General features: G+C 66.1%; 96 protein-coding genes and 3 pseudogenes (2 of these 99 running past the window's edge). 45 read left to right on the top strand and 54 right to left on the bottom strand.

The annotated features are described in order from the left end of the window. A protein-coding gene (locus tag JYG37_RS21630) for a hybrid sensor histidine kinase/response regulator (protein WP_050012865.1) crosses the window boundary here: on the bottom strand, positions 1-1,475 show its beginning. The gene continues 1,945 nt to the left of window position 1, outside the view; the window shows 1,475 of its 3,420 coding nt (coding positions 1-1,475); its start codon is at positions 1,473-1,475; the stop codon falls past the left edge of the window. A gap of 224 nt (positions 1,476-1,699) precedes the next feature. Between JYG37_RS21630 and urtA the strand changes: the two genes are divergently transcribed. The 8 genes from urtA to JYG37_RS21590 all read left to right on the top strand — a co-directional run bounded on the left by urtA (position 1,700) and on the right by JYG37_RS21590 (position 9,425). Beyond that, the gene (gene urtA, locus JYG37_RS21625) at positions 1,700-2,974 is read left to right on the top strand and encodes an urea ABC transporter substrate-binding protein (RefSeq protein ID WP_213346367.1); all 1,275 of its coding nucleotides are present in this window, start codon (positions 1,700-1,702) and stop codon (positions 2,972-2,974) included. 55 nt (positions 2,975-3,029) lie between these two features. Further along, positions 3,030-3,947 (top strand): urea ABC transporter permease subunit UrtB, encoded by a 918-nt coding sequence (gene urtB, locus JYG37_RS21620; RefSeq protein WP_011875582.1) that lies wholly within the window; start codon positions 3,030-3,032, stop codon positions 3,945-3,947. Between the two features lie 55 nt (positions 3,948-4,002). Beyond that, complete coding sequence (gene urtC / locus JYG37_RS21615; protein WP_050012863.1) at positions 4,003-5,172, top strand: urea ABC transporter permease subunit UrtC; 1,170 nt, start codon at positions 4,003-4,005, stop codon at positions 5,170-5,172. A gap of 3 nt (positions 5,173-5,175) precedes the next feature. Next, the gene (gene urtD, locus JYG37_RS21610; protein WP_050012862.1) at positions 5,176-5,919 is read left to right on the top strand and encodes an urea ABC transporter ATP-binding protein UrtD; all 744 of its coding nucleotides are present in this window, start codon (positions 5,176-5,178) and stop codon (positions 5,917-5,919) included. Positions 5,920-5,953: 34 nt separating this feature from the next. Then, on the top strand, positions 5,954-6,643 hold the full coding sequence (gene urtE / locus JYG37_RS21605) for an urea ABC transporter ATP-binding subunit UrtE (protein ID WP_089489469.1): 690 nt from the start codon (positions 5,954-5,956) through the stop codon (positions 6,641-6,643). A 61-nt stretch (positions 6,644-6,704) separates the two neighbouring features. After that, positions 6,705-7,943, top strand: a complete 1,239-nt coding sequence (fmdA, locus tag JYG37_RS21600) for a formamidase (RefSeq protein ID WP_050012860.1) — start codon at positions 6,705-6,707, stop codon at positions 7,941-7,943. 37 nt (positions 7,944-7,980) lie between these two features. Continuing rightward, positions 7,981-8,316: an FmdB family zinc ribbon protein gene (locus tag JYG37_RS21595; protein WP_050012859.1), complete on the top strand. Its 336-nt coding sequence runs from the start codon at positions 7,981-7,983 to the stop codon at positions 8,314-8,316. Between the two features lie 83 nt (positions 8,317-8,399). Beyond that, complete coding sequence (locus tag JYG37_RS21590) at positions 8,400-9,425, top strand: aliphatic amidase (protein ID WP_050012858.1); 1,026 nt, start codon at positions 8,400-8,402, stop codon at positions 9,423-9,425. Between the two features lie 26 nt (positions 9,426-9,451). Here JYG37_RS21590 and JYG37_RS21585 read toward each other — a convergent pair whose 3' ends face one another. Beyond that, the gene (locus tag JYG37_RS21585) at positions 9,452-10,261 is read right to left on the bottom strand and encodes an alpha/beta fold hydrolase (RefSeq protein WP_124631052.1); all 810 of its coding nucleotides are present in this window, start codon (positions 10,259-10,261) and stop codon (positions 9,452-9,454) included. A gap of 117 nt (positions 10,262-10,378) precedes the next feature. Here JYG37_RS21585 and JYG37_RS21580 point away from each other — a divergent pair, with 117 nt between their 5' ends. Then, a complete protein-coding gene (locus JYG37_RS21580) occupies positions 10,379-11,296 on the top strand; it encodes a LysR family transcriptional regulator (RefSeq protein ID WP_124631053.1) in 918 nt (305 codons plus the stop codon). A 39-nt stretch (positions 11,297-11,335) separates the two neighbouring features. On the opposite strand, the gene JYG37_RS21575 is transcribed toward JYG37_RS21580, so the two are convergent. Next, entirely contained in the window at positions 11,336-12,229 is an 894-nt protein-coding gene (locus JYG37_RS21575) for a LysR family transcriptional regulator (RefSeq protein ID WP_124554990.1), read from the bottom strand. Positions 12,230-12,364: 135 nt separating this feature from the next. Between JYG37_RS21575 and JYG37_RS21570 the strand changes: the two genes are divergently transcribed. Next, positions 12,365-13,366: a zinc-binding dehydrogenase gene (locus tag JYG37_RS21570; protein ID WP_124554989.1), complete on the top strand. Its 1,002-nt coding sequence runs from the start codon at positions 12,365-12,367 to the stop codon at positions 13,364-13,366. Between the two features lie 98 nt (positions 13,367-13,464). Here JYG37_RS21570 and JYG37_RS21565 read toward each other — a convergent pair whose 3' ends face one another. Next, complete coding sequence (locus tag JYG37_RS21565; RefSeq protein ID WP_089489465.1) at positions 13,465-13,770, bottom strand: DUF4148 domain-containing protein; 306 nt, start codon at positions 13,768-13,770, stop codon at positions 13,465-13,467. Positions 13,771-14,063: 293 nt separating this feature from the next. Between JYG37_RS21565 and JYG37_RS21560 the strand changes: the two genes are divergently transcribed. Beyond that, positions 14,064-14,258 carry a hypothetical protein gene (locus JYG37_RS21560; RefSeq protein WP_249746066.1) on the top strand — a complete coding sequence of 65 codons (195 nt, stop codon included), beginning with the start codon at positions 14,064-14,066 and terminating at the stop codon, positions 14,256-14,258. 63 nt (positions 14,259-14,321) lie between these two features. Continuing rightward, a complete protein-coding gene (locus tag JYG37_RS21555; protein ID WP_176015783.1) occupies positions 14,322-14,597 on the top strand; it encodes a hypothetical protein in 276 nt (91 codons plus the stop codon). Between the two features lie 35 nt (positions 14,598-14,632). On the opposite strand, the gene JYG37_RS21550 is transcribed toward JYG37_RS21555, so the two are convergent. The 5 genes from JYG37_RS21550 to JYG37_RS35020 all read right to left on the bottom strand — a co-directional run bounded on the left by JYG37_RS21550 (position 14,633) and on the right by JYG37_RS35020 (position 21,447). Next, positions 14,633-14,905 (bottom strand): DUF4148 domain-containing protein, encoded by a 273-nt coding sequence (locus tag JYG37_RS21550; protein ID WP_050012851.1) that lies wholly within the window; start codon positions 14,903-14,905, stop codon positions 14,633-14,635. Positions 14,906-15,175: 270 nt separating this feature from the next. After that, entirely contained in the window at positions 15,176-16,642 is a 1,467-nt protein-coding gene (locus JYG37_RS21545) for an efflux transporter outer membrane subunit (protein ID WP_213346366.1), read from the bottom strand. Then, positions 16,635-17,840 (bottom strand): efflux RND transporter periplasmic adaptor subunit, encoded by a 1,206-nt coding sequence (locus tag JYG37_RS21540; protein ID WP_213346360.1) that lies wholly within the window; start codon positions 17,838-17,840, stop codon positions 16,635-16,637. The genes JYG37_RS21545 and JYG37_RS21540 overlap by 8 nt, the downstream gene beginning before the upstream one ends. After that, entirely contained in the window at positions 17,830-21,084 is a 3,255-nt protein-coding gene (locus JYG37_RS21535) for an efflux RND transporter permease subunit (protein WP_213346358.1), read from the bottom strand. Before JYG37_RS21535 ends, JYG37_RS21540 begins: the two co-directional genes overlap by 11 nt. A 234-nt stretch (positions 21,085-21,318) precedes the next feature. Then, positions 21,319-21,447 (bottom strand): hypothetical protein, encoded by a 129-nt coding sequence (locus JYG37_RS35020; protein ID WP_283813250.1) that lies wholly within the window; start codon positions 21,445-21,447, stop codon positions 21,319-21,321. A 60-nt stretch (positions 21,448-21,507) separates the two neighbouring features. On the opposite strand from JYG37_RS35020, the gene JYG37_RS21530 reads away from it, so the two are divergent. Next, complete coding sequence (locus tag JYG37_RS21530; protein ID WP_089489462.1) at positions 21,508-21,882, top strand: hypothetical protein; 375 nt, start codon at positions 21,508-21,510, stop codon at positions 21,880-21,882. Between the two features lie 102 nt (positions 21,883-21,984). Here JYG37_RS21530 and JYG37_RS21525 read toward each other — a convergent pair whose 3' ends face one another. The 3 genes from JYG37_RS21525 to JYG37_RS21515 form a co-directional block, all read right to left on the bottom strand. Further along, the gene (locus JYG37_RS21525; protein WP_213346357.1) at positions 21,985-22,743 is read right to left on the bottom strand and encodes an SDR family oxidoreductase; all 759 of its coding nucleotides are present in this window, start codon (positions 22,741-22,743) and stop codon (positions 21,985-21,987) included. 184 nt (positions 22,744-22,927) lie between these two features. Then, the gene (locus JYG37_RS21520) at positions 22,928-23,875 is read right to left on the bottom strand and encodes an alpha/beta hydrolase (RefSeq protein WP_050012845.1); all 948 of its coding nucleotides are present in this window, start codon (positions 23,873-23,875) and stop codon (positions 22,928-22,930) included. A gap of 61 nt (positions 23,876-23,936) precedes the next feature. Next, on the bottom strand, positions 23,937-25,034 hold the full coding sequence (locus tag JYG37_RS21515; RefSeq protein WP_050012876.1) for an OpgC domain-containing protein: 1,098 nt from the start codon (positions 25,032-25,034) through the stop codon (positions 23,937-23,939). A gap of 381 nt (positions 25,035-25,415) precedes the next feature. On the opposite strand from JYG37_RS21515, the gene JYG37_RS21510 reads away from it, so the two are divergent. After that, positions 25,416-26,570: a porin gene (locus JYG37_RS21510; protein ID WP_050012844.1), complete on the top strand. Its 1,155-nt coding sequence runs from the start codon at positions 25,416-25,418 to the stop codon at positions 26,568-26,570. A gap of 41 nt (positions 26,571-26,611) precedes the next feature. Here JYG37_RS21510 and JYG37_RS21505 read toward each other — a convergent pair whose 3' ends face one another. Beyond that, positions 26,612-27,523 (bottom strand): LysR family transcriptional regulator, encoded by a 912-nt coding sequence (locus tag JYG37_RS21505; protein ID WP_050012843.1) that lies wholly within the window; start codon positions 27,521-27,523, stop codon positions 26,612-26,614. A gap of 143 nt (positions 27,524-27,666) precedes the next feature. Between JYG37_RS21505 and JYG37_RS21500 the strand changes: the two genes are divergently transcribed. Both JYG37_RS21500 and JYG37_RS21495 read left to right on the top strand, forming a co-directional pair. Beyond that, positions 27,667-28,668, top strand: coding sequence for an aldo/keto reductase (locus JYG37_RS21500; protein ID WP_213346355.1), 1,002 nt, complete (start codon positions 27,667-27,669; stop codon positions 28,666-28,668). Positions 28,669-28,799: 131 nt separating this feature from the next. After that, positions 28,800-29,540 carry a sulfite exporter TauE/SafE family protein gene (locus tag JYG37_RS21495; RefSeq protein ID WP_213346354.1) on the top strand — a complete coding sequence of 247 codons (741 nt, stop codon included), beginning with the start codon at positions 28,800-28,802 and terminating at the stop codon, positions 29,538-29,540. A gap of 83 nt (positions 29,541-29,623) precedes the next feature. Here JYG37_RS21495 and JYG37_RS21490 read toward each other — a convergent pair whose 3' ends face one another. The 3 genes from JYG37_RS21490 to JYG37_RS21480 form a co-directional block, all read right to left on the bottom strand. Next, a complete protein-coding gene (locus tag JYG37_RS21490; protein ID WP_213346353.1) occupies positions 29,624-31,786 on the bottom strand; it encodes a hypothetical protein in 2,163 nt (720 codons plus the stop codon). Between the two features lie 504 nt (positions 31,787-32,290). Continuing rightward, entirely contained in the window at positions 32,291-32,677 is a 387-nt protein-coding gene (locus JYG37_RS21485) for an ester cyclase (protein WP_050012839.1), read from the bottom strand. A 46-nt stretch (positions 32,678-32,723) separates the two neighbouring features. Further along, positions 32,724-33,620 carry a LysR substrate-binding domain-containing protein gene (locus JYG37_RS21480; protein ID WP_050012838.1) on the bottom strand — a complete coding sequence of 299 codons (897 nt, stop codon included), beginning with the start codon at positions 33,618-33,620 and terminating at the stop codon, positions 32,724-32,726. A gap of 498 nt (positions 33,621-34,118) precedes the next feature. Between JYG37_RS21480 and JYG37_RS21475 the strand changes: the two genes are divergently transcribed. The 3 genes from JYG37_RS21475 to JYG37_RS21465 all read left to right on the top strand — a co-directional run bounded on the left by JYG37_RS21475 (position 34,119) and on the right by JYG37_RS21465 (position 37,073). Beyond that, positions 34,119-34,979 (top strand): peptidoglycan DD-metalloendopeptidase family protein, encoded by an 861-nt coding sequence (locus tag JYG37_RS21475; RefSeq protein WP_213346352.1) that lies wholly within the window; start codon positions 34,119-34,121, stop codon positions 34,977-34,979. Positions 34,980-35,188: 209 nt separating this feature from the next. Next, a complete protein-coding gene (bla, locus tag JYG37_RS21470) occupies positions 35,189-36,088 on the top strand; it encodes a class A beta-lactamase (RefSeq protein WP_124631060.1) in 900 nt (299 codons plus the stop codon). Between the two features lie 112 nt (positions 36,089-36,200). Beyond that, positions 36,201-37,073 (top strand): LysR substrate-binding domain-containing protein, encoded by an 873-nt coding sequence (locus JYG37_RS21465; RefSeq protein ID WP_050012835.1) that lies wholly within the window; start codon positions 36,201-36,203, stop codon positions 37,071-37,073. A 25-nt stretch (positions 37,074-37,098) separates the two neighbouring features. Here the strand turns inward: JYG37_RS21465 and JYG37_RS21460 are convergent, their stop codons facing one another. The 13 genes from JYG37_RS21460 to sapR form a co-directional block, all read right to left on the bottom strand. Continuing rightward, on the bottom strand, positions 37,099-37,434 hold the full coding sequence (locus tag JYG37_RS21460; RefSeq protein ID WP_050012834.1) for a hypothetical protein: 336 nt from the start codon (positions 37,432-37,434) through the stop codon (positions 37,099-37,101). 364 nt (positions 37,435-37,798) lie between these two features. Beyond that, a complete protein-coding gene (locus tag JYG37_RS21455; protein WP_050012833.1) occupies positions 37,799-38,053 on the bottom strand; it encodes a GlsB/YeaQ/YmgE family stress response membrane protein in 255 nt (84 codons plus the stop codon). A 167-nt stretch (positions 38,054-38,220) separates the two neighbouring features. Continuing rightward, positions 38,221-39,165: a fimbrial protein gene (locus JYG37_RS21450; protein ID WP_249746065.1), complete on the bottom strand. Its 945-nt coding sequence runs from the start codon at positions 39,163-39,165 to the stop codon at positions 38,221-38,223. Between the two features lie 63 nt (positions 39,166-39,228). Next, on the bottom strand, positions 39,229-41,826 hold the full coding sequence (locus tag JYG37_RS21445; RefSeq protein WP_213346348.1) for a fimbria/pilus outer membrane usher protein: 2,598 nt from the start codon (positions 41,824-41,826) through the stop codon (positions 39,229-39,231). Positions 41,827-42,036: 210 nt separating this feature from the next. After that, on the bottom strand, positions 42,037-42,777 hold the full coding sequence (locus JYG37_RS21440) for a fimbrial biogenesis chaperone (protein ID WP_050012830.1): 741 nt from the start codon (positions 42,775-42,777) through the stop codon (positions 42,037-42,039). Between the two features lie 111 nt (positions 42,778-42,888). Continuing rightward, positions 42,889-43,440 (bottom strand): fimbrial protein, encoded by a 552-nt coding sequence (locus tag JYG37_RS21435; protein ID WP_089489451.1) that lies wholly within the window; start codon positions 43,438-43,440, stop codon positions 42,889-42,891. Positions 43,441-43,834: 394 nt separating this feature from the next. Then, positions 43,835-44,611, bottom strand: coding sequence for an ABC transporter ATP-binding protein (locus JYG37_RS21430; RefSeq protein ID WP_124631063.1), 777 nt, complete (start codon positions 44,609-44,611; stop codon positions 43,835-43,837). Next, positions 44,608-45,525 carry an ABC transporter ATP-binding protein gene (locus tag JYG37_RS21425; protein ID WP_089489449.1) on the bottom strand — a complete coding sequence of 306 codons (918 nt, stop codon included), beginning with the start codon at positions 45,523-45,525 and terminating at the stop codon, positions 44,608-44,610. Before JYG37_RS21425 ends, JYG37_RS21430 begins: the two co-directional genes overlap by 4 nt. 1 nt (position 45,526) lies before the next feature. Continuing rightward, complete coding sequence (gene nikC / locus JYG37_RS21420; protein ID WP_050012826.1) at positions 45,527-46,441, bottom strand: nickel transporter permease; 915 nt, start codon at positions 46,439-46,441, stop codon at positions 45,527-45,529. Between the two features lie 67 nt (positions 46,442-46,508). After that, a complete protein-coding gene (locus tag JYG37_RS21415) occupies positions 46,509-47,579 on the bottom strand; it encodes an ABC transporter permease (RefSeq protein ID WP_050012825.1) in 1,071 nt (356 codons plus the stop codon). Positions 47,580-47,589: 10 nt separating this feature from the next. After that, positions 47,590-49,191: an ABC transporter substrate-binding protein gene (locus tag JYG37_RS21410; protein ID WP_124631064.1), complete on the bottom strand. Its 1,602-nt coding sequence runs from the start codon at positions 49,189-49,191 to the stop codon at positions 47,590-47,592. A 70-nt stretch (positions 49,192-49,261) separates the two neighbouring features. Further along, positions 49,262-49,825, bottom strand: coding sequence for a D-alanyl-D-alanine dipeptidase (ddpX, locus tag JYG37_RS21405; protein WP_050012823.1), 564 nt, complete (start codon positions 49,823-49,825; stop codon positions 49,262-49,264). Positions 49,826-49,841: 16 nt separating this feature from the next. Continuing rightward, positions 49,842-50,729, bottom strand: coding sequence for a sap1 transcriptional regulator SapR (sapR, locus tag JYG37_RS21400; protein ID WP_050012822.1), 888 nt, complete (start codon positions 50,727-50,729; stop codon positions 49,842-49,844). A 256-nt stretch (positions 50,730-50,985) separates the two neighbouring features. Here sapR and JYG37_RS21395 point away from each other — a divergent pair, with 256 nt between their 5' ends. The 4 genes from JYG37_RS21395 to JYG37_RS21380 all read left to right on the top strand — a co-directional run bounded on the left by JYG37_RS21395 (position 50,986) and on the right by JYG37_RS21380 (position 55,548). Further along, complete coding sequence (locus JYG37_RS21395) at positions 50,986-51,234, top strand: helix-turn-helix domain-containing protein (protein ID WP_050012821.1); 249 nt, start codon at positions 50,986-50,988, stop codon at positions 51,232-51,234. Positions 51,235-51,237: 3 nt separating this feature from the next. Continuing rightward, positions 51,238-52,572 carry a type II toxin-antitoxin system HipA family toxin gene (locus tag JYG37_RS21390; RefSeq protein ID WP_213346346.1) on the top strand — a complete coding sequence of 445 codons (1,335 nt, stop codon included), beginning with the start codon at positions 51,238-51,240 and terminating at the stop codon, positions 52,570-52,572. Between the two features lie 317 nt (positions 52,573-52,889). After that, on the top strand, positions 52,890-54,146 hold the full coding sequence (locus JYG37_RS21385) for an oxalate decarboxylase family bicupin (RefSeq protein ID WP_050012819.1): 1,257 nt from the start codon (positions 52,890-52,892) through the stop codon (positions 54,144-54,146). Positions 54,147-54,240: 94 nt separating this feature from the next. Continuing rightward, positions 54,241-55,548 carry an Nramp family divalent metal transporter gene (locus JYG37_RS21380; protein ID WP_050012818.1) on the top strand — a complete coding sequence of 436 codons (1,308 nt, stop codon included), beginning with the start codon at positions 54,241-54,243 and terminating at the stop codon, positions 55,546-55,548. Between the two features lie 151 nt (positions 55,549-55,699). Here the strand turns inward: JYG37_RS21380 and JYG37_RS21375 are convergent, their stop codons facing one another. The 4 genes from JYG37_RS21375 to JYG37_RS21360 form a co-directional block, all read right to left on the bottom strand. After that, positions 55,700-57,289, bottom strand: coding sequence for an ABC transporter substrate-binding protein (locus JYG37_RS21375; RefSeq protein ID WP_124631066.1), 1,590 nt, complete (start codon positions 57,287-57,289; stop codon positions 55,700-55,702). 140 nt (positions 57,290-57,429) lie between these two features. After that, positions 57,430-57,762, bottom strand: coding sequence for a sugar ABC transporter ATPase (locus JYG37_RS21370; RefSeq protein ID WP_050012816.1), 333 nt, complete (start codon positions 57,760-57,762; stop codon positions 57,430-57,432). Positions 57,763-58,047: 285 nt separating this feature from the next. Continuing rightward, complete coding sequence (locus JYG37_RS21365) at positions 58,048-59,607, bottom strand: DHA2 family efflux MFS transporter permease subunit (RefSeq protein ID WP_124592862.1); 1,560 nt, start codon at positions 59,605-59,607, stop codon at positions 58,048-58,050. A 394-nt stretch (positions 59,608-60,001) separates the two neighbouring features. Beyond that, positions 60,002-60,904 (bottom strand): LysR family transcriptional regulator, encoded by a 903-nt coding sequence (locus tag JYG37_RS21360; RefSeq protein WP_124631110.1) that lies wholly within the window; start codon positions 60,902-60,904, stop codon positions 60,002-60,004. A 146-nt stretch (positions 60,905-61,050) separates the two neighbouring features. Between JYG37_RS21360 and JYG37_RS21355 the strand changes: the two genes are divergently transcribed. Further along, positions 61,051-63,081: an FUSC family protein gene (locus JYG37_RS21355; protein ID WP_213346345.1), complete on the top strand. Its 2,031-nt coding sequence runs from the start codon at positions 61,051-61,053 to the stop codon at positions 63,079-63,081. 24 nt (positions 63,082-63,105) lie between these two features. Here the strand turns inward: JYG37_RS21355 and JYG37_RS21350 are convergent. Further along, positions 63,106-63,444: pseudogene (locus JYG37_RS21350) on the bottom strand (hypothetical protein); the annotation flags it as partial. Between the two features lie 39 nt (positions 63,445-63,483). Next, complete coding sequence (locus JYG37_RS21345) at positions 63,484-65,808, bottom strand: FdhF/YdeP family oxidoreductase (protein WP_213346343.1); 2,325 nt, start codon at positions 65,806-65,808, stop codon at positions 63,484-63,486. A 153-nt stretch (positions 65,809-65,961) separates the two neighbouring features. Between JYG37_RS21345 and JYG37_RS21340 the strand changes: the two genes are divergently transcribed. Then, positions 65,962-67,383, top strand: coding sequence for an aminotransferase-like domain-containing protein (locus JYG37_RS21340; RefSeq protein WP_089489443.1), 1,422 nt, complete (start codon positions 65,962-65,964; stop codon positions 67,381-67,383). Here the strand turns inward: JYG37_RS21340 and JYG37_RS35135 are convergent. Continuing rightward, positions 67,308-67,529, bottom strand: a pseudogene (locus JYG37_RS35135) (mechanosensitive ion channel family protein); the annotation flags it as partial. The gene JYG37_RS21340 and the pseudogene JYG37_RS35135 sit on opposite strands and share 76 nt — an antisense overlap. Positions 67,530-67,872: 343 nt before the next feature. On the opposite strand from JYG37_RS35135, the gene JYG37_RS21335 reads away from it, so the two are divergent. After that, complete coding sequence (locus JYG37_RS21335) at positions 67,873-69,591, top strand: SulP family inorganic anion transporter (RefSeq protein WP_089489442.1); 1,719 nt, start codon at positions 67,873-67,875, stop codon at positions 69,589-69,591. A gap of 97 nt (positions 69,592-69,688) precedes the next feature. On the opposite strand, the gene JYG37_RS21330 is transcribed toward JYG37_RS21335, so the two are convergent. After that, the gene (locus JYG37_RS21330) at positions 69,689-70,564 is read right to left on the bottom strand and encodes a LysR substrate-binding domain-containing protein (RefSeq protein WP_050012809.1); all 876 of its coding nucleotides are present in this window, start codon (positions 70,562-70,564) and stop codon (positions 69,689-69,691) included. 96 nt (positions 70,565-70,660) lie between these two features. On the opposite strand from JYG37_RS21330, the gene JYG37_RS21325 reads away from it, so the two are divergent. Beyond that, positions 70,661-71,260 (top strand): LysE family translocator, encoded by a 600-nt coding sequence (locus JYG37_RS21325; protein WP_050012808.1) that lies wholly within the window; start codon positions 70,661-70,663, stop codon positions 71,258-71,260. A 36-nt stretch (positions 71,261-71,296) separates the two neighbouring features. Here JYG37_RS21325 and JYG37_RS21320 read toward each other — a convergent pair whose 3' ends face one another. From JYG37_RS21320 to JYG37_RS21295, 6 genes are all read right to left on the bottom strand, one after another. Further along, complete coding sequence (locus JYG37_RS21320) at positions 71,297-72,754, bottom strand: DHA2 family efflux MFS transporter permease subunit (protein ID WP_050012807.1); 1,458 nt, start codon at positions 72,752-72,754, stop codon at positions 71,297-71,299. Then, the gene (locus JYG37_RS21315; protein WP_124592858.1) at positions 72,751-73,314 is read right to left on the bottom strand and encodes an isochorismatase family protein; all 564 of its coding nucleotides are present in this window, start codon (positions 73,312-73,314) and stop codon (positions 72,751-72,753) included. The genes JYG37_RS21320 and JYG37_RS21315 overlap by 4 nt, the downstream gene beginning before the upstream one ends. A gap of 64 nt (positions 73,315-73,378) precedes the next feature. Beyond that, positions 73,379-73,834 (bottom strand): MarR family winged helix-turn-helix transcriptional regulator, encoded by a 456-nt coding sequence (locus JYG37_RS21310; protein WP_089489440.1) that lies wholly within the window; start codon positions 73,832-73,834, stop codon positions 73,379-73,381. A gap of 73 nt (positions 73,835-73,907) precedes the next feature. After that, positions 73,908-74,141, bottom strand: a complete 234-nt coding sequence (locus tag JYG37_RS21305) for a DUF7661 family protein (RefSeq protein WP_089489439.1) — start codon at positions 74,139-74,141, stop codon at positions 73,908-73,910. Positions 74,142-74,185: 44 nt separating this feature from the next. Further along, positions 74,186-75,268 (bottom strand): serine hydrolase family protein, encoded by a 1,083-nt coding sequence (locus JYG37_RS21300; RefSeq protein ID WP_050012803.1) that lies wholly within the window; start codon positions 75,266-75,268, stop codon positions 74,186-74,188. 188 nt (positions 75,269-75,456) lie between these two features. Then, entirely contained in the window at positions 75,457-75,735 is a 279-nt protein-coding gene (locus JYG37_RS21295; protein WP_050012802.1) for a hypothetical protein, read from the bottom strand. 51 nt (positions 75,736-75,786) lie between these two features. On the opposite strand from JYG37_RS21295, the gene JYG37_RS21290 reads away from it, so the two are divergent. Beyond that, positions 75,787-76,662, top strand: coding sequence for a LysR family transcriptional regulator (locus tag JYG37_RS21290; protein WP_124631069.1), 876 nt, complete (start codon positions 75,787-75,789; stop codon positions 76,660-76,662). A 71-nt stretch (positions 76,663-76,733) separates the two neighbouring features. After that, positions 76,734-77,018 (top strand): transcriptional regulator, encoded by a 285-nt coding sequence (locus tag JYG37_RS21285; RefSeq protein WP_124631070.1) that lies wholly within the window; start codon positions 76,734-76,736, stop codon positions 77,016-77,018. A 114-nt stretch (positions 77,019-77,132) separates the two neighbouring features. On the opposite strand, the gene mgtA is transcribed toward JYG37_RS21285, so the two are convergent. The 3 genes from mgtA to JYG37_RS21270 form a co-directional block, all read right to left on the bottom strand. After that, positions 77,133-79,898 carry a magnesium-translocating P-type ATPase gene (gene mgtA / locus JYG37_RS21280; protein WP_124631071.1) on the bottom strand — a complete coding sequence of 922 codons (2,766 nt, stop codon included), beginning with the start codon at positions 79,896-79,898 and terminating at the stop codon, positions 77,133-77,135. Between the two features lie 716 nt (positions 79,899-80,614). Further along, positions 80,615-82,276 carry a S8 family peptidase gene (locus JYG37_RS21275; RefSeq protein WP_124653196.1) on the bottom strand — a complete coding sequence of 554 codons (1,662 nt, stop codon included), beginning with the start codon at positions 82,274-82,276 and terminating at the stop codon, positions 80,615-80,617. Further along, positions 82,273-82,479, bottom strand: a complete 207-nt coding sequence (locus JYG37_RS21270; RefSeq protein ID WP_124631073.1) for a hypothetical protein — start codon at positions 82,477-82,479, stop codon at positions 82,273-82,275. Before JYG37_RS21270 ends, JYG37_RS21275 begins: the two co-directional genes overlap by 4 nt. 213 nt (positions 82,480-82,692) lie before the next feature. Here JYG37_RS21270 and JYG37_RS21265 point away from each other — a divergent pair, with 213 nt between their 5' ends. Then, on the top strand, positions 82,693-83,589 hold the full coding sequence (locus JYG37_RS21265) for a glutamate/aspartate ABC transporter substrate-binding protein (protein WP_089489435.1): 897 nt from the start codon (positions 82,693-82,695) through the stop codon (positions 83,587-83,589). Positions 83,590-83,664: 75 nt separating this feature from the next. Here JYG37_RS21265 and JYG37_RS21260 read toward each other — a convergent pair whose 3' ends face one another. Continuing rightward, complete coding sequence (locus tag JYG37_RS21260) at positions 83,665-84,189, bottom strand: hypothetical protein (protein WP_176015774.1); 525 nt, start codon at positions 84,187-84,189, stop codon at positions 83,665-83,667. A gap of 291 nt (positions 84,190-84,480) precedes the next feature. Here JYG37_RS21260 and JYG37_RS21255 point away from each other — a divergent pair, with 291 nt between their 5' ends. Together JYG37_RS21255 and JYG37_RS21250 are read left to right on the top strand one after the other, a co-directional pair. Beyond that, positions 84,481-85,728 (top strand): multidrug effflux MFS transporter, encoded by a 1,248-nt coding sequence (locus JYG37_RS21255; RefSeq protein ID WP_124631075.1) that lies wholly within the window; start codon positions 84,481-84,483, stop codon positions 85,726-85,728. 20 nt (positions 85,729-85,748) lie between these two features. Next, positions 85,749-86,270 (top strand): GNAT family N-acetyltransferase, encoded by a 522-nt coding sequence (locus tag JYG37_RS21250; RefSeq protein WP_089489434.1) that lies wholly within the window; start codon positions 85,749-85,751, stop codon positions 86,268-86,270. Between the two features lie 28 nt (positions 86,271-86,298). Here the strand turns inward: JYG37_RS21250 and JYG37_RS21245 are convergent, their stop codons facing one another. From JYG37_RS21245 to JYG37_RS21235, 3 genes are all read right to left on the bottom strand, one after another. Then, positions 86,299-86,988, bottom strand: coding sequence for a hypothetical protein (locus JYG37_RS21245; protein WP_124554950.1), 690 nt, complete (start codon positions 86,986-86,988; stop codon positions 86,299-86,301). Between the two features lie 123 nt (positions 86,989-87,111). After that, positions 87,112-89,364, bottom strand: coding sequence for a penicillin-binding protein 1C (gene pbpC / locus JYG37_RS21240; protein ID WP_050012794.1), 2,253 nt, complete (start codon positions 89,362-89,364; stop codon positions 87,112-87,114). Positions 89,365-89,375: 11 nt separating this feature from the next. Further along, positions 89,376-95,426: an alpha-2-macroglobulin family protein gene (locus tag JYG37_RS21235; RefSeq protein ID WP_213346342.1), complete on the bottom strand. Its 6,051-nt coding sequence runs from the start codon at positions 95,424-95,426 to the stop codon at positions 89,376-89,378. 310 nt (positions 95,427-95,736) lie between these two features. On the opposite strand from JYG37_RS21235, the gene JYG37_RS21230 reads away from it, so the two are divergent. From JYG37_RS21230 to JYG37_RS21190, 9 genes are all read left to right on the top strand, one after another. After that, a complete protein-coding gene (locus JYG37_RS21230) occupies positions 95,737-96,243 on the top strand; it encodes a sugar dehydrogenase complex small subunit (RefSeq protein ID WP_050012792.1) in 507 nt (168 codons plus the stop codon). After that, positions 96,243-97,862, top strand: a complete 1,620-nt coding sequence (locus JYG37_RS21225; RefSeq protein WP_089489433.1) for a GMC family oxidoreductase — start codon at positions 96,243-96,245, stop codon at positions 97,860-97,862. The genes JYG37_RS21230 and JYG37_RS21225 overlap by 1 nt, the downstream gene beginning before the upstream one ends. 2 nt (positions 97,863-97,864) lie before the next feature. Continuing rightward, the gene (locus tag JYG37_RS21220; RefSeq protein WP_213346340.1) at positions 97,865-99,142 is read left to right on the top strand and encodes a cytochrome c; all 1,278 of its coding nucleotides are present in this window, start codon (positions 97,865-97,867) and stop codon (positions 99,140-99,142) included. 175 nt (positions 99,143-99,317) lie between these two features. Continuing rightward, positions 99,318-99,737 carry a DoxX family protein gene (locus tag JYG37_RS21215; protein WP_050012789.1) on the top strand — a complete coding sequence of 140 codons (420 nt, stop codon included), beginning with the start codon at positions 99,318-99,320 and terminating at the stop codon, positions 99,735-99,737. A gap of 62 nt (positions 99,738-99,799) precedes the next feature. Continuing rightward, positions 99,800-100,906: a porin gene (locus JYG37_RS21210; protein WP_089489432.1), complete on the top strand. Its 1,107-nt coding sequence runs from the start codon at positions 99,800-99,802 to the stop codon at positions 100,904-100,906. A gap of 488 nt (positions 100,907-101,394) precedes the next feature. Then, positions 101,395-103,899: a type VI secretion system Vgr family protein gene (locus tag JYG37_RS21205; RefSeq protein ID WP_213346338.1), complete on the top strand. Its 2,505-nt coding sequence runs from the start codon at positions 101,395-101,397 to the stop codon at positions 103,897-103,899. Positions 103,900-103,961: 62 nt separating this feature from the next. Next, positions 103,962-106,901 (top strand): glycoside hydrolase family 19 protein, encoded by a 2,940-nt coding sequence (locus JYG37_RS21200; RefSeq protein ID WP_213346337.1) that lies wholly within the window; start codon positions 103,962-103,964, stop codon positions 106,899-106,901. Continuing rightward, a complete protein-coding gene (locus JYG37_RS21195; protein ID WP_213346336.1) occupies positions 106,898-107,683 on the top strand; it encodes a hypothetical protein in 786 nt (261 codons plus the stop codon). Before JYG37_RS21200 ends, JYG37_RS21195 begins: the two co-directional genes overlap by 4 nt. A 46-nt stretch (positions 107,684-107,729) precedes the next feature. Then, positions 107,730-107,981, top strand: coding sequence for a PAAR domain-containing protein (locus JYG37_RS21190; protein WP_213346335.1), 252 nt, complete (start codon positions 107,730-107,732; stop codon positions 107,979-107,981). Between the two features lie 2 nt (positions 107,982-107,983). Here the strand turns inward: JYG37_RS21190 and tssF are convergent, their stop codons facing one another. Then, positions 107,984-109,780, bottom strand: coding sequence for a type VI secretion system baseplate subunit TssF (gene tssF, locus JYG37_RS21185; RefSeq protein ID WP_213346333.1), 1,797 nt, complete (start codon positions 109,778-109,780; stop codon positions 107,984-107,986). Positions 109,781-110,183: 403 nt separating this feature from the next. On the opposite strand from tssF, the pseudogene JYG37_RS21180 reads away from it, so the two are divergent. From JYG37_RS21180 to JYG37_RS21170, 3 genes and pseudogenes are all read left to right on the top strand, one after another. After that, positions 110,184-110,432: pseudogene (locus tag JYG37_RS21180) on the top strand (porin); the annotation flags it as partial. Positions 110,433-110,728: 296 nt separating this feature from the next. Beyond that, entirely contained in the window at positions 110,729-111,226 is a 498-nt protein-coding gene (locus JYG37_RS21175; protein ID WP_176015768.1) for an NUDIX hydrolase, read from the top strand. Positions 111,227-111,229: 3 nt separating this feature from the next. Continuing rightward, positions 111,230-111,730 carry an AAA family ATPase gene (locus JYG37_RS21170; RefSeq protein ID WP_124639548.1) on the top strand — a complete coding sequence of 167 codons (501 nt, stop codon included), beginning with the start codon at positions 111,230-111,232 and terminating at the stop codon, positions 111,728-111,730. Between the two features lie 50 nt (positions 111,731-111,780). On the opposite strand, the gene JYG37_RS21165 is transcribed toward JYG37_RS21170, so the two are convergent. The 3 genes from JYG37_RS21165 to JYG37_RS21155 all read right to left on the bottom strand — a co-directional run bounded on the left by JYG37_RS21165 (position 111,781) and on the right by JYG37_RS21155 (position 115,119). Next, positions 111,781-112,323 carry a cysteine hydrolase family protein gene (locus tag JYG37_RS21165; RefSeq protein ID WP_124639550.1) on the bottom strand — a complete coding sequence of 181 codons (543 nt, stop codon included), beginning with the start codon at positions 112,321-112,323 and terminating at the stop codon, positions 111,781-111,783. A 242-nt stretch (positions 112,324-112,565) separates the two neighbouring features. Next, positions 112,566-113,891 carry an MFS transporter gene (locus JYG37_RS21160; RefSeq protein ID WP_050012780.1) on the bottom strand — a complete coding sequence of 442 codons (1,326 nt, stop codon included), beginning with the start codon at positions 113,889-113,891 and terminating at the stop codon, positions 112,566-112,568. Between the two features lie 43 nt (positions 113,892-113,934). After that, positions 113,935-115,119, bottom strand: coding sequence for a M20 aminoacylase family protein (locus tag JYG37_RS21155; protein ID WP_124554936.1), 1,185 nt, complete (start codon positions 115,117-115,119; stop codon positions 113,935-113,937). A gap of 181 nt (positions 115,120-115,300) precedes the next feature. Between JYG37_RS21155 and JYG37_RS21150 the strand changes: the two genes are divergently transcribed. Beyond that, positions 115,301-115,343, top strand: partial view of a LysR substrate-binding domain-containing protein gene (locus JYG37_RS21150; RefSeq protein ID WP_050012778.1) — the start only. The gene runs 860 nt beyond the window's last position; the window shows 43 of its 903 coding nt (coding positions 1-43); its start codon is at positions 115,301-115,303; its stop codon lies off the right edge, out of view.

Genomic DNA, 115,343 nt, shown 5'->3' with positions numbered 1-115,343 from the left:
TAGCGACCGCGTGTCAGTACCGCGAGCACGGGCGCGCACGCGAACGCCGCGCCGAACGCGATGAACGACGACATCGCCTGGGCGAGCGCGCCGAACAGGCCGCTATGCGCCAGCATCGCGACGGCGGCCGCGATCAGCATCGCGCCGACGCCCACGGGGTTCACATCGTAGAGGTGCGCGCGCTTGAACTCGATATGTCGCGGGCTGTAGCCGAGCGGCTTGTTGATGACGAGATCGGCGAACAACGCGCCGATCCACGCGATCGCGATGTTCGCGTAGAGCGACAGCACCTTGGCGATCGCATCGAACACGCCCATTTCCACGAGCAGCAACGCGATCATGACGTTGAACACGAGCCACACCACGCGGCCCGGATGGCTGTGCGTGAGCCGCGCGAAAAAATTGGACCACGCGAGCGAGCCCGCATAGGCGTTGGTCACGTTGATCTTCAACTGCGAGACGATCACGAACAGCGTCATCGCGGGCAGCGCCCAGCTCGCGAGCCCCAGCGGATCGAGCAGCAGATGATAGGCGACGAGGTACATCTGCGTCGGCTCGGTGGCGTGGCTGGCATCGACTTCATACTGGAGCGCGATGAAGGCGAGCAGGGCGCCGCCCAGCATCTTGAGCGCGCCGGGCACGATCCAGCCAGGCCCCGTCGAGAGCAGCGCGAACCACCAGCGCGTGCGGTTCTTCGCGGTGAGCGGCGGCAGGAACCGCAGATAGTCGACCTGTTCACCCACTTGCACGATCAGCGCGAACACGACCGTCGACGCCTGACCGAAGGCGATCAGGCTGAACGCGCGGCCTTGCGGCGCGAAGCCCGCGAAGGTGGTCCATTGCGCGATCAGGTCGGGATGGCGCCACAGCACGGCGGCGTAGGGCAGTACGAACAACACGAGCCACAGCGGCTGCGTCCAGCTTTGCAGGCGGTTGATCAGCGTGATGCCGAACATGACGATCGGAATCACCACGAGCGAACTTACGACGTAGGCGATCGCCAGCGAAATATGGAAATACAGCTGGAGCGCCAGCGACATGATGGCCGCTTCGAGCGCGAAAAAAATGAACGTGAACACCGCGTACAGCAGCGACGTGACCGTCGAGCCGATATAGCCGAAGCCCGCGCCGCGCGTGAGCAGGTCCATGTCGACGCCGTAGCGCGCCGCGTAATAGCTGATGGGCAAACTGGTCAGCCAGATCAGCACGGAGACGGCCGCGATGGCCCAGAACGCGTTCGTGAAGCCGTAGTTCACGACGAGACTGCCGCCGATCGCCTCCAGCACCAGAAACGACACCGCGCCGATCGCCGTATTGGCCACGCGCAGCTCCGACCAGCGCCGGAATGAGCGCGGCGTGAAGCGCAGCGCGTAGTCCTCGAGGGTTTCGTCGCCGACCCACGCGTTGTAGTCGCGGCGCACCTTGACGATGCGTTGGGTACCGGGCGCGCCCATTGACGGGTGACTCTGGGACATGACGATGATCCGAATTGGTGCGAAAGCGGCACGAGCGGGGCGTGAACGGCACAACGGCGGACCACGGCGCCCAGGATCGCCCTGCAATGCAAATTACATTCCAGTACGTGCGCCGGAAATACGTCGATTGACGTATTTCGATCGTCAAATTGGCTTTCTACATTGCGTCCAACCTCGACCCAGCCCGCAGCGATCCGCGCCGGGCGCCCGATAAGGAGAACGTGATGTCCGCAGACGATCGACTCGATGACGAAGCCCGGATGCCTTCGCCGCTGCGCCGGAAAATGCTCGGCGGTCTCGCCGCCGCGCCGCTGATGGCGTTGGGCCTGCCGCGCGGCGCGTTGGCGCAAACGCCGCCCACGGCGAAGGTCAACACCACGGGCCTCGCGGTCACGGATACGACCGTGACGGTCGGCCAGCTCCACTCGGCCACGGGCACGATGGCGATTTCCGAAACCGGCTCGATCCAGGCCGAGCGCCTCGCGATCGAGCAGATCAACGCGATGGGCGGCGTGCTCGGCCGCAAGGTGCGGATCATTCAGGAAGACGGCGCGTCCGACTGGCCGACCTTCGCCGAAAAGTCGAAGAAGCTGCTGGAGAACGACCACGTCGCGGCCGTGTTCGGCTGCTGGACTTCGGCCTCGCGCAAGGCTGTGCTGCCGGTGTTCGAGAAGGACAACGGCCTGCTGTATTACCCGACCTTCTACGAAGGCCTCGAACAGTCGAAGAACGTGTTCTACACGGGCCAGGAAGCGACCCAGCAGATTGTCTGGGCGCTCGACTGGGCGTCGAACACGAAGAAGGCCAAGACCTTCTTCCTGATCGGTTCCGACTACATCTGGCCGCGCACGTCGAACAAGATCGCGCGGCGCCATATCGAACAGCATCTGCATGCGAAGGTGGTGGGGGAGGAGTACTACCCGCTCGGCACGACCGAGTTCGCGTCGCTGATGAACAAGATCAAGCTCGCGCGCCCGGACTGCATCTTCGCGACCGTGGTGGGCGGCTCGAACGTGGCGTTCTACAAGCAGCTCAAGGCCGCGGGCATCACGCCGCAGAAGCAGTTTCTGCTGACGCTGTCGGTGACCGAGGACGAAGTGCTCGGCATCGGCGGCGACAACTTCGCGGGCTTCTATTCGTCGATGAAGTACTTCCAGTCGCTCGATACCGACAACAACAAGAGGTTCGTCGCGGCATTCAAGGCGCGCTACGGCCAGAAGTCGGTGATCGGCGACGTGACGCAGGCCGCCTATCTCGGCCCGTGGATCTGGAAGGCCGCGTGCGAGCGCGCGGGCAGTTTCGACGTGTACAAGGTGGTCGCGCATTCGGCCGGCATCGAAGTGGCGAACGCGCCGCAAGGCTATGCGAAGGTCGATGCGAACCATCACCTGTGGAGCCGCTCGCTGATCGGGCAGGGCCAGGCGGACGGCCAGTTCAAGGTCGTCGCGCAGTCCGAGCAGCCGATCCAGCCGAATCCGTTCCCGAAGGGCTACATGTAATCCGTCAACCGCAGCGGCGCGGCGGCCGATGACGCCGCCGCGCGAGGAGCGTTCGATGTCCGCTACCGATATTTTCAACATCACGCTGATGCAGGGCTTCGCCGGTCTGAGCCTCTTCAGCGTCCTGCTCCTGATGGGGCTCGGGCTCGCCGTGATCTTCGGCCAGATGGGCGTGATCAACATGGCGCACGGCGAATTCATGACGATCGGCGCGTATACGGTCTACCTGTTTTCGTGGTTTTCGCAGAACGTCTGGCACGCGCTCACGCCCGTGTATTTCTTCTTCGCGATTCTCGCGGCGTTCGCGCTGGCCTTCGCGGCCGGCTGGCTCGCCGAATGGGCGCTGATCCGCCATCTGTACAAGCGGCCGCTCGACACGCTGCTCGCCACCTGGGGCCTGAGCCTCGGCATGCAGCAGGTGTTCCGCTCGACCTTCGGGCCGAAGGAGGTGAGTCCGGCGCTGCCCGACTGGCTGATGGGTTCGTGGGAGCCCACGCCCGGCCTCGACATTCCGGTGAGCGGCATGTTCGTGATGGGCCTCGCGCTGCTGATGACGGGCGGCCTGCTGCTCGCGCTCTATCGGTCGCGCTGGGGCTTGCGCGTGCGCGCCACGGTCGCGAACCGGCCGATGGCGAACGCGGCGGGCATCAACACGCGGCGCACCGACCGCATGACGTTCGCGATCGGCTGCGGGATCGCGGGCGTGGCCGGCGCGGCCTTCACGGCGATCGGCTCGACGGGACCGACGAGCGGCTCGCTGTATATCGTCGATTCGTTTCTCGTCGTGACGTTCGGCGGCGCGGCGAGCCTGCTCGGTACCGTGGCGTCGGCGTTCGGCATCGCGCAGATGCAGTCGATCAGCGAGTTCTTTCTGTCGGGCTCGATTGCGCGCGTGCTCACGCTGCTGACCGTCGTCGTGATTCTGATGCTGCGTCCGCAAGGCCTGTTTGCGTCGAAGGTGCGGCGAGTTTGAGCGTGCGTTCATGCACAAGCGTCATTGACAGCTTCATTCGACTGGAGAGAGGGACATGGAACCCATCCAATCCGCGGCGAGCGGCGTATCCCCGCGATCCGGCCCGGGCGCGCCGCCGGCCGGCTGGCGCGTGCGCGTGGCGCGACTCGATGCGTCGGGCTACGCGGGCATCGTGCTGCTCGCGCTGCTGATCGTGGTCGTGTTTCCGCTCGCGCTCGACACGTTCCGCCTGAACCTGATGGGCAAGTACCTGACCTACGCGTTCGTGGCGATCGGCCTCGTGATCGCGTGGGGCTACGGCGGCGTGCTCAGTCTCGGCCAGGGCGTGTTCTTCGGCCTCGGCGGCTACGCGATGGCGATGTTTCTCAAGCTCGAGGCATCCGATCCGGCCGCCACGCACACGCAGACGACGCCCGGCATTCCCGACTTCATGGACTGGAACCAGCTCACCGCACTGCCCACGTGGTGGAAGCCGTTTCACTCGTTGCCGTTCTCGATCCTCGCGGTGCTCGTCGTGCCGACGGCGCTCGCGTTCGTGATCGGCTATGCGATGTTCAAGCGGCGCGTGGGCGGCGTGTACTTCGCGATCATCACGCAGGCGGTCGCGCTGATTCTGTCGGTGCTGATCATCGGCCAGCAGGGCTATACGGGCGGCGTGAACGGCATCACCGACCTGCGCACGCTGCTCGGCTGGGACATCCGCACGGATCACGCGAAGCTTGTGCTGTATTTCGTGAACGCCGCGTTGCTGATCGGCGCGCTGCTCGCGTGCCGCTGGGTTCAGCGCAGCAAGCTCGGCACGTTGCTGCTCGCGATGCGCGACAAGGAAGACCGCGTGCGCTTCTCGGGCTACGACGTCGCCATGTTCAAGGTGTTCGCGTTCTGTTTCGCGGCGATGCTCGCGGCCATCGGCGGTGCGATGTTCACGCTGCAGGTGGGCTTCATGTCGCCGTCGTTCGTCGGCATCGTGCCGTCGATCGAAATGGTGATCTATGCGGCCGTCGGCGGGCGCATGTCGCTGGTCGGCGCGGTATACGGCGCGATTCTCGTCAATCTCGGCAAGAGCTGGTTTTCGGAGAGTTTTCCGAACCTCTGGCTCTATCTGATGGCGGCGATGTTCATCGGCGTGGTGATGGTGTTTCCGAACGGGCTGGCGGGTCTGTACGACGAGCATGTGCGCCCGCGCGTGCGGCGGCTGCTCGGCGCGGCGAACGAGGAGGCATGAAGCATGAGCAATACCGACTTTCTGCTCGCGATCGAAGACCTGACCGTGTCGTTCGACGGCTTCAAGGCGATCGATTCGCTCAATCTCTATCTCGAACGCGGCGAGCTGCGCGTCGTGATCGGCCCGAACGGCGCAGGCAAGACCACGCTGCTCGATCTCATCTGCGGCAAGACGAAGGAAACGGCGGGCAGCATCAAGTTCCGCAACGAGGAAATCACGCATCTCGCGGAATTCCGCCGCGTGCGTAAAGGGATCGGCCGCAAGTTCCAGACGCCGTCGATTTACGAAAACCTGAGCGTGGCGCAGAACCTCGAAGTGTCGTTTCCGCGCGGACGCAGCGTGTTCGGCGCGCTCGCGTATCGCGAGGACGCCGACGTGGCCGATCGCGTGCGCGACGTGGCCGATGAAATCGGCCTCGCCGGCACGCTCGATCTGGAAGCGGGGCTGCTGTCGCACGGCCAGAAACAGTGGCTCGAAATCGGCATGCTGCTGATGCAGGACCCCGAACTGCTGATGCTCGACGAGCCGATTGCGGGCATGAGCGTGCGCGAGCGCGAACTGACCGCCGATCTGCTCGACCGCATCTGCCGCAACCGCTCGATGATCGTGATCGAGCACGACATGGCCTTCGTGGAGCGCATCGCGCACAAGGTCACGGTCATGCATCAGGGGAAGATTCTCGCGGAAGGACCAATGGCGCAGGTGCAGGCCGATCCGCGCGTGATCGACGTGTACCTGGGCCACTGAGCCGGCAACCGAACGACAACACGGAGAACACATCATGCTGGAAGTCGACGATCTCGTCGTCAGCTACGGTCAGAGCGAGGTGCTGCACGGCGTCGGCTTTGCCGTTGCGCAAGGCGAAAGCGTGGCCGTGATGGGCCGCAACGGCATGGGCAAGACGACGCTGTTCAAGGCGCTGATCGGCATGCTGCCCGCCAATCGCGGCACCGTGCGCGTGGCCGGCGCCGACGTCTCGAAGGACGAGAGCTACCGCCGCGTGTCGAAAGGCATCGGCTACGTGCCGCAAGGGCGGCAGATCTTCGCGTCGCTGACCGTCGAGGAAAACATCCAGACGGGCCTCGAAAACGCGCAGAGCCAGCGCGTGCCCGACGAACTTTACGCGTTGTTTCCCGTGCTGTTCGACATGAGAAAGCGCAAGGGCGGCAATCTGTCGGGCGGCCAGCAACAGCAACTCGCGATTGCGCGCGCGCTCGCGACCGACCCGAAAGTGCTGTTGCTGGACGAGCCGACCGAAGGCATCCAGCCGTCCGTCATCAAGGACATCGCCAAGGCGCTCAACCAGATTCGCACGAGCCGCCATATCGCCATCGTCGTGTCGGAGCAGGTGTTGAGCTTCGCGCTCGACGTGGCCGACCGCCTGTTCGTCATCGAGGGCGGGCGCTTCGTGCACCAAAGCACGCGCGATGCGGGCGACACCGACCGCATCCGCGAATATCTGTCCGTCTGAGCGCGGCGCGGCGTTCGCGCGCCGCGCCGTATGTCAATCCGCGAACCCAGGAGCGAACGCCATGCCCGAGACTCTCATCAAGGTCGATCTGAACCAGTCGGCTTACGAAAACGAACAGGTGCACAACCGCTGGCACCCCGATATTCCGATGGCCTGCTGGGTCAAGCCCGGCGACGATTTCATCCTCGAAACCTACGACTGGACCGGCGGCTTCATCAAGAACGACGACAGCGCCGACGACGTGCGCGACATCGACCTGTCGATCGTGCACTTTCTGTCCGGCCCGGTCGGCGTGCATGGCGCGGAACCCGGCGACCTGCTGGTGGTCGACCTGCTCGACATCGGCGCGAAGGCCGATAGTCAGTGGGGCTTCAATGGCTTCTTTTCGAAGACCAACGGCGGCGGCTTTCTCACCGATCATTTCCCCAGCGCGCAGAAATCGATCTGGGATTTTCACGGGGTGTACACGAGTTCGCGCCATATTCCGGGCGTGAATTTCGCGGGCCTGATTCACCCGGGCCTGATCGGCTGCCTGCCCGACCCGGCGCTGCTCGAGACCTGGAACGCGCGCGAAACCGGCCTGATCGCCACCGCGCCCGATCGTGTGCCGCCGCTCGCGAATCCGCCATTCGCGGCCACCGCGCACATGGGCAAGCTCGCGGGCGACGCGCGCGACCGGGCCGCCGCGCAGGGCGCGCGCACCGTGCCGCCGCGCGAGCACGGCGGCAATTGCGACATCAAGGATCTGTCGCGCGGCTCGAAGGTGTTTTTCCCCGTGTACGTGGATGGCGCGGGCCTGTCGGTCGGCGACCTGCACTTCAGCCAGGGCGACGGCGAGATCACGTTCTGCGGCGCGATCGAAATGGCCGGCTGGGTGCATATGCGCGTGAATCTCATCAAGGGCGGCATGGCGAAATACGGGATTCGCAACCCCGTCTTTCAGCCCAGCCCGATCACGCCGACCTATAACGATTACCTCATTTTCGAGGGCATTTCGGTCGACGAACAGGGTGGCCAGCATTATCTCGATGTCACCACCGCGTATCGCCAGGCGTGCCTGAACGCGATCGAGTACCTGAAGAAATTCGGCTATTCGGGCGCGCAAGCCTATTCGTTGCTCGGCTGTGCGCCGGTGCAGGGGCACATCAGCGGCGTGGTGGATATTCCGAACGCGTGTGCGACCTTGTGGCTGCCCACGCAGATCTTCGACTTCGACATTCGCCCGAATGCCGACGGCCCGATCCGGCACATCCAGGGCGGCGTCGATCTGCCGTGTTCGCCGGATCTCGCGAACGCGTGACCGACACACTGAAATGACGCAGGAATAGGAGGCCGTCATGCCAATCTACGACTTCGAATGCGCGAGCTGCGGGCCGTTCTCCGTCATGCGTCGCATCGCGGATCGCGAGAAACCGTGCCGCTGTCCCGATTGCGGCGCCGAAGGCGGGCGCGTCATCAGCGCGCCATCACTGGCGTTGATGGGAGGTACGCGCCGCGCCGCACACACGACCAACGAACGTGCCGCGCACGCGCCGCGTCAGTCCGGCGACGGGCCGCCACTACGCCATCGCGCCGGTTGCAGTTGCTGCTCGGGCGGCGCGTCGAAACTCGCAGGCACGGCGTCGGACGGCCTCAAGCGGCCGGCGGGACGGCCGTGGATGATCAGCCACTAAGGTGTGCCGCGCGCGAGCCGATGCGCGGAAGCAGCGGCCATCGCGCGCGGCGTCAACGTGTACGTGTTAGAGGAGGAAGCGTCATGCGACAGGGTGATATTTCGAGTAGCCGCGACTGTGTGGGCGTCGCAGTGGTCAACTACAAGATGCCGCGTCTGCACACGAAGGCGGAGGTGCTCGACAACGCGCGGCGTATCGCCGACATGGTGGTCGGCATGAAGCAGGGTTTGCCGGGCATGGATCTCGTGGTGTTTCCCGAGTATTCCACGCACGGCATCATGTACGACCGCCAGGAGATGTTCGATACGGCGTCCGCGATTCCCGGCGAAGAGACGGATATTTTCGCGGCGGCGTGCCGCAAGGCCAACGTGTGGGGCGTGTTCTCGATCACGGGCGAGCGCCACGAGGAACATCCGCGCAAGGTGCCGTACAACACGCTCGTGCTGATCGACAATCGCGGCGAGATCGTGCAGAAGTATCGGAAGATCATGCCGTGGACGCCGATCGAAGGCTGGTATCCGGGCGACCGCACCTATGTGACGGATGGGCCGAAGGGCCTCAAGATCAGCCTGATCATCTGCGATGACGGCAATTATCCGGAGATCTGGCGCGACTGCGCGATGAATGGCGCGGAGCTGATCGTGCGCTGCCAGGGCTATATGTATCCGGCGAAAGAGCAGCAGGTGATGGTCGCGAAGGCGATGGCGTGGATGAACAACACCTACGTGGCCGTGGCCAACGCCACGGGGTGGGACGGCGTGTATTCGTACTTCGGCCATTCGGCGATCGTCGGGTTTGACGGGCGCACGCTCGGCGAATGCGGCGAGGAGGAAATGGGCGTGCAGTATGCGGAGCTGTCGCTGGGCATGATTCGCGACGCGCGGCGCAACATGCAGTCGCAGAACCATCTGTACAAGCTGCTGCATCGCGGTTATACCGGCACGATCCATTCCGGCGATGGCGCGAATGGCGTCGCCGAATGTCCGTTCGGCTTCTATCGCGACTGGATTGCGGATCCCGACGCCACGCGTCGCCGTGTCGAAGCGCTCACGCGCGCAACACCCGGCACGCCGGAATGTCCGATCGACGGAATTCCGCACGAAGAGTGAGTATGCGCGCCGTGGGCGTCGGGTGCTCATTGTGCGGTGGGTGCGGCACGCCATTCAGGTTTTGCCGCAGCAACGAAGTCTTCGATGAGTCGCGCAACTTCGGTCGGCGCCTCTAGCGGCGCCAAGTGGCCGACGCCAGGAAGAATATGCATGGTCGCTTGCGGAATACGCGGCAGCAGTTCCGTTCGCAATGTGACCACGCGATCCACCTGGTCCAGTTCCCCGGAGAGGACGATCGTCGGTACGTCGATCGAAGTTACGGCCGCACTGATATCTTCGCGCATCGCCACCTCCGGCCAGGCAGCTTTAGCCTGCGGCCCAGCCTTCAGGCTATCCTCGATGACCATTTCGCGGCAGGCGGTGTCGAGCGGTTTGGCGGTAAGTACGTGGTCGATAACGAATTCGACCGACTCGCGCGATTGATAGGCGCCCGTCAGCGTCGCACGTTCTTCCGCGGAAAGCAGCATCGGCGATGGTGGCGATGGCGCGACCAGCACAAGGCCTTGAAGCCCGTTCGGCCGTCGCGACGCGATGAACTGCGCGACCTTGCCACCCATCGAATGACCGACGAGTACGTAGCGTTGCAAACCCAGTGTCTCGATGACGCCCTCGGCGTCGGCAGCGAGATCGGCGATACCGTAGCCATCCGCCGGCGCATCGGACTTGCCCCAGCCCCGATGGTCAGTGGCGACGGTGCGATATCGGCTCGATAACAGGTCCGTCACGCGTTGCCATGTCCGCGACGAGCCGCCGTAGTAATGCAGGAACACCAGGGCCGGGTCGCCCTGGCCGGCTTGGGTCACGTGGATTCGCGTGCCATTCGCTTCGATTTCCATTTGCGCTGCCTCTTCTCGGTTGGATGGATGAATCGTAGTGTCGCGCCTGCAATTTGATAATTGCACGCGGGATAGCGGCAGTCGATAATGGTGTTATCGAATCAGGCGGGGGCGAAAATGGACCGATTGACCAGCCTTGGCGTGTTCGTCGCTGCTGTCGAAGAGGGCAGTCTGGCCGCGGCCGCGCGGCGCTTTGGATTGTCGCCGGCGATGGCCGGAAAGCACGTGAGTGCGATCGAGGCTCAACTGAACGCGCGACTTCTGCAACGCACCACGCGGCGCTTGAGCCTGACCGATATCGGCCAGACGTACTACGCTCGCAGCAAGCAAATCCTGGAAGCGTTCGAAGACGCCAACCGGGAAGCACACGATTCGCAACGCACGGCGCGCGGCGTTCTACGCGTTGCGGCGCCTGTCACGTTCGGTGCGATGCACTTGGGCGAGGTCACGGCCCGCTATCTCGAGGACCACCCTGAGGTCAACGCGGAAGTGCTGCTCGGCGACCGCTATGTCGATCTCCTGGAGGACGGCATCGACGTCGCCATCCGAATTGGGAAGCTGCAGGACAGCGCGCTCGTTACAAGTCGCATCGCGCCATGTCGAATGGTCATATGCGCGTCACCCGCGTACATCGAGCGGCATGGAATGCCGCGTAAGCCGAGTGATCTGCTTCATGCACGGCGGCTCGTCTTCAGCGAGGCCGTCTCGGCCGGGGATTGGACATTATTCGATGCGAAGAACCGCGCGCATGTCATCGAAGGGCCCTGTCGAATCGCTGCCAACAATACCCAGATGCTGCTGTCTGCCGCGTTGGCGGGCGCCGGCGTCGCGTACGGCCCGACTTTCGTCTTCGGGGAGCATGTGCGACGTGGCGAGCTCGTCGCGCTACTGCCAGGCTACCGAGCAACCGAGTTGACGATACAGGCGGTCTACCCGAGTGCTCGGCGCATCCCGCTCAAGGTTCGACGGTTCGTCGACTACCTGACTGCAGCGTGCGGCAATGAGCCGCCTTGGGATCGAAGTTTGAAAAGGTAGGATGGCGACAAGCCGCTACGCGCGATCGGCCAGCCCGGTTCAGGTAGAAGCGGTTCCGAGTGCCGACATCAAGTAATCGATCACTACCCTGACTCGCGTCGGTACGCGTCGACCGGCGGGATAGACGAGATGGGTCGCCATGCGTTCCGGCTGAAACTCGGGCAGGAGGACTTCGATTTGCCCGGTATCGATTTCCGCTCCGAAGAGCCATCGTGGCGCCTGGGCAATGCCGAGCCCGTGCAGTACCGCGGCGCGCACCTGCTCTGCGTCACCCGTAAAGAAAGACCCCTGAGGAACGCGATGAACGGTTTCCCGCCCGACCTTGAAGCGCCAAGGGCGGCGCTCATGGTTTCGAGCGAAGACGACGCCTGTATGTCCGTCCAGATCGGCCAGCCGGGCAGGCCGGCCTTTAGCGGCGATATAGCCCGGACTGGCCACGAGCAGCGATTCCGTTTCCGATAGTTTTCTCGCTGTCAGCGAGGAATCCACCAGCGGCCCGTGGCGGATTGCCAGATCCACGCCTTCCCCGACCAGGTCGACCTGTCGTTCGGATACGGATAATTCGAGCGCAACGTGCGGATATTGCCGAAAGAACCCGGGAAGGAGCGGCGTCACGCACAGGCGGCCGTAGGCAGGCGCGGTCGTCAATCTCACCAAGCCTTGCGGAGATTGCTGTCGCGTCCCGACCGACGACTCCAGCGAATCGAAGCCCTCCATCAAGGGCTTGGCCGATTCATAGAACGCCTGGCCCGCCGCGGTGATCACCACCTGACGCGACGTTCGCAACACCAGTTGAGCACCGAGATACTGCTCCAGCGCGGCAATCTGCTTGCTTACGGTTGGTTGTCCAATGCCTTCCTCTCGCCCTACGGCGGAAAAACTGCCGCATTCGACTAGTCGGACAAACAGGCGAATTGCATCCAGACGATCCATGGGTATTCGTATCGATCCATTCTGTATTGGAATCGATGGTATGCCGGGAGGCTGCGTTTCGGCAACGGGCTTACTTGTTTAAGTTACGGCCTGTGCAGTTACCGCCATCGCTGTTTATCGCTGGAGAAACGCGTCATGAAAGCTATCTGCGTTACCGCTGAACGCTCGTTGGAAGTTCGTGATATCCGGCCGCCGAGCCGGCCGGAAGCAGGCCATGTGCTGATCGACATGGAGGCATCTGCAATCAACCATGGCGACAAGATATTTTTGCGTGCGCGTGCTGACGATGGCAAAGCGCTGCCGGCGAGCCAGCACGGTGTGTGGGGCGCATCCGGTGCCGGGACGGTAGTGGCGACGGGTGCCGGTGTACCAGAGCGTTATATGGGGAGACGTGTCGCTGTCTACCGCTCGCTGAACCGTAGCGCGTACAACCTCGGGTTTTGGTGCGAAAAAGCGCAGGTGCCTTACACGAGTTGCCTGATCTTGCCCGAACACGTCAGCGCACGGGACTATTGCGGGTCGCTGGTCAACGTGATCGCAGCCTATGCGTTTCTCGAAACGATTACCGAGGCCGGGCATCGCGGCGTGATTGCCACGGCGGGGAACTCGGCAACCGGGCTGGCGCTCGCGGCCCTCGCTCGTCAGAGAAATATGCCGGTCATCTCCATGGTGAGGAGCCAGGCTGCGCAAGAGGCTCTGCAACGCGATGGTGTCGAGCATATCGTGCGCGCCGATGAAGACTTTACCGACACACTTGGAAAGCTGTCATCGGAGCTTGGAACGACGGCCGTATTCGATGGCGTGGGCGGTGCGCTGACCGGCCAGCTGGCAACCTGTCTGCCGATGCGCTCGTCCGTATATTTCTACGGCACGATGGCTGGCCCCGTTCCGTTTCCCGTGTCGGCGCCGCTCTTCATGATGAAAGATCTGTCGATGCAGCGTTTCAGCAATTTCGAGAGCCGCACGGTGCGAGAGCATGAAAGGCTGGTGGCTGCGCTGCATGCGCTCGAGAGCGTGATCGGCGATCCCGTGTTCAGGACGCGCGTCGGTCAGGAATTCAGCTTCGATCTGATCGACGACGCCATGACGTACGAGTCCGTCGACGGACGAAAGGCGATACTGGCGAGCCGGTCGTGAAGCATCGATGGGGCGTATCGGTTATCAACTTCACAAGAAAACGCGCGCGGTCACAAGGCTCGCGCGCAAACTCGGAGAATGGTTCCCATGCGGACAATTCAGTTACCGCTCGACGCGACGGTATTGGCTACCCCGGCACAATCGCGCCGGTACTTCTGCATCAGGCGCGCCTGCGCCGAATCGATATCGTCGGGATAGCTGCTCTCGTCTCCGGACGACGGGTCGTAGCCGACGGATTCCAACTCGTTCAGTTCGTTGACGAGCTGTCGGTGGGAGATCGGGCCGTTCGCGTGCACGAACGGATAGTCGTGGCATTGCGCCGACGTGAGCTTCGTCTCGGCATGCGCGGAGACGCTCGATGCGAGCATGGCGGCGCAGACGAGGTAACGGATGGGATGATTCATCTTCGGCTCCTGGATAGCGTTGAATAGAGGCCGCACGGCAGGATGCCTGCGTCGGCCGCAAGACGAAGATTAGGGACAGCGGACTATCCAAACAGCAGCGCGAGGATGAAACATGTTTTAGGAAAATCCGCATCGGGTCATGCATTGGCTGCCGCATGCACTGAAAGTTAAAGAATCCTTCATGCCTGTGTTCCCGGATGGTCAGGCGCAGCGGCGTATCGTCGAGCGATGGATCATTCGATGCCGCGCACCGCGCGGTGCGCACTGGGGGTAATGCAATGAAATCGACCGTCATGACGGCTGGACTGATCGCGCTGGCGTGTTCGTCGCTGCCGGCGTTCGCGAAGGTGCAGGGAACCGGGCTCGCGATTGCCGATGTGACGCTCGCGCACGCAAATGCCGAACATGGAGATCGTGCGATCGATGCCGAGCGCAATCTCGCGTCGCATCGCGCGGACAGATCGAGCACGCAATCGCACCAGGGCTGAGATGCCCGACGTTCGAATCGATAGCGCAAGCCGCTACGGCTATCCGGTGACGCCGCCGGACGCATGAACGCGCGATTCCGGCCGAGCAACGAACATGACGGGCGCCTTGCCGATGGCAGCGCGCCCGTCATGTTCGTTTACGAGCCGAAGAACGGCACGCAGAAGTCGGGCGGGCCGACACAATCGTCCGGGCCGTCGGGCGGCGCGGAGGCGCACCCGGACAACATGACGCTGACAGCCATCGCGACGAGTGCGATACGGGCGCAACGAGCGAGCAACGGGCGAAGTTTCATGAAGTTTGAGCAATTCGGTGGACGGCTGGCGGCGCTGCCGGCGTGAGCCGGGCACCGCGCCCGGCGGCACGGTCGCGCGCATCAATGCGAATAGAGCGTGGAGTTCAGGTACTTGAGTTGTCCGTCCTGTTCGGCGTGCACGAGCTCGGCATGGACCTCGGCGCGCGTCTTTTCATGAATCGGCTGGCCGTAGGGCGGCACCCATTGGCCGGCAGCCTGAGTGCCTGGCACGCCGTCCTTGGTGGCGGCCGGGGAGATCTGCACCGGCCGGCTGCCGGTCAGTGCAAACGCGGGAACGGACAGCGTGCCGATTGCGGCGAGCAGGGCAGTGGCGACGATGTTGGCGGTTTTCATGTCGGGAGTCCTCATGATGATTGAACGGGATCATCCACCGGCGCGGCGTGTCGGTGTCGCGCACGGGTTGAGGACAAGCATAGGCGGCGGACATTAGCGGATCGGCATACGCAACGTGAAAAGAAATTCATGCATCGGCGCGCAGTCGCGGCGACATCAAACCGGCATGCCGTGAAGCGTTCCGCGCGGTCGGGCAGACGTAAAAAACGGCACCCGTCATCGCGACGGGTGCCTTGAAATACGACACGCCTCGTCCGTGTCGCAAGGGAATCAGTTCGCTGCACGGGCCGGCGTCGCAGCCGGTGCTTGCGTACCGGATGCGGCTTCATCGGTCGACCACCCGCCGCCCAGCGCGGCGATCAACCCCACCGCCGCCAGTTGCCGGCGCGTGTCCAGCGCCAGCATCGCAACCTTCGTATTGAGTTCGGTGGTCTGCGCGGTTACCACATCGAGATAGCTGACGACGCCGTCCCGATAGCGCGACATCGACAACTGCAACGTGCGTTCGGCCGCCTCGAGTGCTTCCTGCTCGCGATCGGCTTCGTCGCCGAGGTGATGCGTGAGTGCGAGGTTGTCTTCCACCTGCTGGCACGCGTCGAGCACCACCGCGCGGTATTTCGCGCCGTTCTCGGCCAACTGCGCGCGCGCCTGGTCGGTGAGCGCCTGGCGCCGGCCGCCGTCGAACAGCGTCAGCGCGAGGCTGGGCCCGATCGACCAGATCTCGTTCGGCGCGCGGAGCCAGTGGCCGAGGCCCGAGCTTTGGTAGCCGCCGACCAGCCCGAGCGTGACGTCGGGGAAGAACGCCGCGCGCACCACGCCGATCTTCGCGTTGGCGGCGGCCATGCGCCGCTCGGCGGCCGCGACGTCGGGTCGCCGCTGCAGCAGCGTCGCGGGAATGCCGGCCGGGATCGTCGGCAGGTACGCCGCGTTCAGGTTCGGCGTCAGCGAGAACGACGACGCCGGTACGCCCGTGAGCGTCGCGATCGCGTGCTCGTCGAGCGCGCGCCGCGCCCGTATGTCCTCGGCCGACGCGCGGGCCGAATCGAGCTGCGTCTGCGCGCGCGACACGTCGAGATCGGACGCGATGCCGCCCGCGTGCCGGCTCATCGTCAGGCGCAGCGCGCGCCGGTAGGTGTCGATCGTGTCGGTCAGCAACCGTTGCTGCTGATCGAGCCCGCGCAGGCTGAAGTACGCGCTGGCGAGGCTGGCCTGCAGGCTCAGTTGGACCGACGCGAGATCGTCGGCGCTGGCCCGTGCGTCGGCGCGCCCGGCCGCGACTTCGTTGCGGACTTTCCCCCACAAGTCGAGGTCGTAGTCGAAGCCGGCGTCGAGGGTGTTGTCGCCATAGACGTTCGGCTGGTTCGAGCCGCGCAGCGGCCGCGTGGCCGATTGGCGGTTGCTCGAGACCTGCGCGCCGAGGCCGATGGTCGGGAACAGCCCCGAGCGCGCCTGATCAAACAGCGCGGCCGCTTCGTCGTGGCGCGCCACGGCCGCGGCCACGTCGGGGTTGGCCGCGGCCACCCGTGCCTCGAGCCGGTCGAGCACGGGGTCGCGAAACGCCGTCCACCAGCCGTCGCGCGCGATGCGGTCGGCCGGCTTCGCGGCCTGCCAGCCGCCCGCTTCCTTGAAGCTGGCCGGCAGCGCCGTTTGCGGCGCGTGATAGGCGGGCGCGAACGAGCACGCGCAGAGGAACGCGACGCCGGCGAGCATCGCGCAGAGCCGAAGCCGGTTAGCCATGCGCACGCTCCGTGTTGCGCGTGGCAGACGCAACGGTGGGGGCCGGCGCCGCGAGCCTGACCGGGTCGCCGTCGGCCAGCGAATCGGGCGGATTGTCGATCACGCGATCGTCCGGCGCGAGGCCGGTCGCGATCTGCACGTGCGTGCCGAGATCGGTCGCGATCGTCACGGGCTTGAGTACCGCGCGATCGTCCTTGCCGACCACGGCGACCTGCAGGCCGGCCTGCCGGAAGATCAACGAGCTGGCCGGAATCGTCAGCACGTGGGTGCTGCCGGCCGATAGCGCGAAATGCACTTCGGTGTATTCGCCGGGGATCAGCTTGCCGTCGCGGTTGTCGACCATCAACTGGACGAGCAGCGTGCCGGTCGAATCGGCGATCGCGTCGTCGGTATCGGCGAGCGTCGCCCGGAAGGTCTCGCCGGGATGCTCGGGCACGGTCAGCGTGGCCGTCATGCCGGGCCGGATCGCGGCGGCCTCGTTCTGCGGCACGCTCACGTAGACGCGCATCCGGTGGACGTCGGACACCGCAAACAGCTCCGGGCCGGCACCGCCGCCGGCCGAGATCAACTGGCCGATGTCGGTCTTGCGCGCGGTGACGACGCCGTCGAACGGCGCGACGATGCGCTTGAACGCCTCCAGCGCGTCGAGGCGCCGCACGTTTGCTTCGTTGGCGGCGACGATCGCCTGCTTGGCCGCGAGGTCGCTGGTCTTCTCGTCGGTTTCCTGCTGCGACACCGAATCCTGCGCGAGCATTCTGGTCCAGCGCGCGGCCGTGGACGCGGCCAGCTTCTCGTTGGCGAGCGAGCTCTGCAGGTCGGCACGCGCCTGCTGCAATTGCTGGTCGAGTTCGGGCGTATCGATCAGCCCGAGCAATTGCCCCGACTTCACGTGCGCGCCGATATCGGTGTACCACGCATGCAGGTAGCCCGACACCTGCGCGTGGATCGGCGCGCTCTCGAATGCGGACAGATGGCCGGGCAGCACGAGCGTCGCGCCGTCGCCGCCGGCCGACGGCGTGTACGCGACCACGGTCGGCACCGCCTGTTCGGCGGACCAGGTCGTCATTTCCTGTTTCGCGTGCGCGCGGCCGACGATGCCGGTCGCCACGATGCCGACCGCGATCAGCGCGGTGAGCGTGGCGACGAGCTTGAGGTTGGGCAGCCGTTTCGGCGACTTGATATCGATCTCAGTGGACATGGGAGGCTCCGGACGCGGAAAGGGAGGAAGCGCGGGACGCGTCGTGCTTCGGCGCGTCGCGCCGATGCACGAGGCTGAACACGACGGGAACGAAGAACAGCGTCGCGATCGTCGCGCACGCAAGGCCGCCGATCACCGCGCGGCCGAGCGGTGCGTTCTGCTCGCCGCCGTCGCCGAGGCCGAGCGCCATCGGCGCCATGCCGATGATCATCGCGAGCGCGGTCATCAGCACCGGGCGGAACCGCGTGAAACCGGCTTCGAGCGCGGCGGCCAGCGCGTTGCCGGTGTCGGCCAGGCGTTCGCGCGCGAAACTGACGACGAGGATCGCGTTGGCGGTGGCCACGCCCATGCACAGGATCGCGCCGGTCAGCGCCGGCACCGACAGCGGCGTATGCGTGGTGAACAGCATCCAGACGATGCCGGCCAGCGCCGCCGGCAGCGCCGAGACGATCACGAAAGCGTCGGCCCACGAATGGAAGTTCACGACGATCAGCAGGTAGATCAGCACGATCGCGCCCACGAGGCCGAGCAGCAGGCCGGCGAACGCGCCGTTCATGGTCTGCACCTGGCCGCGCAGCGTGACGGTCGAGCCCTTCGGCAGATCCTTCGCGGTGGCTTTGACGATGTCGTCGATGTCGGCCGCGACCGCACCGAGGTCGCGCCCCTGGGTGGTCGCGTAGATGTCGAACAGCGGTTCGATGTTGTAGTGCGACACCACTGCGTTGCCGACGCCGCGCGTGATCGTGGCCAGGCCGCCCAGCAACTGGGACTGGCCGTTCGCGCCGGTGACCGGCAGGTTCCGCAGCGCCGACAGCGTGGTCATCCTGTACTGCGGCGTTTGCGCGACGATCGGATAGGACACGCCGTTGTGCGGGTTGAGCCAGTAGGTCGGGTCGACCTGGCTGGTGCCGGCCAGCGTTGCGACCACCGAGTTCGTCACGTCCTGCTCGGTGATGCCGAGCTGGTCGGCGCGCGTGCGATCGACCGTCACCGTGAACTGCGGATAGGTGCTGGCCTGCTGGATGCGCGGATCGGCGACGCCGGCGACCAGCCGCAGCTTGCGGTACAGCTCGCGCGCATAAGCGAGATTGGCCTGCTGGTTCGGGCCGGCCACCTGCAGGTCGACCGGCGCCGGCGCGCCGAAGTTGAGGATCTGGCTGACGATGTCGGCGGGCAGGAACGAGAACGTGGTGCCCGGATAGGCGCGCGGCAGGCGTTCGCGCAGCGTGTGCACGTAGTCGGCGGTCGGCGCGTGATCGTGCGACAGCGAGATCAGGATGTCGCCGTCCTGCGGCCCGAGCGTGCCGCTGTTGTTGTAGGTCAGGTTGATCCCGCTGTTCGGCAAGCCGATGTTGTCGATCACTGCGCGCAACTGCGCGGGCGGGATCACGCCGCGAATCGTGTTCTCGATGCGGTCGAGCTCGGCGGCGGTTTCCTCGACACGTGTGCCGACCGGCGCACGCACGTGTAGCGCGATCTCGCCGGAATCGATGGTCGGGAAGAAATTGCGGCCGAGCGACGGGGCGAGCAGGAAGGACGCGGCCACGATGCCGAGGAAGGCGACGACGAACGGCTTGCGGCGCGTGAGCGCGAGGCCGAGCAGGATTCGGTACGACGCGCGCATGGCTTCGAAGCGGCGCTCGAACGCACGCTGGAAGCGCACCAGCGGATTGCGCGACGGCGGGACGTCGTGCGCGCCGGCATGGCCCGCGTGCGGATCCATGACCGCGGCCAGTTCGCCCGACGCGTGACCGGCCGATGCGTGCGGCTTGAGCAGGTATTGCGCGAGCATCGGCACGAAGGTGCGCGACAGCACGAACGACGATCCCATCGAGAAGATCACCGCCTTGGCCATCGGCACGAACAGGAAGCGCGAGATGCCGTCGAGCATCAGCATCGGCACGAACACGATGCAGATGCACAGCAGCGAGACGAGCGCCGGCATCACGATCTGTTTCGCGCCGTCGACGATCGCGGTGCGCGTGTCCTTGCCCTGTTCGAGGTGCCAGTTCACGTTCTCGATCGTCACGGTCGCATCGTCGACCAGGATCCCGACCGCGAGCGCGAGGCCGCCGAGCGTCATCACGTTGAGCGTTTCGCCGGTGGCCGCGAGCAGCGCGATCGCCGACAGCACTGCCAGCGGGATCGACGCGGCGATGATCAGCGTCGAGCGCCACGAGCCGAGGAACAGCAGGATCATCAGCGAGGTCAGCGCGGCGGCGATGATGCCTTCGCGCGCGACGCCGCTGACGGCGCCGTTCACGAAGGTCGACTGGTCGCCCATCGTGACGAGCTTCAGGCCCGGCGGCAGCGTCTGTTCGACCAGCGGCAGCTTCGCCTTCACGCCGGCGATGATGTCGAGCGTCGAGGCCGAGCCGTTCTTCAGGATGCTCATCAGCACCGCGCGGTGGCCGTCCACGCGCACGATGTTGCCCTGCGGCGGGAAGCCGTCGCGCACGTGCGCGACGTCACGGACATAAATCGTCGTGCCGTCGACCGACTTGATCGGCAGGTCGTTCAGCGCGTCGAGCGAGAGCGGGCTGTTGTTGAGCTTGATGTTGTATTCGAAGCGGCCGATCTTCTGCGTACCGGCCGGGATGATCTGGTTCTGCTGCGCGAGCGCGTGCGCGACGTCCTGCGCCGACAGCCCTTTCGACTGCAGCGCCTGCGGGTCGAGATCGATCTGCACTTCACGTGTCTTGCCGCCGTACGGCGTCGGAATCGCAACGCCCGGCACCGACAGCAACTGCGGTCGAATGAAGTTGACCGCGTAATCGCCGAGCTTCTGTTCGTCGAGCGTGTTGCTGGTCAGCGCGATCTGCAGCACGGGCACGGTCGACGCGTTGTAGTTGAGGATCTGCGGCGGCGTGGTGCCGGGCGGCATCTGCTTGAGCACGGTCTGCGAGATCGACGTGACCTGCGCGGTCGCCGTGCGGATATCGACCGTCGGCTGGAAGAAGATCTTCACGATGCCGTAGCCGCGGAACGATTGCGACTCGATATGCTGGACATCGTTGACCGTCGTGCCGAGCGTGCGCTCGTAGTACGTGATCACGCGTCCGGACATGTCGTCCGGCTGCAGGCCCGCGTAGTTCCAGACGACGCTGATCACCGGGATGCGGATGTCCGGGAAGATGTCGATCGGCGTTCGGACCGCCGCGAGCGGGCCCGCGATCAGGATCAGCAGCGCCAGTACGACGAACGTATAGGGCCGGGCGAGCGCGAGCCGGACAATTTTCAGCATGAGGTGCTGCTCCGTTCAATATCGTCGTGAAGAAGAGCCGGATGTGCGCGTCGTCGGGAAAAACCCGAGGCGCAACCGATGAGCGCATTCTGCGGAGCGGCCACTAACAGCCGGTCGCAAAAAAGATGAAACAAGTTTTAAGGAGCGGGTGGGCTTAACCGGGCAGGTGGCCGCGAGCCGCGGATCGTCTTCGACGTCGGGATGTGTGCCACGGCGTGCGCGATGCCGGGGGAATCAGGCGGCGGCAAGCTGCGTGGCGGCGCGGTCGGGTGTGCGATAGTGGGCAACCACATAGCCGATGAAGCTGCGCACTTTTCCAGCGCTTTCTAAAAAAAGATTCATGCGCGGTTCACGAATCTTCATCCGGTTCACGTGTACCGAGGTCGATAATTGGATCGCGTAATTCCGGCAAGGACGACAAAAATGACACAACCGTTGAGCATCAAGATGATCGAGGAGCGCGGCAAGCTCGTGGTGCTGATGTCGATCGAACGGGGTGCAGCCGTGCTCGATCCGGAAGACGTGGACGCAGTCATCCAGTACTTGAGTCTGCTGCGCGCGTCGATGCAGCCGGCGGTGCCGGAGCGTCCGCCACACGGGCAGCAATTCGTGACGGAAATGGATCCCTGCTGGTATGCCGAGCGCCATCCGGTGCAGGGCGGCGCGGTGCTGTTACTGCGTCATGGCGGGCTCGGTTGGGCAAGCTTCGCACTACCGCCGTGCAGCCTCGAACGGTTGCACGCTTCGCTGACGCAACTGCTCGAGGACGAGCGGCGAGCGATCAGCCTGCCGCACTGAATCTGCGTCGCGAACGTGCTTGCATGCGGCGTCGTTGCGACGGAGTGATTCGGTAGCCGCCAGTGCGTGAACGCCGCCTCCCGGCACGGGCCGCGGCGCGCGCTATCCGCGCCCGACGAACGGCATCGCGGTCGCCATGATCGTCATGTTGAGGATGTTGGTATCGAGCGGCAGATTCGCCATCTGGACGACCGCGTTAGCGACATGCGCGACGTCCATCCGCGCCTCGGGCGCCAGGCTGCCGTCCGCTTGCGGGACGCCTTGCGTCATCCGTTCCGTGAGCGACGTCGCGGCGTTGCCGATGTCGATCTGGCCGCACGCGATGTTGTACCGGCGGCCGTCCAGCGCCAGCGACTTCGTGATTCCGGTTACCGCGTGCTTGGTGGCCGTGTACGCGATCGTATCGGGGCGCGGTGCGTGCGCCGAGATCGAGCCGTTGTTGATGATCCGGCCGCCCTGCGGCGTTTGCGTTTTCATCAGCCGCCACGCGGCGCGCGCGCACAGGAAGACGCCGGTCAGGTTCGTCGCGACGACGCTGTTCCACACGTCGAATTCGTATTCGTCGAGGGACACGACCGGGGCGTTGCGCCCGGCATTGTTGAACAGGACGTCGAGCCGGCCGAACCGTTGCGCGATCTGCGCGAACGCGTGGTCGACCGAGGCCTCGTCGGTGACGTCGACGGGAAACACGTCGGCGTCGCTGCCGGCGGCGCGGATCGCGTCCTGCGTGTCGCGCAGCGACGCCTCCGTGCGCCCGAGCAGCGCGACGGTGAAGCCGGCCTGGGCGAGTGCGAGGGCCGCGGCGCGACCGATGCCGGAGCCGGCGCCCGTGACGGCGGCGAATTTCTTCGAGACGGACATGGCGTGATTTCCTGCGGGTCGAGTAGGGGAGGCAGGCGACGAACGATGTCATCGCCACTTCGGCAATGTAGACGAAATGCGGCGGGTACGGATTCAGGCGACGCCGTCAAGCGCATCGGATGCCATGGTTTTCGCTGAACGCGGAGCCGAGCGAGCGGGACGGCGGGACAACGCCCGCCGGCCGTCACTTCACGCACTCCAGCGCATACTTCAACCCCTGCCCGAGCAACCCGCGCCAGACGTCCCACGTATGCCCGCCGTCGACGATGCGCAGCTCGGCCGGGTTCTGCGCGCGGCGCAGGTGCGTGTACAGCACGCTCGATTCCGCCTGGATCGTCAGGTCGTCGTCGCCGGCCGCGATGAACATCGGCACGCGCCAATTGCGCGCGAAATAGCCGCGCAGCAGTGCCGGGTAGTTCAGCTCGTGCCACACGCGCGAATCGAACTGCCGGTCGCCGAACACGCCGACGTAGCGCGCGGCGGAATTGAGCGGCGGCTCGTTCGCATAGATCGCGGGGCTCAGCAGCATCGCGCCGCAGAACAGCCCCGGTTCGAGCAGCGAGAAGCGCAGCGCGCCGAAGCCGCCCATCGACACGCCGCCGATCGCGCGGCCCGCGCGCTGGTTCGACACCGCGAAGTGCGCTTCGACTTCGGGCAGCAGGTCGTTGAGGAACGCGCTCTGCATCTTCTCCTTGCGGTCGACGTACCAGTCGGTGCCGCCCTGCGGCATCACGATCACGACCGGCGGAATGTCGTGGCGCTCGATCAGCGTGTCGGCGGTGGCCTGCAGCCGGCCTTGCGTGACCCAGTCGTTCGCGTTGCCCGCGTTGCCGTGCAGCAGGTACATCACCGGGTAGCGCGCGCCTTCCGGGTTGTAGCCGGGCGGCAGGTAGACCGTGTACGACCAGTCGCGCTTCAGCGACGCCGACCGGAACGTGCGCAGCACGACGCTGCTGCCCGGATTGACGGGCGGCTCCTGCGCGGTCGATGGCGTCGTCGCGGTCTGGACGGCCGGCGGCGCGGGCGATATGGCCGGCGCGGCGGCAGGCGCGGCCGACGGTGGCGTGGCGTGGGCGGTGGCGATCGCGCCGGCGATCAGGGCGAGGGCGAATGGAAGGGCGAGTCGGCGCATGGCGAATCGTTTCAGGAGTGGCGCCGGCTATCGTAGCAGCGGCGCATGACGGCGCGGCGCGTCATGGCCGCGAACCGAACGGCAGCCGCGCGACGAGCGGCCCGTAGAGTTTGGCGACGAGATACAGCAGTCCGATCGCGACCACGTCGGCGGTCAGGCCGAGCGGCACGTCGAGATAGCCTTCGGTCGCCTGGTAGAGCAGCGAATCGACCGCGAGCGAGATGCCGGTGCCCGCGACGAAGCACAGCAATCCCTGCCGGCCGATCGTGCCGATCCACGGCATCGCGTGCGCGACCTTCTTCATCCAGCCGAGGTGCACGAGCTTGGCGGCGAGCCACGCGATCGCGAGGAAGTTCACGAGCCGTAGCGCGCCGAGGTTCTGCTTGATCGACGGATCGGTCGGGAACGGCTCGATGCGCAGCCGGTAGTACGCGCCGGCCGCGACGATCGCGAGCGCCGCGGCCGTCAGCAGCCAGCCCTGCGGCTTCGGCGCGAGGGTCTGGTAGACGGGCTGGCAGCGCGCGATCACGCCGAGCACGAACAGGAATTGCCACGCGAACGGGTTGAAATCCCACGGCGCGCCTTCGACGGTCGGCAAGAAGCGTGCGACGTGCGGCGCCGCGTACCACAGCGATCCGCTGAACGCGAGCATCAGCCAGGGCTGCGTGCGCGCGAGCGGCAGCGCGAGCGGGACGAGCAGCGCGAAGAACGCGTACATCGGCAGCACCGACGCGAGGTAGGGCTGGCGGCGGAACAGCAGGATGTCGCGCAGCGCGGCGAGCGGCTTGTGCAGCAGCCCGTCGAGATCGTTGGTCGGCATGTTCGGGCCGTCGATCGCGAACGCGTTCAGCACGGCGGTGATCAGCAGCATCAGGCCGGCCGTCACCAGGAACGCGCGGTAGATCTCGAACGCGCGCCGGATGAAACGCTGGCGTGCGGCGGCCTCGTCATGCCGCTCGGCGAGCGAGTTGTACGCAATGGCGGTCGCGAAGCCGCCGAGGAACACGAACACCTCGGCCGCGTCGCACAGCGCGTACGCGTGCAGCGTCACGCGCGACAGGATGCTGCCGCCGATGTGGTCGACGACGATGACGAGCAGCACGAGGCCGCGGAAGAAATCGAGCTCGGCGTAGCGGCCGGCTCGGGCCGGCGCGGTCATCGGGGCGCCTTTCGGCACGGGCCGCGGGCGCGGCCGGTACGCGCCGCGCATGAATCGGGGTCAAGCATGACTTCGTGAAGAAATGGCGAACGGATGCGCATTGTGCCATCGATGCGAAGCCTTCCGGGTTTACGCGAATGGCGGGCCGGCCGGCCGCTACCGACAAGCCCGGTCAGGCCGTCCGCGCAAGGGGCAGTTGGACGAGCGCAACGCTTTGCGCGCGACGACCCGTACCCGATGGACGGGCGGTTTGCGTCGTGACACCATTTTGTCCTCACGCGGCCGCACACCGCGTCGTCCGCCCTGCGGGCCACACATACAACAGATCGAACAATTCGCCGGGCGCATGGCCTGCCCGGCCCCCGGCTCCGGAGATTCGTCATGAGGAAGCACGTCATTTTTGTCGCCGCGCTCGCCGCCTTCGCCGCGCCGGCCTTTGCCGAGACCAGCGTGACGCTGTACGGCGTGATCGACGAAGGCTTCAATTACACGAACAACGTCAACGTCAATGGGGTCGGAAAGACCAATTACCAGCTCGCAAGCGGCTATGCTCAGGGCAGCCGGTGGGGCCTGAAGGGCAGCGAGGATCTCGGCGGCGGGCTGAAGGCGGTCTTCACGCTGGAAAACGGTTTCGACGTGAACAACGGCCGGCTCGGCCAGGGCGGCCGCATGTTCGGCCGTCAGGCGTTCGTCGGGTTGTCCGAGTCGCGCTTCGGCACGCTGACCTTCGGCCGTCAGTACGATGCCGTCGTCGACTATCTCGCGCCGCTGACCGCGAACGGCAACTGGGGCGGCACGCTGTTCTCGCACCCGTTCGACAACGACAACACGGACAACTCGTTCCGCGTCAACAACACGGTCAAGTACGCGAGCGCCGACTGGAACGGCCTGACGTTCGGCGGCACGTACAGCTTCAGCAACAGCACGGGCTTCTCGAACAACCGCCAGTACAGCATCGGCGCGCAGTATTCGCTGGCCGGGCTGCAGGTCGCGGCCGCGTACCTGCAGGCGAACAACCCGGGCATCGGCAACGCGGGCGCGATCGCGGCCGACGACGCGAACTTCGTCGCCGATCGGCTGCGCATCTTCGGCGGCGGCGTCAACTACACGTTCGGCCCGGCGACGGTCGGCGTCGTCTATACGAAGACCGACGTGAAGAACCCGGTATCGACGGTCTACCTGCCGGCGTCGACGTTCGCCGGCCTCGGGCTGACCGCGACGAAGTTCCAGAACTTCGAGATCAACGGCAAGTACCAGCTCACGCCCGAGTTCTACCTCGGCGCGCAGTACGTGTATACGGACGGCAAGTACGACGCCGCGGCCGGTTCGTTCAAGCCGAAGTACCACACGGTCGGCCTGATGGCCGACTACAGCCTGTCGAAGCGCACCGACGTGTACCTGCAGGGCGCGTGGCAGAAGGTGGGCGGCGACAAGACGGGCACGGCAGCCGACGGCGGCTATGTCGTCGGGACCGACGGCCCGTCGGCGTCGTCGAACCAGTTCGCGGTGCGCGCCGCGATCCGCCACAAGTTCTGAGGGCGCCGGCGCCGGGGCGAACGGCCCCGGCACGGCCGTCGTCAGTCCGCCCGGTGCGGGCCGTCGAGCGTTTCCGCGAGCCAGTCGACGAAGATCCGCACGCGCGGCGCGAGATGCCGGCCGGTCGGAAACACCACCGTCACGGGCAGCGGCCCCGCATTCCATTCCGGCAGCACCTCGACCAGCGAGCCGTCGGCGAGCAGCGGCGCGAGCCCGTCGCGCGGCGCCTGGATCAGCCCGAGGCCCGCGAGGCAGCACGCGAGATACGCCTGCGAGCTGTTGACCGACACGACGCTGTGCATCTTCACCGTGTGCATCTCGCCCGAATCCATGTCCGTATATTCCCAGTCCAGCTCGCGGCCCGTGCGGCTCGAGAAATAGCCGACCGCGACGTGGTCCGGCAGATCGTCCGGCGAGCGGGGCAGGCCGTGTCGCGCGAGATACGCGGGCGACGCGCAGTTGATCTGCGCCATTTCGCCGACGCGCCGCGCGACGAGCGACGTGTCGGACAGCACGCCGACCCGCACCGCGCAGTCGATGCCGTCCGCGACGAGATCGACGAAGCGGTCGGTCGTGCTGATCGCGATGCGCAGGTCGGGATAGCGCGCGTGGAAATCGGGCAGCGCCGGAATCACCTGGTTCAGCGCGAACCGCTCGGGCAGATCGACGCGGATCACGCCACGCGGCGACGCGCCGGCATCCTCGAACAGCGTCTCCGCATCGTCGAGGTCGGCGAGCAACTGCACGCAGCGCTCGTAGTAGGTCGCGCCCTCGGCCGTCAGCGCGACGCGCCGCGTCGTGCGTTGCAGCAGGCGGATCTTCAGGTGCTTTTCCAGATACTGGACGGCATTGCTGACCGTCGGGCGCGGCAGCTGGAGCTGCTCGGCCGCTTTCGTGAAGCTGCCGAGATGGGCGACGCGCGCGAAGACGCGCATTGCTTGCAGATGGTCCATGCGGGCGAGAACCTTGGCGGGAACGGGAACAAGGCTCCATTGTTAATCACCGTCGAATGGTTTGGTGGGGCGTTTCGCGTTTATCGCGCGGCGTCGTGCGGCCAGAATCCGTTTCATCCACTCACCATTCGAAGGAAACGGACATGGACAGGCGTCAACTGGGCCGCACGGGCCCACAGGTTTCGGCGATCGGGCTCGGCTGCATGGGGATGTCGGATCTCTACGGGCCGGCCGATCGCGACGAAAGCATCGCGACGCTGCACGCGGCGCTCGACCACGGCATCACGCTGCTCGATACCGGCGACTTCTACGGGATGGGCGACAACGAGATGCTGATCCGCGACGCGCTGCGTGGCCGGGCGCGCGACCAGGTGGTGATCAGCGTGAAGTTCGGCGCGCTGCGCGATCCGGCCGGCGGGTTTGCCGGCTACGACGCGCGGCCCGCGGCGATCCGGAACTTCGTCGCCTATTCGCTGAAGCGGCTCGGCACCGACTACCTCGACATCTACCGGCCGGCGCGGGTCGATCCGGCGGTGCCGATCGAGGAGACGGTCGGCGCGATCGCCGATCTCGTGAAGGCCGGCTACGTGCGCCATATCGGGCTGTCGGAAGTCGGCGCGGACACGATCCGCCGCGCGGCCGCCGTCGCGCCGATCGCCGATCTGCAGATCGAATATTCGCTGCTGTCGCGCGGGATCGAGGCCGAGATCCTGCCCGTCTGCCGCGAGCTCGGCATTGGCGTGACGGCCTACGGCGTGCTGTCGCGCGGGCTGCTGGGCGGGCGCTGGACGGCGGCGCGGCAGGGCGAGCGCGATTTCCGCGCGGCGAGCCCGCGCTTCCAGGGCGAGAACCTCGCGCACAACCTCGCGCTGGTCGACGCGCTGCGCGCGATCGCCGACGAGAAGGGCAGCAATCCGGCGCAGGTCGCGATTGCGTGGGCGCTGTCGCGTGGCGCCGACATCGTGCCGCTGGTCGGCGCGCGCAAGCGCACGCAATTGCAGGACGGTTTGCTGGCGACAGAATTGCAACTAACGGTCGAAGAGCGTGCCCGCATCGAAGCGGCGGTTCCCGCCGGGGCGGCTGCCGGCGAGCGCTATCCGGCCGCGCAGATGGCGCACCTCGACAGCGAGCAGGGCCGGGGGTGATGCATGGGGCCGGATCGACGGCCCCGACAGCCCCGGCCGGCGGCCCCGAGCCAGCCTCAGGCAAAGCCAGATGGCGGGCGGCATGGCGGGCAGGCACCATCGGCGCCGTACTCAACGGACGGAATGCCGCCATGTCAATTCATACGCTGACGATCATCGCGCTGGTTTTCCTGCTGGCCGGCGCGGTGAAGGGGATGATCGGGCTCGGGCTGCCGACGATCGCGATGGGGCTGCTGACGCTCGCGATGCCGCCGTCGGCCGCGGCGAGCCTGCTGCTCGTGCCGTCGTTCATCACCAACGTGTGGCAGTTGTGGCTCGGCCCGTCGTTCGGCGCGCTGCTGCGCCGGCTGTGGCCGCTGCTCGCCGGCCTGACGGTCGGCACGCTGACGGGCGGGCTGCCGGCGCTCGCGGCCGGCAGCACGTGGACGCACGCGGCGCTCGGCGTCGTGCTCGTGCTTTACGGGGTATGGGGGCTGGCGGCGGCGCGATTGCCCGCGCCGGGCCGCCATGAAACATGGCTGTCGGCCGTGGTCGGCTACCTGACGGGCGTCGTGACGGCCGCGACCGGCGTGTTCGTCGTACCGGCCGTGCCGTACCTGCAGGCGCTGCGGCTGTCCAAGGACGATCTGATCCAGGCGCTCGGGCTGTCGTTCACCGCGTCGACGATCGTGCTCGGCTTGCAATTGCGCGTGACGGGCGCGCTGCAGACGGTCGATCTCGGCGTGTCGGTGCTCGCGCTCGTGCCCGCGCTGGCGGGGATGGCCGGCGGGCAATATGCGCGGCGCGTGATGAGCGAGAAGATGTTCAAGCGTTGCTTCTTCGTCGGGCTGATCGCGCTGGGCGCGTATATGGCGGGATCGCGTTGGTGGTGAACGCGGGCCCGGGCACTGCATGATCCCGAAGCCGGCTTCGGCAACCGGCTTCGGGAAGGGGCGCGGGAGCGCTGTCTTGTCGCTTACGCCGGATCGGCGTACCTCAGCGTCCACCCGACCGTGCGGGTCGCGCCTGCGCCGAGCGCGAACGGTTTCGTCGTGCATGCGAAGTTCGAATGCAGCTGCCCGATCGGCGTCGTCGACAGCGGATTCGTCGTGCCGTTCGCGGTGTCGAAGGCGGACAGCGCGCAGTTGTCGAACCCGGATGCCGCATAGCGCGTCGCCGCGCTGTTTGCGTACGTTACCGACACGCCGTCGCCGTTGGCCTGCGTCGACGCGAAATCCGCGAACGACGTGAAGTCCGTCTCGACCGCGAGGTTGCCCGCGAGCGTGCCCGAACTCAGCGTATCGCTGCGCGAGATCGTGCCGTGCGCGAACGTCAGCACCGTGTGCACCTGCAGGTCGAGATCCGTCGTGTACGCGGCGTTCTTCGACGCGACGCGGAACTTCGTCGTATCGAACGACACGATCACCTGGCCGTTGCTTTGCTGCACGTTCAGGTTCTTGTAGTACGTGACGGGAATGTAGGTCTTCGCGTTGTACGTCACCTGCGGCACCAGCAGCGCATAGCCGAGGTCGGTCGTGCCGTAGATCAGCTTGTCCGAGAACGGCACCGGGTAATACGGCGTGTACGCGTCGTAGTCGGGCGCCTGGCTGAGGTTCAGGTTGATCACGCGCCGGCCGTCGCGCACGGTGAGCAGCGCGGCGCTGTACGGATGCGCGGCATCGCCCGGCTGGTTGTACCAGGTGAGCGTGTAGCGCGGCAGCGCGTCGAGCCACGCGCGGTAGTCCGCATCGGCCATCGGCGCCTGGCCGCCGAAGCCGAGCTTGTTCCACCATGCGTTCACGTACAGGTACTGGTGCAGCAGGCTGAAGTTCTCGCCCATCACGCGCGGCTTGCCGCGATACGTGTCGGTGCCGCGGCCCTTGACCCACATGTTCACCGACGGCGTCGGCAGCGACGGGTCGTACCAGTACGTGTCGAAACGACGCGCGGCCTGATAGATGAATGCATACGCAACCTGTTTCTCGCGATCGGTCAGCACGCCGGCATTGGCCGCGGCCGTCAGCACCTCCATGAACGCGGAATCGCCGTACGGCCCGATCGAGCGGCCATAGTTGAAGCCCTGGCCGTCGGTGTTCAGCTGCGGCAGGATCAGGTCGACCGACTTGCGCAGATAGCCCTTCAGCTCCGGCGTCAGATTCGCTTCGTTGCCCATCTCGAACGTGCGCTCGACCACTTCGCCGATCAGCAGCGTGCTGTAGCGGTCGAAGCGCGCCTGGTCGTAGTAGGTCGTGTGCGTGTTCGATGCTTCGTCGGAGAACCCGCCCGACGAGTCGTTGCGGATGTGGTTCGTCAGCGTGTACAGCAGCGCGTCGCGTGCGCTCATCGTCGCGACCGCCGGATCGGTCTTCGATGCGAACGACGGGCTGCTCCAGCCGAGCTTCTGGCGCAGCCCGGCAATGCCGTAGGACACCGCATAGTAGTTCTGCGCGGTGTTGAGCGACGCGATGTCGATCGGCGTGCCGGCGGCCGGGCAGGTCGTGGTCTTGCCGCTCGCATCGGGGCCGAACATGTCGCAGAACGTGAGCCGCTGCTGCAGCGTCGCCAGCATCGCATCGCTGAAGACTTCGTTGAGCATGCCGTGCGCCTTCAGGTTGTTCAGCGCGACGAGGTAGTAGTACTCGCCCCACGAGGTATTCGCATACGCGTAGTTGCCGCCCGACTGCGCCATCATCGCGGTCGTGATCGTCTGGTACGTCGAGAGGTAGCTCGCGTATTGCGGGTCGTTCTTCGCCTTCATGTCGATCAGGATGTAGGACAGGCCGAGCGCGAGCTTGCCGGGCAGGAATTTGTCGCCGGTGTTCGTGTCGAGCACGTGGACGGGCGTGCCGTCGCCGAGATCCATCACCACCTGCGTGAAATCGGGCGATTTCCGGATCAGGTCGAACAGCGCGCGCATCTGGCCCATCATCGTGATCGGGATGTTCGTGCCGGCCGGCACGCGGGTGTCGGGCGCGCCGTAGACGAGCGCCTGCAGCGAGTTCGCTGCGAGCGCGGGCGGGGTGGACGTAGGGGGCGACGACGGCGTGTCGGTCACGTCGTTGCCGCCGCACGCGCTGACGAGCACGACGGAAAGGGCGCTGAGCGCGGCGCCGAGCGTGAATCTGCTGCGCGGATGCATGGTGTCTCCAATTTTGAATAGTGATGAAGCACGGGCACGTGTCGCCGATGCCGCGCTCGGTACCCGTACCGGGCGTCCGCCTTGCAAACCCTGATCCCTGAAGACGGACGGCCTGAATCGCAAATCGAGCAGGCAAGCGTTCCCCCTGCACGGGCCGTGATCGGCGTCGCGCTCGAGCATTGGAAAACGTTTTCCAAATTTAGGCATCGATCGGCGCGATGTCAATGAACTTTCACATCGGATGCGCCGGTAGAAACCCGAATGGAGGAAGCCGGGGCGTGCGAGAGGGGAATCGGAATTACGTGTAAATCGTCGGGATTTTTATCTTGATGATCGCGTGGTCATCGTGCGAAAGAAAAGCTTTGAAGCGGTGAGGGCGAGCATGGGCGGGAAACGGGTTCTCGGTGCATGAAGAGAGAAAACGTTATCTATAAGAATCGGAATGCAGTAAACCGCTCACGGCCGCCCGCCGCCGCATGCGCCGACCCGCCGTTTCGACGACGTTCAAAGCTGCTTCTCGATCGCCGCCTTGTCGATCACCGACCACACCTGGCGGATCTTGCCGTCGTGAAACTCGTAGAACACGTTTTCGGCGAACGTGACCTTGCGGCCGTCGACGGCGAGCCCCATGAACGTTCCTTTCGGCGAACACGCGAAGCGAAGGCGGCACGCGACGCGCGGCGGCTCGCACACGAGCAGCCGGATGTCGAAGCGCAGATCGGGAATGTCGCGGAAGTCCTGCTCCAGCATCGCGCGGTAACCGGCGAGGCCGAGCGGCCGGTCGTTGTGGATCACGTCGTCGGACACGTATTCGCCGAGCGCCGTCCAGTCCTGCCGGTTCAGGCAGTCGATATACGCGCGATAGCGGGTGGCGAGATCGGTATCGGTCATGGCGATGTCTCCGTAGGTCGATGGGACGAATCGAATGCGGCGCGCGTTACGGCGGCGGCGCGTCGCCCGACAGGAACGCGACGAACTCGCGCGTGTACTTCGGCAGCGCGTCGAACGACCGCGCGCAGAGCGTCAGTTTCCGATGGCTCCACGGATCGGACAACTCGACGAGCCGCACGTCCATCGTCTGCATCGCGCGCTCGGCCGCATGCCGCGACACGATGCCGATGCCCACGCCGCTCGCGATCATGCGGCAGATCGCGTCGAAGCTCTTCAACTGCACGCGATAGCGGATCCGCTTGCCGAGCGCGCGCGCCTGGTCGGCGAGATGCACCTGCAGCGCGCTGCCGTCGGTGAGGCCGATGAAGTCTTCGCCGGCGATGTCGTCGAACGCGACCGCGCCGTACGACGCGAGCGGATGCGTGGCCGGCACGACGACGATCAGCCAGTCTTCGCGGAACGGCTTCTGTTCGAGGCCGCCGAGCCCGACCGAATCGGCGACGATGCCGACCTCGGCCGTCTTGTTGCGGATCGCATGCACGATCTCCTGGCTCGAGCGTTCCTCGACGCTGATCGACAGCTTCGGATGGTGCGGCAGGTAATCGGCCAGCGCATCGGGCAGGTATTCGCTCAGCGACGCGGTGTTGCACAGCAACCGGATATGGCCGCGCAGCCCCTGGCCGTATTGCTGCAGTTCGCCGCGCATGTGATCGATCTGCTGCAGCACGGTGCGCGCGTGGTGTTCGAGCGCGCGGCCCGCGTCGGTGGCCTGCGCGCCGGACTTGGTCCGGTGCAGCAGCGGCACGCCCAGCTCGTCCTCCATCCCGCGAATGCGCTCGCTCGCGGCCTGCAGCGTGATGTGCGTTCGCTCGGCGCCGCCCGTGATCGTGCCGGCTTCGCAGATGTTCAGGAAGAGCCGCAGGTCGGTCAGGTCGAAGCGCATGATGGGCGGAGGGATGGATGGGGAATGGCCGATAAGTTAGCAGGAACCGCGGCGGCGGTCTCAGGGCCAGCCTGAGACCCGGTTCGCCGCTTCCGTATTTTCGGGGCGCGATCGACGCCCGATCATGGACACACATCAACCGGGGAGCCCGTCATGCAGATCGATTCGTCGTGGGGCGTGTCGTTCAAGATCGCGCTGCATCTGCTGTTCCTGTGCATCGGCGTCGCGTGGGCCGGTGCCGAATTCGTCGCATGGTTGCGATGAATGTCGTCGCGCGACTATCGAAACAAATGAACCATAGTTTTTTGCGACGAAAATTCTTCCGTTTTTCTGCGCCCAGACCATCAAGTTTTTCCGGATCGGACCGTATTACCGGTAGCGAATGCCGGCCGGCATCCGGTCCGTGATCGTTTGTCATCATTGTTTGCATCCGGTTACACGTCGGCCGTTCCGTTTTTGAGATGCTTGAAAGATTGTCAAACCGGAGTCGGATCGTCCATGAAAACGCGCGAGATTCACCGCAAGGCGGCGTGGCTGTCGGGCCTGGCCGCCGTGCTCGTCATGGCCGGTTGTGCAAATACGCAGTCCGTTCCGCCGAGCGACACGCTGGCGGCGCAGCCCTCTGATTCGAGCTCGTCCGCCGCGGCGCCGCCGGCCGCGCCGATGCCGGCCGCGCCGATTCTCGTCGCGCGGAAATATATCGTGAAACGCGGCGACACGCTGACGGGCATCGCCACCGCGAACGATTGCAGCGTGGCCGACTTGCGCACCTGGAACAAGCTGGCCGCGAACGGCAGGCTGCGCATGGGGCAGGTGCTGCGGATCGTCAAGCAGCAGCCGCTGCCGCCCGCGGGCGCGGCCGGCACGCAGGTCGTCGCGAGCAATGGCGCGGCGGGTAATCAGGGAACTGCGCCGGCCACGTCGTCGGCCAGCGCGTCGACCGCGAACGACCGTCAGGTCGTCAAGGAAACGAAGCGTCATGCGGGCGGCGTCGCGCTCAAGTGGCCGGCGACCGGCAAGATCGTCGAAGGGTTCCGGCCCGGGCAGAACCGCGGCATCCAGATTGCCGGCCGGCCGGGCGACCCGGTCCGCGCCGCGGCAGATGGGCGCGTGATGTACGCGGGCACCGGCCTGAACGATTACGGCAGCCTGATCATCGTCCAGCACAACGCGGATTTCCTGACCGCCTATGCGCACAACCGCAAGCTGCTCGTGAAGACGGGCGACATCGTGCATCAGGGCGATGCGATCGCCGAGATGGGCGACCTCGACAACTCGCGCGTCGCGCTGCTGTTCGAGGTGCGACGCGACGGCAAGCCGGTGAATCCGATGCCGTACCTGCCTTCGTCGCAAGGGTGAAGCGGGGCCGTTTCGCTGGAACGCGGCGGCGGTCGCTGCTACGCTAAGGTTTGTTCATGCGAATCCCGCTATCGCGGGGCCGACGGGCGTCTTTCGGGGATGCGCGGCGAATGCCGTCGCGGGCCGGCCGTCGGCGTGAACGGTCGCGCGTCGCCGATGCGCGGCCGCGTTGCTTCGCGCCACCGTTTCCGACAGAACAGACCTCATTCATGGAACACTCTCCGACACGCCGCTCGCTGTTGCTTGCCGCCGTTGCCGCGCCGTTCGTTGCCGCGTGCACGTCCGCGCCGGTCGCCGACCAGGGGCGCGCCCATACCGCGCACGCCGAACTCGCCGCGCTCGAAAAAGCCTCGAACGGGCGGCTCGGCGTCGCCGCGCTCGATACGTCGAACGGCGTGCGCATCGCGCACCACGCGCGCGAACGCTTCCCGCTGTGCGGCACGTATGCGGTCATGGCCGCCGCCGCGATGCTTGCGCGCGGCTCGCTCGACGCATCGCTGCTGCCGCGCCGCATCCTGTACCGCCGCTATGAAATCGTGTCCGGCTCGCCGGTGACGGAGAGCCACGTCGACACCGGCATGACGATCGCGCAGCTGTGCGCGGCGATGCTGCAGTCGGGCGACAAAGGCGCGGGCAACCTGCTGATGGGCGTGCTCGGCGGCCCGCAGGCCGTCACGGCGTTCGCGCGCGAAAGCGGCGACACCACCTTCCGCCTCGATCATTGGGAACCCGAACTCAACAAGGCGGCGCCCGGCGACGAGCGCGACACGTCGACGCCGGTCGCGATGGTCGACACGCTGCAGCGGCTGTTGCTCGGCGACACGCTGCGCGAACCGCAGCGCGCGCAACTGACCGAATGGATGGTCGGCGGCGCACGCGGCGCGACCGGTATCGCGGCGGGCGTGCCGCCCGGCTGGCGTGTCGCCGACAAGGCCGGTACCGGCGGCTTCGGCACGACGACCGACATCGCGGTGCTGTGGCCGCCGTCGCGCGCGCCGATCGTGATGGCCGTATCGTTCACGCAGCCGCAGGCCGATGCCGCGGCGCGCGCGGACGTCGTTGCATCGGCGGCGCGCATCGCGGCGGGCGCGCTCGCCGCGACGGCCTGAGTCCCCGGCGTCTCGCGCGAAGCCGGCGTTTGGCTTATCGTGTCGGTCAGCGCGCGCCGGCGTCGGCGCGCGGTCCTTCCGCGTCGTTTTCCGTTCCCGTTTCCCGTTCGCCATGCGCCGACTTCCGCCTCTGCACGCGCTGCAGATCTTCTCGACGGTGGCTCGCCACCGCAGCTTCACGCGCGCGGCCGAGCAGCTGTGCATCACGCAGGGCGCGGTGAGCCGGCAGATCCAGACGCTCGAGGCGCATTACGGTTTTCCGCTGTTCAGGCGGCATGCTAAGGGCCTCACGCTGACGGCCGAGGGCGAGCAGTTGTTGCCGGTGGTCGACGAGAGCTTCGCGCGGATCGAGGACATCTCGATGAAGCTCACGCGGCAGCGCACCGATCTCGCGCTGAAGGTGCCGACCTGCGTGATGCGCTGGATGCTGCCGCGCATCATGCGCTTCCAGGGCGAACATCCCGATCTCCACGTGCAGATCACGACCGCGTGGCAGCACGTCGTCGATTTCTCGAGCGAGCCGTTCGATGCGGCGATCGTCTACGGGACGTCGCCGGGCCCGGGCGTCGTCGCGCTGCCGCTGTTCGACGAGCGGCTCACGCCCGTTTGCGCGCCCGAGTTGCGGCAGGCGTCGCCGCTCGCCGCGGTCGGCGATCTCGCGCGCCATACGCTGCTGCATCCGACGCGCGACCACCGCGACTGGCGAGCCTGGCTCGACCATGCGGGCGAGCGTGGCGTCGATCCCGCGCGCGGGCCGACGTTCGACACGCTCGATCTCGCGACGAACGCGGCGATGCAGGGCTTCGGCGTCGCGATCGGCGACGTGACGCTCGTCGACGACGACGTCAGCGCGCGCCGGCTCGAACGGCCGTTCGACATCGTGCTCGAGACGGGCGCACGCTACTTCTTCGTCTATCCCGAAAACCTCGGCAGCCAGCAGAAGATCCGCGCGTTCAGCGACTGGATCGCGCGCCACCGCGACTGACGCGCGGCGGTTCCAGCGGTGGCTTCTACTGGTAAGTCACGACGGCGATCATCGGCGCGCGCGCGTTGCCCGGACGGTCAGGTAAAACGATTGCGCGGGAGGCCTGCGTAAAGGTCGTGGTCTTGATCGTGCGCAGGCTGGCCGCGTCGACGAACGCGACATGTCCGCTCGCCGGGCGCGGGCAGTCGGGCCGCACCTGCGCATGCGCGGCGTTGGCCGTGTCGAGCGCGAACGAGCAGGGCGGCTCGACGATCATGCCGGTGAAGTGGATGATGCCGCCCGTGCCGGCGGCAAATGACGAGGACGAGGCCAGAAGCGAGGCAGCCAGGGCAAACGAGGCGGCAAACGAACGATGCTTCATGACAGGCTCCAGAGAGGAAGCGCGTCGCAGCGAGGCCGCTCGAATGGCAGTCCGTCAACGCTGCGGTGCTGTATGCGTAAACGGCAATTTCATCGAACCTCTTGAGTGAGAAACCGGAAATAACGACGACGAGCAAACGACGCCGTGTTCCTTCAATCAATTTATCTCAAAATTGAGCGGCCGCAAGTCGGGGTATTGCCGATGACGTAGGCTCGGGGGAAGCGTGCCAATGGATGCGGGATTTGCAGATAAATCGTTGAAGGCTCAACGATTCGTCCAATCCCCAGGATGACGATTCGCCAAAGGAAAACGGCCGCTCGTGTGTGACGAGCGGCCGTTTGCGTCGGAGTGAACGACGCTGAGGTCAGCTTGCGCGTTTGCGCACCGCACCCACGACGACGAGCAGCACGATCGCGCCGATGATCGATGCGATCCAGCCTGCGCCCTGGCCCGGCGCATACCAGCCCGCGGCGCGGCCGATGTAGCCGGCGACGAGCGAGCCGACGACGCCGAGCACGACCGTCATCAGGATGCCCATCTTGTCGTCGCCGGGCTTCAGTGCGCGGGCGAGGAGGCCGACGATGAGCCCGACGACCAGGGTTTCGATGAATTGCAGCATGAACGCCTCCCTATTGCTGTTGAGCTGTTGACGAAAGGAAATGGACTCGCGCGGCGCGCCGGGGTTCCCTGCGGCGGCGAACCGGCGCGCGGCGTGCCGAGTATCGCACGTCGCCGCGTCGCGCGGATGTCAGGGCCGCCGCGGCCGCGTCGTTCATTGTGCGTCATTCATTGATAGTCGAGCAGAACCTGCGCCGCGGCATGAACCGAACCGCCGCCGACTTTCGCACCCGTTTGCAGGTAGGACGCGCGGAGCCGAATCGAAGGCGATCCGCCGGTGGCCTGGTTGTAGTTCGTCACGGTGTGCGATTTTCGCAGCACCAGCGGCTGGCCGGTCGCGGCGTCGGCGATCTGGATCCCGACGCCGCTGGCCGTGGCATCCGGGCGCAGCTGCATCCCGCCGGGTGTGCCGGCGACCACGTCGTCCAGCGGGGCCAACTGGTAGCCGATCCGGTTGTAGCCGGCCGGGCAGTTGTTCAACTGCACCTGAAAATCCGTCGCGCCGGCGGTCGAACCGACGCCGTTGAACTCGCGATGCTGCACGGGCGGCAGCGTGACGGTCTGGTCGGGAATCGAGCACGTTCCGTTGATGAAGCTGACCTTGGCGGCCAGGTTGACCGGGTTCGACCCGCCGAGGAGGCCGGACTTGTAGTAGATCGTGTAATAGGCGCTGGCCAAGCCCGAATTGAGCGACCCGTCCTGCGGCGGCCGGCTGTCGCGAAACAGGACGACTTCGAGCGTGTTGCGCAGTGTCGCCTTCGTCGACGAGACGGCTACCTTGCCGTCGACGACCATGCGCGTGGACAGGCCGGACACGTTGGTTTCCAGGTCGGGGCCGTCGGACACCCACACGCTTCCTTTGGGATACATCGCGATGCTCGTGATCTCGCAGGTGCTCTTGCCGCAAACGTCCTGCGGTGTGAAGTAATGACGGGCGACGACGGTGCCGGGCGTGGCGTTCCCGGGGCTGGAAAGGGTTGCCTGCCCGAACGCATTGAGGGCGGCCGCGTCGGTCGAGAATGCGACGCATGCGAGCAGAAGCGACCAAGCGACCGCAATCTGGCGAAACGGGTGGCGAGCAACGCAGCCACGTGCGTCGCGCGTGCGCGCCATGACTGCCGGGATCGTGAGTCGGGTCAATACGGACGATTGGCAAAAGTGGGACATATGGATTCCTTACTGAGTGTCGGCGGTCGTCGAATCGGGGCGGCACATGCTCGTCACGGTCTGGATGCCCGGCGCTTGCCGGTGGTGTTTTGCGACCGGCAGGTCGTACGCGATCCGGCAGATCGAGCCGGAATCGGCGCCCCACCGCACGGTCAGCGAGCCGCTGTCGTTGAGTCCGCGCGCGAAGATCTTGCTCGCCTGGCCGACGACGCCGACTTCCTTGCCGGTCTCGTCGTGCACGGCGGCGCCGAACGGTAGCGGCGTGCCGTCGGCCTGGCGCGCCTGAACGAGCGCGGCGCGGCCGGTGTCGGTTGCAAACCGGATGAGCGGCACCGCGCCGGCGCGCGGTGCGATCTGCCGGCTGGTTTCCTTCAACTCGACATCCATCGAGATGCCCTTCGGATCGAGCGCGACCGTATTGAGGCTGTATGGCGTCAGGTACGGCACGACCGCGTAGCCGTTGCCGTCGACCTTGACGCCCGCCGCGTTCGTGATGCGCGCGCCGGCCGCACCCGGCGCCTCGACGATCGCGAACGTCTCGGATACCGGCTGCGAGAACGTGATGCCGCCGCGGTGCGCGACGAGCGCGCCGCGTACGCCGAGCGAGCCTTGCTGGAACTCCGTGCTCGCGCCCGCGCTGGCGCTGACTTCCGCCAGGCGCGTGCGGTACGTGACGTTGGCGCTGCCGTCCGTGGTCGAATTCGTTCCGGACGCGTGGTTCGCGCTGACGCTGTACGACAGCGCATGATCTTCGCCGAGCGATCCGGACAGCGTCGACTGCAGCCGGGTGCGGCCGAGCGTGTCGCGCGACACGTTGCCCGAGACGGTCATCGGGCGCTCGCGACCGAGCGGGATCGTGACGCTGGCGTAATAGAGCGTGCTCATGTCGCCGCCGGCATTGCGCTGCCGCGTGGCCGTCAGGCTGTAGGACACGTTGCGGAACTGGTTCGTATAGCCGACGGAGTAGTTGACGTCGGAGCCGGGGCGATTCCAGTAGTTCACGGCCGAAGCCGTGGCGTTGATGCGCCCGCCGGTCGCGCCGAGGCGCTGCGTCAGCGCCAGCGATGCGCGATGGCGCTGACGCCAGACCGACTGGGCCGAACGGCCGTCGCGCGCGGCGTCGCGCGCCTGCATCGCGTCGTCGAGGCCGAAATATCCGTCCGTCGAATAGCGATACGCGGCGAGCGCGATGTCGGTACCGGTCGTCTCGACCGACTTCGCATAGCTGACGCGCACGCTCGAGCCGCTGTAGCGCTTCGCGCCGGGGATCGAGGTCAGCGCATGCGTGACGTCCGCGCCGAACGCGCCGAACGTCGTGTTGAACGCACCGCCCAGCATCGCCGACGCGTAACCGCCCGCGAGCGTGACGCCGCCATAGGCCGTCAGCAGGTTGGTCAGCCCGCGCTGGTACGTGGCCTGCGTGAACAGCGGCTGGCTCGACCCGCGAGGATTGCGCAGCGTGCCGGCGACGAAGCTGTAGCGGCCGACGCCCGGCCGCAGCGACATCGGCACGGCGGCGTAGGGCACCGAGAACGCGTGCACGGAGCCGTCGGCCTCCTCGACCGATACCTGCAGGTCGCCGCCATATCCGGTCGGGTACAGGTCGTCGATTTCGAAATTGCCGGGCGCGACCGTCGTCTCGTAGATCGTCACGTCGTTCTGGCGGATCGTCACCTTCGCGTTGCTGTTCGCAATGCCGCGCACCACCGGCGCGTAGCCGCGCAGCGAGTCGGGCAGCATCCGGTCGTCGGTCGACAGGCGCACGCCGCGGAATTGCGTCGAGTCGAACAGCTCGCCCGACGTGTAGCTTTCGCCGATGACGAGCTGCGACGACAGCGACGGCAGGTCGCGCTGCAGATAGGTCGCGATGTCCTGGTACCGGCTCTCGCCGCGCGACGACCAGGAATAGGACCCTTCGTGGCGAAAGCGCCAGTTGCCGAGGTTCACGCCGCCGTTCAGGCCGAGATAGCCTTGCGTTTGCGCGGTGTGGCCGCTGGCCTTCGACGTGTAGAGGTTGAAGTTGTAGCCGAGCAGGCCGACGGTTTCGCCGGAGGTCCATTGATCGGGGCTCACGTAGCCGCGTGCCTTGCGCGCGAGCGACGCCTGCGGGATCGACAGCCGCAGCGTCTGTCGCGTGAAGTCGAATGCCGTACTGGCGCCCGGCACGACTTCGTCGAGTCGCAGGCAGGCGTCGTCGCCGTCCAGTCGCGCGACGACGTCCGGCGCGAGCTTGCCGAAATCGACGCCGACGCGCTCGAGCAGCGCGCGGTCGAAGCATGGACGCGCGTCGCCCGAATCCGGCGCGGCCACGAAGCGCACGTCGTAGCGGCCGATCCAGTCGGGACCGACATGCACGTCGGCGGTATACACCCCGGGGGCCGTCACGTTGCGCCGGGCGAAGCGCGACACGTCGAAATCCCTGCCCAGGCGATTCTGCATGAACGCGCCGTCGAACTCGACTTGCGCGAGCGTGCCTTCCGCGGCAGCCGGTGTCGTCGCGCGGCCATCGGCGGACCACGCGGCGACGCAGGCCGCCACCAGCAGATGGATCGGCTTGACGCGTGGCATGTCGGCCGCGCCGTGGCACGGCGGTCGAGTCGGGGTCATGCGTAGTACTCCACAAAGTTTCGGATCGAGCGGGCGCGTTCGGCGGGGTGCAGGCGCACCGGCGTGCGCGTTGCGCGACGCAGCGCTGCGGCGGCGCGTGGCAAGTTCGGGGGGGCGTGCCGGTCGTCGGGACGGCCGAAACGGCGATGGACGAAAAGAGGTGAAGCGGCCGGCACGCGCCGTTGGTGCGCGTCGAGGGCCTCGGTCGAGTTACGGTGCGATACCGACCGGACGTTCGATGTCGGTTGCCCGGCCCCAGTCGTTGATGCTGCCGAATTCGACCGTCGCGCCCGCGGCTGGTGCGCTGGCGAGATCCTTGATCGGGAACCGTTGCGTGCTTCGGGGCAGCACGTAACCCATGCCTGCGTCGTGCTTGCGCCCGGCCGACTTCAGCAGCACGTTGCCGAAATTGACAACGAACGGCGTCGGATTGCTTGCCTCGAGCGCATAGCCTCCGTCGATGCGAACCACGTGCCAGTCGAGCTGCATCGGTGCGTCGTCCACATTGCCGGCCAGCCCGGCGGGGCGATACATGATCTTGATGCGTGAGCGGAACGCCAACTGTATGCGGTTGCGATCTTCTTCCGCGGACGCCTTCGGCGGCACTTCGAGCACATTCAGCCAGAACAGCGATTCCCGATCGGCAGGAAGCGGTTCGCCGGTATGCACGAGACGCAGCGCCTGGCCATTGCCGGCTTCCATCCGGAAGACCGACGGCGTCAGCGTGAACGGCACGTCGATGTTCTCGGGCAGCGCGCGGCTGTCGCCTTCGTCGAGCCACGCCTGCACCAGCGCCGGACGCTTGCTGTCGTTCGTGAGCTGGATCGTGACTTCGCGTTCGCTGGACGGGAAGATGACGCGCGTGCCGGCGATCACGACGCTCGCATCGGCTTGCGACGCGAATGCGGTGACGGCGAGGGCCAGCGTACGGAGGAGCTTCAACAGTTTCATGGGCGTGCGGACTCGGATCGTTGGGGCAGGGAGCAGACGGATGCGGCGGTTTCCGCGCCGCACGGCGTGACGCTTGGAGATCGCCGGGGCGGCGACCTCCAGGCCTCGTCCTTACTGGTAGATCAGCGAGTACTCGACACGCGACTTGACGTCGCCGGCCTTCACGGCGCCCGAGGCGTAGTATTCGGCGAAGTAGTTCAGCTTCGCCTTGCCGTCGGCATCGATGGTGGCCATCTCGGTGCTCGCGCCGGTTTGCGCGCCGACCGGAATCAGCTTCTGCTGCGAATCCAGCACGTTGATCTGGACGCCTTCGGCGGCCTTGGCGCCCGTGTCGATCGTCAGTCGGCCGCTCGACTGATCGACGTTCGTGCCGTTTTCGAACATGACGCCGACCTTCACCGGGTTGCCATCGCCGACCGCGCAGCCCTTGAGCGCCAGCGAGAACGCGCTGCGACCGGCGACGGAGCCGACATCGGCGAGCGCGGTGGTGCTGACCGGCGGCAGCGGGACGGAGAGATCCGAACCGCCCTCGACGCTGCATGTCGACGCGATGACGTTGCCGTAGAAGTTGACGGTGCCGTCCGCCGCGTAGGCCGCGGACGAACCGGCTGCGCTCGCGACGGCGAGCAGGAACGGGATTGCGCTGCGCTTGATGATTCGCATATTTAAATCTCCAAATAAACGTCGGTTTTCGAAAGCGCGGGTTGAATTTAAATCTCAGAATGGCGCGTTTCGGATGAAATTATGCGATTTGCGTAAGGATTTTGTAATTTGACTGGTACGAATGGATTAGGATTTCTTCTAGTACACGTACTAATTTTTGAAGAAGCCGGCAGGCGGGCGGAGGGACGTGGGGGCCGGCAGGAGGCGCTCGCGTGGGCGGGCATGCCGATGCCGGAAATCGGTCGAGGGGCCGATTTCGGTGGTCGCGCTATTCGAAGCGGGCTGGAACTGGAATGACCGGCCGACGGAGCATGACGGCGGCCGGCCTATCGCGTCGCGTTCGGGTCATGTCATGCGACGCGCGCAGGGTCGTACTTTCGCCGAGCGCCGCGCGTCAGGCCGCCGGCGCGTCGATCGCCGGGTCCAGACGGCGGTAGCCTTCGGTCGCGTTCAGCAGCGTGCGCGTGTAGTCGCGCGCCACCTGCCCGGCGCGCACGTCCTCGATCCGGAGCTGCTCGACGATCTCGCCATGCTGCATCACCGCGACCCGCTGGCACAGGAAGCCGATCACCGCGAGGTTGTGGCTCACGAGGATCATCGTCAGGTTGCGCTCGCGATGCAGGCGGCGCAGCAGGTTCAGGATCTCGGCCTGTACCGACACGTCGAGCGCGGAGGTCGGTTCGTCGAGCAGCAGCACGCGCGGCTCGACGATCAGCGCGCGCGCGATCGCGACACGCTGGCGCTGGCCGCCCGACAACTGGTGCGGATAGCGGAAGCGGAACGCCGGGCCGAGCCCGACTTCGGACAATGCGCGGGCGATGCGTGCGTCGGGTTCGTCGATGCCGTGGATCGACAGCGGCTCGCGCAGCGTCTGGTCGACCGTGAAGCGCGGATGCAGCGACGCGTACGGATCCTGGAACACCATCTGCACGTAACGGCGAAACGCACGATCGGGCGTGCCGCCCACCGGCCGTCCGTCGATCGACAGGCTGCCGGACGCGAGCGGCGCGAGACCCGTCAGCGCGCGCAGCAGCGTCGACTTGCCGGAACCCGATTCGCCGACGAGCCCGAACACTTCGCCGTCGCGCACCGCGAAGCTCGCGTCGCGCACGGCGTCGACATGGCCCGTGCGGGTCGGAAAACGGATCGATGCGTGATCGACGTCGATCATCGTGCGGCCTCTTGCGGTACATGAGCGGTCGGCGCGGGCGCAGCGGCGTCGAGCCACGCCGGATCGCGCTGCAACACCGGCAATTCATCGGGCGGGTTCGCGAGCGGCGGGTTCGCCGCGAGCAGCCCGCGCGTATAGGGATGAGATGCGTCGCGCAGGTCGCGCGCGGCGCAGGTCTCGACCACGCGGCCGGCATACATCACCGCGACGCGATCGCAGAACGACATCACGAGCGGCAGGTCGTGGCTGATGAACATCAGGCCCGTGCCGTGCCGCGCGATCATCGCGTCGAGCACCGCGAGCACCTGCATCGACACCGCGACGTCGAGTGCGGAGGTCGGCTCGTCGGCGATCAGCAGGCGCGGGCCGGTCGACACCATCATCGCGATCATCACGCGCTGGCCCATGCCGCCGGACAGCTCGTGCGGATACGCATCGGCGACGCGCGCCGGGTCGCGGATCTGCACGGCCGCGAGCGCGTCGACGATCCGCTCGCGCAGCGCGCGGCCGCGCAGGTTCGGCTCGTGCCGCCGGAACGCTTCGCCCATCTGCTTCGCGACCGTCATCACCGGGTTCAGCGAATACTTCGGATCCTGCAGGATCATCCCCATCTGGCTGCCGCACAGGCGCCGGCGTTCGCGCGGCGACATCGCGAGCAGGTCGTGGCCCGCGAAGCGCATCGTGCGGGCCGAGCAGCGTGCGGCGTCGGGCAGCAGGCCGAGCAGCGCGCGGCCGGTCAGCGACTTGCCGGAGCCCGATTCACCGACGATGCCGAGCCGTTCGCCGGGCGCAAGCGTCAGCGACAGGTCGCGCACCGCGTCGGTGACGACGCCGTCGTGGCCGCGAAAGCCGATCTTCAGGCCGTCGATCTCGCAGAGCGGTGCGGCCGGCGCGGCGGTGGAATTCATTGGCATGTCACGCTCCATGACGCGGATCGAAGACGTCGCGCAGCCCGTCGCCGAGCAGGTTGAACGCGAGGCTCACGAGCAGGATCGCGATGCCGGGCAGCGTCGCGACCCACCATGCGTCGAGCAGCACGTTGCGGCCCGACGCGACCATGAAGCCCCACTCGGGGCTCGGCGGCTGCGCGCCGAGGCCGAGAAAGCCGAGGCCCGCGACGGTCAGGATGATGCCGGCCATGTCGAGCGTCGCGCGCACGATCACCGACGACATGCACAGCGGCATGATGTAGCGCAGCAGGATGCGCGGGCCCGACGCGCCTTGCAGTCGCGCCGCGTGGATGTAGTCGGCCTGCGCGATGCGGATCGTCTCCGCGCGCGCGAGCCGCGCGTAGGCCGGCCACGCGGTGATCGAGATCGCGACGACCGCGTTGATCACGCCGGGCCCGAGGGCGGCCGCGAACGCGAGCGCGAGCACGATCTTCGGGAACGCGAGCGCGATGTCGGTGATGCGCATCAGCACGCTGTCGACGAAGCCGCCGCAATAGCCGGCCGTCGTGCCGATCAACAGGCCGATCGGCACGACGATCACGACGACGAGCAGCGCGATGCCGAGCGTCAGGCGCGACCCGGCGATCAGCCGCGACAGGATGTCCCGGCCGAGCTGGTCGGTGCCGAGCCAGTGCGATGCGGAGCCGGGCGGCAGCAGCCGGTCGGACAGCACCTGGCGCAGCGGATCGTGCGGCATGATCAGCGGGCCGACGATAGCGACGACGATCAGCGCGACCAGGATCGCGAGCCCGAACAGGTTGAGCGGATTCGTGGCGAACCGGCGCCAGCGGCGGTACGCGAGGCCGAACGCGGCTTGCGAGCGCGACGCGGGCGCATCGGACAGCAGCCACGCGCGCAATGTGAGACGCTCGGCATTCATGATTGGACGACCTTCGGCATCGGCGATGAAAAAAGCGGGGTGAAAGCGGTCATGTCGGGGCGGTCCTTTAGCGTGCACGCGGATCGAACACGCGGTACAGCGCATCGGTCAGCAGGTTGACGGTGATGAACATCGCGCCGATCACGAGCGTCGCGCCGAGCACCGCGTTCATGTCGGCGTTCAGCAGCGCGCCGGTCAGGTATGAGCCGAGCCCCGGCCACGCAAACACGATCTCGGTCAGCACCGAGCCTTCGAGCAGGTTGCTGTACGTGAGCGCGATCACGGTCAGCAGCGGCACCGCGATGTTGCCGAACGCATGCCGCCAGATCACGCGCCGCTCCGAGAGGCCCTTCGCGCGCGCGGTGACGATGTATTCCTGGCTCAACTGGTCGAGCATGAACGAGCGCGTCATCCGGCTCAGGTATGCGACCGAGTAGTAGCCGAGGATCGCGGCCGGCAGCGCGATGTGCGACACCGCGTTGCGGAACACGTCCCACTCGCCGGCGAGCGCCGCGTCGAGCAACAGGCTGCCCGTGCGCGGGTCGACCATTCCGTCGTACACGGGATCGAGCCGGCCGGGCCCGCCGACCCAGTGCAGCCGCGCATAGAACAGCAGCAGCCCCATCAGCCCGAGCCAGAACACCGGCACCGAATTGCCGATCAGCCCGACGAAGCGCGCGATGTGATCGATCGGGCGGTTGTGCTTCACCGCGGCCGCGACGCCGAGCGGCACGCCGATCGCGATGCCGATCAACGTCGCGATCGTCGCGAGTTCGAGCGTGGCCGGAAACACGCGCCTGATGTCGTCGAGCACCGGGTTCGCGGTCAGCAGCGACATGCCGAGATTGCCGTGCAGCACGTCGCGCGCGTAGATCAGGAACTGCGTGACGAGCGGCTTGTCGAGGCCGAGTGCGATGCGCTCGGCCGCGTACGCTTCGGCGGACGCGCGATCGCCGAGAATCGCGAGCACGGGATCGATCGGCACCTTGCGGCCGATCACGAACGTCAGCGCGAGCAACCCCGCGAACGTGACGGCGAGCGTGAGCGCCCAGCGCACCACGCGCAGCGCCCAGCGTACGGCCGGGCGCCGCGCGGGCAGCGTGCGCAGTGCTTCGAGGGAGGAGGCGGGAGTCGACATGCGGCGATTCTTATTGCTTCTTCAGGTTGCGGTACGACACGAGATCGTTGATCGGCCCGACTTCGAGCCCGCTCACGCCGGGCCGCGTGGCGACCTGCGCGACTTTCTCGAACATGATCACGAACGGCGAGCGCGCGAGCATCGCCTTCTGCATCGCCTGGTACCGCTGCGCGCGTTGCGCGGCGGTCGGCTCGGCGAGCGCGGCGTCGGTCTCCTTCGTCAGTTGCGGAATGTCCCAGCTGTTGCGCCAGGCCAGCATCTTATAGCTCGATTTGTCGCCGTTGTCCGGATTCCATGCAAAACCCTGTGCGTTGCTGTGCGGATCGATGTAGTCGGCCGACCATTCGCCGATGTAGATGTCGTGCTGGCGTGCGCGGTATTTCGCGAGCGTCTGCTTGTTGTCGCCGGGGATCAACTGCACCTTGACGCCCGCCTGCGCGAAGTTCGCCTGCACGGCCTGCGCGATCTCGGTGTACGGATAGTCGTTGCGCACGTCCATCGTCACCGAGAAACCGTTCGGCACGCCGGCCTTCGCGAGCAGCGCCTTCGCCTTCGCGACGTCGAGCTTGTACGGGTTCGAATTCAGCGTGCCGAGGAAGCCTTCGGGCAGGAAGGTCTGGTGCACCTTGTAGGTCGTCTTCACGACGTTGGACTGGATGCCCGCATAGTCGACCAGCCACTTCAGCGCTTCCTGCACGTCGGGCTTCGCGAGCGTCGGGTTCTTCGTGTTCAGGCCGAGATACAGCAGCGTCGCCTGCGGCGAGGCCGATACTTTCGCCTTGCCGGATTTCACGACCGACGCGAGATCGTCGGGGCTCAGGTCGCGCGCCGCGTCGACGTCGCCGTTTTCGAGCAGCAGGCGCTGGCTCGCGGCTTCGGGCACGTGACGCAGCACGATGCGCTTCATCGCGAGCGGCAGCCGGTAGCCGTCGAAGCGCTGCAGCACGATGCTGTCGCCGGCCGCCCACTTGACGAGCTTGTAGCCGCCGGAGCCGGCCTCATTTGTCTTCAGCCACGCGTTGCCGAAATCGTTGCCCTGCTGGTGCGACAGCAGCAGCTTCTTGTCGAGCACCGACGCGGGCCACGAGCCGAGCACGTTGAGCACGAAGGTCGGCGCGTATTTGTGGTCGGTCGTGATCGACACCGTCTGGTCGTCCAGCTTCTTCACGTTCGCCGCGACGTTGGCCTTCGTGAGCCCGATGCCGGTCAGCACCGCGGCCGGGCCCTTGTCGAGCAGCACCGTGCGCTGGATCGACCACGCGACGTCGTCGGCCGTCAGCGGGTTGCCCGAGTGGAACTTGAGGCCCGCGCGCAGCTTGAACGTATAGGTCAGCCCGTCCTGGCTCACCGTCCACGACTGCGCGACGTCGCCGTTGAATTTCGACGGATCGCGCAGGTCGACGCGCACGAGCCGGTCGTACGTGTTCGCGACGTATTCCTCCGGCACCAGCTCGTAGATCTCGCCGGGGTCGAGCGTCGTGAATTCGTCGAGCAGCGTGGCCATCACGAACATGTCTTTCGGCGTTTCCGCGCGGGCGGCGGAAAACGGAACGGCGGCGAGCAGGGACGCGGCGGCCAGCGCCGCGACGAGCGGGGAGGTCGGGAATTTCATGGGCGCTTCTCCATCTGTCGTTTGAGTCGTTGAACGTGAACGTGCATGAAAAAGGGGGCGTGCGGCGTCGTCACATCAGGCGCCACGGGCCGCTCGCCGCATTGTCGATCGGCGGCAGCGCGTGCGAACCCGGCAGCTCGTAGTGCCACCATTCGCTGTCGATGTGCGCGAAGCCGGCCGCGTGCATCACGCCGAGCAGCAGCAGACGGTTGCGTTGCACGGGCTCGGGCAACCCCGCGTGAAAGTGGCCCGATGCGGCCACCATCTCGTCGAAGCCGGTGCCCATGTCGAGCGGCGCGCCGCTCGGGTCGACGAGCGTCAGGTCGATGGCGGTGCCGCGGCTGTGGTTCGACCCGCGGCCGAGATCGGCGACGAAGTTCGGGTCGGGCAGGAAATCCCACAGCACCTGCTGCGCCTGCGGCGGCCGGTATGCGTCGTAGAGGCGCAGCGTGAAGCCGGCTTGCGCGGCGACGTCGACCGCGCGGCGCAGCGCGGCTTCGGCCGGCTCGAGCAGCAGACAGTGCGCGTGGCGGTAGATCGGCTTGCCGGTCAGGTTGCGCTCGGTCGCGTAGACGAGATCGATCTCGACGCGATGCGTGGCGGGCGTGATTTCGACGAGGCGGTGCGGGTTCATCGGCGGTCCGGTTCGCTCAGGATTCGAATTGGTCGAACGTGCGCTGCAGTTCGCGGTTGCGCGCGACGCGCCGGTCGATCGCGGGACCGAGGCGGTCGACCACGGCGGTGATCAGCAGGTTGAACAGGCAGGTGAGCGGCGCGAGCGAATCCCAGAACTGGCCGACGTCGGTCTTCACCTGCAGCAGATCCGCTGGCCATTCGCGCGCCCATGGGCAATACAGATCGGTGACCAGCGCGAACGGCTGGCCGCGCTCGGCGGCGGCCTGGCAATAGCGGCGCGCGCTGCGCGAATAGGCGCGCGTATCGGTGACGATGCAGTACGGCCGTTCGAACTCGGAATTCAGCGAATCGACGTACGAGCCCGACTGGCCGTCGGAATAGAACACGCGCGGGCGCAGGTATTCGAGGTAGCTGCTGAACGCATTGCTGATGCCGCGCGTCGACTGGATGCCGAGGATGAAGACGGCATCGGCATGCGCGATCCGGTCCGCGACCTGCGCGAACACCGGTTCCTCGGCGAGCCGGTACACGTGGCGGATCGCGTCGAGTTCGCGGTCGAGCGATGCGGCGAGCGTGCCGGCGCTGCGCTCGCTGTCGCGCGCGTCGGCGGTCGTTGGCATGGCGGCGGCGCGGCGGTACTCGTCGAGGCGGTCGGTGATCATCCACGGGCGGTCGCCGCCGCCGCGCAGTTCGCGTTTCAGGTCGTCGAGATTCCGGTAACCGACGCTGCGCAGGAAACGCCCGACCGAAATGCCGCTGGTGCCGGTCTGCTGCGCGATCTGGTCGGCGGTTTCGAGGCCGAGCCGATCGAGATTCGCGAGCATGTAGCTGGCGATGCGTTTCGCGGTCGGCGTCAGCTCGGCAAAGCGGGATTCGACGGTGTGGGCGAATGCGCAGGTCATCGGGCTGTTAGATCGTTGTCATTTTATGATTCGATGTCATCTATCTGACAAAGCCAAAATCATCGGCGCCAGCGAATAAAAACTATGGGGTGGTAGGAGGCGATAGGGCGGTGCGTGCGCGCAACGACTGGGCCGCCACGCCCTGTAGTGTGAAAATATTCCTGACAGGGATATTTCGCGTTTATTTGTATCGGAGATAATTTGCGTTTATGCCTGTCAGAGATATACTGCATGGATTGCATAGAGGACCCGCGCCGTGAATCTCATCGTCAATACCCCTGCTCAACTGGGCGAAATCCTGTCGTCCGCGCGTCAGGCCAAGGGGCTGACGCAAGCCGAGGCGGCGGCACGCATCGGCGTCGGCCAATCGCGGCTGTCGTCGCTTGAAACGATCCGCACCGAAAGCCTGTCGCTCAAGCAGTTGCTCGAACTGACCGCGCTGTACGGTCTCGAGCTCAGCATTCGCACGAAGGACGGGCGCGACGCTGCCAACGTCGAGTGGTAATCGATGGGACGCAAATCGCACAGCCGCGCGCTATCGATCTGGGCCAACGGCGTGCGGGTCGGCATCTGGCGGATTCCCGCGCGCGGCGACATGGAGTTGCTGTACGACATCGGCTGGAAACAGTCGGATGCCGGCCGCCCGCTGTCGCTGTCGCTGCCGTTCGGCATCGGCCCTGCGCCGTTGCGCGGCGAGCGCGTGAACCACTACTTCGACAATCTGCTGCCCGACAGCGACGCGATTCGGCGCCGGCTTGCGTCGCGATTCGGCACGGCGACGACCGAGCCGTTCGATCTGCTCGCCGCGCTCGGCCGGGACTGCGTCGGTGCGGTGCAGTTGCTCGGCGAGGATGAAGCCCCGACCGGCCATGACCGGATCGACGGTACGCCGTTGTCCGACGACGACGTGGCGCGCGTACTCGATCTGGCGAGCGGGGCGGCGGGCGGTGCGCAGGACGACGACGACTTCCGCCTGTCGCTGGCCGGCGCGCAGGAAAAGACCGCGTTGCTGTTTCACGACGGGCGATGGATGCGTCCGCATGGCGCGACGCCGACCACGCATATCCTCAAGTTGCCGCTCGGGCTGGTCGGCAACAAGCGTGCGGATCTGACGACATCCGTCGAAAACGAGTGGCTGTGCCTCGCGGTCCTGCGCGCGTTCGGCTTGCCGACGGCGGATGCCGACATCCTGCGTTTCGGCGAACACAAGGTGCTGTCGGTCGCGCGCTTCGATCGCGCGCTGCATCGTGATGGCGGATGGCTGTTGCGCTTGCCGCAAGAGGATTTTTGCCAGGCGCTCGGCGTGCCGCCGCATCTGAAATACGAATCGCAGGGCGGCCCCGGCGTGCCCGATCTGGCCGGCATCCTGCGCCGGTCGGAAACGGCGCAGGCCGACCTCGACACGCTGTTCGCCGCATTGGTGGTGTTCTGGATGCTCGCCGCACCGGACGGGCATGCGAAGAACTTCAGCCTGCGCCTGCTGCCCGGCGGCCGCTTCCACCTGACGCCGCTCTACGACGTGATGTCGATCTGGCCGGTCGAGGGAGATGGCGCGAACCAGTGGTCGTGGCACAAGGCGAAGCTCGCGATGGCCGTGCACGGCAAGCGCAAGCACTACGCGATGCGCGACATCACGCGCCGGCACTTCACTGCGATGGCGGAGTATTGCCTGCTTGGCGATATCGCTACGCCGATTGTCGAACGACTGATTGCGATGACGCCGCACGTGATCGAATCGGTCGGCGCGGCGCTGCCGGCCGGGTTTCCGGCAAGGATCGCCGAACGCATTCTCGGCGGATTGCGCTTCGCTGCGCAACGGCTTGCCGACATGCCGCGGGAGTGACCCGGTCCAGGTCCGGGCCGGGCAGGTGAAAGCACGCGCATCCGCATTTTCCTGTTCCCGTCGATCGCATTGAGTCGCCATCGTGCGGCGCGCCTATCGATCTCTTCTCGTCGCCATTCATCCATTGCTGCATCGCAATAATTACAAAAAATTAAAATCGATCAGTTTTAGTCATTAATTCAGGTTAATAATTCATTTAATTTTTAGATGAATATGGATTTAACTTGCGTCACGGGATGTTCGATTTTCGGTAATTCGAAAAACGGCAAGTGTTCCGTAGTGGAAATTCTCTCGATTGCAGAAATGAAGAGGAAATCATGACGAATCTTTCTCGACGCAGGATGTTGACGAGTACGGCCGGCGCCATTGCCGCGGCGGGTATTGCGGTAACGGCGAAGGCCGCTTCGTTCGGTAACCCGGACAGCCCGCCGGAAGGCGCGGTGAATGCGCGCAACCGTCAGAGCCTGACCGACCCGGGGCCTAAAAATCCGGCCATCGCCAATCAATTCCCGTCCTTTCAGGATCCGCCGGCTACCGATATCAACGGGATGCCGTTATTCTGGGCGTCTTTCAATAATGCGCATAAGCGCATTCAGAATGGCGGATGGGCGCGCGAAGTCACGCAGGATGATTTCGCGATTTCCGAAACCATCTCCGGCGTCAATATGCGGCTGACGCGCGGCGGCATTCGCGAGATGCACTGGCACCAGCAGGCCGAGTGGGCGATCATGCTCGACGGCCGCTGCCGGATCACGGTGCTCGACGAACTCGGGCGGCCGTCGGTGCAGGACGTCAAGACCGGCGATCTCTGGTATTTCCCGCCCGGCCTGCCGCATTCGCTGCAGGGCCTCGGCAGCGACGGCGCCGAATTCCTGCTCGCATTCGATAACGGCCGCGCATCGGAATTCAACACGCTGTTGCTGACCGACTGGATCGCGCATACGCCGCCCGACGTGCTCGCGCTCAACTTCGGCGTGCCGGCCGACGCGTTCAGGAACGTGCCGCTCGACAACCTGTGGATCTTCCAGGGCGACGAACCGGGCCCGCTCGCGGACGCGCAGCGCGCGTCGGCCGCGTCGGCCGGTGCGCCGCCGCATCCGTTCGTGTTTTCGCTCGGCGACATGAAGCCGGTCAGGAAGACGCGCGGCGGCGAGGTGCGGATCGCCGACAGCACCAACTTCAACGTGTCGACGACCGTCGCGGCGGCGCTCGTCACCGTGCACCCGGGCGGCATGCGCGAGCTGCACTGGCATCCGAACGCCGACGAATGGCAGTACTACCTGCAGGGCGAGGCGCGGATGACCGTGTTCGACACGGGGCCGAAGGCGCAGACGGCCGACTTCCGCGCGGGCGACGTCGGCTATGTGAAGAAGAGCCTCGGCCACTACGTGCAGAACACCGGGCAGACCGACCTCGTGTTCCTCGAGATCTTCAAGACCGACCGCTATGCGGAGGTGTCGTTGTCCGACTGGCTCGCGCACACGCCGCCGAAGCTCGTCGAAGCGCACCTGAACATCGCGCCGGACGTGATCGCGCAGTTTCCGCGCAATCGTCCCGACGTCGTGCCGCTGTAATGTCGCCGGCGTCTTGCCGGGGCCGGCACGCGGCATGCCGGCCACGGCGGGCGCGATCCGCAATCAGCCGTCCTTATTCGAACGGAATACTCACATGATCCCCGTCCCGAGCAAACCTGCCGGTGGCTTCGCGCTGCCGGGCCGGTCCATCGAGCCTATCGACGGCGCGGCGCGCGCCGCGCTGGAAGGGCGCCGCACCGGCGTCGCCGCGCTGCTGCCGTTCGTCGGCCCGGCCGTGATCGCGTCGATCGGCTACATGGATCCCGGCAACTTCGCGACCAACATCCAGGCCGGCGCCGCGTACGGGTACCGGCTGCTATGGGTCGTGCTGGCCGCGAACGCGATCGCGATGCTGTTCCAGGCGATGTCGGCGAAGCTCGGCATCGTGACCGGCCGCAATCTCGCCGAGCTGTGCCGCGACCGTTTCCCCGCGCCGGTCGTGTGGGGCATGTGGATCGCGTCGGAGATCGCCGCGATGGCCACCGATCTCGCCGAATTCCTCGGCGGCGCGCTTGCGTTCGGGTTGTTGTGCCACCTGTCGCTGCTCGCGGGGATGATCGCGACCGCGTTCGCGACCTGCGCGATCCTCGCGCTCGAAAAACGCGGCTTCCGGCCGCTGGAAGCGGCGATCGCGGCGCTGGTCGGCGTGATCGGCGCGTGCTATCTCGGCGAACTGCTGATCGCGCCGCAGGACTGGCATGCGGCCGCGTTCCATCTGGTGGTTCCGCAGATTCCGGATCATGCGGCGCTGACGATCGCAGTCGGCATCATCGGCGCGACGATCATGCCGCATACGCTGTATCTGCATTCGGGCCTCACGCAGGATCGCACCGCGCCGCGCGACGACGGAGAGCGGCGGCGGCTCGTGCGTTTCTCGAACCGCGAGGTCGTGATCGCGCTGGGGCTCGCCGGATTCGTGAATCTCGCGATGGTGATGATGGCGTCGTCGGCGTTTCACGCGGCCGCGCCCGGCATGACCGACATCGGCGACGCCTATCACACGCTGATCCCGGTGCTCGGGCCGGCGGCCGGCGCGCTGTTTCTCGTCGCGCTGCTGACCTCCGGCGTGTCGAGTTCGGTGGTCGGCACGATGGCGGGGCAGGTCGTGATGCAGGGCTTCATCCGCCGCCGCATGTCGATCTGGGTGCGGCGCGCGGTGACGATCGCGCCCGCGTTCGTGGTGGTCGCGCTCGGCTGCGACGTCACGCGGGCGATGGTGGCCAGCCAGGTCGTGCTGAGCTTCGTGCTGCCGATGCCGATGATCGCGCTGCTGATGCTGTCGGCGCGCAAGGACGTGATGGGCGCTTACGCGATGCGGATGCCGCTGCGGATCGTCGCCGGCGCGGCGACGGTCGTGATCGTCGGGCTGAATGCGTACCTGGTATGGGCGGCATTCAATTGAACGGGTATGCACGTTCTCGTCCCGTGACGTGTGCGCGGCACGGTATCCGACCGATGGCGGTCATTGTCGATCGCGCACGGCCCGGCGCCAGCGCCGCGGCGCGCGGCGATTACCCGCACGGCGGCGTGGCCGCACGCGCGGGCAGCCGCGATTACTTCGCGAGCGTGCGGTATGACACGAGGTCGTTGATCGGCCCGATTTCCGGTCCGGTCGCGCCGGGGCGCGTGGCGACCTGCACGACCTTCTCGAACATGATGATGAACGGCGAGTTCGCGAGCACGGCCTTCTGCAGCGCTTCGTAACGCTGCGCGCGCTTCGCGGGCGACGGCTCGACGAGCGCGGCCTCGGTGTCCTTCGTCAGTTGCGGAATGTCCCAGCTGTTGCGCCACGCGAGCATCTTGGTCGGCGACTGGTCCGAGTTGTCCGGATTCCACGCGAAACCGCGCGCGTTGCTGTTCGGGTCCATGTAGTCGGGCGACCATTCGCCGACGAAGATGTCGTGCTGGCGCGCACGGTACTTGCCGATCGCCTGCTTCGCGTCGCCCGGAATCAGCTTCACGCGGATGCCGCCCTGCGCGAAGTTCGCCTGCAGCGCCTGCGCGATCTCGAGGTACGGATAGTCGTTCGGCATGTCCATCGTCACGTCGAAACCGTTCGGCAAGCCGGCCTTCGCGAGCAGCGCCTTCGCCTTCGCGACGTCCTGCTTGTACGGCCGCGCGTTCGACGCGCCGAGGAAGCCTTCGGGCAGGAAGGTCTGATGCACCTTGTAGGTCGTGCTGACGATGTTGCGCTGGATGCCGTCGTAATCGACGAGCCACTTCATCGCCTGCTGCACCTCGGGCTTCGCGAGGTTCGGGTTCTTCGTGTTCAGGCTCAGGTACAGCAGCGCCGACACCGGCCACGACGCGATCTTGATCTTGCCGGCCTTCGACAGCGCGGCGAGGCTGTCGGGGCTCAGGTTGCGCGCGGCGTCGGCGTCGCCGTTCTCCAGCAGCAGCCGTTGCGCGGACGCTTCGGGCACGTGGCGCAGCACCACGCGCTTCATCGGGTACGGCGTGCGGTATTTGTCGAAGCGCTGCAGCACGATGCTCTCGTTCGGCGTCCACTTGACGAGCTGGTACGGGCCCGAGCCCGCGTCGTTGGTGCGCAGCCAGCCGCTGCCGAAATCGTTGCCTTGCTGGTGCGACAGCAGCAGCTTCTTGTCGAAGACCGAGGCCGGGCACGCGCTCAGCACGTTGAGCACGAAGCTCGGCGCGTACTTGCGGTCGGTTTCGAGCACGACGGTCTGTGGGTCGACCACGCGCACCTTCTGCGTCACGTTCGCCTTCGTGAGGCCGAGATCGGCGAGCACGCCGGCCGGCCCCTTGTCGAGCAGGATAGTCCGCTGCAACGACCACGCGACGTCGTCGGCGGTGACCGGGTTGCCGGAATGGAACGTAAGGCCCGGGCGCAGCTTGAACGTGTAGGTCACGCCGTCGGCGCCGACCGTCCACGATTGCGCGATCTGTCCGTCGAAGCGCGTCGGGTCCTTCAGGTCGACGCGCACCAGCCGTTCGTAGGTGTTCGCGACGTATTCGGACGGCACCAGCTCGTAGATCCCGCTCGGGTCGAGGGTCGTGAATTCGCCGAGCTGCGTGGCGACGACGAAGATGCCGGGCGGCGTGGCAGCCTGCGCCGGCAGCGCCGGAACAAGCGCGGCGAGCGCGGCGCTGACGAACAGCCGGGACAGCAGGTGCTTCATGCGGGCTCCGTTGAAAGGGAATCGTGGGTGCGATTCTCTCATCGACGGGCAGCCGGATGAAAATATTCGGCAGGCGCGCCGGGTAGCGCGCAGCGGCAGGCAGACGGGAGGGCCGGGCGGGCGCCCGGCGCCGGAGGGCGTCAGATCGCGCAGCGCGCGACCGCGAAGCGCATCGCTTCCTCGGCCGGTTCGTTGCCCGAGCCGCGCACGACCTTGATCACCGAGCCGTTGCCCGACGGCGTCAGCGTGACGAAGTACGAATTCGAGCCGACCGCGATGTCGGTGACGCCGTTGTGCTGCGATTGTTCGGTGCCCGACAGGCGGCTGTCGAGGCAGTTCGCGACCGCGTAGGCTGGACGTTGCGACGACACGTAGATCATCGGCGCGGCGCCCGAGCCGGCCGAATCGGACGAGGGTGCGGAGCCGCAGGCGGCGAGCAGGGCGGCGGGAAGAAGCAGCAGGAATCGTTTCATGATCGGTCGTCGGGTGTCTCGTATCGAGGCTGGGGCGCGGGGGAGCGAAACGCGAAGCTTCGCGACGAAACCGCCTGGAATCGGGCCTTTTTGACGGACGACGACACGGCAGGCGGCTGACGACGGAGTATACCCGCAGCATTTGACGCCGTTGGCGCGTTGAAACGATTCGATACAACCGGCGCCCGCTGTCGGACGGGCGCTCGCTTCGGTTGTCGTCGCGACCGGCGGATCGCCCGGTCGTCGCGCTGTCGGCGCGAGGCGCGCCGCTGCCGCGCATGCGGATCAATGCGCGCCGGCCGCCGCCGCATCGGCATCGCCGCCGCCCGAGCGCACCGGTTTCGTGATCCAGATGAGCGGGATGATCGCGACGAAGATGATCGCCGACACGTAGAAGATGTCGTTCAATCCCATCACGGCCGCTTGCGAATCGACCGACGCATTGAAGAACGCGAGCGCCGAATCGGGGCTCAGGTGCAGCAGCGAACGGGACGTGTCGAGCTGTTGCGTGAAGACCGGATTGGTGACGCTCGCCTGTTCGGTGAGCCGCACGTGATGCAGGATCGTGCGGTCGTTCCACGCATTGCTGATCAGCGACGTCCCCACCGCGCCGCAGAACGTGCGACCGAAATTCGACAGGCCGGCCGCGGCCGGGATCTTGTCGGGCGGCAGCCCGGACAGGATGATCGACGTCAGCGGCACGAAGAACATCGCCATCGGAATACCTTGCAGCAGCGTCGGCAGCACGAGATCCCAGCGCGACACGTCGGTGTAGAACGTCGTGCGCATCATGAACACGACCGCGAAGCCGACGAACGCGAGCGTCGCGATATAACGCGGATCGGTGCGCGGCAGCAGGCGCCCCATGACCGGCGTGAGCAGGATCGCGAACACGCCGAGCGGCGCCGTGGCGAGCCCCGAATCGACCGCGCGGTAGCCGAGATAGCCCTGCATCCATTGCGGCAGCAGCACGAGCGTGCCGAAGAACATCCCGTACGCGACGGAGATCGCGATCGTACCGCCCGCGAAGTTGCGTTGCGTGAAGAGCCGCAGGTCGACGATCGGGTTGGCCTCGTTCAGCTCCCAGATGAGGAAGAATGCGAAGCCGATCAGCGCGACGATGCCCAGCGCGACGATCACGGGCGAATTGAACCAGTCGAGATCCTTGCCCTTGTCGAGCATGATCTGTAGCGAGGCGACCCACAGCACGAGCAGCAGCAGTCCGACCGTATCGATCGGCAGGCGGCGCGTGGCCGATTCGCGATCGCGGAACACGAACCACGTGACGGCCGCCGCGAAGAAGCCGACCGGAATGTTGATGTAGAAGATCCACGACCAGTTGTAGTCGTACGTGATCCAGCCGCCGAGCGACGGCCCCGCGATCGGACCGACGAGCGCGGTCATCGACCACAGCGCGAGCGCCGTCGACGACTTCTGCCGCGGCCACGCGCCGAGCAGCAGCGCCTGCGACAGCGGCGCGAGCGGTCCCGCCACGGCCCCTTGCAGAATTCGCGCGGCGAGCAGCGTCGGCAGGTTCGGCGCGATTCCGCACAGCCACGACGCGAACACGAACAGCAGGATCGACGTGACGAACAGGCGCACCTGGCCGAAGCGCTGCGTGAGCCAGCCGGTCAGCGGAATCGACACCGCGTTCGCGGCCGCGAAGATCGTGATCACCCACGTGCCTTCGTCGACCGACACGCCGAGGTCGCCCGAGATCGTCGGGATCGCGACGTTCGCGATCGACGAATCGAGCACGTTCATGAACATCGCGAGCGATACCGCGATCGTGCCGATCGCGAGCTTGCCGCCCGACAGCGGCGCCTGGGGTGACGGAGATGACATGGTGTTCCTGCGTGATGGAAAGTGGCCCGCGGGGCGCATGCGCCGATGGCGACCGCGCACGGGCGTGCGGCGGCCGCGCGTGCGGACACGCGCGACGTGCGCGCGGCCGGCCAAGCGGAGGGCCGCTCGCGCGCGGCGTGCGGTTCAGGCGTTCGATCGGATCGGCGAAGCCGTGACGGCTTCGGCAAGCAGGCAGGCCGGTCAGGACGGCGCGACGCGCGTGACGCGTCGGCGGGCAGCGCTCAGGTGGCTGCCGTCGCGTGTGTGGTCATTTTTCATCGGCACAGGCTAACGATGCGGCGAACGGCGATCAACGCTCGCGCGCTCATTAATTCCTTTCCTGCGCTGCAATAATGCAGCGGACGTGCATCGATTGCCGGTCGTGCCGAGTCGACTACGACGCGGCCCGCCACGCAGTAAAGACTTCCGTCAGGAATTCGACGAACGCACGCACCTTGCTGTCGAGCGTCGCGCGCTTCGGGTACAGCGCGTGCAGCTCGACGTCGTCGGTGCGGTGCCAGTCGGGCAGCACGATTTCGAGTTCGTTGCTCGCGAGCCGCCGTGTGGTGAAGTGGGTCGAAATCAGCGCGATGCCGCCGCCGCTCGCGGCTTGGCGCAGCACCGTGACCGATTCGTTCGAGATCAGCACGGGCCGCACCGGCACGTCGGCGACGTCGCCGGCCGCGTTGGTCAGGCGCAGCGTCAGGCCGGGCGCGTCGCGGCCGACGAACAGGATGTCGTGATCGGCGAGATCCTGCGGCGTCTGCGGCCGGCCGGCGCGGTCGAGATAGTGCGGGCTGGCCGCGAACTTCGCGTGCGACCAGCCGAGCGAGCGCGCGACATAGCCTGAATCCGTCAGCACGCCGGTGCGCAGCGCGACGTCGAAGCCGTGTTCGACGAGATCGAGCGCGCTGTTGTCGTAGATCAGCACGAGCTGGACCAGCGGGTAGCGCCGGCGAAATTCGGCGAGCGCCGGTTCCAGTTCGAACAGGCCGATCGCGTAGGGCACCAGCACGCGCAGCGTGCCTTCGGGCTCCGTGCGCAGCGCGCGCACCTGACGGTCCGCATCGAGCAGGATCTCCTCGGCGCGCAGGCAGCGTTCGTAATAGTCGCGTCCGGCTTCGGTGACGGACACGCGACGCGTCGTGCGGTACAGCAGCTGGACGCCGAGGTCGTCCTCGAGCTGCCGGATCTTGCGGCTCACGCGGCTGAGCGGCATGTCGAGTTGCGTGGCGGCGGCGGTGAAGCTGCCGCGCTCCACCACGCGCAGGAATATCCGGATGCTCTCGAGGTCCATGCGATTCGTTTCAGTGTTCGACATGCGCGCATCTTACCGTCGCGGGCCGGATCGCCGCGGGTCGAGCCGATTATCCCGCCCGGCGCAATAACGCATCCCGCCGCTGCCCCGTAGTGGCGGCCGGCGCGCGACCGTATGCTCGCCGCATGAAATTCGCATTCCCCAGCATGCCGCCGCTCGCGGCCGTCCGGGCCGCGCTGCGCGACGCGCGGCCGACGCTGCCGCCCGGCGCGCTTGCCTTCGCACTCCGCAATACGGCCGCGTCGCTGCTCGCGCTCTATATCGCGTTCCGGATGAATCTCGACGATCCGATGTGGGCCGCGTCGACCGTCTGGATCGTCGCGCAGGGCAGCCGCGGGATGGGGCTGTCGAAGAGCCAGTACCGGATTCTCGGCACCGCGATCGGTGCGGCCGTCGCGCTCGCGCTGACCGGCGCGTTCGCGCAGACACCCGAATTGTTCCTGCCCGCGCTCGCCGCGTGGATCGGCTTGTGCGCGGGTATCGCGACGTTCCAGCGGAATTTCCGCGCGTATGCGGCGGTGCTCGCAGGCTATACGGCCGCGATCATCGCGATGGACGCGGTGTCGGCGCCGCTGCACGCGTTCGATATCGCGGTCGCGCGGTTCCTGTACGTGGTGGTCGGCATCCTGTGCGGTGCGCTGTTCGAAACGGTGTTCGCGCCGGGCACACCGCTGGAGGATGTCCGGACGCGGCTCGCGCGCTATCTCGAGCGCGCGGTGGCGCTCGGCGCCGGCGCGCTGCGCCGCGAGCCGAACGGCGCGGCCGTGCACCGGCTGTTCGCGGAGGCGCTCGAACTCGACACGGCGGCCGAATATGCGGCCGCCGGCGCACCGCCGGTGCGCAACATGATCGGCCATCTGCGCGCGGCGGCGCTCGGCGTGCTCACCGCGCAGGCCGCGGGGCAAGCGATTCGCGAACACGCGGCGCGCGGCGGCGATGCGCCGGAACCGCTCGTCGACGAGGCGGCAAGCGTGCTCGACCGGGTCGCCGTGTCGGGCGATGCGGCGCACGAGATGGCGGCGCTGCGCGCACGCGTGAACGATGCACTGCGTGTCGAAGCCGCCGTGCCGGCCGGCCCGGACACGTCGCGCCTGCTCACGCTCGACCGGCTGTCGGCACTGCTCGGCGGGTTCGACCGCGCATTCGCGAGCCTGGCATTGTTCGACCGGCCGGTGCCTTCCTCTGCACGCGTGCGTTACGCGTTCCACCGCGATCCGGTGCTCGCGTGCCACAACGGCATTCGCGCGTTCATCGCGGTGCTGGCCGCGTCGGCGATCTGGATCTTCACCGCGTGGCCGTCAGGCGGCGGCTTCGTTGCGATCACGGCCGTGGTGAGCGCACTGTTCTCGACACGCCCCAATTCGGTGCGTGCGATCGTCGGTTTCATGAAAGGCACGGCATGCGCGGCGGTCGCGGGCGTCGTCTGCAACTTCATCCTGCTGCCGGCGGTGTCGGGTTTCGAGATGCTCGCCTACATCCTGGGCGTGTTCCTGATCGGCACCGGCCTCGCGATGCGTCATCCGCGCACGGCCGCGATGGGCAGCGCGTTCTCGATCTTCTTCTGGAATTTCACGTCGCCGGACAACACGACGCGCATCGGCGACGCCGCGTTCCTGAACAGCGCGCTCGCGACGCTGCTCGGCATCGCGTTCGGCGCGCTGGTATTCGCGCTGGTGTTTCCCGGCGATCCGGGCACGAGCCGACGGCGTCTGCACCGCGCGGTGCGTCGCGATCTGGCCGGCATCGCACGCGATCCGCGTGCATGGTCCGCAAGCGCATGGCTGAGCCGCACGGCCGACCGTCTCGGGCGCGAGCTCGGTTTCGCGGGCAGCCTGCCGCAGACGCTGATCGAGCGCGACATGCGCGACCTGCTCGCGATCTGGGGGCTCGGCGACAGCCTGCTGTCGCTTGCCGAACTGGCCACGCGCGAGCCGGCCGCGCGCCGCGCGGCAGCGGTGGTGCGTGGGCGCATCGCGCAGGCCGATTTCGCGCGGCTCGAGCAGACGTGTGCCGCGGCGGCCCGCCTGTTGCGCCGTCGCGTGGCCGCGCGCGACGGCGACGCCGCGCATGCATTGCTGAGCGGCATTGTCCTGCTGCGACGGATCGCGGACGCGGCCGCCGAACATGGCGGCTTCCTGCGCGGCCGCCGCGATTGAGCGGCGCGAGTCAGGCGAAGCGGGTCAGGTGAGTCGGTACGACGGGCCGGGCGTCACTTCGGCCGGCAGCGGCTCGCGGTTCAGTTCGAGCAGCGTGCGCTCGATCTGTCGCGTCATCGCATCGAGCGCGAGATGGTTCGGCCCGTCGCCGAACGGCTCGGTGATCGCATGCGCGATCGCGTCGAGCGCGATCAGCGTATAGGCGACGAATACCGTGACGAACGGTGTCGCCGCGCCGATCGAATCGACGAGGCCGAACGGCAGCAGCACGTCGTAGGAAAACGGAATCGGCGTCGACGCGATGCGCTCGCAGCCGCTCACCATCGCGACGAGTTTGTCGAGATGCGCATCGAGCATCCGCAGCCAGTGCTCGCGCGGACGAACGATCATCGTCGTGCTCCGTCAGGCAGCGATCGACGCCGGCGCGGCCGCGCGATGCAGCAGCACGGGTACCGACTTCGACGTCGGCGTGTTGCACACGTCGCCGACGCTGTCGAGCGGCACGAGCGGGTTGGTTTCCGGGTAGTACGCGCCGATGCAGCCGCGCGGGATGTCGTATTCGACGAGCAGGAAGCCGTTCGCGCGCCGCTCGATGCCGTCGTGCCACACCGTTTCCATGTCGACCCATTCGCCGGCCGCGAGGCCGAGCATCGCGAGATCGTCGCGGTTGACGAACACCACGCGGCGCTGGCCGAACACGCCGCGATAGCGGTCGTCGAGCCCGTACACGGTCGTGTTGTACTGGTCGTGCGAGCGCGTCGTCATCAGCGTCATCAGCCGTTCGCCGTGCAGCGCGCGGGCGCGCTGGATCGGCGTGTCGGTCGGCAGCGCGTGCGCGATGAAGTTCGCCTTGCCCGTCGGCGTCAGCCATTCGCGGTCGCGCGACGCGACGCGCAGGTGGAAGCCGCCGGGCCGCGCGATGCGCGTGTTGTAGTCGTAGAAGCCGTCGAGCGTCGCCTCGATCGCATCGCGGATCTTCGCGTAGTCGTCCTTGTACGCGAGCCAGTCGATCTTGCCGCTGCCGAACAGCGCGTGCGCCATGTGCGCGACGATCGCGGGCTCCGACATCAGGTTCGGCGACGCCGGCTTGTTCATCCCGTACGACACGTGGACCATGCTCATTGAATCCTCGACCGTCACGCCTTGCGCGACGTTGTCCTGCAGGTCGATCTCGGTGCGGCCGAGCGTCGGCAGGATCAGCGCGTCGCGGCCGTGGATCAGGTGGCTGCGGTTCAGCTTCGTCGTGATGTGCACGGAAAGCGCGCAGCGGCGCATCCCTTCCCACGTGCGCGGCGTGTCCGGCGTCGCCATCGCGAAGTTGCCGCCGAGACCGATCAGCACCTTCACGCGGCCGTCGAGCATCCCTTCGATCGTCTCGACGACGTCGTAGCCGTGATCGCGCGGCGGTTCGAAATCGAACACGTGGCCGAGCCGGTCGAGGAACGCCTGCGACGGCTTTTCCTCGATGCCGACCGTGCGGTTGCCCTGCACGTTCGAATGGCCGCGCACCGGGCACAGGCCGGCGCCAGGGCGGCCGATGTTGCCGCGCATCAGCATCAGGTTGGTCAGCATCTGCACCGTGGCGACCGAATGCTTGTGCTGCGTGATGCCCATGCCCCACGTCGCGATCACGCGTTCGCTGCGCGCATAGCGCTGCGCAAGCGCGTCGATCTGCTCGTACGGCACGCCGCTTTCGGCCGTCAGCGCGGACCAGCTTTCGGCGCGCAGATCGTCGGCGAACGCATCGAAGCCGGCCGTGTGCTCGTCGATGAACGCAGTGTCGAGCACACGCGGCGCACCGGCGGCGCGCGCGGCGTCGTCGAGTTCGAGCACGCGCTTGGCCATCCCCTTGATCAGCGCGAAATCGCCGCCGATGGTCGGCTGGATGAACGTCGATGCGATCTTCGTGCCGGACATCGTCAGCATTTCGATGGGGCTTTGCGGATCGGCGAAGCGTTCGAGGCCGCGCTCCTTCAGCGGGTTGATCGACACGATCGTCGCGCCGCGCTTCGCGCACTCGCGCAGCTCGCCCATCATCCGCGGGTGATTGGTCGCGGGGTTCTGGCCGAAGATCAGCAGCATGTCCGCATGCTCGAAATCGTCGAGCGTGACCGTGCCCTTGCCGACGCCGACCGACGCCGGCAGCCCGCGGCTCGTCGCCTCGTGGCACATGTTCGAGCAATCGGGGAAGTTGTTGGTGCCGTACAGGCGCACGAACAGTTGATAGAGGAACGCCGCTTCGTTGCTCGCGCGGCCGGACGTGTAGAACGCGGCCTGGTTCGGGTCGGGCAGCGCGCGCAGGTGGCGCGCGATCAGCGCGAACGCATCGTCCCACGCGATCGGCACGTAGCGGTCGGTCTGTGCGTCGTACGCCATCGGGTCGGTGAGCCGGCCGTGCTGTTCGAGCTCGAAATCCGATTGTTCGAGCAGTTCGGTCACCGTGTGCGCGGCGAAGAATTCGGGCGTCACGCGCTTGCTCGTCGCTTCCGCGGCCACGGCCTTCACGCCGTTCTCGCAGAATTCGAACGTCGACGCGTGCTGTCGGTCCGGCCATGCACAGCCCGGGCAGTCGAAGCCGTCCGGCTGGTTCTGGCGCAGCAGCGTACGGTAGTTGCCGCCGGCGACCTTTTCCTTGATCAGGTTGATCGTGACGGCTTTCAGCGCGCCCCAGCCGGCGGCCGGGTGGGTGTACGGTTCGATGCGCGCGGTCGCGGATTTCTTTTTCATGATGCAGGTGTCGGGGTCGATGCGTGCAGAGTACGCGCGGCACCCGTGCGGCTGTGTGTACACCTGTTCACTTCAAAAAAGAGTACAGTTCCGGCCATTCATCCCGTGCGGATCGCAACTGTGTTGCTGAAGGGAAGTTGAAAGGGGAAGCGCGTGAAGCGTTACGAACAACTGGCCGACGATCTCCAGGCGCAGATCGAGCGCGGCGTGTACCGGCCCGGCGAGCGGATTCCGTCGGTGCGGCACGCGAGCCGGCAACAGCAGCTCAGCGTCACGACCGTGCTGCGCGCATACCTCGTGCTGGAAAGCCGCGGCCTGATCGAAAGCCGGCCGCAGTCGGGCTACTTCGTGCGGGCGCGTGCGGCAGTGCCGGCCGAGGCCGAGCTGCATATTTCCGCGCCGGCCGCCGAGCCGTCGGCCGTGGACGTGAGCCGGCTCGTGCTGTCGACGCTGCGTTCGATCGCGCGCGACGACGCGGTGCCGCTCGGCTCGCCGTATCCCGACGCGTCGCAGTTTCCGGTGCAGCGTCTTGCGCGCTATGCGCAGGCGATCGGGCGGCGGCGCACGCGCTGGGGCGTGATCGACGACCTGCCGCCCGGCAACCAGGAGCTGATCCGCCAGATCGCGCGGCGCTATGCGGAGCGCGGGGTCGCGGTCGAGCCGGGCGAGATCGTGATGACGATCGGCGCGACCGAGGCGATCAACCTGTGCCTGCAGGCCGTCGCGAAACCGGGCGACACGATCGCGGTGGAGTCGCCGACGTTTTACGCGATGCTGCACGCGATCGAGCGGATGGGCATGCGTGCACTGGAAGTCGCGACGCACCCGGGCGACGGCATCGATCTCGACGCGCTCGAGCGGATCCTCGCGCGCGAGCGCATCGCCGCATGCATGGTGATGCCGAATTTCCAGAATCCGCTCGGCTTCCAGATGCCCGATGCGCGCAAGCGCGCGCTGGTCGAACTGCTCTCGAAGCACGGCGTGCCGGCGATCGAGAGCGACGTTTATCACGAGCTGCACTTCGGCGACACGGCGCCGAGCGCGCTGAAGTCGTTCGATCGCGACGGGCTGGTGCTGCATTGCGCGTCGTTCACGAAGAGCCTGTCGCCGCGCTACCGGATTGGCTGGGCGATGCCGGGCCGTTACCGCGACCAGGTCGAGAAGCTGAAATTCCTGAACACGCTCGCGACGCCCGCGATCGAGCAACTCGCGATCGCCGAATACCTGAAACACGACGGCTACGATTTTCATCTGCGGCGCATGCGCAAGCTGTATGCGCAGCAGGCGAGCCTGATGAGTGCGATGGTACGGCGTTTCTTCCCGGAAGGCACGCGGCTGTCGCAGCCGCAGGGCGGGTATGTGCTGTGGGTCGAGCTGCCGCCGCGGGTCGATGCGATGAAGCTGTATACGCTCGCGCTCGCGCAGCGGATCACGCTCGGGCCCGGGCATATGTTCTCGGCCGGCACCGATTACCGGCATTTCATCCGGCTCAACTACAGCTACCCGTGGTCGCGGCAGATCGAGGATGCGCTGAAGGTGCTGGGGCGGCTCGCGTCGGAGTGCGCGGCGCGATGAGCGCTGCCGGCCGGCGGATGCGGGTACATGCGCAGCGGGAACGCCGGCAGCACGGCGATCAGGTGATCGAACAGGTCGGCCTGGATGGCCTCGTAGTCGACTCACGTCGTCGTATCGGTGAAGCAGGGCAGTTCGAGCGGAATGCGTGCCGTGAACGCAGGTCGATCGGCTCCCGAATCGGCTCACCTTTGTGAAGGTATCCTCTGCATCGAGGTGAAGGTCGCCGGTGAACCCGCATCACCGCAAGCCGGCGTGCGAGCCGGTTGCCGGATGCGGCGTCTACAGGAACGCGATCGGCCCGAAGCCATGACGGCAGGCCGTCGCGTTTCGATGCGCGCGGTCGGCGATCCATGCAATCATGCGGACGTCGCAGGCGTCGTCGGTGTGCCGCGCGCGTTGGCGTGCGGCTCCTCCGGCAACGGTGAGCGACACGCGACACCGTTGCGCACCCGTTCGTGGCCCGTCATTTCGACTTCACGCATTTCACGCATGCAAGATTCCAATGAAAGCCGTCCGTCGCGCGTGCGGCTGCTGAAAGGCCTCCTCCCGATCCGTCGCGCGGGTGCCATCCGCGACATCTTCGCGGGCATGTCGCTCGCGTCGATGGACATCCCGCAGGTGCTCGGCTACGCACGCATCGCCGGCATGCCGGCCGTCACGGGGCTCTACACGGTGTTCCTGCCGCTCGTTGCGTTCGCATGCTTCGGCGCGTCGCGCCATCTCGTGGTCGCCGCCGATTCCGCGACCGCGACGATTTTCGCGAGCCGGCTGTCGTCGATGGCGCCGGCCGGCAGCGCCGACTATGCGGCGCTCGCCGGCATGGTCGCGTTGCTGACCGCCGCGATGCTGCTGCTCGCGCGCATCTTCAAGCTGGGTTTCCTCGCCGATTTCCTGTCGCGCACGGTGCTGGTCGGTTTCCTCGCTGGCGTCGGCGTGCAGGTGTCGATCGCGATGCTCGGCGACATGCTCGGCGTGGCCGTGCCGTACCCGGCGTCGCGCAGCCTCGCGCAACTCGACTACGTCGTCATGCACCTGGTTGACGCGCACCGGCCGACGCTCGCGCTCGCGGCGCTCGTCGTCGTCGCGATTCTCGCGTGCAAGCGGTTCCTGCCGCGCGTGCCGATGCCGATGATCGCGGTCGCGGGCAGCATCGCCGCGAGCGCAACGTTCGGTTTCGCCGCGCACGGCATCGCGGTGCTCGGGCCCGTGGCGGGCGGGCTGCCGCCGCTGCGCTGGCCGTCCGTCACGTGGCAGCAGTTCCTCGATCTCGTGCCGGTCGCCGCTTCGTGCTTCGTGATGATCATCGCTCAGAGCGCGGCCGCCGCGCGGGTGTTCGCGCAGCAGTACGGCGAGGACGTCGACACCAATGCCGACATCCTCGGCCTCGCGGCCGCGAACGCGGCGGCGGCGCTCGGCGGCGCGTTCGTCGTCAACGGCAGCCCGACGCAGACGGCGATGGCCGACGGCGCGGGCGTGCGCAGCCAGATCGGGCATCTCGCGTTCGCTGCGGTCGTCGCTATCGTGCTGCTGTTCTTCAGCCCGTATCTGCAGTATCTGCCGCATGCGGTGCTGGCCGGCATCGTGTTCACGATCGCGCTCGGGCTGATCAACGTGCGCAGTCTCGCCGCGATCCGTCGGGAGAGCCCCGGGGAATTCACGCTCGCGCTGGTCACGGCCGCCGCCGTCGTGACGGTCGGCGTCGAGCAGGGCATCCTGCTGGCCGTCGCGCTGTCGCTGATGCGGCACGTGCGCCACAGCTACCAGCCGCACACGATGGTGCTCGAACCCGTCGCCGGCAACGGACGGTGGCAGCCGGTGCCCGCCCGGCGCGGCGCGATGACGGCGCCCGGGCTGATCGTCTACCGGTTCGGCGCCGACCTGTTCTTCGCGAACGATCATCTGTTCGCTGCCGAAGTAATCGAACTCGTCGATGCGGCGCCGGTGCCGCCGCGCTGGTTCGTCGTCGATGCGGGCGCGATCACCGACGTCGACTATTCGGCCGCACGGACCTTGGTCGATCTCGTCAGGGCGCTGCATGTGCGTGGGATCGGCGTGCTGTTCGGGCGCGTGAACCGCTATCTGCGCGCGGACATGGATCGTCACGGGATCACCGAGGCGGTCGGCGCGTCGTGCATCTTTGCCACGCTGCATCAGGCGCTGGAGGCGGCGGGCGCGACGCCCGCACCGCAGGAGCCGGGCACGGTGTAGGGCCTGTACACGCCGATAACGGGCCAGCCCCACGAACGATTTTTTCCAAACACGGGAACGTGCGTTATTAGCGTGAACACGCTCTTGCTCAGCAGCGCTACGCGACCGCGCGCAGGCGTGCGAAACCGTTGCGCAGGCAACGGGCCAGTTCCGCCGCGGCCGCCGTGTGCTGGCCGCGCGGCACATGCAGGTTGATCGAGAAATTCGGCAGCGCGGGCAGGCCGCTGCCGGCCGGCAGGATCTCGAGGTCGGCCGGCACGGTGGACGCGAGCCACACGGTTACGGCCAGATCGGCGCGCACGGTCGCGGCCGTGGCATCGAAGCTGCCGTTCTCGAACACGGTGCGCCACGCGCGATCGCTGCCGCGTAGTGCGTCGAGCACCGTCGGGCGGAACGCGCAGGTCTGCGCGACCATCGATACCGGCAGCGGCGAGTGCCGGTGCGCGGTGCCGCCTTTCGCGCCGACCCACACCAGCCGGTCGACGGCGATGCATTCGCCGCGCGACGATCCGACCGGCGCCTCGATCAGCGCGACGTCGAGATCACCCTGCTTGAGCCCGCGCCGCAACTCCGGCGATGCCGCGCACACGAGCGTGAGCGCGACGTGCGGATGTGCGTGCGCATAGCTTTTCAGGATCGGCGCGAGACAGGTGCCGACCAGATCCTGCGGTGCGCCGAGACGCACCGGGCCTTCCACCGCACCGGCGCTCAGGTCGGCGAGCAGCGCATCGTGAACGGCGAGCAGCCGGCGCGCCTGTTCGAGCAGCCGCTCGCCGGCCGCCGTCAGCAGCAGGTTGCGATGCTGGCGGACGAACAGCGGGCCCGACAGCATTTCGAGCCGCGCGACCTGCTGGCTGATCGCGCCTTGAGTGAGGTGCAGCGCGTGGCCGGCCGCCGTCATGCTGCGATGATCGGCGACGGAGACGAATGCGCGCAGCAGCGCGAGATCGAGATTGCGAGCCATGCTTCGCATTATGGATGCTAATGGAAGGCATAAAAATCTTTCGCTGTCGTAATGGCGCAATCGCAGGTAAAAACGGGGCTTCAGTGACGACAACCGGGAGCCCTCGTGCCGCTTCACGACTATCTGCCGCTGGTGCTGTTCGTGATCGTCTCCACCGCGACGCCGGGTGGCGCGACGACGCTCGCGACCGCCTCGGGCGCCCATTTCGGCTATCGGCGTTCGCTGCCGCTGATGTCGGGCATCGCGGCGGGCCTCGCGTCGATGGCGGCGGCGGCCGCCGCCGGGCTCGGCAGTGTGCTGCTCGCGCTGCCCGCGTTGCAGCTCGCGATGAAGGCGGTCGGTTCGGCGTACCTGATGTGGCTGGCGTTGCGCATCGGACGTGGCGGCAAGCCGCGGCTCGATGTCGACGTGCACCGGCCGCAAGGGTTCGTCAGCGGCGTGTGGATGCTGTGGCACAACCCGAAAGGCTGGGCGATGACGCTCGGCGCGGCCGCGTCGTTCGCGGCGCTCGCGTCGGGGCCGGCGCGGCTCGGTGTGCTGCTTGGGGTGGCGTTCGGCGTGGCCGCGATGGCGTCGTTGTCGCTGTGGTGTTTCGCCGGGCTGCTGTTTGCCCGCGTGTTGCGCACGGAGCGGCAGTGGCGTTGCCTGAATGCGGGGCTCGGCCTGTTGCTCGTGGCGTCGATCGTGCCGATGTGGTTGCCGTAACAGGAAACCGCGCACGCGGTGCGGCGCGGCGCCCGTTCAGCGCGAACCGGCCGGCGCGTTGCCGGCCCGTCGGTCGCCGCCTGCACCGGCCGATCGCAACGGCAGCCGCAGCGTCGTCACGAAGCTCGCCGCATGCAGCGCGCACAGCAGGCCGAACGCCCACGCATACGCGACGGCCTGCGTGCCGCCGGCCGACGTCGCTTCCGCGTGCAGCCGCCACGCGAGAAACAGCGTGCAGAGCGTCGTGAACGTCGGGCCGCCGAGCCGCTGCACGATATTGAGCGACGTGGTCGCCATCGGCAGGTCGCGGCGCTCGACCGACGCATACGCGGCGGCGATCGACGGCGCGCCGATCGCGCTCTGGCCCATGCCGCGCAGAAACAGCGCCGGGACGAGCACGAGCGGATCGTAGCCGGTCAGCGCGACGAACACGAACGGCAGTGTCGCGGCGAGTGCGAGCAGCGCGCCGGCGGCGGCCAGCCGGCGTACGCCGAACCGGCTCGTCAGCGCGCCCATCGACGGATAGGTGACGAGCATGCCGAGCCCGAGCGGCGCGAGCAGCCAGCCCATTTCGCCCGGCGAGCGCCCGCACGCCTGGATCAGGAACACGGGAATCAGCATCTGGCCGGCATACAGCGCGCCATTCGACAGGAACTGCGTGCCGGCTGCGGCGCCGAACACGCGCGAGCGAAACAGCGCGAGATCGATCAGCGCACGCTCGCCCTGGCGGCGCTCGAAGCGCAGGAACGCGACGAGCAATAGCGCCGAACCTGCGACCGCCGCGATGCCGGGCATCGAGCCGATCCGCTCGACGCCGTACAGGAACAGCACGAGGCCCGGCGACAGTAACGCGAGGCCGATCCAGTCGAGTTCGCGCCGCGGCGCGTCGTCCCGGTCGCCCGGCAGGAACCGCGCGGCCAGTGCGAGCGCGAGCGCGCCGACGGGCAGGTTCACCAGAAACAGCCAGCGCCATGACGTGTGCTGCAGGATCGCGCCGGCGACGACCGGCCCGAGGATCGGCGCGAGCAGCACCGGCACCGCCGCGTAGCCGATCACGCGCGCCATCTGCTGGCCGGCGACGCGCGCGATCATCATCTGCGCCATCGGCGCGAGCAAGCCGCCGCTGACGCCTTGCAATACGCGGAACGCGATCAGCGACGGCGCGGACCATGCGAGCCCGCACAGCGCCGACGTCAGCGTGAACGCCGAGAAGCACCACAGGTACAGCGCCTTCGCGCCGATGCGATCGACGAGCCAGCCGCTCAGCGGCAGCACCAGCGTCAGCGCGAGCAGGTAGCCGCTCGTCACCCACTGGATCGTCGACAGGCTCGCATGCAGGTCGGTCGCGAGGCTCGACAGCGACACGTTGACGATCGTCGCATCGAGCTGTGACAGCAGCGAGCCGAGCGTCGCGACCGCGCTGACTTTCCAGATCGACGGATCGAGCCGGCCGGCCGCGTGGCCCGGCGTTGGCTGTCTGCGTGGCTCGCTCACGCGCCGCGCCGGTCGAGCAGCGCGACGATGTCCTGCGTCGTGCCCGTCTCGCCGAGGCGCGGGAACAGCCGCTCGACGCTGTTCGCGTGTGCGTCCGCGTTGAGGTCGGTCATCGCGTCGACGGCGAGCGTCACGTTGTAGCCGAGTTCGTGCGCCTGCCGCGCGGTCGATTCGACGCCGATGCTCGTCGCGACGCCGGTCAGCACGATCTGCGTGACGCCGGCTGCCTTCAGATGCGCGTCGAGACCGGTGCCGGTGAACGCGCCCCAGGTCCGCTTCGTCACGACGTGGTCGCTTGGCTGGCGGTTCAGTTCGGGCACGAGTTCGGTCCAGTCGGCGGGAAGCTGCGCCGTGCGCGGCGGTTGCTCGGTGCGGCCCGGTGCGCCGCCCGCGACGTTGACCAGCACGACCGGCAGCCCTCGACCGCGGAAGGCGTCGAGCAGTTCGCGGGCGTGGGCGATCACCGGTGCGACCGGGTGCGCGGTGGGGAGGGCGACGATGCCTTTCTGCAGGTCGATGACGACCAGCGCCGTGTTCGTGTCGAGACGGGTTGCGCTCATGATGGGCTCCGGGGAAAGGGCGAGGAAAGCCGTGCGCGAATGCTGCGTGGCGCACGGGCCGGGTTTATTGGTCGCCGATGCGGCGGATCAGCGGGATGGCCGCGGCAAGCGTGTCGATGTCGTGCGGGTCGAGCTTCTCGATCGCGGCGCCGAGCCACTTGTGTTTCGCGGCGTTGCGCTTGCGTCGTGCGTGGAGGCCGGCGGCGGTGAGTTTGAACAGGATCTGGCGGCCGTCGGTCGGATGCGGTTCGCGCTCGACGAGCGCGTCTTCCTCGAGGCTCGCGAGAATCGCCTTCATCGACTGCGGCTTCATCGCCTCGGCGCGCGCGAGATCGGCGGTCGTCATCGGCCCGTGCCGTTCGAGTCGCGCGAGCGCGCTCGTCTGCGACATGCCGAGCCCTTCGGAGTCAATCTCGGAGCGCAGCCGGCGGATGAGCTGGCCGACCGCGAGGGTCAGGTCGGCGGCGACGGTTTCGGCGGAAACGCCGGATTTGCGTGGCGGGTTCATGCGGCGAATCATAGAGCACGACAGTTAGACTTGCAAGTTTAACTGTCGAATTGATCGCTGGCCGGCGTTACTGTCCGATGCGCGATTACATGCGTCGATGCGCGACCGGTACGACTTCGCTGTATCGCGGGGTTGCGTTTTCGTGCAGCAGATCGCCGAGGTACTGGCCGAGTTCGTCGGCGGTGAGCGCCGATGGAATCTGCAGATTGGCCGGGCGCCGCTTGCCTTCGGCGCCGAGATCGAACACGGCCCAGCGGCCGTCCGTGCGCACGACGGCGAGCAGCCGGCCGAAGGCGTTGAAGCGGTATTCGTGCTGCATCGCGTCGCTCCGTTAGCGTGAACGCGCCGGCTGCCCGTGTGTGTTTACTGGATCGAGCAGGACAGCCAGCGATGGATTTTGATTGCGTCGCTCGACACGCCGGCACGCGTCGGCGCGCCGAGCAGCACGACCGTTTCGCGGCGGCCTTTCACGCGCATGCGCATCACGACGCCGTGCCCCGATTCGTTGATGAAGCCGGTTTTCTGCAGCCGGATCGGCAGGCGGCGGTAGCGCACGAGCGGGTCGGAATTCACGTACACGAGTTCGCCGTCGCCGGGGCGCACGGTGGTCGACAGGTCGGTCGAGAAATAGCGGATCAGCGGATCCTGCGCGGCCGCGCCGACGAGCTGTGCGAGATCTTCCGCCGTCGACACGTTGTGCGGCGACAGGCCGGTCGGCTCGCGGAAGTGCGTACGCCGCATGCCGAGCCGGCGCGCTTCGCGGTTCATCGCCTTCACGAACGCCGCGCGCCCGCCCGGATAGTCGCGGCTCAGCGCGGCGGCTGCGCGGTTCTCCGACGACATCAACGCGATATGGAACATGTCGCGGCGCGACAGTTCCGAGCCGACCTGCAGGCGCGAGCCGGTGAACTTGATCGTGTCGCGGTCGCGCGCGGTCACGCGCAGCACGCCGTTCAGCGGACGATCGGCGTCGCGCGCGACGACGGCCGTCATCAGTTTCGAAATCGATGCGATCGGCCGTACGGTGCGCGCGTTGCGCGCGAGCAGCGGGGTGCCGGAATCGACGTCGAGCACGTAAGCCGCGCGCGAATGCAGCGACGCGACCGCGCGCGGCGTATAGCCGCAACTGGCGAGCAATTTCGGTTTCGCGGGCGCGGGCGGTCGCACGGCGGTCGTGCGTTTCGCGCGCCGCTGCTGCGATGCGGGTGCCGCGTGGCGTTGGGCCGCTTGATGCGTCACGCGCGAGCGACGACGCTTGACCGCCTTTTTCTTGCGATGGGGTGTCTTCTTGACGGCCTTCGTATGGGCATGCGGCTGCGCATGGGCGGCGCGATGCGGCTGCACGCGTTGCGCGGACGCATGCGCGGCGAATGCGAGCAGCAGGAACGACAGGGCGAGGATCAGGGTGGTCCGGGCGCGAGGCAGGCGCGCGATGAGGCCGGTCAAGCGAAAGTCTCCTTTTCACGCGCGATGCGGCTGCGCGGAATGCATGGGCGGTCAGCGGGTGCGGGAAATTATACGGTCGATCGCGGGACGATGACGATTGGATGACGCGTGATACGGGATGATTTCGGTCTTTTTTGCGCTGCCGGGCAAGCGGTGCGCGTCGCGTGAAAGGCGGGCAGATGCACGGTTCAGCGCGGCCAGTTCCGCCGCGACACGACCGCGAAACTGATCGCGATCGAACCGGTCACCGCGCGCGGCGGCACGTCTTCCAGCGCATCGCCGAAGCGAAAGCGGCGGCTGCGCCCGTCCGTGCGTTCAGCACGACGCTTCGGTGCGCGCGCAGCGGCGGCAGCAGCGCATTCGCTTGCATCTGCGACATCGGATGACGGCTCGGCCACGCAGTCGGCCGCTGGATCGACGGACATGAAAGTAAGTTCCGGGAAGGGCATGTCCGTATTGAACGCCATTGCATTCGATCGGTAAAATGAATCTTTCGATCGTTATGATTCCATTAAAGAATGGAACTGAAACTGCTACGCACGTTCCTGACGGTGACCGAGCTGTGCCATTTCAGCCGTGCGGCCGACGCGCTGCACATGAGCCAGCCCGCGCTCAGCAAGCAGATCGGCGCGCTGGAGGCGAGCCTTGGCGGCAAGCTGTTCGAGCGCGGCCGGCATGGCGCGGAACTGACGCCGTTCGGCGAACGCTTCCTGCCCGACGCGCAGGCGCTCGTGCGAGATGCCGACGAAATCCTGGCGCGTGCGCGGGAAGCGACGAGCGGTCAGCGCGGGCACTTGCGGCTCGGCATCTGCCTGTCCGTGCTCACGCTCGTGCCGAAACTGATCGCCGAATTTCGTCGTCGCAATCCGGGTGTCGCGGTGACGCTGAGCGACCTGTCGTCGTCCGAACAGACGCGCCGGCTGCACGCCGGCAAGCTCGACGCCGGTTTCCTGCGCCTGCCCGCCGACGAAGGCTTGTCGTCGTTCAAGGTGACCGACGAAGCGCTCGCGCTCGCGGTGCCGCCGCATCTCGGCTTCAAGCGCGTGCCGGCCAATCTTGATGTGCTCAACGAGATCGGCTTCATCGCGCTGCAGCGCGCGCGCGGCCCGGGGCTGGCCGCGCAGATCGATCGGTGGTGCGTCGAGCGCCGCTTCGTGCCGCACGTGATGCAGCAGGCGGAGGACGTGCAGTCGGTGCTGACGTCGGTCGCGGCCGGCGTCGGCGTCGCATTCATTCCGTCGAGCGCGCAGTACCTGCTGCGCGACGCGACGGTGCTGCCGCTCGACGGCCGGGACGCGAAGTGGCGCGTGGGGCTCGCGTGGCGGGCCGAGCGCGACGATCCCGTCACCACGCGTTTCGTGTCGTTCATGCGCGCCGCGCTCAGGGGCGCGTGACGCGGCGTATAGTGCTCGCGATGGTTGTCTCCATGCATGCCGGCCCGACGCCGGCCGACCAACCCGAACCGATGACTTCAGAATCCGACGAATCCCCGCTCGATCCCGCACTCGTCGCCACGCTCGCGACGCTGAACGAAGTCGCGAGCGATCCGGCCGGCAAGCCGTGGTCGCTGCCGAAGATCGCAAAGCGTGCGCAACTGCCGATGAGCACGCTGCGCCGTGTGCTGACGCAGCTCGACGCCGCCGGCCTGAGCGCGACGACGCTGAACGAGGACGGTACCGGCAGCGCTGCGCTGACCGACGAAGGGCGCGCGGTGTGCGCGCAATTGTTCGGCGCGAACGATGCGCAATGATTGAAAAACGGGCCGCTGATACGGCCCGAGGCATACGGATGGCTCGACGCGGACGTCGCGCCGGCCCGTTCGTTGCTCGCGAGCACGGGCCGGCACGTCGTCATCGGCGCGACATCAGAACCACTGCTTGTAGCGACGCACGTAGATCGTCTTGACGATTTGCGCGAGCACGATGTAGCCGACCATCGTCGCGGCGAGCCAGAGCCAGTAGGTGCCCGGCAGGTGCATGAAGCCGATCGCGTCCGCGAACGGCGAGAACGGCAGCCAGCAGCCGATCGCGATCGCGGTGACGGTCGACAGCAGCACCGGCAGCGACGCGGTGCTCTGCAGGAACGGGATCTTCTGCGTGCGCAGCAGGTGCACGACGAGCGTCTGCGATACGAGGCTCTCGATGAACCAGCCCGAATTCATCACGATCTGGCCGCTCGCGCCGCCGTTCAGGTGATACAGCGCGCCCGCCCCGAACACGGTCCACATCAGGATGTACGTCGTGATGTCGAATACCGACGACGTCGGCCCGACCCACAGCATGAAGCGGCCGATGTTGCCGGCTTCCCACTTGCGCGGCTTCTTCAGGAACTCGGGATCCATCTTGTCCCACGGCAGCAGCATCTGCGACGTGTCGTAGATCAGGTTCAGCACGAGCAGCTGCGTCGCGAGCATCGGCTCCCACGGCAGGAACGCGCTGGCGACGAGCACCGAGAACACGTTGCCGAAGTTCGAGCTGGCGGTCATGTTCAGGTACTTCAGGATGTTGCCGAACGTCTCGCGGCCCTTGATCACGCCTTCCTCCAGCACCATCAGGCTCTTTTCGAGCAGGATGATGTCGGCGGTTTCCTTTGCGATATCGGCGCCGCTGTCGACCGAGATGCCGACGTCCGCGTCGCGCAGCGCGGGCGCGTCGTTGATGCCGTCGCCGAGGAAGCCGACCGTGTGGCCGTTCGCCTGCAGCGCCTTGACGATGCGCGCCTTCTGCAGCGGCGTGAGCTTCGCGAACACGGTCGTGCGTTCGACCGCCTGCGCAAGTGTTGCATCGTCGAGCGCTTCGATCTCGGTGCCGAGCATCGGCTTGGCCGGCTCGAGGCCGACCTGGCGGCACACCTTCATCGTGACGGTCGGGTTGTCGCCCGTCAGCACCTTCACCGCGACGCCGTTCTCGCGCAGCGCGGCGAGCGCCGGCGCGGCCGATTCCTTCGGCGGATCGAGGAAGGTCAGGAAGCCGCGCACGACGAGGTCGCGCTCGTCGGCGGTGCGGTATTGCGCGCGTTCGTCGCCGCGCGGGATCGTGCGCGTCGCGAGCACGAGCACGCGGAAGCCGTCCTCGTTGTACGCGGTGGCCTGTTCGAGCAGCCGCTTGCGGGCGACGAAGTCGAGCGGGCGCACGCCGTCTTCATCCTGCACGTGCGTGGACACCGCCAGCATTTCCTCGACCGCGCCCTTGCAGATCAGCAGATGCGTGCCGTGCGTATCCTCGACGACGACCGACAGGCGCCGCCGCACGAAATCGAACGGCAGTTCGTCGATTTTCTTGTAACCCCGCGGCTTCACGCGGTCGCCGATCTCGTCGGCGCGCGCGACGACCGCGATGTCGATCAGGTTCTTCTGGCCGCTCTGGTGGAAGCTGTTCAGCCAGCCGAGCCGCAGGATGTCCTCGTTCTTGTGGCCGGACAGGTCGAGGTGGTGTTCGAGGATGATCTTGTCCTGCGTGAGCGTGCCGGTCTTGTCGGTGCACAGCACGTCCATCGCGCCGAAGTTCTGCACCGAGTTCAGCCGTTTGACGACGACCTTGCGGCGCGCCATCGCGACCGCGCCGCGCGCGAGGTTCGCGCTGACGATCATCGGCAGCATCTCGGGCGTGAGGCCCACGGCCACCGCGAGCGCGAACGTGAGTGCGCTCAGCCAGTCGCCCTTGGTCAGGCCGTTGATCATGAATACGATCGGCACCATCACGAACATGAACTTGATCAGCAGCCAGCTCACGCTCGCGACGCCGCGGTCGAAGCTCGTCTCGATGCGCTTGTGGCTCACGACGTTGCGCGCGAGCGAGCCGAAGTACGTATCTTCGCCGGTCGCGACGACGACGGCCGTCGCCGTGCCGCTGACGACGTTGGTGCCCATGAAGCAGACGTTCTCGAGATCGAGCAGCGATGCCGGTGCGTCGTTCGCCGCGCCGGCCGCTTGCGTGCTCGCGGATTTGCCGGCCACCGCGCCGAGCGTGTCGTACTTCTCGACGGGCAGCGCCTCGCCGGTCAGCACGGCCTGGCTGATGAACAGGTCGCGCGACGCGAGCAGCCGCACGTCGGCGGGGATCATGTCGCCGGCGGAAAGATGCACGATGTCGCCGACCACCACTTCGCGCATCGGCACCTCGCGGCGCGCCGGCTCCGACGTGTCGGTCACCGCGCGCTGCACGGTCGCCGTCGTGCGGACCATCGCCTTGAGCTTCTCGGCTGCGCGCAGCGAACGGAATTCCTGCACGAAGCGCAGCAGCGCGCTGATCGTGACCATCGTCAGCAGGATGGTCATGCCGACGTAATCGCGATCGTCGGGCGCCGCAAAGTAGACGTCGGTGCAGAAGCTGATGGCGGCCAGCACCAGCAGCACGTAGACGAACGGGTTGTGGAACGAGAGCAGCAACTGGCGGGTCCAGTGCGGCGGTTTGTCGTGCGCGATTTCGTTCGGGCCGTAGCGTTGCAGGCGGTCGGCGGCCTGGTCGTAGGTCAGGCCGCGTGTGCTGGTGCGCAGCGACTTCAGCGTGTCTTCGAGCGGGCGGGCCGCTTCCTGCGCGGCGCGCATGATGCGCGGGTCGTTCTGCTGGCCTGCGCCGGCCTTGATGAAGCCGCGCTGTTTCTTGTGCGAGGTGTTGTGTCGTGTCGTCATGAGTCGCTCCTTGCGCACGAGGCGGCGGGCGGGGAGCGGCCGTGACGTTATCGACGCACGAGCGCTCCCCGCCGCGTCGCGTCAGGCGCGATCGGCTGTGGGTCGGTAAAGGCGGGAACGCTCGCCGGCGCGCAGCATGCGGACGGCGTGTCGATGCGCAGCGTTGCACCGGCGAGCGGTAATCGACTACTGTCGTCTGAGTTCATCTGCACTCCTGTCGGTTGCGGATAGTCGGCACGGGCGATCGGCAGCGGCGCGCGCAACGAGGCGCGCGGCCGGACGGCACGCGAACGGCGGGCGCACGCGGCTGGCGCCGCGCGCAACGCGAACGCACGCGCACGACGGCGCGTCGCGTGCATTCGACAACATCGAAAATTCGGGCGGGAGATCTGGCCGATAGTCAGGCCGGAAGGGCGCCGCATCCTGCTTCCCGGGATGCGGCAGAAGACGAGGCTCTGCGCGTTTTCCTCAGGCAGCAGTCAAGTTGGTGATGCACCAACTACAACTCGCATCGGTGTTCACAGAACACTCCATGTAACTAGACGGGGGCGATGGTAATGGCTCGCTGTGCGAAGCGTCAACCCTTTTGTCAGGCGTTATTTCGAGATAATCGATCGCGCCAGTGCGCGTTCGCAGGCGTGTGCGACAGCCCGTCACGAAACAGCCGCGCGCATCCCATGTCGGCATGCGCGCGGCCGTGTCGAACGAGGCGCCGGTTACTGGTTCGCAGTCGCGACGGCGGCCCCTGCATCGAGGATGCCCGAGCCTGCGGGCAGCGCGGTGCACGACGTGCCGGCCGCGAGCTTCGCCGCGCGCGTGCCGCCTTGCAGCTTCTGCAGGATCTGCGCGGGCGTGAGGTTGCCGTTCACCGACAGCATCAGCGCGGCGACCCCCGTCACCTGCGGCGCCGCGAGGCTGGTGCCGTTCGCGGGGCCATAGGTGTCCGAGCCCGGCGTCGTCGTGCCGGTGTTCGACGTCGACAGGATGTTGACGCCCGGCGCGCTCAGCGCGACGTCGGCGCCGAAGTTGCTGAACGACGCGCGGCGGCCCGTCGCGTCGGTCGCGGCGACGGTGATCACGCCGCGGCAGTTGGCGGGCTGGTCGAGCCCGGTCGACAGGCCGTCGTTGCCGGCCGCGACGACCACGGTCACGCCCTTCGCGGTCACGTCGTCGATCGCCTGCTGGAACGTCGTGCTGCAGGCGCCGACCCCGCCGAGGCTCAGGTTGATGATCTTCGCCGGCCGCGGGTTCGTCGGTACGCCGACGACGTTGATGCCGGCTGCCCAGCGCATGCCGTCCGCGATGTCGCTCGTCACGCCGCCGCACTTGCCGAGTACGCGCACGGGCAGGATCTGGCCGAGCCACGATACGCCGGCGACGCCGGTGCCGTTGTTGGCGGTCGCGCCGATCACGCCCATCACGCGCGTGCCGTGCCAGCTGCTGTTGCTCGGCTGGCTTGCGCAGTGATAGTACGGGCCGTTGACGTTGTCGATTTCCTGCTGCGTGACCCAGTCGCCCGGATCGGTTGCGTCCGGGCCGCGCGTCAAGCCGTTGTTGCTGGTGTTGACGTTGCTGATGAAGCTGTAGCCGGACAGCAGGTTGCCGACGAGATCGCCGTGCGGCCGATAGCCGGTATCGAGCACGGCCGTGACGACGGTCGGCGAACCCTTGGTCACGTTCCACGCCGGTGGCAGGTCGATGCCGGCGGCCGGGTCGGACAGGTACCACTGCTGGTTGTAGAGCGGATCGCTCGGCGTGTCGCGGATCTGCATCGGGTGATCCGGCTCCGCGTAGTCGACATCGCTGTCGGCCGCGAACGCCTGGGCGAGCGCGGCGGCATCGGCGGCGGCCATGCGCTGACCGAGCGACAGCACGGCCGCGCCGCTCGAGATCGTTCGTTCGACCTGCACGTTCACCGGCGTTTGCCCGACCGTGCTCGCGTACGCGCGTGCGTTGCCGGTCACGGGCGCCGTCCAGCGCGTCATTGCACGCTGGATCACCGCATCGAGTCGCGAGCCGTTGTCGATGGTCGCCATCGCGCGCGTGGCCGTCAGCGTTTTCAGCTTGACGATGAGGTGATCGACCGGCGGCTCGACCGGTGCGGTCTGCGCGGCCATCTGTACGGCGGCCTGCTGCGACGTGCACGCATTGCCGCCGGACGATGTGGGCGGGGCGGTCGGGGTGGGTGCGGGAGCGGGCGTCGGAGCGGGGGCCGGTGTCGGTGCGGGGGACGCGTTGGACGAAGAAGGGTTGCTGCCGTCGCCGCCGCCTCCGCCGCAACCGGCGAGGGGCAGGAGAGCGGCGGCGGACAGCATACCGGCGAGCATGCGCGCATGGGCGGGGCGCGCCAGCGCGAAATTGAAGCGTTTGGCTTTCATGTTGAAAGTCGATCCTCGAAGATAACCGTCGTGCCGGCGGTGGTGCCTGGTCCGGCGCACACCGGACCTTGTTTTTGTTCGGCGCACGCAGCGCTGCTGCGACGCGCCATGCATTGGGTAACGGCTGATGAGGCGGCTTCTTGAATATGTTTTGTGTGAAAAAGGGGCGAGACGCAAACGATTGCGATGCTGTCTTGCAGCATGAACGCGCGTTTGGAACGAGTGATCTGTTCATCGGGTGCAAGATTGCAGGCGGTCGACCCGGCGAAACGTTCGGCACAGGCGCTTTTGCGCGCCGCGGAAACGATTTTCTCGGTGAGGCCGCGACAGCGGCCGCTTGACGCTTTCCCCGATGCGGCGCGAATTTTGTTGGGCGTACGATCGCGATTCGATCAACGTTACGTCAGGAGAAAAGCATGGATCGCCGCTTTCGTTGGCTGGCCGTTGCGCTCGCCTGCGCGCTGGCGGGCACCGCGCACGCGCAGGCCCTCACCGGTACGCTGAAGAAGATCAAGGACACGGGCGTCGTGTCGCTGGGTATCCGCGAATCGTCGGTGCCGTTCTCGTATTCGGACAACCAGCAGAAGAACATCGGCTATTCGCGCGACATCGCGTCGCGCATCATCGACCGGTTGAAGACCGATCTGAACCTGCCGAACCTCGCGGTGAAGGAAATCCCGATCACGTCGCAGAACCGGATTCCGCTGCTGCAGAACGGGACGATCGACTTCGAATGCGGGTCGACGACGAATACGCTCGAACGGCAAAGGCAGGCCGCGTTCTCGAACAGCATCTTTCTGTACGGCATCCGTTTCAGCACGCGCAAGGATTCGGGCGTGAAGGACTTCGCGGACCTGGCCGGCAAGACGGTCGCGACGACGGCCGGCACGTCGGACGAACGTCTGCTGCGCAAGCTCAACGAAGAGAAGGCGATGAACATGACGATCATCAGCGCGAAGGATCATGCCGAAGCGTTCATGAACGTCACGACCGGGCGCGCGGTCGCGTTCGTGATGGACGAACCGCTGCTGTACGGCGAGATCGCGAAGGACCGCAATCCGGGTGCGTATACGGTCGCGGGCACGCCGCTCGTCCACGAAAATTACGCGTGCATGATGCGCAGGGACGATCCGGCGTTCAAGCAAGTGGTCGACGGCGTGATCGCGAAGATGCAAACCTCGGGCGCGGCCGAGAAGCTGTACGACCAGTGGTTCATGCAGCCGATTCCGCCGAAGGGCGTGAGCCTCAACTATCCGCTGTCGGCGGAGATGAAGCAGCTGTTCAGGAATCCGACGGATCAGGCGCAGTACTGATTCGGCCGTCGCAACGAAAAACCGCCGGCAGGTGCCGGCGGTTCGAGCGCAGAGCGCCGAGCGGCGCGAAGCGCGTCAGGCCTTGATCTCCGGGCCGCGCGCGGCGGGTGCGGCCGGTGCCGCCGACGGCATCGGCGGCCGTGCCGGGGCGATGACGAGCACCGGTTGGGGAGCGACCCACGCCGGTATCGCGAACCCGACGGGCTGCGGCATCGGCATCGCGAACGCGTTGGCGAGCGCAATGTGCTGCAGCGCCATCATCTGCTGCTGCATCGCGACCATCTGCGCCTGCGCCGCCTGCATCCGGTACTGCGCGGCCTGTATTTGCCGCAACGCCGCCGCGGGCGGCACGCCGCCCGACGACGACGTCTGCATCTCGAAGCTCGCGCCGCCTTGCGGGCTACGCCAGCGCCACGTGCTGACCTTCATCGGGCCGACGGCCGTCTGGACGACGCGCGTTTCGGCTTTCACGGGCACGGCCTGCCCGTCGACATTGACGAGCATCGGTTGGGCGGCCGCCGCCGCGCCGGCCTGCCCGGCCAGCGCGAACACGGGCACCAGCGCCAGCGCGCCCGCCGCCATATACGAACGGAATCGCATCTTCGTATCTCCATCAAACGAGACTGAATCAACAATGACGTACGGCTCACGGAATGAGCCATCCGAGACAATGCGACCGTCGGCTTAAATCAACATTAAAACTGCCGTCGGTCGGCCCGATCCGCGCATTCCATGATGCGCCGCCATCGGCATTCAACCTCGCCCGCGCCAGGGTAATCCTGTCGCCCGGTGCAACAACGGGCACAATACGGAATTCGCCACCACCGCACGCATGTTCGACATCCGAACACTGCGGTGCGGCACTGCTGCCCGACCTCCTTCCCGGTCCTCATGAACGCCACGCCCACTCCCGCGCGCGAGTCGAATTCGCCGCGCTTCCTGCTGTTCCTGATCTGCCTGTTCGCGTCCGCCGGCCAGCTCGCGATCGATATCTACGTGCCCGCGCTGCCCGACATGGCCCGTTCGTTCGCGACCACGCCGCAGGCGATCCAGTCGAGCGTGTCCGGCTACATGGCGGCCTACGCGCTCGGCCAGTTGATCTTCGGGCCGATCGCGGACGCCTACGGACGCAAGCGCGTGCTTGCGTTCGGGCTCGTGATCTACACGATCGGCTGTCTGCTGTCGCTGGGCGCGTCGAACCTCGAGACGTTCATACTCGCGCGCTGCCTGCAGGGCTTCGGAATCGCGACCACCAACCTGCTGGCGAAGGCGATCATCACCGATTCGTTCTCCGGCCAGGCGTTGATGCACGCGTTCACCTACATGTCGATCGCGTGGGGGCTCGCGCCGATCATCGCGCCGGTGATCGGCGCGCACCTGCAGGAATGGTTCGGCTGGCGCGCATGCCTTGTGTTCCTGCTGGTCTACTCGCTGGCGATGTGGGCGCTGCTGTGGCGCTACCGCGAAACCTTGCCGAGGCCCGTGCATCTCGAGCCGCGCACGTTGATGGCGAACACGGGCAAGGTGCTGACGAGCCCGGTGTTCCAGAGCTGTTTCCTCGCCCAGGGGCTGTGCTACAGCATCCTGCTGGTGTTCAACATCGTCGGGCCGTTCATGGTGCAGACCACGCTGCACAAGCCGCCGACCTTCTTCGGGTATCTCGCGCTCGGCATCGGCCTCATGTATTTCCTCGGCGGCCTGTCGAACCGGATTCACGGCCGCGGGCTGCCGAGCGCCGAGCAACGGCTGCGTATCGGCGCGCGCGTGATGGCGGGCGCGTCGATCGCGATGCTGGTGCTGGCGCTGACCGTCGGCCTGCGCGTGTGGACGCTCGCGACACCGGTGCTCGTGATGGGCTTCTGCGCGGGCGCGATGTATCCGACGCTGATGGCCAAGGGCAATTCGCTGTTTCCGCACATCGCCGGCCTGACGAGCGCGATTCTCGGCTGTGCGCTGCTGCTCGTGTCGTCCGCGATGATGGGTCTGGCCGGTTTCGTGTCGATTCACGTGCTGACGCCGCTCGCGGTGTTCTTCGTCGCGTTGTCGTTCATCGTCGTGTGGATGGTGACGAAGCTGCTGCGGTATCTGTCGCAGCAGCAGGCGGCGCCGGTGGTGTGCGGGCGCGGGGAGGCGGCGTAAGCGCGGATGGTGATCGACTCATGAACCGGATCCTGCTGAATCGCGTCGCCCGGTCCGACGCCGCCGATCTGATCGCCGGCAACCGCGCGAACCGGAGCCATCATCTGCCGTGGGTCGATTCGTTCATCGACCAGGCCGGGTTCGATCAATGGTTCGCCCGCTGCCTGACGGGGCCGAACGTCGGATTGGTCGCGCGCGAGCGGGCGTCGGGCGCGGTGGTCGGCGTGGTGAATCTCAACGAGATCGTCGGCGGGGTGTTTCAGAGCGCTTATCTTGCGTACTACGGAATGGCGGATTTCAGCCGCAAGGGGCTGATGACGGACGCGTTGCGCGCGGCGATCGACGTCGCGTTCGGCGAACTTGGGCTGCACCGGCTCGAAGCGAACATCCAGCCCGGCAACCATGCGTCGATCGCGCTGGTTCGACGGCTCGGTTTCCGGCAAGAGGGATTTTCGCCGCGCTATCTGCGCATCGGCGGCGAATGGCGCGACCACGAGCGTTGGGCGTTGCTGGCCGACGACGCGCACGAAGCCGGCGCCTGACGGCCGATTCTCGTCCCCCTCGCATCGCTTACAGCGGATGGGCGGCCCCGGCCTGCTGCAACAGCGACACGGCCACCGGATCCGGCAGTCCGTTCGAATCGATCGCCCCGGCTTTGCCCAGCGCGACGAGATCGCTGTCGACGCCCGGTTGCCCGACCACGAACGACGTGGTCAGGAACGCCGGCGCGGCGAGCGTGACCGCATAGCGCTGCTGCAGGTTCGTCACCACGGCCGATTGCGCGGCCTGCACGGTGTCCGGGCTGTTCATCGCCCGCTGGTAGCGCAGGGTGCCCTGGAAATTGCCGATCAGCCCGGCCGTGTTCGTCCCGAGTTGCGCCGCGAGATAGACGAGCATCAGCTCGGTCTCGGGCGTCGTGTTGAAGGTGCCGCCCGCATAGGCGAGCGAATGCAGGCTCGCGCCGCCCGACGCCACGGTGATCACGCATGGCAGCGCCGCGTTGAGCGTCACATGGTAGTTGCCGCCGCCGTCCGTCAGCGTCGTTGCCGAGCCCGCCGCGCAGTTGACCGTGACTTGCGCGCTCGCGAGCGCGTCGCCCGTCGCGGCCGTGCCCGACAGCGAGACGGTTTGCGTGTTGTCGTTGAAGCACGCGTCGACGCCGAAGCAGGCCTCGCCGTTGCAGGCGGAGAGGGCGGCGAGCGTTGCGACGCACAAAACGCCCAGCGCGGGGCGGGTGAAGCGCGTAAGGCGAATGTTCATGGTCGCGGGCAATCCGAGAGAATGAGGCAACCGGTGCGCGTGGGGGAATGCGGCGCTGTTGTCATTCTATGTCGTGATCCGGGGAAAGCGAATACGGCCGGCCGATAAGACCGCCTCACCGCCTTAGCGCTTGCGCGCACCCGGCTTCGCGAACGCGCCGCGCACCTCGAAGCCGATCGCGTCGGCGACGTTGCCGCGCGCATCGACGAGTTCGAGCCGGTGTCGGCCCGGCCACGGCAGCCACGCGACGCGATCGGCATGGCCGATCACCTTGTCGTCGAGCCGCCACGCGAACTTCGTCGCGTGCCCGGCCGATCGCTCGAACCAGATCCGCTGGTTCTTCGGCGGAATGTCGGGGTCGATCGCGAAGATCGTGCCGTCGGTCGGCGCGCCGATCGTCAGCGGCGCACGCGCACCGTCCTTGCCTGGCGCGACGGGCGCCGCGAGCCGGATCGTGTCGACCGCCGTGCCCGCGATGAACCATTCGTTGCGGGCCGGCTCGATGTCGCGCTCGAACGCGATGCGGCGCGTCTCGACGCCGGCCGGCGCGCGCGGCGCACGGCTCGGCAGGTCGCGATGCAGGTAGCCGACGACGGCCGACCACACGGGCGACGCGCCCGTGACGCCCGACACGTCCCACATCGGCGAGCCGTCCGCATTGCCGACCCACACGCCGACCGTATAGCGCGACGTGAAACCGATCGTCCAGTTGTCGCGCATGTCCTTGCTCGTGCCGGTCTTGACCGCCGAGAAGAAGCGCGTCGCGAGCGGGTTGTCGAAGCCGAACGTGCGCACGCGTGCGTTGTTGTCGGACAGGATGTCGGTGACGACGAAGCTGGCCGCGTCGCTGAACACGCGCGTGCCGGCGTCCATCCGCGCGGGCGCCGAGGCGCCGGATGCGCCGGATGCCGGCGTCGGCGCCGTGGCGGGCAGGTCGACGACCTTGCGCGCGACGCCGCCGTTCGCGAGCGCGCGGTATGCATTGGTCAGCGACAGCAGCGTGACGTCCGCACTCCCGAGCGCCAGGCTGAAGCCGTAGTAATCGCCTTCCTGCGCGAGCGGCAGGCCGAGCGCGGTCAGCGTGCGCGCGAAGCGGTGCGGCGTGACGAGCACCAGCGTGCGCACGGCCGGCACGTTCAGCGAGCCGCCGAGCGCGCTGCGCACGCTCACCCAGCCCTTGAAATCCTTGTCGTAGTTCTGCGGAATGTAGAGGCCGCCGCCGGCGGCGAGGTTGATCGGCGCGTCGTCGAGCAGCGACGCGGCAGTCAGCCGCTTCTCGTCGATCGCCTGCGCATAGAGGAACGGCTTGAGCGTCGAGCCGGCCTGGCGCGGCGCGAGCACGGCATCGACGTCGCGCGCGCTCGACAGCGCCCCCGACGAGCCAACCCACGCGCGGATCTCGCCGGTCGCGTTGTCGATCACGACGACCGCGCCGTCCTGCACGTTGCGCCGATGCGCGGGTGCGTTCAGTTCGGTCAGCGCGCGCATCAGCGTGTCGCGCGCGAAGCGCTGCAGCGGCGCATCGAGCGTCGTGCGGATCTGCGCGCCGGCCGCCGGCTTGACCTCGGCCGCGATGCGTCGCGCGAAATGCGGGGCGAGGGCGGCGCCGTCGTCGCGTACGGCGTTGGCCGGGCGCGCGGTGACGAGCTGCACGTAGCCGTCGAGCGATGCGCACGCCTGCGCGGCCTGCATGTCGCGCAGGATCCGGCACGCGCGTTCGGCGATCTTCGCGGGCGCCGCGTTGGGCGCACGCACGAGTGCGGCGGCGATCGCGGCCTCGCGCGCGTCGAGGCCCGACGGCGCCTTGCCGAACAGCACCTGCGACAGCGCGCCGAGCCCGATCGTCTCGCCGCGAAACGGCACCAGGTTCAGGTACGCCTCGAGGATCTGGTCCTTGCGCCAACTGCGTTCGAGCCACAGCGCGTTCACGGCCTGCGTGGCCTTTTGCGGCAGCGAGCGCTGGCCCGAGCGGCGCGGCGAATCGCTGAGCAGGCCCGCGAGCTGCATCGTCACGGTCGACGCGCCGCGCGTGCGCTCGTTCCACAGGTTGCCCCATGCCGCGCCGGCAATCCCGCGCCAGTCGACGCCGCTGTGTTCGTAGAAGCGCTTGTCCTCGGACACGACGATCGCCTCGCGGAACGCGGGCGATACGTCGGCGAGCGACACCCAGTCGCCGCGCCGTTCGGTGCGGTCGATGCGCGTACGCTGCAGCGGCGTGCCGTCGCGCGCGAGCAGCACCCAGTCGGAGCTGCGCCAGTTGCGGCGCACGTCGTCGTAGCCGGGCAGCGCATGCGCGACGAGCGGCGCGGCCAGCACGACGGCGACGAATACGCGGCCGGCGAAACGCGCCGGCCGCGGCAAAGCCAGATCGATCATCGCTTGCCCGGTTACTTGCCCGCGTCGGCCGGCTTCACGGTCATCGGCGGGTTCGGCCACAAACCGTACACGGACGGCGCATACAGCGCCTCGACGCGCGTCGGCGGCAATCCGAACGTGCCGACGTTGTTCAGCCGCACCGTGTACTCGACCGAGAATTTGCCCTTCGGCAAATAGTCGTAGTACGCGCGATAGCCGTCGAAGTCGCGCTCGATGAACGCCGGCCACGCGCCGTCGGGGGTTTTCTCGCCCTGCGTCGCGGCTTCGGAATCGCGGCCGAGGCCCGACCCGAGGATCGTCGCGCCGGCCGGAATCGGATCGTTGACGGCGACCCACGTCATGTCGCTCTGCGCGTCGATGTCGAGATGGACGCGCACGACGTCGCCGCGCGTGAGCACACCCTTGACGGCTGGCGACACGGGCGTGACGGTCTTCGAGATCCGGTAGCCGGCCGCGAACGGCGCGCGCAGCGGCACGGCCGCAAGGCTTTCGACCGTGGCCCACGGGCGGCCCGTGCCGTCCTGCGTGACCGACAGCGTGGCCGGCCCCTGCGACGCACGCGGCCACGGCATCAGCACGCTGCGCGCGGCGGCCGCGCGGGTCGCCGGCGTGGCCGACGCAGGCGCATCGGCGGGCGCGGCCGATGCCGCTTGCGACCACGAGATCGAACGCTCGTCGCCGCCCAGCGCCACCTTCGTCGCGCCGGCGACCGGCGTGCTCTCGTAGGTCCGCGAGAAGCGCTCGACTGCGAGCAGGCCGAGTGCGTTCGACGTCGTCGTCTGCCATGCGCCTTGACGTTGCAGCGCGAGCAGGCCGGCGGTCACGCGCGGCATTTCGTCCTTCCATGCCGGGTCGCCCGCGAATTCCAGCGCGAGGCGCGCGGCGTTGGTCTCGTTGCTGGTCATCAGCCACCACAGGTCGTCGTCGCGCGCGGTCGAGAACACGAGTTGCGTGCCCTGGTAAGTCAGGCGCGCCCGCAGGATCTGGTCGACCTGCGCGCGTTTCTCGTCGCGTTGCGGGATGTCCTTCACGCGCGTGAGGATCGCGTGATAGTCGATCACCGCCGAGGTCGGCCACTGGTTCGGCGCGATCTCGATCGAACCGAGCATGCGGCCCTGCGCGGCGCCGTAGCGCGACAGCGCCTCGATCGCGGCGAGCTTGCGCAGGTCGCGATCCTGGCGCGGCGCCCACGCGTTGCGCTCGAGGCGGCCGTCGACGAAGCGCGCGAGCCCGGCCTCGAGCTGCGTGCGCAGGTCTTCCGGCAGCGCGAAGCGCGGATCGAGGCGGCTGGCTTCGTCGGACACCACGAGAAGATACGACGACAGCGTCGGGCTGCCATGATGCGAATCGTCGGACGACGGCGGGAAGTAGCTCGCCAGCCCGTCGCTGTCGAGATAGACGGGCATGCGCGCGATCAGCGCCTGCCATTGCGCGGGGTCGCGCAGCCCGATCGCACGCGACGTCTGCTGTTCGAGGCAGCGATACGGATAGCGTTCGAACCAGCGCCGCACGCCGGGCAGGCCGTCGGCGAGCTTCGACTGCAGCGACACGGCGATGCCGCCGCGCGGCACGCCTTGTGCGTTGCTCACAGCGCCGGCCGGGGCCGCGACGGGCACCGTCAGCGTGCCGTCGACCTGCGCGAGCGTCGCCTGCTGCACGGTCACCGGCAGCGCGGGCACGACCTTCTGCGCGACGGCCAGCGCGTCGGACGCGCGCTTGCCGCCTTGCTCGGCCGCCTCGATGCGCCAGTTCAGCGCACCGGCCGCATCGAGCGCCTGTTCGGGCACGGTGATCGTCCACGCGACCTCGGTCGCCGCATTCGCGGCCAGCGACACGGTTTGCGGTGCGACGTCGAGGCCTGTCACGCGCGGCGTCACGACGACCTGCATCGCGCGGTCGGTCGTGTTGCGCAGCGTGACCTGCGCACGGAACGCGTCGCCTTCGCGCACGAGCGGCGGCAGGCCGGAGATCAGTTGCAGATCCTGCGTGCTGCGGATCGACGTGCTGCCCGTGCCGAAACGGTCGGGGCCGACCGCCGCGATCGCGACGATCCGGAAGCGCGTGAGCGCGTCGTTCAGCGGCACCTCGACGGTTGCGCTGCCGTTCGCGTCGAGCGTCACGCGCGGGTTCCACAGCAGCAGCGTGTCGAACAGCTCGCGGGTCGGTGCGCTGCCGCCCCCGCCGCCGGCCGGCACGGCTTTGCGGCCGAAGTGGCGGCGGCCGACGATTTCCATCTGCGCGGTGGCCGTCTCGACGCCGTACGCGCGCCGGCGCAGCATCGCGTCGAGCAGGTCCCAGCTGTTGTTCGGCATCAGTTCGAGCAGCGCCTCGTCGACGGCCGCGATCGCAATCTGCGTGCCGGCCGGTGCCGGCTGACCGTTCGGCAGCGTGACCTTCACGTGCGCCTGCGCCTTGCTGCGTACCGTGTAGCGGGTCGCGTCGGTCGTCACGGTCACGCCGAGGCGATGAACGCCCGTGCCGACCTTGATCTCGCCGAGGCCATAGCGGAACGCGGGCTTCGACAGGTCGACGAACGCGGTCGGCGCCTCATAGTGGCGGCCTTCGCGCCAGAACGCGCGCGCCCATTCGACCGGCGCCTTCCAGCCCCACGTGAAGAACGAGTACCACGGCACCTCGCGAATCCGCCCGCGCAGCGCGAGCACCGACACGTAGACGTTCGGCCCCCACGATTCGCCGACCTTCAGGTCGACGGTCGGGTTCTTGCCGTTCAGCTCGACGATGTGCGTTTCCATCACGCCGCCGCGCTCGACCGCGACGAGCGCGGTCGCGTAGCGGAACGGCATGCGCACCTGGAAGCGGGCCGTTTCGCCCGGTTCGTACGACGTTTTCTCGGGGATCACGTCGATCCGGTCGGTGTTGTCGCCGCCGAACCAGAGCTCGTCCTCGCGCGTGACCCATACCGACGTCGACGCATTCGACGTTCGGCCGTCGCCGTCCTTCGCGACCGCGATCAGTTGCACGTTGCCGGCCTGCTCGAGCGTCGCGTCGCAGGCCATGCGGCCCTTGTCGTCGGTCTTGCCCGAGCACAGCACGCCGAGGTCGCGCGTATCGCTCTTGTTGTCGTACGCATAGAAGCCGCCGACCATCCGCTTGCGCGACGACGTCGTGATGCGCGCGACGCCCTTGATCTCGATCGGCACCGACGCGCGCGGCTTGCCCTGCAGGTCGACCGCCAGCGCCTGCACCGGCACGCGCTGGCCGACCGACACCCAGCGGCCGGCCTTGATGCCGGCCACCACCGCGGCCGGCCACAGGATCGTGTCGCCGCGGATCGTCTGCACTTCGCCGTTCGGGTCCGCGAACGTCGCCTCCAGCGCGATACGCTTCGGTGCGTCGACGTCGGGCAGGCCCTTGAGCGTGACCGAGCCCGCGCCGTTGCGGTCGAGCGTCAGCGGCAGCTTGTCGGCGATCAGCTTCGTCGCGTCGGGATCGTTGCTCGACGCCGCCGCCGACGCGTTGTCGCCGTCCTGCGCATCGTCGTCGGCATTGCCGTCGCTCGTGTCGGGGCGATACGGCGTGAAGCTGAAATCCTCGAAACGATCCGCGAACGGCGGCGATGCCCACTTCATCAGCGCCGACACCTGCACGGGCAGGTTCGATGCGCCGCCGCCCGACACGTAGTCGATCTGCACCGCGAGCGGCGCTTCCTTCACGGCGACGAGCGGGCTCTTCTGCGCGTCGCGCGCGCCGATCGAGCCTTTCAGCACCGGCAGGCGGAACGCCTCGACGCGGAAGCTGCCGCTGTAATAGGTGGCGGTCGGCGCGTCCTCCGGGCCGCCTTCGAGCTCGACGCTGTATTCGCCGAGCTTCGCGGCGGCCGGCAGCGTGAACTGCGAATCCGCGCTGTGGTCGGCCGCCCACGTGAGCGGCAGTTTGTACGTCTGGCCGGTGCCGAGATGGCGGATCGTCACGCGCGTCGGGTATTGCGACGGGAACGCGAGGCTCTGCAGCGTCTCGGTGCGGATGAAATGCTTCATCGACACGGTTTCGCCGGCGCGCAGCAGCGTGCGGTCGAACACCGTATGCGCGCGCACGGTCGGCGCGCTGTCGGTGTCGGTCGGCACGTTGAAGCGCCACGATTCGATCCCGCGGTTCCAGCCCGAGCTGACGAACGCCATGTCGGGGCCCGTCTTCGGATCGTCGACGCGCGCCGACACGAAGTAGTCGCTAAAGCGCTGTTCCGACGAGCTGCATTCGCGCTTCGGCTCGAACGGTCCGTCGATCTTCAGCAGGCCCTGCGCGTCGGTCTTGCCGGCCGCGATTTCGTCGCCGGTGCAGTCCGACACGCGGATCTGCGCATTCGGCACCGGCTTGCCCTTGTCGAGCGTCGTGACCCACACGAGGTTGTTCTCGCGGCCCTGTTTCAGGTGCACGCCGAGGTTCGTGACGAGCACGGCGGTGCGCACGTACATGCTCGACGGCTTCGCGAGCAGCGAGCGGCCGAGCGCGGGCGACGCGAGTTCGAGCACGTAGAAGCCAGGCTTCTCGATCGGCACGCCGACCACTTCGAACGGGCGCAGCGCTTTCGGATCGGCCTTCGGCAGCGTCAGCACCTGCGCGCCGGGCTCGCCCGCGAGCAGCGACAGCGAGCGCACGTCGATGCGGCGGTTCTTCGGCGCGGGCTGCTTTTCGCCGGCCTCGAGCGGCACGTAGACCGGGCGTTGCCCCTTGCGCTCCAGCAGGCCGGGAATCTGGTCGTCGATCGAGCCGGCCGTCATCGACCAGTTGTCGAAGCGATCGACGGTGCGCATCCATTGGCGGATCGCGGTGTCGTTCTCGACCTTCAGGTTCGCGAATTGCGCGCCGCCCGCGTTGAGGCCCGCGATATGCAGGTCGGCCTCGACGTTGCGCAGCGTGACGGGCACCAGCGCGGGCGTGCCGGGCTCGGCGAAGCGCTCGACGATTCCGAAGGTGCCCGACGAGAATTTCGCGAGCGGCGGCATCGGCGCGGTGCGCGTCGCGAGCGGGAACAGGTCCGCGTTGGACAGCGGCCGGTCGGTCACGTCGTGCAGGCCCGACGGCAGCTCGACGGTGAGAGCCGCCTGCGCGGGCAGCGGCGGGTTGAACGTGACGGTCGTCACTTCCTCGCTGTGATCGTCGGCCGCGAAGGTCGGCGACAGCGAACCGTCGGGGCCGCGCAGCTTGATCGCTTCGGCCTGCTTGCGCGCGATCGGCGCGTTGAACGACAGCGTGAGCGGGCGCAGCGGCGTGCAGGGCGCCTTCGCGTTCTCGCGTTCGCACGAGAAGCTCGCCGCGAACGGTGCGCGCACGGTGAAATCGAAGCGTCGTTCGGTTTCGTTCGCGATGCCGCTCGGGCTCGCGACGCCCTTGCCGTACACGAGCTGCATCTTCGCGCTCGCCGGCAGCGCCTGCGAGCACGACAGCGTCAGCACGCGCGCGGCCTCCTTCTTCAGCCCGAAATGATCGAGTAGCGCGTTGCGCGTCTCGTCGTCGGCGGCCGTGACGGGAATGCGGTTGCCGATGCCGGCCGCTTCGCACCAGATGTTCGCGAGCGCCGAACGCGGCTCGGCCGGGCCGTTCAGCTTCATCACGAAGACCTGCCGCTCCTCGATCTCGCGGGAGCCGGGGCGCACCGACACCGGGAACGGGCCGCCCGTCTGGAACGTGAAGCGACGCGGGCCGCTGACCGCATTGCCGGCGACCGAGCGCAGCGTGTCGTTGAGCGCGACCGAGCAGCGTACGCCGGGCGGCAGGTCGCTTTCGAAATCGTAAACCCAGGTCTTGTCGTCGAGCCAGTGGCCCGAGCCGCGCGCGGCCGTCGAATCGTTGCAGGTCACGCGCGCCGGATTCGGCGCAGAGGCCGAGCCGAACGCGACCATCGGTTCGTCGAACTTCACGACGCTCTGCCGGACTTCGGTGACGGTGCCTTGCGGCGACACGCTCACCGTGCGCGCCGCGCCCGCATGCAGCGACAGCGCGGCGGCGCCGCCGAGCGCCGCGACGGCGCCGATGCGCCAGAGCAGCCGGGTCGTGTGGTGGGTGTGGTTCGTTTCTTTGTTGTGCTTGTCGTGCTGCTTCATCGCTCGATTGCCCTCGGAGGGAAGCTTTCTGTTTGATTGCACGGGATTCTAACCGACCGCCGCGCGCGCGCAGCACGGCGTGCAGGTGCAGTGTGTGGTCGGCGCGCGACACGGGCGTGCCCGCGGCAGATTTGTCGCGCCGACGACACAAAATTGCAGCGAAATATCGATTGTCGCGGATTGCGGAACATTTAATGGACTATAAAAAGATTGTTCGATCCGATTTGTGCGCGTACATTTCAGGGCCGCGCCAATGTTTGAGAAATATCAAGCGTGGTTTTCCCGAATCCGGTGTTCGAGAGAAGGAAACATGCACAACGACAACACCCCCCAATCGCGTCGTGACAACGACGCAGCCGTAACCGGCATCACGCGGCGTCAATGGCTGCAGGGCGCACTGGCGCTGACGGCGGCGGGCCTCACCGGCTCGCTGGCGTTGCGGGCCCTGGCCGACGATCCGGCCACCGCGCCGCTCGATACGTTCATGACGCTTTCCGAAGCATTGACCGGCAAGAAAGGGCTGAGCCGCGTCACCGGCGAGCGCTATCTGCAGGCGCTGCAGAAGGGCTCGTTCAAGACGGCCGACAGCCTGTCGCAACTCGCCGGTGCGCTCGCATCCGGCTCGCTGAATCCCGACCAGGAATCGCTCGCATTGACGATTCTCGGCGCGTGGTATCTCGGCATCGTCGACAACGTCGTGATTACTTACGAAGAAGCATTAATGTTCAGCGTGGTGTCCGATACCCTCGTAATCCCTTCGTATTGCCCCAACAAACCCGGCTTCTGGGCCGAAAAACCGATCGAGAGGCAAGCCTGATGGCCGATACCGATACGCAAAAAGCCGACATCGTCGTCGTCGGATCGGGTGTCGCCGGCGCGATCGTTGCACACCAGCTCGCGATGGCGGGCAAGTCCGTGATCCTGCTGGAAGCCGGCCCGCGCATGCCGCGCTGGGAAATCGTCGAGCGTTTTCGCAACCAGCCCGACAAGACCGATTTCATGGCGCCGTACCCGTCGAGCCCGTGGGCGCCGCATCCGGAATACGGCCCGCCGAACGACTACCTGATCCTGAAGGGCGAGCACAAGTTCAACTCGCAGTACATCCGCGCGGTGGGCGGCACGACGTGGCACTGGGCCGCGTCGGCGTGGCGCTTCATCCCGAACGACTTCAAGATGAAGACCGTGTACGGCGTCGGCCGCGACTGGCCGATCCAGTACGACGACCTCGAGCATTACTACCAGCGCGCCGAGGAAGAGCTCGGCGTGTGGGGCCCGGGCCCCGAGGAAGATCTGTACTCGCCGCGCAAGCAGGCATACCCGATGCCGCCGCTGCCGTTGTCGTTCAACGAGCAGACCATCAAGAGCGCGCTGAACGGCTATGACCCGAAGTTCCACGTGGTGACCGAGCCCGTCGCGCGCAACAGCCGCCCGTACGACGGCCGGCCGACTTGTTGCGGGAACAACAACTGCATGCCGATCTGCCCGATCGGTGCGATGTACAACGGCATCGTCCACGTCGAGAAGGCCGAGCAGGCCGGCGCGAAGCTGATCGACAGCGCGGTCGTCTACAAGCTCGAGACCGGGCCGGACAAGCGCATCGTCGCCGCGATATACAAGGACAAGACGGGCGCTGACCATCGCGTCGAGGGCAAGTATTTCGTGCTCGCCGCCAACGGCATCGAGACGCCGAAGATCCTGCTGATGTCCGCGAACCGCGATTTCCCGAACGGCGTCGCGAACAGTTCCGACATGGTCGGCCGCAACCTGATGGACCATCCGGGCACCGGCGTGTCGTTCTACGCGAACGAGAAGCTGTGGCCGGGCCGCGGCCCGCAGGAGATGACGTCGCTGATCGGTTTCCGCGACGGCCCGTTCCGTGCGACCGAAGCCGCGAAGAAGATCCACCTGTCGAACATGTCGCGCATCAACCAGGAGACGCAGAAGATCTTCAAGGCCGGCAAGCTGATGAAGCACGAGGAGCTCGACGCGCAGATCCGCGACCGTTCCGCGCGCTACGTGCAGTTCGACTGCTTCCACGAAATCCTGCCGCAGCCCGAGAACCGCATCGTGCCGAGCAAGACGGCCACCGACGCGGTCGGCATCCCGCGCCCCGAGATCACGTATGCGATCGACGATTACGTGAAGCGCGGCGCCGTGCACACGCGCGAGGTCTACGCGACGGCCGCGAAGGTGCTCGGCGGCACCGACGTCGTCTTCAACGACGAGTTCGCGCCGAACAACCACATCACCGGCGCGACGATCATGGGCGCGGATGCGCGCGACTCGGTCGTCGACAAGGACTGCCGCACGTTCGACCATCCGAACCTGTTCATCTCGAGCAGCTCGACGATGCCGACCGTCGGTACGGTGAACGTGACGCTGACGATCGCGGCGCTCGCGCTGCGGATGTCGGACACGCTGAAGAAGGAAGTCTGACCGTGCGGAAATCTACTCTCACCTTCCTCCTCGCCGGCTGCCTCGCGCTGCCGGGCCTCGCACGCGCGGCCGATTCGGCCGATCCGGCGCAAGTCAAGCGCGGCGAATACCTCGCGGTCGCGGGCGACTGCATGGCGTGCCACACCGCGAAGGGCGGCAAGCCGTTCGCGGGCGGCCTCGGCATGCCGGTGCCGATGCTCGGCAAGATCTATACGAGCAACATCACGCCCGACCCGGACACAGGCATCGGCAACTGGACGTTCGACGACTTCGAGCGCGCGGTGCGGCACGGCGTGTCGAAGAACGGCGCCAACCTGTATCCGGCGATGCCGTACGTGTCGTACGCGAAGATCAACGACGACGACGTGCAGGCGCTGTACGCGTACTTCATGCACGGCGTCGAGCCGGTCAAGCAGGCGCCGCCGAAGAACGAGATCCCCGCGCTGCTGAGCATGCGCTGGCCGCTGAAGATCTGGAACTGGCTGTTCCTGAAGGACGGCGTCTACCAGCCGAAGCCGGCGCAGAGCGCCGAGTGGAACCGCGGCGCGTATCTCGTGCAGGGCCTCGCGCATTGCAGCACGTGCCACACGCCGCGCGGCATCGCGATGCAGGAGAAGTCGCTCGACGAAACGGGCGGCAGCTTCCTGTCGGGCTCGGTGCTCGCGGGCTGGGACGGCTACAACATCACGTCCGACCCGAACGCGGGGATCGGCGGCTGGACACAGCAGCAGCTCGTCCAGTACCTGCGCACCGGCAGCGTGCCGGGCCTTGCGCAGGCGGCCGGCCCGATGGCCGAGGCTGTCGAGCACAGCTTCTCGAAGATGACCGAAGCCGACATCGGCGCGATCGCGACGTACATCCGGACGGTGCCGGCGGTGGCCAACGGCGACGCGAAGCAGTCGCGCTCGTCGTGGGGCAAGCCGGCCGAGGACGGCCTGAAGCTGCGCGGCGTCGTGCTCGCATCGTCTGGCATCGATCCGGCGCGGCTGTATCTCGGCAACTGCGCGACCTGCCACCAGATGCAAGGCAAGGGCACGCCGGACGGTTACTATCCGCCGCTGCTCCACAACTCGACGGTCGGCGCACCGAATCCGACCAACCTCGTGCAGGTGATCCTGAACGGCGTGCAGCGCAAGGCCGGCAGCGAGGACGTCGGGATGCCGGCATTCCGCCACGAGCTGTCGGATGCGCAGATCGCAGCGCTGACGAACTACGTGACCGGGCAGTTCGGCAATCCGGCCGCGAAGGTGACCGAGCAGGACGTCGCGAAGCTGCGCTGACGCGGCATGCGACGAAGCAGGGCGACAACGTAAAAGAGGAGGAGCACAGCACATCGGGCGGGCCCCGATGCCGGTTGTTGCAGAGCGGGGCGGGCGGCGCGATTGGCCGCTCGCTCCGGTTCACAGGCAATCCGGTGCGTGCGGTTGCGCGCGCATCGTTTTCGTTGATCACACCATGACACCGAATCAACCGTTTCTCGCGTCCCAGCGCGATGTGCTGCTGCTGCTGTCCCGAATCCTGCTCGTGATCCTGTTCGTGATGTTCGGCTGGAAGAAGATTATCGACTTCTCCGGTACGATCGCGTTCATGGGCAGCGAGGGCGCGCCGGCTCCGATCATCTCGGCGGCGATCTCCGTCGTGATGGAGCTGTTCGTCGGGATCGCGATCCTCGTCGGCTTCCAGACGCGGCCGCTCGCGCTGCTGCTTGCGCTGTATACGATCGGCACCGGCATCATCGGCCACCACTACTGGACGATGACGGGCGGCGAGCAGATCAACAACATGATTCATTTCTACAAGAACATCGCGATCTCGGGCGGCTTGCTTGCGCTCTGCGCGGCCGGCCCCGGACGTTTTTCGATCGATCGCGGATAAGCGACCCGAGGCGCGTGCATGGGGCGCGCGACGGACGGTCGAGACTTCGAGGGGGCATCATTTTGCGACTCAAATACTTCGCATGGCTGATTGCGGCCGCCACGCCGGCGGCTGCGTTTGCGCAGACGAGCGTCACGCTGTACGGCCGGATCGACGGCGGCATCGAATACCTGAACCACATCGCGAAGCCGAACGGCGGCAGCGGGACGCGCTGGAGCGCGGAAAGCGGCGACTGGGGCACCAGCATGTTCGGGCTGAAAGGTGTCGAGGATCTCGGCGGCGGGATGTCGACCGTCTTCAACCTGGAAACCGCGTTCCAGGTGATGAACGGCCAGACGGGCGGCGGGCGCATGTGGTCGCGGCGCGCGTACGTCGGGTTGAAGAGCAACACGTGGGGTCAACTGCAGGCCGGCCGCAACCTGTTCATCGACAGCGACGGCGTGTGGGAATTCGATCCGTTCGTGCAGCAGGCGTTTTCGTCGGCGTCGCTTGTGCGCGGCCGCAACTGGCAGCAGAGCAGCAACAACATCGAATATCACAGCCCGGTGATCGGCGGCTTCGACGTGCAGGCGCAATACGCGTTCGGCAACCAGTCGCGCGGCTTCAACTACGGCGCGGCCGACGATTTCGGCCGCTCGGACGGGATCATGATCTCGTACCACTCGCCGGTGCTTGATGTGCGCGGCATCTATGACGAGCTGCGCGACAACAACGGCAAGTTCAGCAACATCTTCACGGCGTCGCGCGAGTACTTCGTCGGCGCGAACGTGAAGGTGTCGAAGTTCAAGATCCAGGGCGCGTATACGCACTATCAGGCGCCGGATAGCCCGGCTGGTGTCGCCGATCGTGCGGATCACTACTGGCTTGGTGCGACCTACTCGGCGACGCCGCAGTGGGCTGTGACAGGCGGCGGGTATTACGTGAAGGTGGGTGATGGCGGTGGAGACGCGTCGCACGATCCGTCGGGGCACGCGATCATGTACGTGCTCGGCACGACGTACAACCTGTCGAAACGGACGTTCCTGTATGGCACGGTCGCGTATGCCCGCAACGGCGGGAATTCGAACTTCTCGCTGATCGCGTCGCCGCGGGATGCGACGTCGGGGACGAGCCCGATGACGGGCGAGTCGCAGACGGGGGCGTATGTGGGGATGATGCATACGTTCTGAGTGTAGGCAACGCCAGATACGCAAAAGGCACGGGTGATGAACCCGTGCCTTTTGCGTTTACAGCGCTTGCGAAGCGTTCTGGCAAGCGTGCTGATGTCGGTCGGCGGAATCAGAGGCATCGTATCGGTTATGTGGCCGCGACATGTCGCTCTGCCATCGGTTCGCCGGCTCGGGCGTGGCTTACATACGTATCGCGTTGCGGGTGCAGTACACGCGCGATTGCGTCACACTTTCTAACGTTTGTGGACCGGAAACTTCAAGGCAAACGTCGGTTGCCCGATTTATCGCCGTCTGACTGATGCCAGCTACGGCGGGCACTTTCGCTGCAGACGTCGAATGCATCCCCCGACGGGCCGCGTGCCTATACTGCCCCGCGATATCGTTGTACTCGAAAGCATCACGTAAGCTCCCGTATCGATGAGATACCAATCGGCCGCCCGGCACCGCCCGGCGGCCGTTTTTGTTACTACACGGTACGGGGTAGCTTGATGGTTTCCGATCTCCTGAACAAGGCGCTGCGCACGCAATACGTGCAACACGGACGCATTGTCCGCCTCGATACGCCGCTTGGCGAAGACGGGTTGGTCCCGCTGTATGTCCGTGGGCGCGCGTGTCTCGGGAGAGACTTCGAATTCACGATCGACGCAACGTCGACGCGACTCGAAACGATTCAGGCGAAGGCGCTGATCCGGCAATCCGTGACGCTGTGGATTCGGCAAATGGACGGCAGCGAAATGCCGATTCACGGCTATGTGACTGCATTCAGTCGCCTGGGCGGGGACGGAGCCAATACCTACTACCAGCTCCGCTTCAATTCGTTCCTCGCGCTGCTGCGCCTCGGCAGTGACCGGCGCGATTGGATCGAGACTCCTGCGCAACAAACCGTGTCCGATGTGCTTGGGAAGTATCCGCAGGCGGCCGGCAACTTTACTTGGCAACTGCGTCAATCGTTGCGCTCGTATTCTCAGCGGATGCAATGGGAATCCGACTGGAACTACGTCCATCGTACATTCGAAGAGCTTGGTCTTTTTCCGCGTTTCGATATCGCGCAGGACGGCAAGTCGCACAAGGTCGTCATCATGGACGATCTTTTCTCGGTTCCCGAATTGAAGCAAAAGACCATTTTGTTCAGCCGCTCGGTGCAGAACGAAGAATTCGATGGTCTGAGCGAGTGGATCGATTCGCAGGAAATTCAGTCGGCCGAACTCGACACAGGCACGTTCGACTACAAGCGCCCGGATCTTTCGAAGCACGTCACGATGCCTGCGTTCGGTCTTGACGATGTACCGGGGCTGGGTGAGCAGTACGAATACACCGGGTCGCATACGTGGTCCGATCGCGACATGGGCGAGGCTCAGGCAAACGTTGTCACCGAGGAATGGCGCTCACGCGCGCAACGCTTCTACGGTGTGGGCGCATTGCGTTGCGCATGGCCTGGCCGCTATGGGGTGCTGAACGGGCACCCGGTGCACGATGCGCAGCCGGATCAGGATCGCGAAATGGCAATTCTCTCGGTGAACTGGCTCATTCAGAATAACGTGCCGGGACTCGAGAACCTGATGCGTTTTCGCAGGAGCCTGCGCGCTGAAGTCGAGCAAGCGCGCGCGAGCGGTGCGGGTTCGTCCGTACGCCATGACGACGGCGGCGTGGGATTCTTCCACGTCGAAATCGAGGCGCAACGGCGCCGCGTCGCGTTTCGTAGTCCGTTCGAACACAAGAAGCCGATCATGCAGCTTCAGACGGGCATCGTCGGCGGTCCCGAGGACGAAGAGATTTATACGGATGCGATGCTGCGAGCGAAGGTGCGGCTGACGTCCAATCGACTCAATGACGGCGACCAGAACGTGTCGGCGTGGATACGTGCGGCGATGCCCGATGCGGGCCACAAGCGCGGCGGCATGTTCCCGCTGCGCAAGAACGACGAAGTCTTGATTGGCTTCATCAACGGCAATTGCGATCGTCCCGTGATCCTGTCCAGAATGCACGGCGGCGAAAGCATGCCCGAATGGCACACGCACGGGCTGACTTCGGGCTTGCTGTCGCGCGAGTACGGCGGTGAAGGTTATAACCAACTGATGATGGACGACGCCAGTGGGCAGAACCGCGTGCATTTGTACTCGACGAGCTATAGCTCGCATTTGCACCTGGGCTATCTGATCCAGCACTCGGGCAACACGCGCGGCGCGTTCATCGGGCAGGGTTTTGACCTCAAGTCATTGAGCTATGGTGCGGTGCGGGCCGAGCAAGGGCTCTACGTTTCGACGCAACCTGCCACGACCCAACCGCTGAGTGTGACGGCAGCGTCCGAACAGCTTACCCGCGCCGAAGCGATGCTGGCGACGACGTCGAAGGCGAGCCAGACGAATCGCGCGCAGAGTCAACAAGACGGCCACGATGCACTGAAAACTTTCACGGACGCAACGCAGCATCCGGTGGCCGGCACGACCAAGGGCGGTCGCACGGCCGGCGGCGGCACGGGTAACGCGAACGGCTTTGCGAAGCCGATCATGCTGTTGTCCAGTCCGGAAGGCATTGCTGCATCGACGCAAGGGTCGGCGCATATCACGGCAAACAAGCAAACCAACGTGGTTGCCGGGGAAGACATCAACCTTGCAGCCGGTCGGGCGTTGCTCGCCAGTGTGTTGGAGCAAATCAGCCTGTTTGCGGAAAAACTCGGTGTCAAGATCTATGCGGCGAGCGGCCCGATAGATCTCCAGGCCCAGAACGATTCGATGAGTTTGGCCGCCTCGCAAGATGTGAAGATTACGGCGGGCAAGAAGATGTATCTGTCGGCCGATGAGATCTGGATCGGCGCGAATGGCTCGTATATCAAGCTGACGGCGAACATGATCGAGAATGCAACGTCGGGCCAGATTGTAGAAAAGTGCGCGAATTGGGAGAAAACGGGAGCCGCAAGCGGCACGCTGAAAAACCCGCTGCATTCGTCACCGGTATCGGTCGATGGCGGGCGTTTCACGCTGTTCTCCGGTTGAATCGCGCGATCGGCATAGTGTCGACATAAGAAATTCTGAAAACCGAATCCGAGTCGGGAATCATGAGCAAGACAACGCACAAAAAGAAACATCATCCAGCGGCCGCGCCGCAATCGGCACCGAAGCCCGCCGAACCCACCGATACGCCGCTGAGTTGGGCGTATCCCTTCACGCCCGTGGGAAAGAGCGACGCGACCGACCCGATGACGTATTTCAAGGCGCTGGCGAAGTGCGATACGGGTTTTTATCCGATTGGCGTGAGCGGTATGTGGCACGGAGGGGTGCACTTCGCCGCAGGCAGCGCCGAAATGTTGAAGCAGGACAGCGGCGTGCGCGCCATCGCGGACGGCAAGATCGTTGCGTACAGGCTGAACACGCAGTACGAGGAAACGACATACCCGAACAACCTTGGTCTTGCGCACTACTCGACCGGTTTTGTACTGGTTCGGCATGAACTGAAATTGCCTCCCGTACCGCCGAAACCGGCACCGAAAGAACCCGCGAAACCTGCGGCCCCCGCATCGGCTCCCGCGCCAGCATCGACTACCGCTACACCAACACCCGCCCCGGCCGATAATCCTGCGCCGAGCAGCAAACCGGCGAACGACAAGCCCCTCGTGTTCTTCAGCCTGTACATGCACACGATGGACTGGAAGACCTATCAGAAGGCGATCGAACAGGCTCAATCTAACGCGAAGCCGGACCCGACGCTTCCCAAGCCGATGTCGTATTGGGAGGGCGAGCGCTACTATCGGGTTGGCGATAAGGCGAAAGATCCGCAATCCATGCCGAAGCCGAAAGCGCCTGCGCCGGCCGCTCCGCGTACCGATGGGGCCGACAATCTGCCTATTAACAACACCCTCCAGAATGATCCGCCGCCCGCGAGTAGCGAGCAAGATGCCGATCTACCGGCTCCCCAGACGGGGTTGCGCATTAGAGAATTGCCGAATGGCAAGAGCAAGATTGCCGGTGTGTTGCCGAAAGGGGCTGAAATTATTGCCGGCGAAGGCGACCCGGCCCATCCAGACTGGATCAAGATCAAGGCCGTTAAATCGGGCACGATTTTGCCTGCCGAAGTGGGTAAGCCGGTGTCCCCCCAAGCGCCTTGGGGCTATGTGTTCAAAGGGGAACTGGATGCCGTTGTCGATCCGAAGCCGCTTGATACCGTCGTTATCCTGAAGGAGCCGCAGCGCGTCAAGGCAGGCGAAGTCGTCGCCCATGTCGGCCAGTATCAATGGGCCGTGAAAGCCAGTCCGATACCGCCCAAGTCGAACTTCCCGATGCTGCATCTCGAAGTGTTCGCGGGAGCGGATTTCAAGGATTTCATGGACCGAAGCCGCAATCGCGCCAAGGAACTGAACGACAAAAACAAACCGCTTCTGGAAATCGAGCCGGGGGCGAAATTGGTAAGCGAAGTTCCCGCGCCGGATCAGAAATTGACCCAAGCCGGGCTGAAGCTTGTACCGGTCGGCGATGCGAAGGGTTCGCGCTGGATCAAGGTGCAGCCCAAGAGCGTGACAAACGTACCCGCGAAAGGCAAGCAGAAGGCCGGGCAAAAGCTCGAAAACGTCGGGAAGCCGATATGGGTAGAAAGCAGTCTTGCGAACACGATCAGCACGGCGAACGTTCCGGGCTGGCAGAACTTCCCGCTGGACGTTTCCAAGGCAAGCGGACCGGGGGCAGGCTTCCGGGATGTGATTAGTCGTGCACAGCTCGACAAGCTTGGCGCGGACAACATCGCAATCGATGACAAGGGCCATCATTGGTGGAATATTACGGTTGGTTCGAAGGACGGTTCCGACCAACAAGGCTGGGTGTGCGACACCGACCATCCAAACGTACAGTTTCGGAGTCCATGGGAATGGCCGGGTTTCGAATTGGTCGACAACGGTAGCGTGAGCCCTTCCGACATGTTCAAACGCCATATCCATACGACCGAGCAGTATATGGCGGACGAAGAAGGCACCGAGTTCATGGAGACAGTGGCGAAGATCAACGCTGGCGAACTCATCACAAAGCTTGAAAAGGCGATCGATACGGACCACAACGGGAAGGTGACGGCGCAGGAACTGAAGCACGCGCTGGAAACGCCGTGGATGGCCGAAGCGGTGTCGCACCTTGTGGTGCGCAATGAAACCGAATGGGGCGGTGGTCTCGGCAAGTGGGAAGAACTCAGCCCGCTCATGCAGAAGCAGGCCGAGATGTGGAAGACGGAACTTGACCGGCTCGCGAAGCTTCAGTGGTGGGAGCAAATCAAGGGTGTTGATGGCTTCCCCACAGACCTTTCGCCTTGGCACTTCCATCCAATTGGATTGATCGGGAATTTCGCGGGCACAGGATGCTGTGAAATTACGGTTGAGCTATTGGAAAAGGTGTATAAAAAATCGGGAGACTGGTTCACAGGGAAGGGCGGATCAAGGACATTTGTACAGGAGTTTCCGGAAAAATACCCGAACATATATAAATACGATAAATATAAATTCGTCTCGCTACTCAATGCTAAATTGAAGGAATATGGCATTGTCGGGTGTTATAACAAAGCACAATTTCTAGCGCAATGTTTCCATGAATCGGCTAGGTTCGAGACAACAATAGAGTTTGCCTCCGGCGAGGGGTATAATCCTGGCGTGCATCCGGATGCTATTAAGAATGGAAATACTGTCGTCGGAGATGGACCCAAGTACAAAGGGAAGGGGTTAATTCAGTTAACGTGGAAAAATAACTATGCTGCATATTCCGATCACAGGAAGATCGATTTTGTAACCAACCCTGAGCTTATTGCTGCTGATATGGAAAATGCTATCGATGCATCTTGCTGGTATTGGCGTCACAAAGGAACGCTTTCGGAAAAATATGAAGCCAAGGGCGATATAAATATTCTCATAGATCATGAGAAAAATAATGTTAGACTAATTACGCTGGCTGTCAATGGCGGGCATAATGGATTGCCTGAGCGTCAGGAGCTTTTTGATCGAATCAAGAAAGAGTGGGGGTTGGCGTGAGAATTTTTAAAAGAGATGCATTGCTTAAATTTGGATTGACTTTTACGATTACGGTGGTCGCCGTATCAGTTGCTTCTGCTGCGACTTATGCTAATGATCTTTCAATAGATAAGGCGGGAAAAATCCGTGATTGTGGCGGTTCTTCAGCTTGCAAAGAAATTGAGCCGAGTGGCGATCTTAAGAAGGCTATTGATGACGGTTACGAGAATTTAGCTGTTGTTGATATTTATAAGGACGGAAATAAGGAAATTGCTGCCACGAGTGGTGGAGGCGATAGATGCTCGAAATTTTTTTTATATGATCGTGCATCGCGCAGATTTACTTCCTTGAAATTCTCGGATCGAGATATATGCAATTTTAGAATCGATGGGGATAGTTTGATTAGTTCGTATCGGCTTGATGCGAAACAATATGAAGATATTTATAAGATAAAAAATAGAAAATATCAAATTGCAATAAGTGATGCGTGTGTTGGGTGCGATGAGATTTCCCGTTCTGTGTACGTGGACGGGAGGGTTTCCGAAAGAATAATCGTTACCAATCAACGGAATTATGCGCAACGTGTGCCGGTAACTACGACGGTGGCTGCGAACAAGGCAAGGTTGTACGACGATCATTCTGATACTTCAGCGACAAAAATGTATTTGCTGAAAGGAGATGAGGTTCAGCTTGTTGAGTTTAATAGCGAAAACGGTCTTTGGTATCTTGTCAAATATATTTCGAAGTGGCGTGGCATCATACTTAAATGGGTCAAGTGCGAAGATTTGATTATATGCAAGTGACTTTGGGAATTTAATTTGATGGGTAATGTGGGTGTGGGGAATTCAAGTGATTAATGTGATTAGAATTGGCGACGCCACTGATCACGGCGGCAAAGTCGAAACGGGCTCATCGACCATGAAATTCGACGGCCGCTACGTCGCGCGCAAAGGCGACCGCGTATCGTGTCCACAGCATCCCGACGTGTCGCCGAACATCATCGAGGAAGGCGACGAATCGATGAAGGACAACGGCATTGCGATCGCGCGACACGGCCATCGCGCGACATGCGGCTGTCACCTGATTTCGAGCCTCGTGTAACGCTACAACAGAGGCGCGATGCCCGGCCGCATCGGGCACCGCACGATCAGGGAACCGTCGTTCTTCGACAGCACGACGAGTTGCGTAAAGCTGTTGGCGGGCGCATAGCGCGACAGGTAGAGGTCGAGCAGAAGGATCAGCGCGCCCATGCTGTTTTCGATGAACGCGTTCTCGTCCGCCGTCATCACGATTTCGAAGCCTCTCACAAGGCCTGAATGCGGCTTGATCGCCAGCAATCGTTCGACGACGTTTCGCTTGACGAACGAAATCGCGCCGACGTGTTCGGCGCGTCGGTCGTTCGGCGCAAGCTGGCGCATGAGTTTCACGAAGTCCGGCCACCCCTCACGGGTCAACTGCGTCAGGTTCGCGGTCGTCAGCGCAATCACGCGCCACTGCGCGTCCGACTCACGGGACGCGCTATAGGTCGGTGTCGGCTGTTTCAACAGCGTGATCCTGCAAGGCACTTGATCGTTTTCGTTTTTTAAATCGCCCTTGGGTGAACCGATCCGTATCCGTGACGGCCAGTCGCGGTTTGTGCACGTGAGGTCGGCGTTCAATTGCAGTGGCATCTTCGCCGCCGCCGTCCCATCCGCGCGTAGCAGTACGAGCGACGTTTCACGTCCGGGATGATGGATTGCCGCGTAGGGATCGTGGCGCGTGATCCAGACTCGTTCGCCGGCCCCGACGCCCCATGCATTCAGCGACGGAATAGTGGTCCCGTCTGACGGATCGCGAACCGCATCAACCGAATAGATACCGCGTATGTCTGGTCGGCTCGGCTTCGGCACGATGGGATAGTCCGCGACGATTTCGCCGCGCGACGACTTGATGCCCATATGCTTGAACAGGTTCACGATTGGCGTACAGAACAATCGGATATTGTCCGCCGATAGCGGGGTGAGTGCTTGCGCGATGCGAGAATCGGCGTGCATGCCTCCAATCGCCAGATGCAGTGTTACGCGCCGCGCGCGGTTTATTTGGACGGGTTCAAGACATCGGCGCAAATGAATGTCGACAAAATCGAACTTGTCCGGAAATCCGACGTATTCGAGCAGCGGTTGAATCAGCGGCGAGGTTTGGGGTGGTGGCAGCAGCATATCGTCCGGACCGAACCCGACCGGTGTGACCGGTATCCCCGCAATTGGTATCCATCGTCCGCTGTCGTCCGCTTCCACATATGCGCCCCGGACGCGCAGCAGGACCGTATCCAGCAGCGCGACGACGGTCTGGCGTTCTCCAGCGAAATGGACGCGCAGCGTGTTGGGCGAAACCGCGCCGAGCGGTGAGGCGGCGACCGTCGGCTCAATCGTGATGGAAATGAAGCTGGTTGTGTTCGGCGGCAATGCGACTTGTGCCGGTGCGACGGTGCTGCGCGAGAATCGAGCGTTTGCGATGTGGAGCGGCGCAAGCGTTACGTCATAAGCGGTTCGAAAGCGAACTTCCCCGCCGCGCGACGTGAGCTCCATGCCACGCGGCAAGACGACCGGCTTGCCCGGTAATTCCTTGATCGGATCGAAGCGAGCGATCGAACATGCAGGGAACGGTCGCAAGTAGTGCGGGTGCAAGACATGGAGCAGCGCTTCGGTGAACTTCGGTGCGCCGTCGTCCAGGTTGGCCCGGATTTCGGCTGCAATCAACGCGAACGCCTGCATCATCCGCTGGATGTGTGGGTCTTCCGTCTGTCCGCCTGTAAAGCTCAGGCGGGCGGCAATTCGTGGATACTCGTTGGAGAAGGTTGCGAACTGATCCTCCAGTTTCGTCAGTTCCTGTTCATAGTAGCCGCGCAGCTTGTCGTGCATATCCAACGTCGTCAGGCCTCTGCAGGTCACGACGTGCGTCGTATTGTCCAACGGTCATCGTAGTCGAATCTTCATCCTCCGAGTTTCTGCAGTCCGATAGTCCGAGGCCAAAATATGAGTCTGACGAGATTACGGAAACGGCACGACGGCGGGACAAACCGCCTGCGTTCGCATGCGATTGATATTCAGTAACTGATATTGACGGGTTTTGGCATCAGCCGTGGTTCCTTGAATCTCGACGTGAATATGTTTCGCAATGTGAACTTCGAGGGGCGGCTCGTCGAGATAAAGCCGTGACGGCAGCCGCCGACGCGGGACAAGATCAGCGGGTTGATGTCGGCAGCGGGATGCCGACGGTCTTTAATCTGGAAAAACCGCGTTCCAGGTGATGAGCGGTCAGACGGGGTACTACGCGAAGGTGGGCGACGGCGGCGATGCGTCGTACGATTCGTCGGGGCACGCGATGATGTAAGTGCTCGGCACGACGCGCAACCTGTCGGAGCGCACGTTTCTGTACGGGACTATTGCGTACGTGCGCAACGGCTGCAATTCGAGTTTCTCGCTGCTCCCGAGGCCGCGTGGCGCGACGTCGAGTACGAGCCCGATGACGGGAGAGTCTCAGGCGGGCGTGGGGATGATGCATACGTTCTGAGTGTAGGCGCAGTGCACGCAAGGCACGGGCGAGGGCAGCCCGTGCCTTGTTGCGTTTGCGGCTTTGCCGGATCATTGTGACGTGCACATCAGCGCCGGCGCGCAGATTGAGGTGCGCCGGGCCTGCCTGCGGGCCGCTATATGGCTCCCGCGCATCGCTTGTTCATCTTTTCGCCGCGAGTCTTATAGCTGGCCTTACGCGTCGTGCTACCGATAACGTGCGCTGGAGGGATTCACATTTTATGACGTTTATGGGCTGAAAATTCTGCGACGGCTTGGCTGTCCCGGAGGATGGAAGTGGTTTTGGCTGAAAACACTATCGTGCAAATCAAGAACAAGGTACTGGTCTATGTTACGTGGCGAGACCGACTGCTCACGTTTACCCAACCGAAGTTCCCGGAAGCCGGGAGGCAAGTGGTTGCCGGCACGATGAACCACGGCGAAGTGCCAATAGCCGCCGCGCTACGCGAGCTTCGCGAGGAGAGCGGTATCAGCGACGCTCAAGTCGTGCGTGTCCTCGGCGATTACTTCTATTCGATGAAGAAATTCGGAAGAAGTGAGATTCAGCATCGGCATGTCGTGCATGTCATGGTGAGTGACGCCATTGCAATGAAGGCGCATTGGGCGCATTTCGAGGTCGACTCAAGTCCCGGTGGTGAGCCTATTGAATTCCGCTTCCAGTGGTTTCTCCTTTTTGGAGAGGTATTCACGCTGATCGGTGGGCACGATTTCTTCTTACCCATGCTGAAACACTTCATGCGCGAGCATCAACATGCGCGGTTGAACAGAGACTGAAACATGAAGGTTTGCATCGTAGGCCCGTCGGGTGCGGGGAAAACGACTATCGCTCGGGAGTTGGCTCGGAGGTTCGATACTGACGCGTATGAATTCGACAACGTCTATTGGGACAAGAGCGGTGAAGAGTATGTGAAGAACTCGGATCAGGCGATGGCTGACGCTATCGCGACGATCATCGCCGAAGCCGGCTGGTTCGTCGAAGGCGCGTACGACACGCGGATGTATCCGCTGCTCGCCGAGTGTTCGCTGATCCTGAAGGTCGAAGTCCGGTTCCGTGTGCGAGTGATACGCCTGATCAAGCGCTTCATCGGGGCGACGGTGACCGGAAAGTTACCTAGGGAGACCTTCAGGAACACCATCGGATTGATCAAGTTTTCGTTCCGCTTCGATAAGCGGCTCAGCGATTTCCTGTCCGCGGACGTAGTGCTTTCGACGAAGGTTGTTTCAGTCCGCGACACATCATCGAGCATTGAAGCAATGCGTATGGCGGGTCTCTGCTGACGCTATTGCAGGCCTGCGCTGATCCACCGCAGTCCGATCGGCGCCGTGCATCAGAACACGCATGCCTCGGTTTTCGTCAGCACCGCAAACGGGCCCGCCAGCGTCGCATTGTGATGCGCGACGATCCGCTCGGCCGGCAACGCAGGTGTATCCATGCAGGTATGCGCATCGGCAACGAGCACCGCGCGAAAGCCGAGATCGCCGGCCGCGCGGCACGCGGTGTCGACGCAGTACTGCGTCTTCATCCCCGCGATCACGATCTCGCCGATACCGGCCGCATGCAACCACTCGGCGAGCCGCGTGCCCGCGAAGCAACTTGGGCGAGTCTTGTCGAACACGATGTCGCGTGCGGTATCGATCGCAAGCTCCGGCAGCAACGCGGCCAGCGGCGCGTCGGGCGCAATCGGCGAGCCGGCCGGGCCGGTGTGACGCACGGCGAACACGGGCGCGCCGGCTTCATGCGCGCGACGAATCAGCTGGTTGACGTTGGCCAGCACGCGTTCACCGTCATACGGACGATCTGGACCATGAAACAACCCGACCTGCATGTCGATGACGAGCAGTGCGCGTTTCGGGAAAGGGACTTCGGACATTGCGTTTCTCCTGAGTGGCCGATGCAGACGGAGAAACGGAAAGACCCCGTCCGGAACCGGCGGGGCCTGTGGGAATCGGTGACGCTACGATCTTGCGCGCACTCGCCGCACGGGCCCGCCGAAGGCGGTCGTGCGCGTGGTCGTCGAAAGGGTGATCGTGGCGTTGTGCATTGAATGATCATGCCCGATGCGCGGGCGCGGCGTCAATGACGTACGTCACGCACCCACGCATCGGCCACCGCTCAATCCAGCGCCTTCCCGGCCTTCTCGTCCATGCAACGAATCGCGAGCAGCGTGAACACGCCACACCCGATCGCATACCACGCCGGCGCATTCGGATTCCCGGTCGCCGCGATCAGCCACGTGACGAAGAATTGCGCGAAGCCGCCGAAGATCGCGACGCCGACGCTATACACGAGCGCACCGCCCGTCGCACGCACCGCACGCGGAAACAACTCGCCGAGCATGGCCCCCGTCGCACCGATGTTGATCGCATGCACGATCGACAGCGCGGCGATGATCGACAGCAGCGACGCGGCGCCCGGCCAGCGGTTCAGCGCGATGAACGCCGGGTAGATCGCGGCCATCAACACGATGCGCGTCCACCAGACGATCCGGTTGCGCCCATACACGTCGGACAGGTGGCCGCCGATCGGCGTCACGAGCATCAGGATCGCGCCAGCGACGCAGCCGGCCGTCATCGACAGCCACGTCGGCAGGTGCAGCACCTGCACGCCGTAGATCGCCATGTAGAACACGATGATGTAGTGGATCGACGTGCCGCCGATCGTTACGCCGAGCCCCGCGAACACGGCTTTGCCGTGATGGCGCAGCACGTCGGCGAGCGGCAGCGACGCAACGGGTTCGTCGTGCGCGGCGGCGGGCGAGGGTGCCGCCGCCGGCACTTCCTCGACGGTGCGGCGTAGCCAGTAACCGAGCGGCACGAACAGCGTGCCGATGATGAACGGCACACGCCAGCCCCAGCTTTCGAGTTGCGCGGCGCTCAGCGTCGACGTCAGCGCGACGCCGGTGAGCGCGCCCGCGAGCGCGGCGAGCCCCTGGCTCGAGAACTGGAACGACGCATAGAAACCGCGACGATGCTGCGGTGCCTGTTCGAGTAGCAATGTCGTCGAGGCGCCGACTTCGCCGCCCGATGCGAACCCTTGCAGCAGCCGCGCGAGCACGAGCAGCAGCGGCGCGGCGATGCCGATCTGCGCGAAGGTCGGTGCGACCGCGATCGTCGCGGTGCCGAGCGCCATCAGCAGCAGCGTGAGGATCATCGCCTTCTTGCGGCCGGCGCGGTCCGCGTACATGCCGATCACGAGCCCGCCGAGCGGACGCGTGACGAAGCCGACGCCGAAGCTCGCGACCGCGAGCATCAGTTGTCCGAACGACGAATGCACGGGAAAGAACAGCTTGCCGATCAGGATTGCGAAGAAGCTGTAGACCGTGAAGTCGTAGAACTCGAGCGCATTGCCGACGGCGGCGGCCGCGATCAGCCGGCGTTTCTTCGCGGCGGCGCGGGCGTCGACCGGCGTGCCGGCGAACGGAAGGGCGGACGTTTCCATGGGGTTCCCCCGGGTAGGCACGAAACTGCGTGGTGAAGGATCGTCAGGCCGCGAGCCAGGCTTCGGCGACGCGGACCCAGTAGCTCGCGCCGATCGCGAGGATGTCGTCGTTGAAGTCGTAGCCGGGGTTGTGCACCATGCAGCCGCCCTTGCTGCCGATCCCGTTGCCGATGAACGCGTAGCAGCCGGGGCGTGCTTCGAGCATGAACGCGAAATCCTCGCTGCCCATCAGCGGCGCGGCGTCGGTTTCGACGCGTTCGGCGCCGAGCATCTGGCGCGCGATGTCGGCCGCGAACGCGGTCGGTTCCGCGTGATTGACGAGCACCGGATAGCCGTAGTCGTAGTCGACTTCCGCGGTGACGCCGAAGCTCTCCGCCTGGCCTTTCGCGAGCGCTTCGATACGGCGCGCGAGCAGCGCGCGCACGTCGGCGTTCAGCGCGCGCACCGACAGTTTCATCACGACGGTTTCGGGAATGATGTTGAAGGTCTCGCCGGCCTGCACGCTGCCGACGGTGATCACGGCCGCATGCTGCGCATCGACCTCGCGCGCGACGATCGTCTGCAGCGCGACCATGATGCTGCCCGCGGCCGACATCGGATCGCGCGCGAAATGCGGCATCGCGCCGTGGCCGCCGACGCCGCGCAGCGTGATCGTCACGCGGTCGGCCGACGCCATCGCGGCGCCGGTGCGGAACGCCATGTTGCCGGCCGCGCGGCCCGGCATGTTGTGGATCGCGAAGATCGCGTCGCACGGGAAACGGTCGAACAGGCCGTCGTCCATCATCGCCTTCGCGCCACCGAAGTTTTCCTCGGCGGGCTGGAAGATCAGGTTCAGCGTGCCGGAGAACCGGCGCGTGGCCGCGAGGTGGCGCGCCGCGCACAGCAGCATCGCGGTGTGGCCGTCATGGCCGCATGCATGCATCTTGTTCGCGTGGCGGCTTGCGTACGGCAGGCCGGTGGTTTCCGCGAGCGGCAACGCGTCCATGTCGGCGCGCAGGCCGACCGTGCGCGCGCCTTGCCCTTCGCGCAGCACGCCCACCACGCCGGTCTTGCCGATACCGCGATGTACGTCGTAGCCCCAGCCGGTGAGCAACTCGGCGACGAGATCGCTCGTGAGCGTTTCTTCGAATGCGAGTTCGGGATGGGCGTGGATGCGGCGGCGCACCTCGACGAGTTCGGGGGCGATCGCGGCGATGCCGGGGATGACGGGGTTCACGGCTGGCAGCATGGTCTCTCCAGTGGGGCGGGTGGGGCGTTTGACGCGCATATGACGACCAAGCATATAAATTTCTTTTGCGTACCAGAAGCTGCTAAATTGCTTTGGTGCACACCGTCGGTTGTCGCTCGGGAATACCCTGAACTCCTGCGCGGCACGGCGCACAGGGTTTCCACGGATCACGCATTGCCCCATGAAATACCATCAGCTGAAAGCGTTCGTCACCGCCGCGGAGG

It is taken from the genome of Burkholderia sp. LAS2 (assembly GCF_018417615.1).
In the GTDB taxonomy this organism is placed as follows: Bacteria; Pseudomonadota; Gammaproteobacteria; order Burkholderiales; family Burkholderiaceae; genus Burkholderia; species Burkholderia sola.
The sequence above is the reverse complement of the archived record's forward strand: the minus strand, read 5'-3'. Positions and strand labels throughout refer to the sequence as shown.

Bases quoted from the DNA above. Each gene is read 5' to 3' on its own strand.
- JYG37_RS21165 (WP_124639550.1), bottom strand. From the start codon at position 112,323: ATGTCCGAAGTCCCTTTCCCGAAACGCGCACTGCTCGTCATCGACATG.
- JYG37_RS21345 (WP_213346343.1), bottom strand. From the start codon at position 65,808: ATGAAAAAGAAATCCGCGACCGCGCGCATCGAACCGTACACCCACCCG.
- JYG37_RS21445 (WP_213346348.1), bottom strand. From the start codon at position 41,826: ATGACCCCGACTCGACCGCCGTGCCACGGCGCGGCCGACATGCCACGC.
- JYG37_RS21435 (WP_089489451.1), bottom strand. From the start codon at position 43,440: ATGCGAATCATCAAGCGCAGCGCAATCCCGTTCCTGCTCGCCGTCGCG.
- JYG37_RS21490 (WP_213346353.1), bottom strand. From the start codon at position 31,786: ATGCATCCGCGCAGCAGATTCACGCTCGGCGCCGCGCTCAGCGCCCTT.
- JYG37_RS21430 (WP_124631063.1), bottom strand. From the start codon at position 44,611: ATGATCGACGTCGATCACGCATCGATCCGTTTTCCGACCCGCACGGGC.
- JYG37_RS21295 (WP_050012802.1), bottom strand. From the start codon at position 75,735: ATGGCGTTCAATACGGACATGCCCTTCCCGGAACTTACTTTCATGTCC.
- JYG37_RS21475 (WP_213346352.1), top strand. From the start codon at position 34,119: ATGAAAACGCGCGAGATTCACCGCAAGGCGGCGTGGCTGTCGGGCCTG.
- JYG37_RS21200 (WP_213346337.1), top strand. From the start codon at position 103,962: ATGAGCAAGACAACGCACAAAAAGAAACATCATCCAGCGGCCGCGCCG.
- fmdA (WP_050012860.1), top strand. From the start codon at position 6,705: ATGCCCGAGACTCTCATCAAGGTCGATCTGAACCAGTCGGCTTACGAA.
- JYG37_RS21565 (WP_089489465.1), bottom strand. From the start codon at position 13,770: ATGAATCATCCCATCCGTTACCTCGTCTGCGCCGCCATGCTCGCATCG.
- urtA (WP_213346367.1), top strand. From the start codon at position 1,700: ATGTCCGCAGACGATCGACTCGATGACGAAGCCCGGATGCCTTCGCCG.
- JYG37_RS21275 (WP_124653196.1), bottom strand. From the start codon at position 82,276: ATGAAAGCCAAACGCTTCAATTTCGCGCTGGCGCGCCCCGCCCATGCG.
- JYG37_RS21235 (WP_213346342.1), bottom strand. From the start codon at position 95,426: ATGAAGCAGCACGACAAGCACAACAAAGAAACGAACCACACCCACCAC.
- JYG37_RS21335 (WP_089489442.1), top strand. From the start codon at position 67,873: ATGCAAGATTCCAATGAAAGCCGTCCGTCGCGCGTGCGGCTGCTGAAA.
- JYG37_RS21255 (WP_124631075.1), top strand. From the start codon at position 84,481: ATGAACGCCACGCCCACTCCCGCGCGCGAGTCGAATTCGCCGCGCTTC.
- JYG37_RS21535 (WP_213346358.1), bottom strand. From the start codon at position 21,084: ATGCTGAAAATTGTCCGGCTCGCGCTCGCCCGGCCCTATACGTTCGTC.
- JYG37_RS21225 (WP_089489433.1), top strand. From the start codon at position 96,243: ATGGCCGATACCGATACGCAAAAAGCCGACATCGTCGTCGTCGGATCG.
- JYG37_RS21170 (WP_124639548.1), top strand. From the start codon at position 111,230: ATGAAGGTTTGCATCGTAGGCCCGTCGGGTGCGGGGAAAACGACTATC.
- JYG37_RS21530 (WP_089489462.1), top strand. From the start codon at position 21,508: ATGACACAACCGTTGAGCATCAAGATGATCGAGGAGCGCGGCAAGCTC.
- JYG37_RS21570 (WP_124554989.1), top strand. From the start codon at position 12,365: ATGAAAGCTATCTGCGTTACCGCTGAACGCTCGTTGGAAGTTCGTGAT.
- JYG37_RS21460 (WP_050012834.1), bottom strand. From the start codon at position 37,434: ATGAAGCATCGTTCGTTTGCCGCCTCGTTTGCCCTGGCTGCCTCGCTT.
- JYG37_RS21505 (WP_050012843.1), bottom strand. From the start codon at position 27,523: ATGGACCATCTGCAAGCAATGCGCGTCTTCGCGCGCGTCGCCCATCTC.
- JYG37_RS21385 (WP_050012819.1), top strand. From the start codon at position 52,890: ATGACGAATCTTTCTCGACGCAGGATGTTGACGAGTACGGCCGGCGCC.
- JYG37_RS21380 (WP_050012818.1), top strand. From the start codon at position 54,241: ATGATCCCCGTCCCGAGCAAACCTGCCGGTGGCTTCGCGCTGCCGGGC.
- JYG37_RS21440 (WP_050012830.1), bottom strand. From the start codon at position 42,777: ATGAAACTGTTGAAGCTCCTCCGTACGCTGGCCCTCGCCGTCACCGCA.
- JYG37_RS21455 (WP_050012833.1), bottom strand. From the start codon at position 38,053: ATGCTGCAATTCATCGAAACCCTGGTCGTCGGGCTCATCGTCGGCCTC.
- JYG37_RS21315 (WP_124592858.1), bottom strand. From the start codon at position 73,314: ATGAGCGCAACCCGTCTCGACACGAACACGGCGCTGGTCGTCATCGAC.
- JYG37_RS21500 (WP_213346355.1), top strand. From the start codon at position 27,667: ATGGACAGGCGTCAACTGGGCCGCACGGGCCCACAGGTTTCGGCGATC.
- JYG37_RS21265 (WP_089489435.1), top strand. From the start codon at position 82,693: ATGGATCGCCGCTTTCGTTGGCTGGCCGTTGCGCTCGCCTGCGCGCTG.
- JYG37_RS21260 (WP_176015774.1), bottom strand. From the start codon at position 84,189: ATGCGATTCCGTTCGTATATGGCGGCGGGCGCGCTGGCGCTGGTGCCC.
- JYG37_RS21270 (WP_124631073.1), bottom strand. From the start codon at position 82,479: ATGCTGCAAGACAGCATCGCAATCGTTTGCGTCTCGCCCCTTTTTCAC.
- JYG37_RS21370 (WP_050012816.1), bottom strand. From the start codon at position 57,762: ATGAAACGATTCCTGCTGCTTCTTCCCGCCGCCCTGCTCGCCGCCTGC.
- JYG37_RS21250 (WP_089489434.1), top strand. From the start codon at position 85,749: ATGAACCGGATCCTGCTGAATCGCGTCGCCCGGTCCGACGCCGCCGAT.
- JYG37_RS21520 (WP_050012845.1), bottom strand. From the start codon at position 23,875: ATGCGCCGACTCGCCCTTCCATTCGCCCTCGCCCTGATCGCCGGCGCG.
- JYG37_RS21360 (WP_124631110.1), bottom strand. From the start codon at position 60,904: ATGGACCTCGAGAGCATCCGGATATTCCTGCGCGTGGTGGAGCGCGGC.
- JYG37_RS21550 (WP_050012851.1), bottom strand. From the start codon at position 14,905: ATGAAAACCGCCAACATCGTCGCCACTGCCCTGCTCGCCGCAATCGGC.
- JYG37_RS21495 (WP_213346354.1), top strand. From the start codon at position 28,800: ATGTCAATTCATACGCTGACGATCATCGCGCTGGTTTTCCTGCTGGCC.
- JYG37_RS21450 (WP_249746065.1), bottom strand. From the start codon at position 39,165: ATGGCGCGCACGCGCGACGCACGTGGCTGCGTTGCTCGCCACCCGTTT.
- JYG37_RS21465 (WP_050012835.1), top strand. From the start codon at position 36,201: ATGCGCCGACTTCCGCCTCTGCACGCGCTGCAGATCTTCTCGACGGTG.
- JYG37_RS21410 (WP_124631064.1), bottom strand. From the start codon at position 49,191: ATGAAATTCCCGACCTCCCCGCTCGTCGCGGCGCTGGCCGCCGCGTCC.
- JYG37_RS21155 (WP_124554936.1), bottom strand. From the start codon at position 115,119: ATGCTGCCAGCCGTGAACCCCGTCATCCCCGGCATCGCCGCGATCGCC.
- urtC (WP_050012863.1), top strand. From the start codon at position 4,003: ATGGAACCCATCCAATCCGCGGCGAGCGGCGTATCCCCGCGATCCGGC.
- JYG37_RS21575 (WP_124554990.1), bottom strand. From the start codon at position 12,229: ATGGATCGTCTGGATGCAATTCGCCTGTTTGTCCGACTAGTCGAATGC.
- ddpX (WP_050012823.1), bottom strand. From the start codon at position 49,825: ATGAACCCGCACCGCCTCGTCGAAATCACGCCCGCCACGCATCGCGTC.
- JYG37_RS21285 (WP_124631070.1), top strand. From the start codon at position 76,734: ATGACTTCAGAATCCGACGAATCCCCGCTCGATCCCGCACTCGTCGCC.
- JYG37_RS21205 (WP_213346338.1), top strand. From the start codon at position 101,395: ATGGTTTCCGATCTCCTGAACAAGGCGCTGCGCACGCAATACGTGCAA.
- JYG37_RS21540 (WP_213346360.1), bottom strand. From the start codon at position 17,840: ATGTCCACTGAGATCGATATCAAGTCGCCGAAACGGCTGCCCAACCTC.
- JYG37_RS21555 (WP_176015783.1), top strand. From the start codon at position 14,322: ATGAACGCGCGATTCCGGCCGAGCAACGAACATGACGGGCGCCTTGCC.
- JYG37_RS21230 (WP_050012792.1), top strand. From the start codon at position 95,737: ATGCACAACGACAACACCCCCCAATCGCGTCGTGACAACGACGCAGCC.
- JYG37_RS21425 (WP_089489449.1), bottom strand. From the start codon at position 45,525: ATGCCAATGAATTCCACCGCCGCGCCGGCCGCACCGCTCTGCGAGATC.
- tssF (WP_213346333.1), bottom strand. From the start codon at position 109,780: ATGCACGACAAGCTGCGCGGCTACTATGAACAGGAACTGACGAAACTG.
- JYG37_RS21560 (WP_249746066.1), top strand. From the start codon at position 14,064: ATGACGGCTGGACTGATCGCGCTGGCGTGTTCGTCGCTGCCGGCGTTC.
- JYG37_RS21595 (WP_050012859.1), top strand. From the start codon at position 7,981: ATGCCAATCTACGACTTCGAATGCGCGAGCTGCGGGCCGTTCTCCGTC.
- pbpC (WP_050012794.1), bottom strand. From the start codon at position 89,364: ATGATCGATCTGGCTTTGCCGCGGCCGGCGCGTTTCGCCGGCCGCGTA.
- urtE (WP_089489469.1), top strand. From the start codon at position 5,954: ATGCTGGAAGTCGACGATCTCGTCGTCAGCTACGGTCAGAGCGAGGTG.
- JYG37_RS21290 (WP_124631069.1), top strand. From the start codon at position 75,787: ATGGAACTGAAACTGCTACGCACGTTCCTGACGGTGACCGAGCTGTGC.
- JYG37_RS21245 (WP_124554950.1), bottom strand. From the start codon at position 86,988: ATGAACATTCGCCTTACGCGCTTCACCCGCCCCGCGCTGGGCGTTTTG.
- JYG37_RS21365 (WP_124592862.1), bottom strand. From the start codon at position 59,607: ATGTCATCTCCGTCACCCCAGGCGCCGCTGTCGGGCGGCAAGCTCGCG.
- JYG37_RS21415 (WP_050012825.1), bottom strand. From the start codon at position 47,579: ATGTCGACTCCCGCCTCCTCCCTCGAAGCACTGCGCACGCTGCCCGCG.
- nikC (WP_050012826.1), bottom strand. From the start codon at position 46,441: ATGAATGCCGAGCGTCTCACATTGCGCGCGTGGCTGCTGTCCGATGCG.
- JYG37_RS21510 (WP_050012844.1), top strand. From the start codon at position 25,416: ATGAGGAAGCACGTCATTTTTGTCGCCGCGCTCGCCGCCTTCGCCGCG.
- JYG37_RS21330 (WP_050012809.1), bottom strand. From the start codon at position 70,564: ATGCGAAGCATGGCTCGCAATCTCGATCTCGCGCTGCTGCGCGCATTC.
- JYG37_RS21590 (WP_050012858.1), top strand. From the start codon at position 8,400: ATGCGACAGGGTGATATTTCGAGTAGCCGCGACTGTGTGGGCGTCGCA.
- JYG37_RS21215 (WP_050012789.1), top strand. From the start codon at position 99,318: ATGACACCGAATCAACCGTTTCTCGCGTCCCAGCGCGATGTGCTGCTG.
- urtD (WP_050012862.1), top strand. From the start codon at position 5,176: ATGAGCAATACCGACTTTCTGCTCGCGATCGAAGACCTGACCGTGTCG.
- urtB (WP_011875582.1), top strand. From the start codon at position 3,030: ATGTCCGCTACCGATATTTTCAACATCACGCTGATGCAGGGCTTCGCC.
- JYG37_RS21160 (WP_050012780.1), bottom strand. From the start codon at position 113,891: ATGGAAACGTCCGCCCTTCCGTTCGCCGGCACGCCGGTCGACGCCCGC.
- bla (WP_124631060.1), top strand. From the start codon at position 35,189: ATGGAACACTCTCCGACACGCCGCTCGCTGTTGCTTGCCGCCGTTGCC.
- JYG37_RS21390 (WP_213346346.1), top strand. From the start codon at position 51,238: ATGGGACGCAAATCGCACAGCCGCGCGCTATCGATCTGGGCCAACGGC.
- JYG37_RS21525 (WP_213346357.1), bottom strand. From the start codon at position 22,743: ATGTCCGTCTCGAAGAAATTCGCCGCCGTCACGGGCGCCGGCTCCGGC.
- sapR (WP_050012822.1), bottom strand. From the start codon at position 50,729: ATGACCTGCGCATTCGCCCACACCGTCGAATCCCGCTTTGCCGAGCTG.
- JYG37_RS21305 (WP_089489439.1), bottom strand. From the start codon at position 74,141: ATGCAGCACGAATACCGCTTCAACGCCTTCGGCCGGCTGCTCGCCGTC.
- JYG37_RS21310 (WP_089489440.1), bottom strand. From the start codon at position 73,834: ATGATTCGCCGCATGAACCCGCCACGCAAATCCGGCGTTTCCGCCGAA.
- JYG37_RS21515 (WP_050012876.1), bottom strand. From the start codon at position 25,034: ATGACCGCGCCGGCCCGAGCCGGCCGCTACGCCGAGCTCGATTTCTTC.
- JYG37_RS21485 (WP_050012839.1), bottom strand. From the start codon at position 32,677: ATGACCGATACCGATCTCGCCACCCGCTATCGCGCGTATATCGACTGC.
- JYG37_RS21585 (WP_124631052.1), bottom strand. From the start codon at position 10,261: ATGGAAATCGAAGCGAATGGCACGCGAATCCACGTGACCCAAGCCGGC.
- JYG37_RS21580 (WP_124631053.1), top strand. From the start codon at position 10,379: ATGGACCGATTGACCAGCCTTGGCGTGTTCGTCGCTGCTGTCGAAGAG.
- JYG37_RS21375 (WP_124631066.1), bottom strand. From the start codon at position 57,289: ATGAAGCACCTGCTGTCCCGGCTGTTCGTCAGCGCCGCGCTCGCCGCG.
- JYG37_RS21355 (WP_213346345.1), top strand. From the start codon at position 61,051: ATGAAATTCGCATTCCCCAGCATGCCGCCGCTCGCGGCCGTCCGGGCC.
- JYG37_RS21480 (WP_050012838.1), bottom strand. From the start codon at position 33,620: ATGCGCTTCGACCTGACCGACCTGCGGCTCTTCCTGAACATCTGCGAA.
- JYG37_RS35020 (WP_283813250.1), bottom strand. From the start codon at position 21,447: ATGAAGATTCGTGAACCGCGCATGAATCTTTTTTTAGAAAGCGCTGGA.
- mgtA (WP_124631071.1), bottom strand. From the start codon at position 79,898: ATGACGACACGACACAACACCTCGCACAAGAAACAGCGCGGCTTCATC.
- JYG37_RS21545 (WP_213346366.1), bottom strand. From the start codon at position 16,642: ATGGCTAACCGGCTTCGGCTCTGCGCGATGCTCGCCGGCGTCGCGTTC.